This is a genomic window from Pandoraea sp. LA3, assembly GCF_022696215.1.
In the GTDB taxonomy this organism is placed as follows: Bacteria; Pseudomonadota; Gammaproteobacteria; order Burkholderiales; family Burkholderiaceae; genus Pandoraea; species Pandoraea capi.
Genome location: NZ_PTPY01000041.1, coordinates 115343 through 228387 on the forward strand (window position 1 = coordinate 115343; position 113045 = coordinate 228387).

A 113045-nucleotide genomic window follows, 5' to 3' on the forward strand; every position below is an offset into this window, starting at 1 on the left:
AGTCAGCCGTCGGGACAGCCACATGGAAAGCCCCATGATGATGCCGACGAGCGCGAAGGCCGTGACCAATCCGTTGTGCTGCAAGACTTTCTCGAACATGGATAGCATGGCGGTTGCCTCTCAGGCGTTGGTTGGTGCCGACTCGGACAGCGGCGGCAACGGTTGCGCGTTGCCCGTCCGGTTGATCAGGGCGATGGCGACACCGCAGACAAGCACCGCGCCGATCGCAGCAAGCAGCGCGACCGGACCGCCACGCAATGCCGTTACGACGTTCTGCTGGGCGGCCATCGCGACCACGACGGGGATGTACATTGCGCCCCAGAAGGACACGCCGGCTTCGGTCGCCGCCGGCATCAGGCCACGCCGGTGCAGATAAAGGCGGGCGCAAATCAACAGCAGCATGGCAATGCCGACGCCGCCAACGTTGGCCTTAACGCCAATGGCCTGACCAAGCAGATCGCCGAGGAAGATGCCCGCGAGATGGCAGATCGCGAGCAGGGTCGTACCGTAAATAATCACTTGCTGTCTCCTGGAGGATGTAACGCCAACCCGGCTTTTCTGGTGTTATGGCAAGTGCCGGGTTGTCGGGGGGCTGCTACCAAATCAACTTCATTCTTTCGCGCACGGCCGAGGAGGCTTGTCGCGATGGCGCGCCAAGCCGGCCGGCAAGACCGCGTGACGGATCCGCCTGAATATCCGCCAGCGTCTGTATCAGCACATCGCGGACTTCGCAGACATCGTGAGGGGTGGGGTGTTGTGCGGAGCTGACCTTCAGCAGACGCCACAAGAGGCCCAGCGACGCGAAGCTGGAGATGTCGTATGCCATCGGGGGAATCGTTTGCGCGAGCGCTTCAAGCTCACCCACCGAGCGCTGGGTAATGCGGGCGGCGGCGTGCTTTCCCATGGCGTGGATCATCACGCCCGGGTCATCGAGCGCTATCAGACGGTTGGCCTGATATCCGTGCGCGAGGAACGCGCCGGACATTGCCCGTCCGACGATGAGCGCGATCACCGGATGCCCGGCCAGACGCGCAGCGGCATAGGCATCGGCAGCAGCGGCCAACGCGAGGTGGATGCCGAAGGCTTCTTCGCGCCGCCCGTAAGCCTGACTGGCGACATCCACGACCGCGACGATGGCGCACTTGCGAGTGCTGTTCCGGTCGCGCGCCATGGCGTCGCGCACGGCGCGGGCCAGTTGCCAGCCCTCGATCAGACCGACTTCGCCATGCCGCACACGCGGGAACCGGTTGTTTGCGTCGGGTACCACGGCGATGAAGCGCGCCGGAGAATCGCCTAGCGACGCGTCCACCACCCGCAACGTGTTGCCGTAATCGCCGGTTTCGATGCAAGGTACCGCCTCGGATGTCAGTGCGCGCATCCAGACGGCGCCGCGTGGGGATCGTTCGGAATTGCTCATGAGAGGTCTCCTGCTCGTGCGCTGGCATAGAGCGCGCGCACGTCTTCCGGGGAAGGCTGATGGGTGACGTCCATCTGCATCAACCGGTCGAGGTAATACCCGATCCGTTCGCTGCGCGTGGACTTGGGGACACCATCGCGCAGCCATGTCAGCACCTGCGTGCGGATGATCGCGATATCGTCGTCGACGCAGGCATCGACCAGGCCCGTCGCCATGCGCTGTTCTCCACCAGTCAGACTCCAGATGAAGGGGCGGTCGCGCGAGTCGTACTCCTCGACACCCGCTTCCTGCTCGATCACGGACGGACCGTTGAGCCCGAGCCGTGCTTCACGTGTGACAAGGAGATAGCTGCACATGCCGGCGGCAATGCTCATGCCGCCGAAGCAGCCGACCACGCCCGCCGAGATGCCGATGACGGGGCCGAACGTTCTGAGCTCGTGGATCGCGGCGTGAATTTCTGCGATGGCGGCGAGCCCGAGATTGGCTTCCTGAAGCCGCACGCCACCCGTCTCGAAGACGATGACGGCGCGCGTCGGAATCCCGTTGCGGTTGTCCTCGATGGCGCACTCGAGCGCGCCTGCGATTTTCGCACCGGAGACTTCGCCCATGCTGCCGCCCTGAAAGGCGCCTTCGATAGCAAGGACCACGGCCGGTTGCGAGTCGAGCGTACCGCGCGCGACGACCACACCGTCGTCTGCCTGCGTGACGATGCCCTGACGCGGCAGCCATGGAGAGGACAAACGCTCGAACGGATCGAGCAGTTCGCGGAATGTGCCGGCATCGAGCAAGGCGATAGCGCGGCGGCGTGCGTCGCGCTCGATGAAGCTGTCTCGTTGTATCGGAGTTTTCGTCATCTCGTTGGCCTTTATTGCAGAGATTCGAGCGCTTCGCGCGCCTGTTCGAGGCGAAGGCGAACAACGGCCGGGGTCGCGCCGAAATCGTTGATTTCGATGTTGAGCGCCGGCCACGTGTGTGAGGCAAAGATGCGATCGAGCTGTGCCTGCCAGATGCCGGACATGCCATTGAGCGATGTGGTGAGTTCGACGTGGATGCTGCCCGACGTTCCCGGGGTCAGCAGAACTTCCAGGTCGCCCGAGCCGACGACCCCCACACACGTGCGGCCCGCGCTGGGTGCGCCGCCGGAGAAATGAAATTGAAGTCGTTCCATGGACGTCTTTCCGAAAGACTTAAGAGCGGTGATTGGGACGAAGGCGTGCGCTGCGCGACAACCGGTCGAGGAAAAGAGCCGCCGCGAGCATGTCGGCCGCACCACCGGGCGAGATATGGCGGGCGAGCATGTCGGACTCGAACTGTCGGAACCGGCGTCGACCTTGCGGCGTCGATAGCCCGCCGCTTGCGCGCACGGCGCTCGCGCCGCTTTGCACAGCATGCAGGCCGTCGGGGCCGCCTCGCGCGAGTACACAGGTGTCGTCAAGCGTCGCCATCACGGCGAGCAGGGCGTCGACACGGGCGTGGTCCTCGCGCACCCCTGCCGCACGAGCTCGCCTGAGTGCGGGGAGTGCGACTTTCGTGACGTGAGGAAAGCCGGCCCATGCTTGTCCCCGTGCCCCACCGACGCCATAGTCGAGACAGGCGCGTTCCCCTTTGTGGCCGGTGGCGCAGGGCGCGAAGCGATCGGGCAGGCGGGCAAGTGCTGAGGCGCGACGTGCGACGGCCGTCGCTCCCAGCGTGTTGGGCGCCTGTGCGGCAGCGGTGATCAGCAGACCCAGCGCCCAGATCGCACCGCGATGGGTGTTGACGCCGCCGCTCGCCGCGAGCATGGCCTTTTCTCCGAGGCGCCCGAGACGGCCGATTTGCTCGCGCAGGCGCATGGGGTCGCCGATCAGCACGCCTGCCCTGGCCATCGCCTCGAAGGTCGGGCGAAGCACGTTGGCGGAGCGCACCATCAACGCCCAGGTGAGATCGTGATGCGAACCGCTTCCCCGCACGTCGACCAGCCCCGGCTTGGGGGACAGGGTCACTTCGTCGATCAATGCGAATTCGACGAGCGTGGCGAGTCTCGTCGCGAGTTCGATGGGCTGCGACGGCGACTCGATCTGTCGAATCAGGGCCTTGTCCATTACCAGCTCCGGAAGCGCGCAGGCGGGTCGTAGAGGCCGCCCGACCATTCGACCAGTTCGCCGATGCTCTTGGCCGCCAGCAACTCGCGACTGGCGTCCGTTGGGCGAATGCCGAGGTCTTCCGGCAGCGCAATGAGTCCGTCGCGACGCATCGCGGCGGTGTCGGCCGGATCGTGTTTCAGCCCGATGGCGGTGACACCGGCCACGGCCGAGATCATCGCGCGCCGCTCTTCCAGCGAGCGCGCCTTGTAGAGGTAGGCGATGCCGTCTTCGGTGAGCAGATGGGTGACGTCGTCGCCGTAGATCATGACCGGGGCGAGTGGCATGCCGCTTTGCTTCGCCACGGAAACGGCGTCCAGCGTCTCCACGAACGTCGGCTTTCCGCCCTCCTGGAACGTCTCGACCATCTGCACCACGAGCTTCCTGCCGCGTTCCAGCAGGGTGTCTGGCTGCGTCATGTCGAGCCAGGCAGGGGTGGGGTGACGCCGTCCACGCGGATCGTGTCCCATGTTCGGCGCACCGCCGAAGCCGGCGAGCCGCCCGCGCGTCACGGTGGACGAATGGCCGTCGCCGTCGATTTGCAGTGTGGCGCCGATGAAGAGATCGACCGCGTACTGACCGGCGAGTTGGCAGAGCATCCGGTTGGAGCGTAGCGAGCCGTCGTGGCCAGTGAAGAAAACGTCCGGACGTGCGGCGACATAGCGCTCCATGCCAAGCTCCGTGCCGAAGCAATGCACGCTTTCGACCCAGCCCGATTCGATCGCGGGGATCAGCGTCGGGTGCGGATTCAGCGTCCAGTTCCGGCAGATTTTGCCTTTCAGCCCGAGGCGCTCGCCGTACGTCGGCAGAATCAGTTCGATGGCGGCTGTATTGAAGCCGATGCCGTGGTTGAGGGACTGCACGTTGTGCCGCTCATAAATGCCGCGAATGGCCATCATCGCCATTAGCACATGCACGGATTTGATCAGCCGGGGATCGCGGGTGAACAGCGGCTCGATGAAAAACGGCTTGTCCGCTACGACAACGAAGTCCACCCACGAAGCGGGGATATCGACGCGCGGCAGTTCGGCAACGTCGTCGACGATTTCGTTGACCTGCACGATGACGATGCCATCCGAGAACGCCGCAGGTTCGACCAGCGCGGGCGTGTCTTCCGTGCTCGGGCCGGTGTAGATGTTTCCGTCGCGGTCGGCCTTGAACCCGGCGACCAGCGCAACGTTCGGGATCAGATCGACCACGAGTCGCGCGTACAGCTCGATGTAGGTGTGGATGGCGCCGACTTCCAGCTGACCGTCGGCAAGCAACTGACTGATGCGCAGGCTCTGCGGCCCCGCGAAGGAGAAGTCCAGCTTCCTGGCGATGCCGGCCTCAAAGAGGTCGAGGTGTTCGGCCCGGCCGACGCTGGGCATGATCATATGCAGATCGTGCACCGCGTCGGGATTGACCTGAGCCAACGAGCGCGAGAGGAAGTCCGCCTGCTTCTGGTTGTTGCCTTCGAGCACGACGCGATCGCCCGGGGTGATCAGCACCTCCAGCGCCGCAACGATGTCGCTCGTGTCAATGACCTTGCCGTTGGCGATCCTGCGGGCCGCAGCGAGGCGGCGCTCCTTCTCGTCGCGTCGGCGACGCCACTTGGCCGGGATTGCGGGGATCTCTTGCATGTCGTGGGTTCCAGCGGTTCGAGTCGTCAGTAACGTCAAACATATTCGGCAAAACCCTTCATTTCAATCAACCTAGGTGTCGGTTTATTAGCTTTAGGTTAATAATTGGCGTCAGCGGCCCCGGGATCGGAGGCTGCATCGAATCCGAGCGAGGTACCGGCATGGCAATCGACGACGGCATTACCCTGAAGAAGCTGGAAGTCTTTCAGGCGTTCATGGCCCTGGGCAACATGGCGCAGGTATCGGACGTGCTCGGGCAGAGTACGGTGAGCGTGCACCGGGCGCTCCATTCGCTCGAGACGGGGCTTCGCTGTCCGCTGTTCAAGAAGGATGGCCGGAAGTTGATCCCGCTCGCAACCGCGTACGTGTTCTCGGAGCACGCGGCGCGAATACTCAGCGAGTGCGAGACCGGGGTGCAGCGAACGCGGGAGGCGGCCGGATTCACGTCCACGCGACTCAAGATCGGGGGGCTCTACTCGATGACCGTGGGAACGATTCCGCGATTGCTGGTGGGACTGAAAACGCGCAGGCCTGCGCTGGATATCGACCTGACCCTCGGCTCGAACCGCGACCTGCTGTCCAAACTGGATGACGGCTTGCTGGACGCCATCGTGATTGCGCTTGGCGCACCGCCGAAAAACCCCGCGATGATGGTCGTGCCGATGTTCGAGGACGATATCCTGTTCGCCGCGCCGCTGGGTTCGCCCTATGCGAAAGAGGCGGCAATCGACCTCAAGGTCGTACGTCATGAAAAGTTCGTATCGCTGGGCGACGAATTCGCGACGTATCACGACTTCAAATCGGCCTTCGACCTCGCAGGATTCGATCCCGATATCGCGATGCAGGTGGGCGACATCTTTTCACTGATCAATCTCGTGAGCGGCGGCATCGGCTACGCGCTACTGCCCCGACGCGTCGCAGATTTCAGCCCGAAGGTGCAGTTAATTCCGCTCATCGGGCGATACGCGCGAAGCCAGAATATCGTGCTGGTGCTGCCTCGGAATCGCGAACGCGATCCCAACCTGCTCGCCCTGAGTGCGGAGTGCCGCATGCTCAGACGGTAGTCTGCCGACAAACGTTGCCCTCAGCAGGCCGGTGGACGTTTCTCGACCCATCCGGTGACGGCGTCATAGGCGTGGGCGATCTTGAGTACCTCGATGTCTGCGTGCGGCCGTCCGATGATTTGCATGCCCATCGGCAGGCCATGCGGGCCGAAGCCCACCGGCACATTGACGGCAGGCAAACCGGCCATCGTGGGACCAATCACGACTTCCATCCAGCGGTGATACGTGTCCATGGTCCGGTCGCCGATGACTCTCGGCCAATGCTGATCGGCATCGAAAGGAAAGACTTGCGCCGAAGGCAGCACCAGAAAGTCGTAGGTGTCGAACAGTGCCATCACCGCGCGATACCAACGGCTTCGTATGGCCGAGGCCTGATAGATGTCCAGCGCGGACAATTGCAATCCGCGCTTGATCTCCCAGATGATTTCCGGCTTCATCGTCGCCCGTCTTTCCGGCTCCTCATAGTCGGCATATCGCGCGCTGGCCACCGACCATTGACGAAGCGTCAGCCAGCCATGCCATAGCTCGGCCATGGAGAAGTCAGGGTGCGTGGCATCGACCCGGCACCCCAGCGCTTCGAGCTGTCTTAGCGCGGTCTCGCACAGACGGAGGATGTCGGGATCGATCGCCAGGTAGTCGCGGTAGTTGCCGAGCCATCCGATGCGAATGTCGCCGCCATTCAGGCTCAGATCGTCGCCAAAGGCAGGCAGATCGCGCGAGAGCGGCACGCTCGCGTGGTAGCCGGCCTGCGTGCGCAACAACGCCAGCATGTCGGGCACGTTGCGCCCCATCGGGCCGTCGGTTGCCAACTGCTGGAGATAGAGTTCGGGGGAGCCGATCGGCACCACGCCGAAGCTTGGCCGGAATCCGAAGACATTGTTGAATGCTGCCGGGTTGCGCAGCGATCCCATCATGTCGCTGCCGTCTGCGACCGCCTGCATCCGCGTGGCTAATGCGACGGCCGCGCCGCCACTACTGCCACCGGCTGTGCGTGTCTCGTCGTATGCGCACTTGGTCGAGCCGAACACCGGGTTGTAGGTCTGGGAGCCCGCGCCGAATTCCGGCACATTCGTCTTGCCGATGATGATGGCGCCGGCCTGCTTCATACGAGCGACGGCAATGCCGTCGCTGGTCGGGAGAAAGTCGCGAAACAATGGCGATCCCATGGTGCTGGGAATGCCGACTGTGGCCGAAAGATCTTTGATGGCCTGCGGAAAGCCGTGCATCCAGCCAACGGTTTCGCCGCTGGCGAGCTGTTCGTCGCAGCGCAACGCCTGTGCCATCAACTGCGCTTCCGGTTGCAGCGACACGATGGCATTGACCTTCGGATTGATGCGCCCGATCTGGTCGAGATAGGCCGTCATGACCTCACGGCACGACACGTCTCGTGCGTGAATGGCCGCCGACAGTTCGAGAGCACTGAACTGAACCAGATCCGATGAGCGATGTGAGGCTTTTTTCATTTCGATACGGCGTGACGATTGGTTTGCGACTCGGTGTGCTCATTGGCGGCGCTCAAGCGGTGTGCGTCGCGCTTGCGTCCCTTCATGAAGGCGCATCCCAGCAGCCCGATCGGTGCGCAGACCATCAGATAGAAGGCCGGGGCGAACGATGAGCCGGTGGCTTGCGTCAGCCAGACCAGCGTGAACGGTGCAAATCCGCCGAAGACCATGACCGCGAGGTTGTAGCCGATAGTCATGCCGGTAGATCGGACGCGAACGGGCAATTGCTCGGCCATGGCGGGCGCGAGTACGCCGCAGACGATTGCGTGGAACGTGCACAGAACGATCTGCATGACGAGCAGTCGTGCGGTACTGGGGCTTTCGCCGAGCCATTGCATCATGGGATAGATGCTCAGAAGCAGGCCGCCATAGGCAAAAGTCAGGAAGGCGCGCTTGCTGACCTTGTCGGAGAACCAGCCGATGGTCGGTGTCAGGATAACCAGCCAGAGCACCGCAATCATCTGAATGGTGAAGCTTTGATCCGCAGGAATGCCGAACTGTTTGCTCACGTAGCCCGGCATGTTGACCAACACGACGTAGAAGACGGCAGTGCCTGGCACGTTAAGCAGGAAGCTGACGAGGATGCCGCGATAGTTGCTTTTCAGCGACTCGGTGAATGCCTGCGTCGGGGCCTGCTGTTCAGCTTCGAGAAAGACGGGCGTTTCCTCAAGATGCCGTCGCATCCATATTGCGACGGGGGCAATGGCAAGGCCGGCAAGAAAGGCTACGCGCCAGCCCCAACTCTCCAGACTCTCGGGTGTGAGACTTCGATTCAGCAGCGCGGCCATCGAAGAGCCAACGAGGACTGCGAGAAACTGTCCGAAGAACTGCCACGATGCATAAAAACCCTTCTTGCCGGGCGGGGCCAGCTCAGTCAGAAACGACGTTGCACTTGCGAATTCCCCCCCCGTGGCGGCGCCTTGCAGCAGCCGCGCAATCAGGATGATGACCGGGGCGCCGATGCCGATCGCCGCATAGGGCGGCGCGAACGTGATCATGAGAATGGCCGCGCTCATCAGGTACATGATCATTTGCAGCGCGGGCTTACGGCCGCGCTTGTCGGCATAAATGCCCAGCAATATGCCGCCGACCGGTCGCATGACGAAACCTGCGCCGAATACGGCAGTGGTCAGCAACAACGACACATAGCGATTTCCGTCCGAAGGAAAAAAGACGGTCGCGATGACCTGCGCCATGAAGCCGTAGATGATGAAGTCGTACCATTCGAGGGCGTTGCCGATGAGCGCGGCAACGACGTTCCTTTGGATGGCAGGGGAGGGGGCGCTTGTCGCGCCGTGGATTTCAGGGGCGTTCAATGGAAGTCTCCGGTTGCCGTGCTCCGCACCTTTTCGTCGTGTCGGGCGCGTACGAGAAGCGGCGGGCGGCTTATTCATTTTTTGGGCATGCGTCGGCCCGGCCCTGCCGGGCCGGACCTGTGCGTTTCGGCGCGTCGGACTGTGTCAGACGGTGATGGGCTCAAGTCGGGCGAGCAGTTCGTCCTTGCGATTCACGAGCCAGGGCGGAAGCTGGAATTCTTCGCCGAGATGATCGGGCGCTTCGTCGATGGCGAAGCCGATGTCTGTCGTGGCGGCCTCGAACATCACCCCGCCAGGCATCTTGAAATACATTGAACGGAAGTAGTTTCGATTCACCGATTCCGATGTGTCGATGTAGCCGAGCGCCATGAGTTTCTCTTTCAGCGCCATCTGGTCGTCCATGTTGTCGACCGCGAAGGCGACATGGTGAACGGTGCCCTCACCGTAGACGGTCGAGCCTTGCAGGCGGTCGGGCTCGTGCAGGAATTCGACCACCGTGCCGGGACCGCCCGTGTGGGTCTCGAAGCGGAAGTACGGGCCGGACTGTGCCGCCAGACGGAAGCCGATGGCGTCGCTCATGAAACGCACCGACTCTTCCACCTCCCGCAACGACAGCGTGATGCTGTGTACGCCACGAATGGCATACCTCGTTGGAATGTCATTGGCGACGCAGGGCTGGCGCGTGTCGAGGTCCGTCTCGACCAGATCGAATTCGATGCCGCACGGGTGTTGGAAACGCTGTCGGCGCTCGCCAAAGCGCTCGGTCATCTCAGCGGCGAAGGCGATGCCTTTGGCCGTGAAGCGCTCACGCCAGAATTCGAGGGAATTCGACGGCACCGAGTAATTGATGAACCTGACCTGACCCGACCCAGGGCGTGCCATCACGCCGCGCTGGCGGAACGGAAACGACGTCACCAAAGTCCCCGGTTCTCCGTTCGCGTTGCCGTAGTAGAGGTGGTAAATGGGGTCTTCGCCGTCGAGCAACACCGTCTTTTTGACGAGGGTTTGCCCGAGCAACTTGACGTAAAAATCCACGTCTTCCTGCGCGTGCCGCACGCCGGCCGTCAGGTGGTGGAATCCCTTGATGATTGACATTGTCTGCTCCGATGTATCGATATGAAGAGGTGGCGCATGGCGTCCCTGCCGATAAGCTAAATCTCCGGAATTTGCTTGAGAAGGCGTCAAAACCTGCACGGAAGGTTCGCAAAATCCGAACGATTGAATGAGGCGTAGGCGAGCGTTGCTGCGATGACGTAAGATCGTGCTGCCGAGACGCCCCTGGTGTCGGCTCTGCCCGGACGACGAATTCTCAACATCTCTTTCCATGCTCGACCTGAAGGACGTTTATTACTTTGTGCAGGTAGTCGACCGGGGTGGATTCACTTCGGCTGGTGAGGTACTGCGTCTGCCGAAATCGACGCTCAGTCATCGACTCAAAGCGTTGGAGGCGTCGCTGGGCGTTCGTCTGATCAATCGCACATCCCGGCAATTCGCGATGACTGAGGTCGGGGCGGAGTTTTACCAGTACGCCACGGCACTGCTGCGCAGCGCCGAAGTGGCCGAGGAGGCGATGCGTGAGCGTCTGACGGAGCCGAGCGGTGTCGTTCGCATGACGACGGCGGCCGAGATTGCGCAGTTCCTGCTACGTGACGTGCTGCCGGATTTTCTGGCAAAGCATCCCAAGGTCAAGATCGTCGAGACGTCCACCGACAGGCTGGTCGATATCGTGGGTGAAGGTTTTGATCTTGCAATCCGGGGCCATAGCTCGCAGTTGCAGGATTCCAATCTCGTTCAACTCCCGCTTGCGCGTGCGCCCTGGTACTTGTTTGCGGGCGCCAGATATCTGACCGAGAATCCACCGCCAGAGGTGCCGCAGGATCTGTCCCGGCACGCGATCGTCGCGCTATCAGGCAAGGGCGTGGAGCAGTGGCAACTGGCGGGTCCCGACGACCTCGTTGCGGTCGTGCCGATCGAACCCAGATTTCAGAGCAACAACCTGATCTCGTTGAAAGAGGCCGCGTGTGCGAATCTGGGTATCGCGGCATTGCCCGGCTACATCTGCCAGTCGGAATTGACGGCGGGAACGTTGCGCAGAGTCCTTCCCGGCTGGATGGCGGCGGATGCCAGGATCACAGCGCTGGTCCCGTATCGAACGGGACTCATGCCGGCCGTGCGCGCGCTGCTCGACTATCTCGCGATTGCATTGCCTTCGCTGACGGCGTTCGAAAGCGGCGAGACCGATCAGGCGGAACGTTAACCACTCGTGCGCTATCTCGCGTTGTCGTTCCGATTGTTTGCCAAGGAGTCTGTATGAAAAGGCTGCCCGATCTGGAGGCCTGGGCGATTTTCGCCAAGGTAGCGGAATCCGGTTCCTTTGCGCGAGCTGCCAGCGATCTTTCGCTTTCCCAGGCCACGGTATCGAAGGCGATATCGCGTCTGGAGGCCCGCATGAAAACAGTGTTGTTCCATCGTACGTCGCGGCGTATCTCGCTGACCGAGAGCGGTGCGTCTGCGTTGGAAAGCGCGACACGAATTCTTGAGGAAGCCGAAGCGTTGGAAGCAGCCGTCGCGGAAAACTCGACCAGCTTGCAGGGGTTGATCCGCGTGGCCGCACCGATGTCATTTGGGATCTCTCGCCTGGCGCCGATGCTCCCCGAATTCCTGGAGATGCATCCCGACGTCACCCTCGATGTCCAGTTCAATGATGAAAAGGTCGATCTGATCGGGGGCCGTTTCGATCTGGCGCTTCGCATCTCGAGCATGGAGAACTCCAGCTTGCTGGCGAGGCGGATATGCCAGGTGCGCGTGCTCCTGGTGGGGGCGCCGAAGTATTTCGAACATCACGGCCGTCCCGAACATCCGCGCGATCTGGCCGATCACCGCGCATTGCAGTACAGCAACTCGCACAGCGGCGAAAGCTGGCGCTTTCACCATGCCGTGCACGGAGAGTACTCGCAGATCGTGCGAGCTCAACTGCACGCCAACAATGCCGACGCCTTGTCGCCAGCGCTACTGGCAGGGCAAGGACTTGCGTTGCAGGCGGAGTTCCTGGTGTGGCGGGAGTTGCAGACAGGCGAGCTCGAAGTGGCGATGGAAGACTGGCAGGTCGAGCCTATTGCGCTGCATATCGTGACGCCACCCGGGCGCAGGCGACCAGCTCGGGTTCAGGCGCTCATCAACTATCTGGTCGAGCGCATGACCGATGCGCCATGGGCACACGGTCAGTGACAGATATCACCGGGATGGCGAAAACCTCCCGGTGTCGTACGCCGGCATCCATGCCTTCCCTATCCGTCGGAAGCCACCGACGCGACCATGCTGCCAAAAGAGGGGCCTGGCTCTCCAGGCGAGTGTCGTGCGCCTAGCTCGAACCATCTCCCCTCGCACTATTTAAGATGCAAAAAAAGGAAACCATGAGTTTCCACAATTTCCATTTTAAACATATAGGACTCTCCCTAGAATGAGTCCTGTCAAAGTTCAGCGCTGTCTTTTCACGGATCCGGTGGACTTTCGATGGCCCATTTAGGCGGGGTCCGCACACACGTGTCACGTTGCCAATTTCATTTCCAAAGCAGAGATTAAGATGAAGAAATTAATGCAAGTGCTGGCCGCTCTCGCGGTTGGTATTTCCTCGGTGTCGGCATTTGCCGCCGGGGCTAGCCCCAAGCTGTTGACCCCGGAAAATTCGGCCATCATCCTGATTGATCATCAACCGCAGATGTATTTCGGCGTGGAAAGTCAGGACCGTCATATGTTGATGAATAGCGTGGCGGCGTTGGCTGAAACTGCCAAGGCGTTCAATGTCCCCACGGTGCTGACTTCCATCACCTCCGCGGGTTTTGCCGGCCCGCTCGATCCGAGCATTACCAAGACCTTCCCGAATACGCCGATCATCGATCGAACCATCATGAATGCGTGGGAGGATCCGAATCTGGTGAGCGCCGTCAAGAAGACCGGCCGCAAAAAGCTGGTGATGGCGGGTCTGTGGACGGAAGTCTGTCTGACACTCCCTGTGCTGAGCGCATTGGACGAAGGTTACGAGGTCTACATCGTTGTGGACGCGTCGGGCGGTTCGAGCAAGGAAGCGCATGACGCCGCCGTGCAACGCATGGTGCAAGCGGGTGCGCAGCCGGTCTCCTGGATGCAGGTTCTGTACGAATACCAGCGCGACTGGGCACGCAAGGATACCTACAAGGCCGTGACCGAAATCGCCCAGAAGTACGGTGGCGCTCACGGGTTGGGCATCTTCTACGCCAAGTCCATGTTCGGTGCGCAAGAAGGCAAGAAGTAATCAGATAGCTCGGCTCGTCATTCGCGAGCTGTTGCCATCGAGAATCGGGAGCAAGTCATCTTGCTCCCGATTGGCTTGAAATACCCGGGGCAGTCAAAACTTGAAGGTCAAGCTTGAGGCGTGATCCCCTTCAAAAATATCGAGACGGCGGTATCCGCCCGTTCTGGCAGCTCGATGAACCCAAGCGCATCGCTGACATGCAAATTGCCCTGGAGCACGTGGCCGTTGCAGTCGGGCTACTGATTGCGCTATCGCAAATGTCCGTTGACTGGCCTTCCCTGTCCTCCCGGGCAGGGAAATTAGTCTGTCATGCCTGGTGTATTGCCTTTAGCAGTTTCTTCCAGAGGGATTCGGCCGCAGGTGAGAAGCGTCTTCCGACACGCCGGATCACCTGACTGGAGAATTGGCGCGCAATCGGATGGTCGACCTCCAGGGCGACCAATCTACCGGCTTCAATATTGCGCCTTGCCGTTTGAGGAGACATGAACGCCACGCCCAACCCGGCAGCCGCTAACGCCTGCGCCGACGAAAACAAATCACAGTAGTAGGCCGGCGTCACGCTAATCCGTTCGGTTTGAATAATCGCATCAATATGCTGCTGAATGCCGAACTGCGCTGGCATGAAAATCAGGCGTTCATCGAGTAGTTGCCGGAATCGAATGCTCTTGTGTCTGGCCAATGTGTGATCGGGACTCACCATCGCACAAAATTTAGCGGTTCGAAATGATTTTGCGCGAATAAATGCATCATTTCCCACCCCCCCACACAATCCAATTTCAACCTCGTCATTGCGAACCATCGCGACAATCTGGTCCTTCGCTCCGCTGCGTAAATCGACCACGATATTCGGAAACTCAAGGCTGAAACTCTTCAGGACGTCGGCCAGTATCGTCTCGATCCATCCTTCCCCAATGGCGATGCCCACTCGTCCACGTCTCAGGCCACGATAGTCGTCCAGCTGCGCGAACATTTCCGCATCGCGTCGGGAGCCGTCGACATAGTGCTGCGCCAGATTGGCGCCAATGGTAGAAAGCACGACTTTTCTGCCGACATGTTCCAGCAGCACAACACCTAGCTGCCGTTCCAATGCAGCCACCTGCCGGCTAATGACGGATGCGTTAATTGACAGCGCATCGGCGGCTGCCCGGACCCCGCCGTGCACCTCGATTTCTCGAAGATAGCGAAGGCTTCGATAGTTGAAAGTCCCTTCACCCTGAGTTCGGTTTTCGAGCTTCATATCGTTTGATTTGTTGACATTGACGTCAACATGATGGCCCGTGAATGGTCATTGATCAATTTTTTTTGCATCTCAATACTGCACTCTCATCAATTCAATCAGCCCGGACGAATCCCGGACGATCTCGACGTATAAAAAAACGATGAGCAGTCGCGATTCATCAATGCTCGCCGGCTCAGAGCGCTGATGGCGTGCCCTGATCGATAGCGACGAGGTCCCCGCGCGTTACCCGTGCCAAGGAAACCACAATGAGACCCAGAAATCGGGATCGCCGCCCCAGTCGAGGCACCGTAATCGCGGCCACAACCATTGGCAATGCGTTGGAGTTTTTTGACTTCACTGTATTCGGCTTTCTCACGCTGACAATCGGCCGACTCTTTTTTCCCACGTTAACGCCCTATGGACAGGTTCTGTCGACGGTAGCGACGTTTGGTGTCGGTTTCATCATGCGTCCGTTAGGCGGCATTGCCATTGGCGCCTACGCCGATCGCTTCGGGAGAAAGAAGGCGATGACGCTCACCATTTTTCTGATGGCGTTGGGTTGTGGCGTTATCGCCTTTACACCGACCTATGCACAAATCGGTGTCGCCGCCTCGGTGACGATCGTGTTGGCACGCCTCATTCAGGGGTTCTCGGCGGGCGGGGAGGTTGGCGCTGCGACAACCTTGCTGGTGGAGTACGCAACCCCCACAACACGCAGTTTCATGGCGAGCTGGCAATTCGCGAGCCAGGGGTTGGGGATTCTGCTGGCTGCGGCATGTGTTGGCGGACTCTCGTACCTGAGCTCGCCGCAATGGATGGCGCATTGGGGTTGGCGAGTGCCGTTCTTGCTAGGCATGCTGATCGCACCTGTCGGCATGTACCTGCGCAGTCACCTGGATGAGTCGCTTGAGCATCCCAGAAGGGATGCTCGCAGCAGCCTGACCATTCTCTGCACCGAGCATGGCAAGACCATACTGTGCGCCATCCTCTGTGGGATGGGACGTACCACGGCAGCTTACGTGGTGACGTTTTACCTACCCACCTATGCCATCAACGAGCTGGGATTTTCTCCCACGACAGCGCTGTTCTCTGCCGCCTTCGCCGGGCTAGTCACCTTCGCATCCGCCGCGCCGATAGGAATCTGGTCCGATCGGGTAGGGCGTAAGCCATTGATCGTTGGCGGCGGCATCACGCTCGCACTCTTGATTTATCCGGCATTTTTCTGGCTCAACGCCAGACCCGACTGGATCGTGCTTTTCGTTGTTGTTGGCGCGTTGATATTGGCGCTCGGCTTACAGAGCGTGCCCGGAACAACGATGCTGCCGGAAATGTTTCCGAAGTCGGTGCGCGTCAGCGGAATGTCGCTTGTGTACAGCATCAGTGTTGCCGTCTTCGGCGGATTCTCTCCGCTCGTCAGCAATTGGATCACCCATGCGACCGGAAGCAAGCTCGCGCCGGCCTGGTACATGCTGGTGATGGTTCTGCTCTCGTTGCTCGGGCTGTTTGGCCTGAAAGACCATAACGGCAAGGAGATCGACAGCACGAACGACACAGGGGCGACGACCCCGGACGCCATGCCGCCTGCGCCCCAAAAGACGGACCCAATCTCGCACCTACACGTGCCTGCTCACGACGGGAAATCGCGCATCGCCGACGGGTTCGACGAGACATCTATTCGCGTGTCGGACCCGTTCTGACCGCATTTCGCAAAATCCCGAACCATCTCAAATTCAAAACTCACAGGGGGAGAGTTGTATGTTCCGATCAATGTTCTTGGCGGCACTGCTCATCGGATTTTCAGCGACGGCATATGCCCAGTTTCAAGGAACGATGTACGGTGTACTGGACGATGGCCTGACTTATGTCAACAACAAAGGCGGGAAGTCCTCGGTATCGATCGCGGACGGCATCGCTCGTTCCAATCGATTGGGGTTTATAGGTCGGGAGGACCTGGGCGGCGGACTACATACGCTCTTCAAACTGGAAGGCTCTTTCTCGCTGAACAACGGCACGCTTGGCAGTGGTCTGATGTTCTCTCACGAGGCCTATGTGGGACTCGACAGGAATAGCTGGGGCCAGGTGACGTTGGGCCGCCAATACGATTTTACGGACTTCATGCAGCGGTACACGCCCTGCCTGTATTGCGGCGTATATCTCGTGGAAAATGCCGACCTGGATCGCATCGCAGGCGAGGCGCTGAACAATTCAGTGCGCTTCATCAGCAGAGATATCAACGGCTTCAAGGTGGGGGCAATGTATTCTTTCGCGTCAAATGCCAATGGGTCCACTAACTTCGGCCGAGCCTATAGTCTGAATGTCGAATATAACCAGGGACCATTCAGCGCGATGGCGGTCACGACAAACATCAATGGCGCGATTACTCACGCAGGCGCAACCGGTACGGCAACACTCCTGGGTATTCGGAATACGTCTGCCAACCTGACGGTGGACAATCAACGCATCATCGACCTCGCCGCTTCCTGGGCGTTCGGCGCATTCAAGGCAGATGCGATGTATACCAACACCCGACTGACGCTCGGAGCGGAGGCCGCCACCGACCAGACGCTGCGTCTTGGTGGTGACTACACCGTGCGTCCCAACCTGATCTGTGGCGGCGCCGCAGTGGTCGAACGCCTCGCCAATTCCCGCTGGTACGATTTCGAAGCCGGGATCAAGTACCTCTTGTCGAAACGCACCAGCGTCTATGTCGCCGGGCTGTTTCAAACGGCAAGCGGATCGGATACCGTGGCCTCAATCGCCACGATCGGGGCATCATCGACGTCCCACCAGGTCGTAACTCGCGTCGGCATGACGCACACTTTCTGATCCACCAGGAACGAAGCAATGCATCTTGACGTCTCACAACCCGATCTCTCCTCTTATCGGAAAGGCAATACTGGTATCGACTACGTCCACCGATTCGAATCGGGTCGGCCCGGGCCGCATGTGTTGGTCAATGCGCTGACACACGGCAACGAAATTTGCGGAATGGTCGCCGTCAAACATTTGCTCGACAGCGAAGTGAGGCCAGCCATCGGCACGCTGACATTAAGCTTCGCAAATGTCGAGGCTTACAACGCGTTCGATCCAGCGCGTCCGTATGACAACCGTCAACTGGTGCATAACCTGAATCGGATCTGGACGCCGGAGATTCTGGACGGTCAGGAGAATAGTCCGGAGATATGTCGTGCCAGGGAGTTGCGTCCGGCACTTGATGCAGCAGACCATCTGTTGGATATCCACTCGACGAGGGCGGATGTCGCGCCGTTCTGGGTGTATCCCCCCTTCGCACGAAATACCGAACTGGCGTCCGCCATCCAGCGCGTGCCGCTGCATCTGGAAATGTCGCCTGCGCTAAGCCCGGCGGGTGCAACAGGACTGACGCAATATGGCCATTATGGTAATTCCTTCACTCGCAACACGGGTGTCGTCATCGAGTGCGGGCAGCATTTCAAGCCTGAATCTTCGAGGCTGGCAACAGAAGTCGTGAAGGACTACCTTGCCTATTTCGGCCTGATAACGACGCCTCGCGATGAGATCGAACCGCATGCCCCTCCCAGGCGCTTCGAACTGCTAACGGTTTGCATGGTCAGGACGACCGAGTTCTCGTTTGTACGGCCGCTAACAGGCTTCGAAGTTTTCTCACGCGGCGAGCTGATTGCGACTGATGGCGATGACGAGATTCGCTCGCCTTGCGACCATTGCACCATCTTCATGCCCACTCAGGAAGCGATCGTAGGGCGCGAAGCCGTCTATCTGACTCGACCATTGTGAATCGGTCGGTGAACCTGTACCAGAAGGAGCGCCGGCAGGAAGTGAAAACTTCCGTGTACCGGCCCACTCATGCAGACCTCCTCGGTTGCCATTAATCATGGCGCGAGGATGTCTACGATAGGCGGGCTGGTCCAATGCAAAGTTTGGGAAGGCGCTTGATCGATGCCAACCCTTGCTCATCAATATTTTCACTTGGGGGGCGGGACGTGGACCGGGAATGACGTCAGAGTCTGGCGCCGCCCGTTGCATCGATCACCTGCCCCGTTGTCCAGCGTGCCTCGTGCGAGGCGAGGAAGGCAATGACGTCGGCCACGTCAGATGGTTGACCTACCCGCGAGAAAACCGACATTGCCTCGGCGTTGGCTCGCGCCTCCGGAATGGTGATCCATGCAGCATTCATGTCTGTTTCCGTGACACCCGGCATGACGGCATTCACCGTAATACGTCGGGAGCCAAATTCGGGAGCCAACGCGAGCGTCAGTGTCTCGAGCGCGCCTTTCGATGCGGCGTATGCCGGATGCATCGGCGCGGCAACACGAGTGAAGCCGGTGGAAATATTGATAATGCGTCCGTCCTCCCGGATGTGATTGGCAATCGCCTTGATCAGGAAGAACGGCGCTTTGAAATTGACAGTCATCACCTCGTCGAATAGGGATTCGTCGGTGTCGGACAGCGACGTTGCTGACGCTACGCCGGCGTTGTTGACGAGAATGTCGATATAAGGCTCGCCGGTCGTTGTCATCGCTGCATTCCTGAACTGCTCCCAAATGCTGTCTGCGGCTGCTTTGCCCTCATTCAAATCGGCTTGTATGGCAACGGCTTTCGAGCCGATAGCTTCGATTTCCCGCACTGTGGCCTGCGCAGCTTCCGCATGGTTTGCGTAATGCACACCGATGAGTGCCGCCCCCTCCTTCGCGAAGGCCAAAGCGACCGCGCGACCAATACCGCGTGAGCCACCCGTTATGAGGGCCACTTTGTCTGTAAGCTTGCCGGGCATCAAGAACTCCTTCGAGGTCAAATTAAATAGCGTTCGCTATAATAATGATGCGAAGAAAAAGTTGTCAATTATTTTTATAGGGATCGATATAAAAATGAGTGTGCCAGGCCGGAAGCGAGGTAGACCCAGGTTGTTGGATCGAGATGCGGGGCTCGAGATCGCTGCGAGACTGTTTTGGGAGCACGGATATGAGGGAACCTCGGTTGCCGATCTGACGTCGGCCATGGGGATTCCGCCGCCCTCCCTGTATGCGATGTACGGATCTAAAGACGAGCTGTTTAGTCAGGCGCTCGACTTTGCCAGCGTTCGTGAGACCAAGGTCGGTCTTGAGGCGCTACAAGGAAAGATGGCAGCTCGCGAGGCCGTAACGTTATATCTGCTTGATGCGGCGTACCGCTTCGCGGACCCCGGACGGCCACGCGGTTGCATGGTATCGACCGCATTTCTTCAATACTCGGAGAAGAGCGAGGACGTTGCGAGAGCGGTGGCGTCGCGTCGTGAACTCGGGCTGCAAACGCTCAAGGCTCGACTGGATCGCGCGATTGCGGAAGGTGAGCTCGATCGCAAGACCGATACCGACTCGCTCGCACGCTTTTATGGCGCAGTCGTCCAGGGGATGTCCGCACAGGCGTGCGATGGCGCTTCTGAGGAAACGTTAAAGCGATTGGTGGAAATTGCAATGAGAGCATGGCCTGCGCCTTTGTAGCGGTCCGATCGCACCAGAAGGCATGCTTCGGCACTCAGGCCGGGGCGCTCGCGACATAAGTCCGACGATACTGTTGCGGCGTAACGCCCAGCGACATGCGGAACATGCGTCCCATGTGCGACTGATGCGAGAAGCCGCATTCGACCGCGACGATCGATAGCGGGGCGTCGGTCCTGGCAATCATCTGCCTGGCTGCCTGGAGGCGGGTTTCCATGATGTAGGCATGCGGTGTCATACCGAGTGCCCGGCTGAATTCGCGCAGAAATTGCAGCTCGGATTGCCCCGCGTCTGCCGACAGTTCGGACAGCGTGAGCGGCCGCCAGAATTCCTCTTGAATCTTGTCGAGAATGGCTTCCGGAATGCCGCGAAGCACGACGCTACGGCTAGGGATATGCCAGGGACGCAATGCGTTGAAGGCGACCAGCAACTCGTCCAGACGTAACGCATCTCTGTCTTCAGCCAGCAATTCACGGCGTATGGTGAATCCCAGATCGAGCGCCGCATTGTGTCCCGAAACTTCAACGCGCCGGCCGCATGCCGAGCCCGTATCTTCATTCGGATGCTCACGCCATCGCATGACAAGGTATTCGCCGCCCGAACCGGATTCGGAGAACACACGCACACCGGCCGGTGTATAGGCCAATACGCCGGGGAGAATGGAGAAATCCGTCCTTCGATCAGAGTCGATGGCGTGCACGCCCCGCTGACGACCCAGCGAAATACCAAGCGTTTGCGATTCGACGGGATCGTCAGCACTATAGGGCGCGGCTGGGAGAAGCTCGACATTGACGCGTCCTGCCAGTGCGTCGAGCGTGACATGGGCTGTCATCGGCGTTACCCCCACATTAACGGTGCCGCAGTCATACGTGCCAGAAATTTCGTGATAGATCTCGATTCCCTCAACGCGCAAATTGCGAGTGCGTAAACCCTGATAGGAAGGATCTTTTCAGCGCGCAATTGGCCCGACCGGCGCAATGCGATTGGCAATCGAGTGCGAAGCACTATCGCATAATCATTAATGCCGTTCAAGGCTCGGCGACCCTCGCTTTACCTCTGAGTATCGCTTGCAATGGAGGTAAGGCGGCGCACGTTCCTTGCGCTGACAAGCGCACGTTGCTGAAATTTCTTGATAGACCTCCCGCGAGCCAAAAATGACATTTCGATCATGGCGCGCCGATCATCTTCGTGGCATCCCCGATCGCACCGCTAACGCAAGTCATGCACGCATGACTGACGACGCGATTGCCGCGAGAAATTGACGGCGTCATCGAATGACAGGATCAGTGAGAGGAGCAGGGCGATGGAAGACAGGTTGGACAATACGGTCGGGCAAAGTACCCGGCTGAGGAATAGCTACGATCACCATGCGTCGCATGCGCAGCCAGGCACGCCGGTGAGCCCCCCCGTCTACCGGCAATCGACGCTGACGTTCGGGACCGTAGCCGAACTCGATGCGGTCAAGGGCTCCGTGTTCACTTACGGTCGGCATGGCAATCCGACGACCCGCCAGATCGAGCGCATCCTGTGCGAGCTGGAAGGCGCGGCGGGCGCGATGCTCACACCGAGCGGTCTGAGTGCCATTACCACGGCCATTTCAGCGGTTCTGCGTCCGGGCGATCACATTCTGGTGGCCGACTCGGTGTACAGCTCCACGCGCGAATTTTGCGATCGGACTCTCGGTCGTTGGGGCGTGGAAGTGACGTATTACGCGCCGACGATCGGCGCTCAGATCGGTGCGCTCATGCGTCCGAATACGCGTCTGGTGGTCGCAGAGTCGCCTGGCTCGATCACTTTCGAGATGCAGGATATCCCCGCGCTCGCGCAGATCGCCCATTCGCATGGCGCGTTGCTGATGATCGACAACACCTGGGGAACGCCGCTTCATTTTGCGTCGTTCGCGCATGGCGTCGATATTTCGGTGCACTCCGCGTCGAAGTACATCGGCGGGCATGCCGACCTTTGCATGGGGGTGATCCTGGCGTCGGAGCCGGTCTACGGAAAAATTCGCGCGTGTTATCGCGAGCTGGGGCTGGCGGTGGGGGCTGACGATGCCGCGTTGGCGCTGCGCGGACTTCGCACGCTGGCGGCCCGTCTTGCATGCCATCAGAAAGGGGCGATCAACGTCGCGTCATGGCTGTACGGCCGTCCCGAAGTGGCCGATGTCCTGCATCCCGCCCTACCGACGTTTGCCGGTCATGAGATCTGGCGGCGTGATTTCACTGGCGCATGCGGTCTTTTCGGCGTGTTGCTTCGCGACACCTATGACGCCGCCGCCGTCGTGTCGATGGTGAACCGGCTGTCGCTGTTCGGCCTGGGCTACAGCTGGGGCGGCTTCGAAAGCCTTGTGCTGCCGTGCGATCCCCGTGAGACACGCACCGCAACGACATGGACACACGAGGGAATGCTCGTGCGTCTTCACATCGGACTCGAGAACGTCGACGACCTCATGGACGATCTCGATCGGGCGCTCCGTACCCTGACCCACAAAACAACTGCTTGATACTCCGGGAGAAATGAGATGAATCAAAACCGCGCGAAGTACCTGTCGTGGCTCGCCATCGTTTTGTCGGCGACCACGCTGACGGCAAAGGCCGATCAGCTTGACGACATCATGCGACGAGGGGAATTGGTGTGCGGCGTGCTCGGTACCGACGAGCCGTTCAGTTACATGAAAGATCCGAGTACGCGTGAGATCGTCGGCTACGACGTGGATCTCTGCAACACCGTTGCCAGAGGTCTGGGCGTGAAGGCAACGCTCAAGCAGATCTCGGCCGCAGCGCGCATCCCCGAGTTGCAGCAGGGACGGGTGGACTTGATCGCCGCTTCCCTGACGCATAACAAAGAGCGCGAATCGCAGATCGACTTCTCCGTTTCCACGTTCATCTCCGGCCAGAAAGCGATGGTGCGTCGTGACAGCGGTATCCGCAAGCTCGCAGATATCGATGGAAAGCGCGTACTGACCATCAAGGGCTCGACGATGGAAGCCAACATCGCAGCGAAGCTCAAGGGTGCCCAGACGATTTCGTTCGATACGAATCCACAGGCGCTGCTTGCCCTCCAGCAGGGCAGGGGCGTGGCTTATGTCAACGACGAGACCAGCCTTGTCGGCAATCTCGCCAAGATCGGCAGCGATGCGAAGGACTACGTTCTGCTACCGGAGTATTTCTCCAAAGAGCACATCGCGCTTGGCATTCGCAAGAACGAGCCGCGTCTGAAAGCGAAGGTGGACAAGATCCTCATTGGCATGGAGGCGAGCGGGGAAGCACAGAAGGCGTATGAAAAGTGGTTCGGCACCGGCACGAAAATCAATCTGCCGGTACGTAGCTTCAAGATCGAGACGGACAAGATCGACGACTGAGCGTCGATCCAATTCTCCTAACCACTTCGACGCTCAATGGACTCGACTTTCAACATCTCAACCGTGTTGCACGGGCAATACATTGAGTGGCTCATCAGCGGATTCAGGCTGTCGTTACTGCTTTCGCTGATGGCTTTTTGTCTGGCGTTGCCACTCGCCGTCGGTATTGCCCTATTGCGCCTGTCACCGGTTCGCGGCTTACGGGCCGTGGGCCAGTGCTATGTGGAAACAGTGCGCAACATCCCGCTGCTGGCGCACATGTTGTTCTGGTATTTCGGGGCGCCGCAGATTCTTCCGCACGTGATCAAGGTTTGGCTTTACAGCATGAATGTCGAGGTCGTCAGTGCGTTGATCGCGCTGGTGATGTACACGGCAGCTTACATGGCGGAGGACATCCGAAGCGGGATTCGTTCCATCCCGAAGGAGCAACTGGAAGCGAGCCGCGCGCTGGGCTTCGGGTTTCTTCATTCGATGCGGCTGATCGTGCTGCCTCAATCGCTTCGGGTGATTGTGCCGCCGTTGGCCAACCAGACGCTGAATCTTTGGAAAAACTCGAGCATTGCGACCGTGATCGGCGTTGCGGAGTTGATGTATCAGTCGCAGCAGGTCGAGAGCGCAACGTTCCGGGGATTCGAATCGTTCGCGTTTGCGACGTTCGCCTACCTCGGCGTATCGATTCTGATATGTGCGTTCTCGGTCTGGTATCAGCGGAAGTTTCCGGTTAGGAGCGTTTGAGCATGGTCGACGTTTTGCGCAATTACGGCCTGTACTACCTCATTGGTCAGTACCCCAACGGCCCACTCGGCGGGCTGGCGCTCACGCTGCTACTGGCCGCTGCCGGTCTGGTGCTGGCGGTGCCGGTCGGTGTGATTTTCGGGCTATGTCGCACGAGCCCATTCGCAGTGCTGCGGGTGCCTGTCACCGCCCTGGTCTTTGCCGTGAGGGGAACGCCATTGCTGATGGTGATCTTCTGGGCATATTTTCTGCTGCCGTCGGTGACGGGCCATCGTACGGACCAATTCAGCACGATGCTTGTCTCGCTTGTCATCTTCGACGGCGCATATCTCGCAGAAATCGTACGGGCGGGGATTCAGGGCTTGCCGCGCGGGCAAATGGAAAGCGCCAGATCGCTGGGATTCAGCTACATGGACGCGATGCTCAAAATCATCCTTCCACAGGCGCTGCGCAACATGCTTCCGTCACTGCTGAATCAGTTGGTGTCGACGATAAAGGAAACTTCCCTCGGCTACATCATCAGCCTGCCGGAGCTGTCATTCATCGCAAGTCAGATATCTGCGCAGATCGTATCGAAATCTGTCGAGGTCTATCTGATTCTGGGAATCAGCTACTTCCTCATGTGCTTCGCGTTGACCCGCTCGGCATTCACACTGGAAAAGCGGCTCGCGATTCGCACCGCTTCGTCAAAGGTCTAAAGATGATCAAGATTGAGAATGTCAACAAGTGGTATGGCGATTATCACGCCCTTGTCGACGTGAGCGAAGTGATTTCCAAAGGCGAGGTTGTGGTGATCTGCGGCCCGTCGGGCTCTGGAAAATCGACACTGATCCGGACGTTGAACCGTCTCGAGATGATCCAGTCCGGCTCGATTCACGTCGATGGAAAAAACATCTATGAGCGTGGCATCGACGTGAATGCATTGCGTAGCAACATCGGCTTCGTGTTTCAGCAGTTCAATCTTTTTCCGCACCTGAGTGTGCTGGAAAACTGCATCATGGCCCCGATGCGTCTGCGTCGGCAGAGCAGGAAAGACGCCGTTGCGTTCGCCATGAGTCTGCTCGAACGAGTCGGCTTGCCAAGCAAAGCGGCGTCTTATCCCTCGCAACTCTCGGGCGGGCAGCAGCAGCGCGTGGCGATTGCACGGGCGCTGGCGATGCGTCCTCCCGTCATGTTGTTTGATGAGCCGACGTCCGCGCTTGATCCCGAGATGGTCAACGAAGTGCTCCAGGTCATGAAGGGGTTGGCCAAAGATGGAATGACGATGGTTTGCGTGACGCACGAGATGTCTTTCGCACGAGAGGTTTCCGATCGCATCCTGTTCATGGATCAGGGCTGCATCGTGGAGCGCGCAGAGCCAAGTCGCTTCTTCCGATCTCCGGAAAGCCCACGTGCCCGGAAATTCCTGGCGGACATCCGGTTGCCGATGAACGACACCTGCCTGTCATCATGAAGACCGAAGTCGTGAAATCAGCGTGCGCGGCGGGTGCGTGTGAACAGCCTCGCCTTACCAGGATAAGCGGTGCGAGGATGGTGCTCGAAGCGCTGGCGAGGGAAGACGTCGATACGATCTGGGGCTATCCCGGCGGCGCAGTCCTGCCGTTCTACGACGCGCTGGGGCAGCAAGAAAAGATCGAGCATATTCTCGTGCGTCACGAGCAGGCAGCCGTTCACGCTGCGGATGGATACGCCCGGGCGACTGGCAAGGTCGGCGTAGCGCTCGTGACGTCGGGCCCTGGGGTCACGAACGCCGTGACAGGAATTGCGACGGCCTATTTCGATTCCATTGCGCTCATTGTCATCTCGGGTAATGTGCCGCTCTCGGTGATTGGGCAAGATGCCTTTCAGGAGTGCGACGCCGTCGGCATTACGAGATCTGTCGTCAAACACAGTTTTCTCGTTCGTCGAGTCGAGGATATCCCGGCAACGATGAAGAAGGCATTTCATATCGCCAGGACGGGACGCCCAGGCCCGGTGCATGTGGACGTACCGAAGGACGTCGCAGCGGCCATCGGTGAGTTTCACTATCCCGACAGGTTGGCGTTGCGCTCCTATCGGCCCGCTTCGGATGGCCATTCCGGGCATATTCGTCAGGCGGCGAGGCTGTTGCGCGAGGCAAAAGCGCCGTTGATCTACACAGGGGGCGGAGTCATCGCGTCCGAGTCGGCAAGTGAGGTCATCGAACTCGCCTCCCTGCTCGATGCTCCCGTGACCAGCACGCTGATGGGACTCGGTGCTTTTCCTGCATCGGATTCCCGTTTCATCGGCATGCCCGGAATGCACGGCACCTATGAGGCGAATCAGGCGATGCAGGCCTGCGACGTGGTGATCGCCATCGGTGCACGTTTCGACGATCGGGTCATCGGCAACGTAGACGACTTCTGCTCACGCTCACGCGAGATCATTCACATCGATATCGATCCCGCGTCGATCGCGAAACGGGTGCGTCCTACGGTGCCAATTGTGGGAGATGCGCGGTGTGTCGTTGCCGAGCTGAACCGGGTGCTGCGGCATGACGGCGCTGCCAATGCATCGCGCGACACCTGGTGGACACAAATCGCCACGTGGCGTGCTCGACAGTGTCTCGCTTACGCCGACACCGGCGACATCATCAAGCCACAGTTCGTCATCGAGACGATTTTTGCACTCACCGGAGGCAATGCATTCGTCTGCGCCGACGTCGGGCAACACCAGATGTGGACGGCACAGTACTTCGGCTTCGATCGACCGCGGCGATGGGTGAATTCCGGTGGATTGGGGACCATGGGCGTCGGTCTTCCGTTCGCGATGGGGGTGAAACGCGCATTTCCCGATGAGGACGTGTTCACGGTGACAGGGGACGGGTCCATACAGATGTGCATTCAGGAGCTTTCTACCTGTCGTCAATACGATCTTCCTATCAAGATTGCCTCGCTGAATAACGGTCATCTTGGCATGGTCAAGCAGCTTCAGGATGTGGAGTACGGGAAACGCCGCTCACACTCTTACATGGAAGCGCTTCCCGATTTTTCCGCGTTGGCGCGTGCTTACGGGCACGTCGGGTTCAGGATTGACCGGCGCGCCGACGTGGAGGGCGCGATTCGCGAGGCGATCGCGATGAAGGATCGCACCGTCTTCATGGATTTTCATGTCGATCCGGCGGCGGATGTCTGGCCGATGGTGCGTAGCGGTCATGGCCTGCAAGACATGCTGCTTCCGTCGACTTGAGTTCCTTCGGCTTGATTTCCTTCGACTTGATTTCCATCCAGCCGGTCAACGCGGGATTGCCCGATGCGATCGGGCGACAACACGCCGGCATCCTTCAATATTGAGAGAGACAAATGAGTTATCAGGCGGCTGAAGCACGACAACCACACGACGAAGACGAACAGGAGACCCGCGAGTGGTTGGACTCACTCGATTCCGTGCTGAAGTACGGCGGTCCGGAGCGTGCCAGATTCTTGCTGGATAAACTTGAAGCTCATGCAAGAAACCTCAAGATCCAGCGGGGTAGCGCACCGTACTCGGCCTATCAAAATACGATTTCTGCCGACGAGCAGCCGCGCTATCCCGGTGACCTGGCGCTGGAGCAACGGCTCACGTCCATCATGCGATGGAATGCGCTGGCAATGGTGGTGCGTGCGAACAAGTCGTACGGCGAACTGGGCGGGCACATTGCAAGCTACGCGTCGGCGGCAGAGTTGTTCGAGGTCGGGTTCAATCACTTTTTCCGTGCCGACGGGCCGCAGGGCAAGGGGGATCTCGTGTACTTCCAGCCGCACTCCGCGCCGGGCGTCTATGCGCGCGCCTATCTGGAGGGGCGGTTGAGCGAGACCGCGTTGGCGAACTATCGCCAGGAAGTCGGCAAGGAGGGGCTTTGCTCGTACCCGCATCCCTGGTTGATGCCTGATTTCTGGCAATTCCCCACGGGGTCGATGGGCATTGGTCCCATCAGCGCTATTTATCAGGCGCGCTTCTTGCGCTACCTCGAAAACCGCAAGCTTTCCGATACCGGCAGCCGAAGAGTGTGGGGTGTTTTCGGTGATGGCGAAATGGACGAGCCGGAATCCATTGCGGCACTCTCGCTCGCGGCGCGCGAAAAGCTCGACAATCTGACCTTCGTCATCAACTGCAACCTGCAACGGCTCGATGGCCCCGTTCGCGGCAATGGCCAGGTCATCAACGAACTGGAGGCACTGTTCTCGGGCGCCGGGTGGAACGTCATCAAGGTGATCTGGGGATCGGAGTGGGATGCGCTGTTTGCGCGCGACACGAACTATGCGCTGTTGCGCCGCTTCTCGACGATGGTGGATGGGGAGTATCAGACGCTCGGCGCGAAGGACGGCGAGTATAACTTGTCGCACTTCTTCGACACGGATCCCGAACTCAAGGCACTGGTGAGTGAGTTGACGACCGCGGAAATCGACGGATTGCGCCGTGGCGGCCACGATTTCAAGAAGCTTTACGCCGCATACAAAGCCGCGACTGAGCATAAAGGCCGGCCAACCGTTGTTCTCGCAAAGACGAAGAAGGGCTTCGGGATGGGGGATGCCGGCGAGTCCCGGATGACCGCACACCAACAGAAGAAGCTGGACGTCGACGCGCTGTACGCCTTTCGCAATCGCTTTTCCATTCCGCTGGACGATCAGGCCGTCGGAGAAATGCGCTTCTATTGCCCCGCCGAATCGACGCCGGAATTTGCATACCTGCATGCGCGTCGAGCGTCGCTGGGGGGCTATCTGCCGCAACGCGTCCGCCAGGCCGAGCCTGTTGCGGTGCCGTCACTGGATGCATTCGGGAAGTTTGCGTTGACGGGGGACGAGCGTGAGACATCCACCACGACTTGCCTCGTGCGGTTGTTCACGAATCTGATCAAAGACAAGACGATCGGACCCCGGGTTGTCCCGATTGTTGCTGACGAGGCGCGCACTTTCGGCATGGCGAGTCTGTTTCGTCAGATCGGGATCTACTCGCCTGTCGGTCAGATGTACGAGCCGGAAGACGCCGGCTCCATGCTGTTCTACAAGGAAGCTGTCGACGGGCAGTTGCTGGAGGAGGGGATTACCGAGGCCGGCGCCATTGCGTCATGGACGGCTGCTGCGACTTCTTACAGCGTCAACGGTGTGCCCATGCTGCCGTTTTACATCTACTACTCGATGTTTGGTTTCCAGCGTGTGGGTGATCTGATCTGGGCGGCAGCCGATCAACGTGCGAGAGGCTTTCTCATTGGCGCAACGTCAGGCAAAACGACGCTTGCCGGTGAAGGGTTGCAGCACCAGGACGGCACAAGCCATGTCGTAGCGGCGACGGTGCCTAACTGCCGCGCCTATGATCCAGCGTTCGCTGGCGAGGCTGCGGTGATCGTCCATTACGGCGCCAGGCGCATGATGGAAGATCAGGCAGACGAGTTCTACTACATCACCGTCGGCAACGAGAATTACCCCCAGGCACCCCTGGCGGACGATCAGCACGAGGCGGTTATCAAGGGCATGTATCGCTTCCGGGAACTGTCTCCGAAAAATGACGTTGCAGGCAAGCGCGTGAGATTGCTGGGGTCGGGCGCGATCTTACGTGAAGTCATTGCCGCGGGTGAAGTGCTGGCCGAGCAATGGGGGATCGGCGTGGAAATCTGGAGTGTGACCAGTTTCTCCGAGCTGGCTCGCGACGCGCGTGAGTGCGAACGGTTGGGCTTGTTCAGCGGTGAGTCGAAGCCGCCGTCGTATGTCGAGACGTGCCTGGCCGGCGATGTGCCGATCGTTGCGGCGACGGACTACGTTCGGGCCTACCCGCAGCTCATCGCGTCCTATATCCGTGCGCCATATACGGTGCTTGGGACCGATGGTTTTGGGCGAAGCGACACTCGCGCACGGCTGCGAGGATACTTTGAGGTGGATCGAGATCATATCGTCGCGGCCGCAATCAAGGCGGTGAAGCCTGAATGTCATCAAGAGGTGCTCGAGCGCTACGGAATCAAGGCGGGCAAGGCGGGGCCGTGGGAAATGTAGGGATGGCTGATCCGGCTTAGGGCTTCGGACGCCCCCACAGGCGTGGGGGCGTCCTGCCTCACATTTACCTTAATGCGTTGAACTCACCATGCCGTCAAGTGCTGCGATGGCGTCATCGGGCAATGCGAGTTCTGCGGCTGCCATGTTTTCCCGCAGGTGCGTTACCGAAGACGTGCCCGGAATCAGCAGAATGTTGGGGGATCGGCGCAGCAGCCACGCCAACGCGACCTGCATCGGTGTGGCTTGCAATCGTGCCGCTACCTCGGACAGCGTGGTCGACTGCAATGGCGAGAAGCCACCCAGTGGAAAGAACGGTACATAGGCGATTTTTTCGTGCGCCAGCAAATCGATCAATGCGTCGTCATTCCGATGAGCAAGGTTGTATTGATTCTGCACACAAACGATCGGGCAGATACGTTGTCCCTCCTTTATCTGCGCGCTGGTGACGCTGCTCAGGCCGATATGACGAATCAAGCCGCGTTGCTGTAGTTCGGCCAGCACCGTCAGTTGCGCTTCGATCGAGCCTTCCGCCGGGCCATGCACGCTGAACATGCAGCGCAGGTTGACGACATCCAGAACATCTACGCCAAGATTGCGCAGGTTGTCATGCACGGCCTGCCTCAGCTCGTCCCTCGACATTGCCGGCAGCCAGGCGCCATCAGAACCACGCTTCGCGCCAATCTTGGTCACGATCGTCAGATCGTCGCGATAGGGATGCAGTGCTTGATGGATGATCTGGTTGGTGATGTGCGGCCCATAGAAGTCGCTGGTGTCGATATGGTTGACCCCGAGTTCGACAGCTTCCCGCAACACGGACACGGCCGCGTGAAGATCCTTCGGCGGGCCAAAGACACCGGCGCCGGCCAATTGCATGGCGCCATAACCAAGGCGATGGACGTGGCGACTACCGAGTGGGTAAGCACCGGATTTTTCGATATTGGGCATGTGTGTTCTCCAAAGGCGTGCAGGTAATGTAGGGCCGAATCCCTTGTGCGACAATTCCGTATAACCTGGACGGGTTGTGCGGAATTTCGAACAATGAAAATTGACCTGAACGACTTGAATGCCTTCGCGGCTGTTGCGCGGGCGAAAGGATTCAGAGATGGCGCGCGTCTTAGCGGGAGCAGTGCTTCGAGCTTGAGTGAGGCCGTGCGCCGCCTCGAATCGCAACTTGGCGTGCGTTTGCTCAATCGCACCACGCGTAGCGTGATGCCCACCGAAGCGGGCCAACGTTTGCTGGAAAGATTGACGCCGGCGTTGGAGGAGGTAGAGGCGGCCATCGATGTGGTCAACCAGTTCCGTAGCCGACCGATGGGCACGCTGCGACTGAATGTGCCGGTCAGTGCCGCGAAACTGGTCTTGCCCTCACTGCTTCCCGCCTTTCTTGCCGCCTACCCGGATGTTCGCGTTGAAGTGATAACCGACGAGAGTTTCGTCGACGTGATTGCCGCCGGTTGCGATGCCGGCATCCGTTATGAGGAACGGTTGGAGCAGGACATGATCGCCGTTCCGATAGGCCCGCGCGTACAGCGTCTGGCCGCCGCCGCGGCTCCTGCCTATCTGGATCGACGCGGTCGCCCCAAACATCCGAAAGAACTCCTGGATCACGCCTGCATTCGTGGCCGTTTCAGCAGCGGGACCATCTACCCATGGGAATTTGAGCGCAATGGCAAGGTGATTGTGGTCGATCCCGAGGGTCCGCTCATCGTCCATGTGGGCGGTGCCGTGGATCTGGCTGTCGATGCGGCAGTCGCCGGAACTGGCGTTATCTATCTGTTTGAGGATTGGCTCCGCCCTCATTTCACGACCGGTGCGCTTGAACCGATTCTGGAATCGTGGTGGCAATCCTTCTCCGGGCCATTTCTCTATTACTCGGGGCGGCAACTGGTGCCGGCGCCACTCAAGGCGTTTATCGACTTCGTCCGGACTGTGCCGTTCCAGTGAGTTCGCCGCAAATCGTGCCGCCGCCGGCTTTGGGGCGGGCAACCTACTGCCCGGTGTTGCCGCTCGCCACGAGGCTACGTGCCGCGGCAATGATGGCTTCGCGAGGTTCGCGTGGCGTCCATCCCAGCATTCGCCGCGCTTTTTCGTTTGAGGTCTGCTTCGCGTATCCAAGGTCGTGCACAAAGGCCTGGAATCGATTCGAGAAGCGTGCGCCGATCCGGATGATGAAGCTCGGGAGGGTGCGGGTCGGAACGCGGCCGGCAGCGCTGCCGAGCGAGGCCTTGATGGTCGCGGCGATATCCTTCAACGCGAGCGCCGGACCGTTGGAGAGAAGAAAGCGTTCGCCTGCCGCGTTAGGGGACACCGCGGCCAACAGGTGGGCACGGGCGACATCACGCACATCCACGATCGGGATGTAGATGTCGGGCAGCGCCGGCATCGCGCGTTCAAGCATCATCTGAATGATGTGATTGGCGCCGGAGATGTCTTTGCCCACCATCGGCCCCATCACGGCGACCGGGAGCATGGTGACTAGCTGTAGCGTCCCGCCCTCCTTCTCGATGAAGTCCCATGCGGCGCGCTCGGCAAGCGTCTTGCTCTTGCCGTAGGCGTCAACGCCCGGGCCGTTCAGGACGGTCCAGTTCGGTGAAGGCGCGGCTTGTGTGCGGGTGTCCCCAACTGACGGCGTGAAATGCCGACGTCAGCACAACGCGTCTGACGCCCGCATCGCGGGCGGCTTTCAATACGCGTAAGGTGCCCTCGCGCGCCGGGACGATCACGTCGTCCTCATTCTCGACGTGCCCTGGTTGGACGGGCGAGGCGATATGCAACACGAAATCAACATCGGTGGCGGCGCTCGCCCATCCCTCGTCGCGAAGCAGATCGGCAGCCACGAATTGCAGATTGTCTTCGTGGACTATTCCCCGGGCGCGCAGCGAAGCGCGCACCGCCGCTTCCTTTTCCAGCGACCGAAGGGTGGCGCGAACCCGATAGCCCTGCGCCAGAAGTTGGAGAATGCAGTGTCCGGCAATGAAGCCTGAACCACCGGTGACGAGTACGCGCTGCTGGGACATCAGAGGGATCCTTGTGAACGGGTATGACGATCGCGCCAGCGTAGTGGCGTGGTTTGCTCCCACACCCGGAAGGCACGCAGGAACGAATTAGGCTCCACGAAGCCGAGCAGCATGGCGATCGCCACCGGGTCGAGTTCGGTGTTGAGCAGCAGGCGGCGGGCGGTCGTTCGCCTGACGTCACCCAATTGCGCCTGGAAACTGGTATTCGATTCGTCGAGACGGCGTTGCATCGTGCGACTGCTGAGCGCCAAGCGGCTGGCTAGCGCAGCGAGGCTTGGGGCGCGCCCCTCACTGAGTTGTCGCGCGATGGCGACGCGCACGTCGGCCACTAATGACGAATCTTGCCCACCGATCCGCAACTGCGTTTCCAGATCGTCGATCAAACGATGAAATGCACCGTCGTGCGCAGTGACGAATGGCATGTCGAGCGCGGACCGTTCGAACACCATGAAATCGTGCGTCGCCCGAAAGTCGATGGGGCAGCCAAAGTGGCGCGCTAGCAGACGTTGGTCCGAGTGCGCACGGGCCAGCGCCAGGCGAATGGGCGCGATGCCGCCCGCCGTGCCCCGTCGGGCAAGTTCGCGAAGGGCCGCCATCGTCGTATCCACCAACAATCGCGGTACCGAGCGAGTGGCTTGCAGCCAGTGATAGTGCACTCGCACTTCGTTTCCCGAAACTTCCACCTCGACACGTTCAGGGCAGGTCAGGCGCTTGTATCGGGCGAGGTTGGCGAGTGCACTTCGAAAGCACGGTGCGTGCAGCGCCACCATGGAGCCCGTGGCATAGCCGCCCTCGATACTCTTTACGCCGAAATGCAGACCCGCGGCACGATCTTCCAGCACCTCATCGGCGGCTTCCCAGAGGCGGAAAAAGTCGCTCGTATCGAACGTCGTCGCCACCGCGATGCCCGCGTAGGTACACAGGTCCTCGATGCTCGGCAATCCGAGTTTCGTCAGCAGGTTGGGAGAGAATGAAAACGTATCGGCGCTGTACATGTTCAAAGTCTAGGTGCGATGGATCGGGCGCACAAATCCGATCGCGCCAAATTGAGCGCGCTTAAGCGTCGTCCTGCTGACGTCCGAAATGGCTGCGAAATGCCTTGGGGGGTAGGCCGAACTTGCGCTGGAACAGGCGACGCATCTGTTCCTCCGACGTGAAGCCACAGCGATCGGCGATCAGCATGAGGCCGCTGGTCGTCGTCTCCAGCATCAGGCGGGCTCGGGATATCCGGACTTCCTGCACGGCGGCATAGGGCGAGCAGCCCATCGCGAGACGGAAACGTCGTTGAAAGGTTTGCGGCGTCTGGCCCATTTCGGCGGCAAGCTCCTCCACGCCCCAGCGCTTGTGCAGGCTGGCCGCTACCTTTGTCATCAGCGACGAGAATGCCGTGTCCCCCGCGCTTTCCTGCATCAACAACGTTTCGCTGAATTGCGCCTGACCGCCGGGCCGCCGCAGGTACACCACCAACTTCCTGGCGATGGCTGCGGCGACAGGGTAGTCGACGTCGCTCTCCACCAATGCCAGCGCCAGGTCGATGCCCGCGGTCACACCGGCAGACGTCCACACGTTGCCGTCGTTCACGAAAATCGGTGTCGTCTCGACGGTGATGTTCGGATAGGCGGCCTGCAAGGCGTCGCATCGTCCCCAATGCGTGGTGGCGCGACGCCCGTCGAGAACCCCAGCCGCGGCGAGCAGAAACGCGCCCGTGCAAACCGAGCAAATTCTTCGCACCTTATTGCGCGCGTTGGCGATCGCGTTGGTGAGTGCGGGATCGCCACATGCTGCATCGACGCCGGGACCGCCCGGGATCAGGATCGTATCCGCCGCCGAGATGGCTTCCAGACCTTCCTCCACAAAGATATCCGGGCCGGCGCTGGCCCGGACACGCCCGGGCCGGGCCGCCACCGTTGTCAGCACATAAGGCGGGGCGGGCGAGTCCCGGTTTGCAAGCGCAAAAACCTGCATGGGCCCAGTCAGGTCGAGCGGCTGATATCCGTCATACACGACGAAAACGATGCGACGTGGAAGGGGTGACGGGAAAGGTGGGGTGTTTGTGTTTTTTTCCATTTCTCGCCTCCTAGAATCAGGGCACCCATTTCCGATGTGAGGCTTGATGTTATGACGGATGCACCGTTCTGTGTCGGCGTAGTGATGTTCCCTGGCATGACCCAACTGGATATGACCGGCCCGCTTGAAGTGCTGAGTGCCGTGCCCGGCTGGACGGTCGATCTGGTCGGCGAAGACTTGTCGCCGGTGACGTGCGGGCGCGGGTTTCAGTTCGTGCCGACGACGGATTTTTCTCACGCGCCTCAGTACAACCTGCTCGTCGTGCCGGGCGGCCCGGGCGTAGATCACGCGATGCTGAATCCGAAGATCGTGACGTTCATTCGCGAGCAGGCGGCGCATAGCGACTATGTGTTCGGCATCTGCACCGGCTCGCTTCTGCTGGGTGCCGCGGGATGCCTGAAGGGCGTTCATGCCAGTTGCCATTGGCAGGCGGTGGAGTTCCTGACGCACTTCGGCGCGATTCCCAGTCGCCAGCGAATGACGATCGACGGTCGTTTCTTTACGTCCGGCGGCGTGACCGCAGGGATCGACATGGCCTTGAAGGTAGTTGGCGAGTTGGTCGGCGAGACGGTCGCGCAAGGCATCCAGTTGCTTCTGGAGTACGACCCTGAACCGCCGTTTAACGCCGGCACGCCGGAAGTCGCGCCGCTGGCCGTCGTGGAGCGGCTGAAAGATGCCAGCGCCCAGCGCCGTGAGAATCGGTTGAAGGCGGTGCTGAAGGCGTCGCAATCGATGTGATGCGACCCGGCCCGGACAAGAGACTGACAAGCGCTTCCGAGCGCGCACGAAGACACGGACAGGAGGCGCCCGATGAGCGCAAATCACTGGGTAGCGGATGCATCGCAGGAAAGCGAAAAAAGCAACGCGGGGGAGACCGGAAAGCAGGTCGACTGGCGCACGATCTTTCTCGCCAGCGTAGGGGGCGGGCTGGAGTTCTACGACTTCATCGTCTACGGCATTTTCGCGCCCTATGTCGCGAAGGCGTTCTTCCCGACAGGAAACGGCGCCACGTCGATGATGGCGACGTTCGCTGCCTTTGCGGTGGGATACCTCGCCAGACCGCTTGGCGGGCTGGTCCTCAGTCACATCGGCGACAGGTTCGGTCGCCGGGCGGCATTCCAGATATCGCTCGTCCTGATGACGCTGACCACCGCCGGTATGGCGCTCATGCCCAGTTATCAATCGATCGGTTTGACGGCGAGCATTGCGTTCGTCGCATTGCGATTTCTCCAGGGGGCCTGTATCGGTGGCGAGCTGCCCGGCGCGATCGCCTATGTCGTCGAGTCAGCGCCCTCGCGCAGCGGGCTGGCGTGCGGGGTGATGTTCTCGTGCGTGAACTCGGGGAGCCTGCTCGCGACGCTGGTGAGCATCGGATTGCATGCGACGTTAGCCGAGGCGGATATGTCGACGTACGGATGGCGCATCGCGTTTCTCATCGGCGGCGGACTTGGGGCGCTCGGGGCGTTGATGCGTCGTGATCTGCGGGAGACGGCGCTGTTCATGGCCATCAAGCATCAGAAGCGCACGAAGCTCCCTGCGATTGAAGTCCTGCAACGTCATTGGCCGCAAGTCGTCGCGGCGATCGGCATCGTCGGCCTCAATCAGGCGCTCATTGCGCTGCTGACGGTGGCGATGGTTCCTTATCTCACGCAGGTGGCAGCGTTCACGCCCGACGCGGCGAGCAAACTTGTGATGCTGGCCATCGCCACGATGTCGGTCTTTATCGTGGTCTTCGGCTGGCTGAGTGATGCCGTCGGGAAGTCGAGGATTTATATGGCGGGAGCGCTGCTGATCGCTGTCGGCGGGTATCCGTTCTACGTCGTGCTGGTGAGCGGAGCGATCAACCCGTATGCGGTGTTCGGTCTGGCGGCGGTGATTGCCTCGCTCGTCGCCGGAACGTTCGGCGCGCTCGCTTCGGATCTGTTCCCGACGAACCTTCGGTTCAGTGGGTTGGCGATGTCTTACAACATCGCGGCCGCGCTGCTCGGGGGATTCACGCCGCTTGCGACATCGCTGCTCACCAGTACGACAAAAGACCGCGCCGCACCCGGGTTGTTCATCGCGGCGGTATCGGTGATCGGTTTGCTCTGCGTCGCTGCGGTAGTGCGACGTAAGGCGAAATTGTCGGATCGGCGGTCGTGCTCGATCATCTGATGTCGCCGATGGCGTCACGTTGCAAGGCATCGTGACGTTGCCCGGCGGGCCAGGTCCCGCGGCGCGCGTCAAGCGTGTCGGCACTCGCTCGCCGCGCCGCCGAGCGAGTGCCCGGCGCCACGCCGCTCAGCGCAACACGCTCCCCAGGAACTGCTGCGTTCGCGCTTGCCTCGGCGCGCCGAAGATATCGGCGGGGGAACCGCTTTCCACGATGCGTCCGTGATCGAAGAACACCACGCGATCTGCTACCTCTCGCGCGAAGCCCATTTCGTGCGTTACGACAATCATCGTCATGCCGTCGCGTGCCAGATCCCTCATGACGCCGAGCACTTCACCGACCGTTTCCGGATCGAGCGCAGACGTCGGTTCGTCGAACAGCATGAGCTTCGGCTTCATCGCCAGCGCGCGCACAATCGCCACGCGCTGCTGTTGACCGCCTGACAGGGACACCGGAAACGCGTTCGCCTTGTGCGCCAGGCCCACACGCTCCAGCAGGGCATGTGCGGTACGTTCAGCTTCGGCCTGCGTCATGCGGCCCAACTTTACCGGGGCGAGCGTGATGTTGCGCAGGATGCTCAGGTGGGGAAACAACGTGTAGTCCTGAAACACCATCCCCACGTCTTCCCGTAGTTTGGCCATCGCCCGATGATCCTTGACGTCGGTCGCGTCGTCGCCCAGCGTGACGGTGCCGTCGGTCGGCGTCTCGAGACTGTTCAGGCAGCGGATCAGCGTCGATTTGCCTGACCCGCTCGGCCCGATAACCACCACGACCTCGCCCGGAAAGACATCCAGATCCACACCATTGACGACCTGATGCTCACCAAAATGCTTTCGCAATCCGCGAATCGAAAGCAGCGCGTTCATTGCAGCCCCGCCAGTGCCCGCGTAGCGCTTTGCAACGACTCGCGTGCGTTCGCCAGACGGGTATGCCAGTCGGCAAGGCTCGTGCGCGTGTTGCCCAGCCTCACGTTCGCTTCCTGCAAGTGCGCGCGCAGCGTGCCGGGGTTCGGGCTACCGGCCGACGCGCGTCCCGCAACGTTGCTCGCAGGGTCCAGACACGCCCGTACGGCTTCGGCGTCGATGCCGAGCGGCGCGCCAAGCTGCTCGCTCGCGGCGGCCTCGACCATCGCGACGTCGATCCTGTCGGCACTCACGCCGAGATCCATCGCGCTGCGTACGACCGACCCCACGACGTGATGCGCGGCCCGGAACGAGAGGTCATGCTCGCGCACCATGTGGTCCGCCAGTGCAGTCGCCGTCGAGAAGTCCTCGGCGGCCAGACGTTCGGCGCGGGCGGCCGCCGGACGCGCCGTACGCAGCACGAGTTCCAGCAGATTCAGGCAGCGGATCGCCTCGCGCGCCGTCTCCCAGAAGCCTTGCGTGCCCTCGCGGTTGGCGTCGCCGGAGTGGGTGAAGTTAGTGCCTTTGATCGCCATGGCGCTCGCCATCAGGGCGGCGACGATCTGTCCCGTGCGTCCCTTCAGGTACTCCAGCACGACCGGGTTCTTCTTCTGCGGCATGATGCTTGAGGTCGTGGCCACGCTGTCCGGGAACTCGATCAGTCCGAACTCGTGCGTGGTCCACACGAAGTAATCCTGCGCCACGCGGCTCCAGAGCACGGCCAGCAGACTCAGATCGGCAATGCTCTCGAGCACGAAGTCGCGCGAACCCACGGCATCGAGCGCGTTGTCGACGAACGTGTCGAAGCCCAGCAGATCGGCCGTCCGCTGACGATCGATCGCAAACGGGGTGCCGGCGAACGCCGCAGCGCCGAGCGGCGAGACGTTCATGTTCGTGAGCGTGTCCATCAGGCGACGCGTGTCACGTTCGAGCGCCTGCGCGACGCCCGCCAGATAGAACCCATACGTCATCGGCTGCGCCGGCTGCAAATGCGTGTAGCCGGGCATGACGACATCGGCGTGGTTGGCGGCTTGCGTCAAGGCGGTCTCGCGCACACGCAGCAAGGCCTCGATCAGATCGAGCAGCACGGCGCGTGAGCGCAGACGGTCGAGCGTGGCGAGAATGTCGTTGCGGCTGCGCCCGGTATGCATGCGTCCGCCAATGTCTGCGCCGACCTGATGCATCAGATGCGCTTCATAGTTGAAGTAGCCATCTTCCCGGCTCGGATCGAGCGGCACGGCGTCGGGGCCGGCATCTTCCATCGCCAGAATGCCGCGCGCGAGCGCTGCCGCATGTTCGCGGCGCATGAGTCCGCGCTCGGCCAGCATCACCACGTGCGCCTTGTTGATGTCGCCGAGCGGCAGGAAGGTCTCGTCGAAACCGTCGAGGCGCGGTTTGAAGATGATGTCGTTGACTTCCGGCGCGGCGGCTTCGGTGAGCCGGCGACTGACTTTCGATGTGGACATGTTCAACCTTGTTGGGGAAGAGACCGAACGGGCTCGCGTTGCAGGCGGCGTTCGAGGTGACGGGACAGCGCACTGAGCGCCGAGCAGACGATGAAATAAACGATGAGCACGAGGCCGTAGATCTCGAAGGCGGGATTGCGGCCCTGCATGACGGTGACGCGCTCGATGATGTTCTGATTGACCTTGAGGAACTCGCTCACGCCGATGAGTGCGCCAAGCGACGTGGACTGGACCAGCAGTGTCAGCAAGCCCGTATAGGCGGGCAGGATCGCGCCGACCGACTGCGGCCCGATGACATAGCGATAGATCTGCCAGCGACGCAGGCCGAGCGCGGCGGCGCTCTTCCATTGATGCGGCGGCACGGACAGAATGCCGCCCGACACGACCACGGTGCCGTTGGCGCCGCCCCACAGCGACAAACCGACCGTGGCGGCGACGAACGGGCTCAGATCGAGGCCGAACATCGGCGCGACGAAGAACACACAGAACACGTTGACGATCAGCGGAATCGAGCGGAACAGTTCGACGTAGCCGTGAATGGCCGCCCCGACCCATCGGTTGGGGAGGGTGGCGAATACCCCCAGCACCAACGAGATCACGGTCGTGCACAGCAGCACGGCGCCCGCCAGGGCCAGCGTCATGCTCAGCCCTTGGGCGATGAGCCGCCAGTTTTCGAGAATGATGTGCATGGTGAGCGATGGCCTCAATGCGTTCGGAACGGACGTTGCATCCAGGCCGAGAGCCGATGCGCGAGTAAGGAGAGGACCGCCACCATGCCCAGGTAGAGCACGAGGATCGCGCCGAACATCTCCAGCGGACGGAAGTCCGTTGCAATGCGGTCGACCGCGACGAACGTCAACTCCATCAACCCGATGGCCTGCAAGTACGACGAGTTCTTGAGTAGTGAAATCGCGGTATTGAGCATGCCGGGCAGCGCATGACGCAATGCAATGGGCAGGGCGATGAGCGTGAAGTAATGCCACGGGCGCAACGACAACGCGTGACACGATTCGTACATGCGGCGTCCCACGCTCGCCATGCCGCCTCGCAGGTTCTCGATCTGGTACGCGCCGGCCCACAGCGACAGACACAGTACGCCAGAGGTGAACAGCGACAGACTGAGTCCGACCGCCGGCAATCCGTAGAAGATGAAGAACAACTGCACGAGAATCGGCGTGTTGCGCATGAGCTCCACATAGCCGGTGACGAGTGGTGAGAGCACGGGCACGCGGAAGAGGCGAATGGCACAACCGGCAATGCCGATCAGCGCCGAGCAGACGATGGCGATGACCGACACTTCCAGCGTCATCAGCGCGCCGCGCCAGAGTGCCGGCCATTGCGCGAGAAGGTAAGCGACGTCGAAATCCATAGCCGCCGCCGTTTACAGCGTTTCCTTCGGACGTCCCTGCTGGAACACCGACAGGTAATAGCTGCGAATCGACTCGGGAACGTTGAGTTTGACCCACTGCACGAAGCGGCCTTCGTAGCGCATGCGGGCAATCGTGGCGGACAGGTAATCGCGCCATGCCGCTTCGTTCTTGCGCACGCCGATGGCCGCGTCCGAGATCTGGAAGTACTGCCCCAGCAGTTTCGCCGACGGGTCTTGTGCTGCGGCGACTACAAGCGTGGCGGCGTCGTGCGTGTAAGCGTCCGCGCGGCCTTGGCGGAAGGTTTGCATGGCGTCGGCGGCGGTGTTCAGTCGGAGCATTTTCACGTCCGGCATGTGGTCTTCGAACCACTTGGCCTGCACGGAGCCCTTCAACGCGACGAGTGTCTTGCCCTTGAGGTCGGCGATTGAGTTGATGCCGCTATCGCGACGGACCACCACGTCGCTCGCCCCCCAACGATACGGTTGCGTGAAGTCGATGACGCGAGCGCGCTCGGGCGATACCCCCAGGGTCGCGATGAGCAGATCGACTTTGCGGCCGAGCAATTGCGGCACACGGTTCTCTGCGGTCACGCAGGTGAAGACGGCCTTGTCCTTGCTGCCCAACGCCCATTCGGCGATCTGGCGTCCCATCTCGACTTCCACCCCGGCGAATGCGCCGCTGCTGTCCTGATAGCCATAAGGCGGCTGGTCGCAGCGCACACCCACACGCAACTGGCTTTGCGCCTTGATTTCAGCAGGCACCGGCGGCAAGTCGCCCGGCGCGGCGAGGGCCGGGCGGGCCGTCAGGGTGGCCAGCGCAATGACGGTGGCGGCGGTGGAGGCAGTCGCCAGAACGGCGACGAACGAACGGGACGGGCGTGACATCGAAGGCTCCTGAAGCGAAAAACGGCACATGGAGGACTCGGGCGGCCACGCGTAGGGAGGCGGCGAGTGCCTTGCCTCATGGCGCGCAGACGGGATACGAACGACTGTAGCCGGGCAGGGGCATTCTTAAAAATCACAATACAATACGGGTCCATACATTTTTGATATGCCCCCTCCCGCCCGACGATATGGCTTGGCGAGGCGCAACGGGGGCCACCCGCCCAGAGGAGACCGCGTCGATGAAATTCAAGCAGGTGGAGGCATTCCGGGCGGTGATCCAGACGGGATCGATGACGGCGGCGGCGGAAGCGCTGCACACGTCGCAGCCCAACATCAGCCGATTGATCGGCCAGTTGGAAGACAGCGCCGGTTTCCGGCTGTTCGAGCGCATCAACGGACGGCTGCAACTGACCGACGAAGGCGCGGAACTGTTTCGCGATGTCGAGCGCGCGTTCGTCAGTCTGAAAAGTCTGGAGGATTCGGCGCAGCAGATTCGCCGCTCAGGCACCGGGCGCCTGCGTGTGGGCGCCGTGCCGTCGATGGCGCTGACCCAGATGCCCGAAGCGATCCGGCGGTTTCGGCAAACGCACCCGGGGGTTGCGGTCTCACTGCTGACGAACGATTCGCCGCGCGTGGCCTACTGGGTCGCGTCGCAGTTTTGCGATCTGGGGGTGGCGTCCTACGTCAGTCGGGACGTATCGGGTATCGAGGCGACAAAGATCTGCGAGATCGCGGGCGTGTGCGCGTTTCCCACGGGGCATCGGCTGGGGATGCTCGATGTCGTGACGCCGGCCGACCTGGAATACGAGCCCTTCATCGCGTTATCGCTGGTCGACGGCACGCGCATGAAGATCGATCAGCGCTTTCGCGAGGCGGGCATCGAGCTGCGTCACAAGGAACTGGAAACGCCTTACGAAGCGACGGTGTGTGCGATGGTCGCCAGCGGGCTCGGCGTGAGCATCGTGAGCCGCGCGGTGGCGCAGGCATATGTCGGGAGAGGGCTAGACTATCGGCCGTTTGCGCCGGACGTGCTGTTCGCCACCCATCTGCTGCGACCGCAACATGTGCCGCAAAGTCTGCTGGCGCAGCGCTTTGCGGCCACGTTGCTCGAAGTCGTCGGGGGCGTGACGTCCGCCCCCTGACGTTCGACGCTCAGGGCTGAAGGGTTTACTGATCGACCACGAAGCCGTCGTAGTGCGGGCGCATCGAAATCGGCTTCACCAGCGGCGGGCGAATCTTCTGCGCATCGGGCAGCAATGCCATGCCGAGGCCCGGGCCGTCGGGAATGTCGACGAAGCCCTGATCCGGCAGCGGGACCTTGTCGACGATATCGCTGCCCAGATGGGTGCCCGTCGATTCGAACACGCCGGCTTCGAACCCCGTCGCATATTCCTGCACAGCGAAGTTCGGAATCGCTGCGGCCACTTGCAGGCACGCGGCCAGCCCGATCGGGGACAGCGGGTTGTGCGGCACGACCTGAACGTGATGCGCCTCGGCCATTGCCGCGACTTTCTTCGCGCCGGTGATCCCGCCGCAGACAGCCACGTCGATACGCGCGTACTCCACGGCGTTACGTGCGAGCAGCGCCTGGAATTCGTAGATGGTGCAGAAGCGCTCGCCCGTGGCGATCGGCACGCGGATGCGGTCGGCGACGCGCGCCATGGCGTCGGCATTCTCCGGGCGGATCGGATCTTCGACGAACATCGGCGTGTCCTGCTCGATGCCGTTCGTAAATGTCACGGCTTCCGCCGGCGTCAGTCGGCGGTGCAGTTCGATGAGCAGATCGACGCGGTCGCCCACGACTTCGCGCATCCGGTGAACGTTGTCGATCGCATCGTGCATCTTGCGAATGTGGGTCTTGAAGTAGACCTTGTCGTTGCCCTCGTCGAGGAACGGATTGATGTGCCCGAAAGCATTGAAACCCGCTTCCATCTTGCGCTGGCATTCCTCCAGCACCTTTTCGATGTTGCTCTCGTAGATATGGCCATAGATACGCGCCTTCTTGCGCGCCGGCCCGCCGAGCAGCTCATAGATCGGCACGTTCAGTGCGCGGCCCTTGATGTCCCACAGCGCGATGTCGATGGCGGAAATCGCCGCGTTGATGGCCAGCCCCTGAAAGTAGCTGAAGCGATGCATCACGTTCCAGTGGTGCTCGATATCGAACGCGCGCTTGCCCACCAGATATTCGGCAAAGCGCTTGATGGCCGTTCCTGCGGCTTCGATATGGCCCCAGATGCCGGCTTCGCCATAGCCGGTGATGCCTTCGTCCGTGTCAATGCGAACGAACATGAACTGGCCGACGTGAAGCGGCTCGACCTTCGTGATTTTCATCGTGACTCCTTCGTGGAAAGACTGTGTAAATGTCGGGAATGCGTTCAATGCATTCCCGGGATTAATGGGATTAACGGGACTGATGAGCGATGGGACGTGCCGGGGCGGTGTGCGCGTCATCGTGAATGCCGTCGTGCATGTCGTCATTGAGCGAGCGGCCGCGCGTTTCCGGGCCGAGCGCCACCGAGATCGCGGTGATGACACCGAGCGCGACCACGTACCACGCCACGAGGTGTGGCGAGCCCTCATCGGCCGAGAGCAGGGCCACGGCGATCATCGGCGCAATCCCGCCCGAGATCGGCGACGTGACCTCCCGTGCGAGCGAGAAGCCGGTGTAGCGCACGCGTGACGGGAACATCTCGGCAAGCCACGGGCTTTGTGCCGACGTCATCATGGTCTTCGCGATCGACGACACCAGGAACAGGCCGACGTAAATCCATACGACCTCGCCCGTCTGCAACATCCGGAAGAACGGGAATACGGCAATGCCGGAGAGCAGGGCGCCGCCCATGTACACCGGCTTGCGTCCGACCTTGTCCGAGACCCAGCCGAACAGCGGCACGGTAATGAACTGAAGCGCGGTGCTCCACATCAGCGCCGTGACGATGACGTCGCGCGACATGTGCAGTTGCTGCGTCACATAGACGATGACGAACGATTCGTAGATGTACGCGAGCGAGTTGTCGCCCAGGCGGGCGCCCCAGGCGCAAAGCATCGGACGCAGCGAGTGGCGGAAGACCTCGGTGAGCGGGGCGCGCACCACGGCGTTCTTGCGGCGCAACGCTTCGAAGACCGGCGTCTCCTTGAGTTGGCTGCGTAACAGCACGCCGAGCGCAACGACCACGGCGCTCAGCAGAAACGGAATGCGCCAGCCCCACGCTTCGAAGCCCTCTTTGGACATCGATGACGACAGATGGAAGGTGGCCAGCGACATCAACAGCCCGAGCGCCACCCCGATGTACGGCAGGGAACCGTAGAGCCCACGGCGCTTCGCCGGGGCGTATTCGATCACCATGAGCACGGCGCCGGCGTATTCGGCGCCCGACCCGAGTCCCTGCGCCGCGCGCAGGACGCACAGCAGAATCGGCGCCCAGACACCGATGGACGCATACGTCGGGAGCAGGCCCATCAACGTCGTCGACCCTCCCATGAGCAGCAAGGTGATGATGAGCACCGACTTGCGGCCGATCCGGTCACCGAGTCGTCCAAAGATCACACTCCCGGCCGGACGCACGAAAAAGCCGATTGCGAAGCTCGCATAGGCGAGCAACGTGCCGGTCAGATGGTCGTAGGACGGGAAAAACAGATGGTTGAAGAGCGTGGCGGCGGCTGTGGCGTAGAGGTAGTAGTCGTACCACTCCATCGCCGTGCCCACAATCGCGCTCAGGATCGCATTACGTATTGCTTGCCGAACTTCCGGCGTCATTTGTCCTTCGGTATTCACGTATGACCCCTTCATGTGCGCCGCTCGCTCGCGAGCCGGCGCACTTGTCTCTCTCCATGACGGTCGCCGCGACGCATTAGCTGTCGTCGCGGTCCTCCTGTGATTCCGTTTGCCGGCATTTCACTTTTGGAAACGTTTCCGGAAACGTTTCCAAAAGATAATCGTTGTAAACTGGCGCGTCAAGAGGAGATGAGATCGATGAGTGACAACTTGCCGGGCGATCCCAAGGGACGGCCGGGAATCAAGGCGGTGGCCGCCTTGGCTGGCGTGGGAATCGCATCCGTGTCGCGCGTGCTGTCCGGGCAACCCGGATCGAGCCCGCAACTCACGCAACGGGTGCTGGAAGCTGCGCGCACGCTCGGTTACGCGCCGAACGCGCTCGCGCAGGGGCTGCGCCGGCGCGCGACGCGCTCCATTGGTTTCGTGGGATCGGACATCACCAACCCGCTGATCGCGTCCATTGTGCGCGGCGCGGAAAGCGTGCTCACGGTCGCCGGGTTTTCCGTGCTGCTGACGAATTCGGGCGGCGTGCCGAGCGTAGACGCCGAGCGCATCGAGGTGCTGATGCACCGGCAAGTCGACGGTCTCATCGTGTTGCCCACGCTCGAAGACGACCCGGCCACGCTGCTCGCGCTGCGCAATACCAAGTGCCCTGTCGTTCTGATCGACCGCGCCTTTCCCGCCGATATTCCCGCGCACTATGTCCTGTCGGATCACTATCAGGGCATGGGCGATGCCGCGCGTGCCTTGCTCGACAAAGGACATCGCCGCATCGGCCTGGTCGTGGGGCGTGATGTGCGCCCGACGCGCGAGCGTGTCCGGGCAATGGAAGACGCCTACGACCGGCTCGGTTTGCCGCGCAATCTCATCGTGCATCGCGGCACGTTGTCGTCGGATCACGGCGAGGTGGCCATCGAGGAAATGCTCGCCGACGACGATCCCCCGACCGCGATCGTGCTGGGCGGCAATCAGTTGCTTGAAGGCGCATTGCAGGCCATCCACCGCCGGGGGCTTCAGCTCGGCCGGGACCTGTCGCTCGTGAGTTGCGACGACGTGCCCCTGTGCCGTTTTCATCAACCGCCGATTGCCACGGTCATGCGTGACGCCGAGCAACTTGGCGCGCGCGCGGCGCAACTGGTGCTCACGCACATCGAAACGCCGGGCACGCCCGAATCGGTGAGTCTGCCGACGTGGTTCGAGTCTCGTGCGAGTTGCGGCGCGCCGTCGGGCACGTCGGTGCAGCGCCGTGCCGACAAGGTTCGTTAAGAGGTTCGTTGAGAGGTTCGTTAAAAGGTTCGCTAAAAGATTCGTCAAGCGACGCATTCCCGGACAAACATGCAGAATTTCCCCGATCTTCGCGATTTGCAGATATTCAGCGTGGTCTGTCGGCTGCGCAGTTTCGCCAAGACGGCGACCGAGCTTGGCGCGTCGACGTCGTATATCAGCAAGCGCATTCACATGCTGGAGCGCGAGATGGGGGCGACGCTGTTGCATCGCACGTCGCGACGGGTGACGCCGACCGAGGACGGCGAGGCGATTCTGAAGTGGTCCGTCTACATGCTCGACGCGGCGACGGAAATGCATGACGCGGTGTCGGACATCAAAACCGAGCCACGCGGCGATCTGCGCATCAGTTCAAGCTTCCGGTTGGGGCGTAATCTGCTGGCGCCCGCGCTCTCGCAGCTATCGAGCCGATACCCGCGTCTGGACATCTCGCTGATCGTGATGGACCGGCCGGTGGATCTCATCGCGGAGTCGATCGACCTGGATATCCGCATCGGCAAGGTGTCGGAGCCCCATCTGATTGCGCACAAACTGGCGGCCAGCACGCGCGTGCTGTGCGCGTCGGCTGACTATCTGGCGCGCCGTGGCATGCCGCAGACGCCCGACGACCTGCTGACGCATTCGTGCCTCGTGTTCCGCGAGCGAGATCAGCCGTTCGGCACGTGGCGGCTGCGAAACAGAACCGCAGGGAAAGAGGCGGAGGCGGACGTCGCAACGATCAAGGTCGGCGGCTCGCTGTCGTCCAACAACAACGACATCATCTGGACGTGGGCGTTGGGCGGGCACGGCATCATGCGCGCGTCGGCGTGGGATTGTGCGCAGAGCCTCCAGCAGGGGCAGTTGATTCGTGTGCTGCCGGAATATGACTGGCCTGCCGATATCTATGCGGTGACGACGGCGCGTCTTTCCGCATCGGCCAAGGTGCGCGTGTGCGTGGAGTTTCTGCAAAACTGGTTTGCGAGCGAATTCGGGACGACGGCGCCGCTGTCGCCCTGAATGCCTGAATGTGGCAAGGGCCAACGTCACCGTTGGCCCTCTGTTGATGCCCTTGTCGATCGCCCGGTCGATATCTCGATCAAGCAGGGCTGTGTCGCTTAAGCCGTAACGACGGCGGGTTCTCGCGGCGCCTTGCGTCCCGACATGGCGATGGCGACGCCGCCGAGAATGGCGCACGCGGCCAATACCAGCAGCGACGGCACGAAGCTGTTCGACACCGACTTCACGTAGCCCACCAGCAGCGGTCCGGCGGACTGCCCGATGAGGTTGCCCACCCCGCTGACGATGGCGACTGCCGGAATCGCCTTGCGCGTCGGCAGAATTTCCGTGAGCCAGGCGAACACGAGCGGGTTCAGCATCTTCAGCGTGAAGCCCAGCACCACGAACAGGATGATTTGCAGGTAGTAGAGATTGGCGGGGACCAGCGCCGCGCCGATCATCACGAAACCGGTGAACGCGGTCGGCAGCGCGGCATGCCAGCGACGTTCCTGCCCGTGTTTGTCCGAGCGTCGGCTGATGTAGAAAATCCCGAACATCGAGGCAATGAACGGCAGGCCCGAAAACACGCCGATGTAGAAGTCGCCAAGCGTGCCGTAAGTGCGCATGATCGTGGGCAGCCAGAGCGTCGCGCCGTACATCAGAATGCCGTTCAGTGCGAAGCCGGCCGTCAGCAACCAGACCGTCGGTTCCGTCAGCACGCTCCACCACGGATCGACTTCGGGCTTTTTGTGCGACGCCTGTTCGGCGTTCAGCTCACGTTGCAGCCATTGACGATCGGTTGGCGACAGCCAGCGCGCGCTTTCGAGGCTACGCGGGATCGCAAGGAACCAGATCGCGCAGAAGATCCAGGCGGGCAGGCCCTCGGCGATCATCATGACGCGCCAGTCGTAATGGGCGAGAATCGCGCCGGAAATCGGGCCAGCGAGAAAGCCCCCGGCAGGAATGGCGAGATTCCAGATGCCGAACGCCCGGCCTCGCTCGGCCTTCACGAACCATTGCGCGAGGAACAGCGAAACGGCCGCGTAGATGGGCCCCTCGGCCAGCCCGAGCAGCACGCGCAAGGCGACCAGCTCATGGTAGGTCCGCGCAAACCCGGTGGCGACGGCCGCCAGCCCGAACAGCAGCAGCGCAACGCCGATCAGTCGCCGGGGATTGAACAGCAGCGCGATGATGCCGCCGCCAAGTTGGGTGACCGCGTAGCCCCACGCGAACGCTGCACCGATCCAGCCCGCCTGAATCGGCGAGAGGCCAAGCTCCTGCGTGATGTGGGGCAGCGCCATGCCCATGTTGGCACGATCGAAGAACGAGATCGTGTACATGATGAAGGTCGCCGGAAGGATGATGAACCAGCGCTCCCGCGCGATTCCCTCCCCATTGGGAACTGACGAATTCATACTGCTTGTCTCCTGCTGACGAGGCGCACCTGAACCGCGCGCGCCCCTGTTGTTTTGTTCGTATTGTCGAGGGGGGCCGTCGATCTGTCGCGCAGATCAGCGATCGATTCGGTATTGCTCGATCACCTCCGGCTTGAGACGGATACCGAAGCCCGGACCTTGCGGTACCGTCATGTAGCCGTCGCGAATTTCCGGGAAACCGTCGGGCAACTGCCACAGCAGCGGGTCGCGCACCTTGTTGGCGAAGATCTCGACGAACAGCGCGTGCGGATTGGCCGCGATCAGGTGAACGGCGACCTGGGGCTCTTCGTGGTGCGCCATCTCTACGTTCATCAGCTTGGCCATGTCGGCAACGCGCTGCCATTCGGTCACACCGCCGCACAGCGTGCAGTCGAGGTTCAGGATGGAGACGTGGCCTTTGGTGATGAGGTCGCGGCATGCGCGGCCGGTGATCTCGCCTTGACCGACGTTGACCGGAATCGACGTCTTCATGGCGAGAAGCGCCAGGCCGTCGGTCTGGTCATACCACTTCACGGGTTCTTCCATCCAGCGCACGTCGAGGTCTGCCTTCTCCATGGCGACGCAGAATTTGACGGCGTCGAGCGGGTCCCAGCCCTGATTGGCATCGACCGTCACCACGAAGTCCTTGCCGCCGGCGCGGCGAGCTGCGCGCACGCGCTCCAGATCCTCTTCCAGCGACGCGCGGCCGACTTTCATCTTGATGCCGATGCAACCGGTCTCGCGCACCATCGCCACTTCCTCGGCGATGGCAACGCATGAATCCTTGCCATCCTTCGGATAGTACCCACCGATGGAGATGACCGGCACGCGGTCCCGCACGCCGCCGAGCAGCTTGTAGACCGGCGTGTTGTAAAGCTTGCCGCGGGCGTCCCACATGGCGTTGTCGAGACAGCTCACGGCCTGCAGCAGGATGCCGCGCGGATGCATGTCCAACTGGTGCAGCCCGCGATTGCCCAGATCCACGTTCACATGGAACATCGCCTCCCAGAGTCGCTGGAAGTCGCGAACGTCCTGCCCGATGAGCAGGGGCGACAGATGTTCGCGTACGACGTTGACGATCTCGGTCTGCGTGTGGAACTCGTCGCCACCGTAGCTTTCCCCGACGATGCCGTTTTCCAGATGGACGCGTGTGACGATCGTCGGGCGCGATGCCACCTGATACGTGCCGCCCTTGAACACTTCCTCCAGTGCCATGTCGAGCGGGATGATCTCAACCGATTCAATTTTCATGCTCAATCCTCGTGTCTTCCGAATCCTTGTCAATCCAAAGCGCCGTTGCGCGCCGTGTGCCTGCCGGGCAGACGACGGGGCAACACCGTGGATGGACGATACGGCGCAGCGAGGGGAGGAACAACGGCCGGGGTGTACACCGATCGTCCACGATCTGTGGATCATCGGCAGGCAACGGCGCGATGGCAGGAAACGTTTGGGGACGAAGCGATCCGGATGGGACGGCGCGCTCAGGACGGTCGATCGTCGGTCAATATTGACCTGTATGCGGTATTGACTAGAATCCGGAGTAATCGAAGGTCGTCAAGGGACTGATGGGCGGGGCGCCGCTCGGACGGATGTCAGCGTCAAGCTGGCAACGCAGTAGGGGGAAGTCGTTCTTAGATGCGATGTTCGAGGGGGAAAACGTATGCCAGAGCATGAGTATGTGACGGGCGATTTCCACGTGACTGTCTTTTCGATCCCGCTTCGAGACGGGCGTTATCGTGCCGACGTGGTGGTGCGGCGCATTGGATCCCGAGAGTCGTGCCATCGCCAGGAGCTCTACGGCCAGGTGTTTGCGACGCGCAGCGATGCCCGCGCCCACGGGCAAAGCTACGCGGAAAAATGGTTGCTGGAGTTCGGCCAGAAGGCCGCCCTGGGCAGCCCCGGCAAGGATCGCGCCTGAACGGAGCGTCGGCACGGGACGAGAGCGACGCGGGACGTTCAACCGCGTTCACCCGTTCGAGACCGAACGCGAATGCACCGAATGCACCGAGTGCGCTGGCAGCCGCAAATCCGGAACCTCAATCCCGGTGGTCCTGTGCGCCCGGTTTCCAGTAGCCTTTACAGGCGACGCGTTGCGGGTCGACGTGCTCGCGCTCCAGCCAGTAGCTGCGCCATTGCTTGACCCAGACCGCTTCGCCAGCCATCCACACTTGTCCGGGGCCATCGGCCACACGGGGGTGTTCCGTGAGAACGGGGTCGTCCGCCGCCATGGCAAGGGGTGGCGTTCGCCGGTAGCGCCACTGCACGTGCATTCTCGCGGGTGATCTGATCAATTGCCGCTCCTGCTCGTCGTCCACCACCAGCAGCGCTGTGACCGGCAGGCCGTGCGGTAGCCGTTCGAGTATCGATTGCGCCGCAGGCAATGCGCTCGCATCGGCCGCCAGCCAGACCCATTTCGTGTCGCGCTGCAACGTAAATCCACCGTCGCGTGGGCCGGCGATATCAACCTGATCGCCGCACTGCACTGTGCGTGCCCACGCGGAAACCGAACCGTCGTCACGATCGTCGCCATGCAGGACGAAGTCGATATCGAGCGTTCGCGCCTGTTCGTCGACACGCCGGATGGTGTAAGCCCGGCCACTCCTGCCGGGCGGGAAGACCTTGATCCACGCTGCGGCCGAGTGTGCGTCGACGGATTCGAGCCATGCGGCGAGTTCGGGGCCACCGAGGACCAACCGGCGCATTTTCGGGGTGAGCAGCGTGGCGCGAAGCACAATGGCGTTCACGCGTGTGCGCGACGCGCTGCGAAGAAAATCGAGATTCATGAGGGATGCCCTGCAAATGCGTTAGTGAGCCCGCTTGGGCGACCGCGCCATCAGCACGATGCCGATCGACAAGGTGAACCCCAGACTGGACATGAGGAAGAAGTCATTGAGCGACAGCATGTCTGCCTGAACGACGGTCTGACGCCAGATCACCGCCCAGGCTTGCGTGTCGGTCAGACCGGCGGCGCGAAGCGTATCGACGTGATGCGTCACCACGTCGCGAAACGGCGACAGGTGATCGACCAGACGATTCTGGTAGACCCGCGAACGGTGATCCCAGAACGTTTGCGCGAGCGACGCCACCAGACTCCCGGACATCATGCGGATCGCGGTTTGAAGGCCCGACGCCGCCGCGAGCCGCTCCGGTGCCAGTCCGGCCAGCGACAGCGCCACGAGCGGCGTCAGGAACAGGCCGATGCCCACGCCTTGCGCCAGACACGCCAGCGCAATCGTCATGGCGTCGACGTCGGTCGTCATCGTTGCGCGCCAACCGGCCACCAGCGCCCACGCAACGAACGCGAGGCTGGCGAAGATGCGGGCGTCGTGCTTCTGCACCCAGCGGCCCAGCAACGGCGCGAGCAGAATGCCGAACACCCCCATTGGCGCCGTGACGAAGCCGGCCCATGTCGCCGTGTAGCCCATGTCCGTCTGCAACCACAGGGGGATGAGCACCAGCGCGGCAAAGTACAGGCCGAAGCCAACGGCAACCGCGATCGTGCCCATGGTGAAGTTGCGATGCCGGAACAAGGTGAGGTCCAGGATCGGATGCTTCTCGCCAAGCTCCCACACGATGAGGACGATGAAACCCAGCAGCGAGCAGATGGCCGTGGCGCAAATGACCGGCGACGAGAACCAGTCGAGAATGCGTCCGCGATCGAGCGTGATTTGCAGGCAGCCGATCGCCACGGCGAGCAGCAGCAGCCCCACGATGTCGACGGGCAGCTTTGTCGACGGCGTGTCCTTGCCCTTGAACATCGCCATCGTGAACACCACGACGAAGATGCCGACCGGTGCATTGACGAGGAAGATCCAGGGCCAGCTGAAGTCGTCGGTGATCCATCCGCCGAGCACCGGCCCGGCCACGGGCCCGGCCATGTTGGTCATGGCCCACATGGCCACGGCGAACGTGCGTTTGTGCGGCGGGAAAATCGCGACGAGCAGGGCCTGACTGAGCGGGACGATCGGCCCCGACACCATGCCTTGCAACACGCGCGCGACGAGCAGGGATTCGAACGTCGGCGCCAGTCCGCACATCACCGATGCCACGGTGAAGAGGGCGACGGCGGCGACGAACAGGCGCACTTGCCCGAAGCGTCGCGATAGCCAGCCGGTCAGCGGAATGCAGATCGAGTTCGCGATGGCGAAGAACGTAATGGCCCACTCCCCGATCTCGGAACTCACGCCGAGGTTGCCGGAGATGGTGGGGATCGAGACGTTGGCGATCGTAATGTCCACGACCGCCATGAACGACGCGAGGCTCACCGCGATGGCCGCGAGCACGAGCGCCGGCCCCGACATCGGTGTAATGGGACCCAGGGCGGCGCGTGTCATTGCGAGGTCCCGAGGCTGTGTTGGGTGGCAGTGGCGGCGGCAGTGGCGGCAGCCGTGGCCGAGCGATCCGCAGCGACCTTTTGCGCGGCATAGACGTCAGTCTTCTCGGTCGCACGGGCGCGCAATGCCCCCTTGCCGGTGGCGCACTGACGCGTGTCGATCTCGACCTCCGTCGACATGCCGATGCGTAGCGGATGTCGCGCAACGTCTTCGGGATTGAGGCGGATACGGACCGGCACGCGTTGCACGACCTTGATCCAGTTGCCCGTCGCGTTCTGTGCGGGCAACAGCGAGAATGCGGCGCCGCTGCCGGCTTCGATGTCGTCCACGGTGCCGCGATACGTGACGCGGCTGCCGTACAGGTCGGCCTTGACCTGCGCCGGCTGACCTGAACATACGCCGTCGAGCTGGACCTCCTTGAAGTTCGCGTCGACCCAGACCTGATCGAGCGGCACGACGGCCATGAGCCGGTCGCCGACACCGACACGCTTGCCGAGCTGCACCGTGCGTTGCGCGATCATGCCCGCGACCGGCGAGCGGATCGTGGTGCGCTCCAGCGCCAGGGCGGCGGCACGAACGCGTTCGGTTGCGGCGAGCACGTCGGGGTGCGTGTCGACCGTGGTTCCTTGCGTGTGCGCCTGCGCTTCCGCGCGCGCCTGCACCGCCGCTTGCAAGGCGGCCTCCGCCATGCGCACGGCATCGCCCGCGTGGCGCGCTTCTTCCTGCGTGACAGCGCCTTGCGCCACGATCTGCTGGCGGGCCGACAGATCCGATCTGGCGCGATCGAGTTCCACCTGCCTGAGTGCGACCGTGGCTGCCGCCCGTGCATCGGCGGCGAACAAGGCGCGCACACGTCGCACCGTTTGGCCCAGCTCTGCCTGTGCGGCATCGAGCGCAATGTGCGCGTCGCTCGCGTCGATCTCGGCAAGCGTCTGACCGGCGAGCACCCGATCGGCATTGTCGACGAAGACTTGCGAGATGGCGCCGGCCACTTGCGGCGTGATGGCGACGACGTGTCCGTTGACGTAGGCGTCGTCGGTCGTGCGGGCATCGTCGCCTTGCACGACATGCCACACGCCCCAGGCGATGCCGGTAAGAACGATTACGCCACCGACGATGCCGAGCCGCTTGCGGCGAGTGGAGGATGTGTCGGCCGCGAGATCGGTCGAGGTGGGGGCATTGGTTTTGCTTTCGGTCATGATTGTCGTTGTGAAATCGTAAATGTCTGGGAGGCGGCGCTGGGCGACCACGCACCGCCGAGTGCACGAATGAGGGCGATCTGCGCTTCGGCAACGTCGGCATCGGCCTCGGCTTCGCGGCGTTGACTGAGCAGCAGCGCGGTTTGCGCGTTCAGCAGGTCGCGAGTGTCGGACAAGCCGCTTTGCTGACGGAGCCGATGCAGCGCGACGACGCGCATCCAATGGCCGTTCGACCCGCGTGCGGTGTCCTGTCGGGTGCGTGCCGCTTTGAGCGTGGCGACGGCGTCGGCGACTTGCTGAAGCGCGTTCACTACGGTCGCGTTGTAGGCGCTGACGGCCGCGTCGTATTCGGCGACACGGCCACGCAGGTTGGCGCGCAGGCGACCGCCTTCGAAGATCGGCAGCGTGATGGCGGGGCCGATTTGCGCAGAAGTACTGCCCGCGCGCAGCAGGTAGCCGAGGCCCAGACTCTGGAGTCCGGCGAACGCACTCAGGTCGACGTCGGGATAGAAGGCGGCACGCGCCACGCCGATGTCTTTGGCCGCCGCTTCTGCGGCGCTGCGCCGGGCCGCCACATCCGGGCGATAGCCCAGCAACACCGCAGGCAGGTTCGAGACCGGCGCGGGGTCGGCCGAGGGCCGGACATGCGGGCGCGCCAGCGTGTCGGCGAACGCCGGCGACTGGCCGAGCAGAGCGGCGATCATGTGACGATGACCGGCAATCTGTGCGTCGTATCGGGCGACCTCGGCACGCGTGAGCGAAACGGCATCTTCCGACGCTACGAGACCGATGTCCGTCTCCAGTCCGGCGCGCCGACGCTCGCTCAGCACGGCGATCAGGCCGTTGCGCCGCGCGAGTCCCTGCTCGGCGACGTCGCGCAGGCGATAGGTGGCGTCGAGCCGGAGATACGCGGCGGCGAGTGAGGTCTGAAGCACCAGGCGTGCGTCTGCCGCTTCGAACTCGGCTGCGCGCGCTCGCCACTCGGCGGCATGCGCCGCGTCGCGCCACTTTCCCCAGAAATCCAGGTGGTATTGCAGGCTGACGCCGAGCGATCCCTGACTGCCGTAATTGCCCGCGTACGGCGACGGGAACGTGTAGTGATTGGGAAATCGATCGACCGTCGCAGACGCTGCGCCATCGACACGCGGATAACGATCGGCCGCGGCCGCCGCACCGGCCGCTTCGGCCTGCCGCAATCGCGCCTGTGCGGCGTGTATCGACGGCGCGCTCTGCGCGGCGAGCGCCATGAGCGACGTCAACTGGTCATCGCCGAACGCGCGCCACCACGCGGACGTATCGCGTGCGGCCGTGGGCGCATCGACAGCGTCGGCGTTGCGATGCGCTTCGGAGATATCGTCTCCGGCGTGCAGCGTTTGCAGGTCGAGCGGCTGTCTCGACGCCGAATCGTCATTGCCGCTCGCACATCCGGCGAGCAGGGCGACGATGATGCTGCCGCTCACCAGGGCGCGCAGCGCGCACGGTATGCGGGTGTGATGAGAACTGCCGGGGGTGCGGGCGACGGCAATGGCAGCCCGCCGGCGCGCGCGCGAACGCGCGCACCCTGTAGGGTGACGAAAAGAAATTTTGATTCTCCGGTGAAGTTGGCGACGCGAGGGCAGGGGCCCTGCGGCGTAAAAAGCAGACGGGGAGGCCTGTCAGGTCATTGCGGGTTCCCGGACGCAAGCCAGCGGGCGCTCCGACGCCCGGATGGCGTCTTCGAGCACCACGCGAAGCCAGTCGATGAACGTTCGCAACTTCCCGGACATATGCCGGTTGGGGTAATAGACGACGCGAACGGGATCCGACGGTTCGCGATGTCCGGACACGACTTGCTGCAACGCGCCCGACTCCAGATACGGGCGCAGCATGAAGCCGTACCCCGACGTCATCCCGAGGCCGGACAGCGCGCACGCCACGTGTGCCTCGTCATCGTCGACCTGCACGCGGCTCGACATCGTCTGTGTGGTCGATGCCATGCCCGAACGCCCCACACGGCTCAGATATCGCGGCGACGCGCACAGAATCCGTGTCACCCGTCCCACATCGCGGGCGACGACACAGGTCTGCGCGATGTCGCCGATGCGCACGGCACAGTCGACGGCGTTCTGCGCGAGCAGGGCCGGATTGGTCGACACGACGATATCCACATCGAGCTTGGGATACTTGTCGAGCAGCGACGGCAATGCCGGAATCAGCACGTGCTTCGCGAGCGCGGCCGGCAGTGCGACCTTGACGCGCCCTTCGGGGGCCTGACCGGCGCTCGCCGCCTGCTGATCCATCGTGTCGATCTGTTGCAGCACGCGTACACAGGCGTCGTAGTAGGCGCGGCCTTCGTCGGTGGGACTGACGTTTCGCGTCGTCCGGTTCAGCAGGCGCACGCGCGTTTGCGTTTCCAGACATCTCACCAGCCGCGACACCGTCGGTATGGCCATATCGAGGCTATCGGCGGCACGCGTAAAGCTGGAGACATCGACAACGCGGACAAAGACTCTCATCGCATCGAAGCGGTCCATGATCGTTCCTTCACTGGTTCGTAGCCGACATGACGGGGCATGTCCGATCACAAGTCATGCGCCATACCGGCGGTGACGTGCGATCTTGCTTTCGGTGGAGGAATCGTCGATGATTTTCAGACTTGCGAAAATAGACTGAAAGCCAACTTATAGTTGCAAAATATGCAATCCATCGACCTCAACTTGCTGATTGCGCTCGATGCGCTGCTGTCGGAAGGGAGCGTGACGGGCGCTGCCGAACGTCTCGGGTTGAGCGTGCCGGCGATGAGCCGCACGCTCAACCGGGCACGGGAAATGGTGGGCGATCCGCTGTTCGTGCGTGCCGGGCGGGGGCTGGTGCCGACCCCGCGCGCCGAGGCGTTGCGCGATGGCGTACACGATGTGGTCCAGCAGGCGGGCGCCTTGCTGCGTCACACGGAATCGTTCGATTTCAAGGAGTTGCGCCGTACGTTCACGATCCGTGCCGATGACGGGGCAATCTCGACCATCGGGTCGGATCTGCTGCGCGCGCTTCAGGACGAAGCGCCCCTCGTGACGATTCGTTTCATGGCGCAGGGCAAGCAGGACATCGTGGCCTTGCGCGAAGGGCTGATCGATCTGGACATTGGCGTCATCGACGATCTGGGACCGGAGATTGTCCGGCAAACGCTGCTCAACGATCGGTTCGTGGCCGTCTTCCGTGAAGGCCATCCGCTGGCGCGCCGCAAGGCGTTGACGCCGGACGATTTCGTCAAGTTCGGCCACGTGACGGTTTCGCGCCGCGGCCTGCTGAACGGTCCCGTCGATATCGAACTCGGCAAGCATGGCTTGTCCCGACGCGTGCAGGCCGTCGCCCCGACCTTCATGGAGGCGCTGGCGATTGCTCGCGAGACGGATCTCGTCGCCACCGTGGCCGATCGCCTGACGCAGCATTCCCGGCAGGGCATGGCCTCGAGAAGCCTGCCGGTGACGACACCGCAAGTGACCATCTCGCAAGCGTGGCATCCGCGATTCAACGCCGATTCGGGGCATCAGGCCTTGCGCCGCTTGATCCATCGCCTCTGCCAGCACGGGAACGAAGTCCGCCAGCGTTCCCGATGAGGTTCGTCTCGCCCGCAGACTACGCCGCCATCGCGGCCCCGTCGCTGCGCGGGTCGTGAGCGCCGGTGGCGAGGCCGTCGTCGGCGATGGCAATGACACCGGCCTGACCGGCAAGCGGGCTGTGACGGGGCAACGGCGCCAGAAGGTGCCCGAGGTCAGTCAGCGCCTTGAAGACGGACTCCCCAGCGTCGCTCTCCAGCTTGAGGTTGTCCCGGCTGTCGGAGAACGTCCTGCCCAGCAGGAAGCGGGGATGCGATAGCGCCTCGTGCGGCGTCATCCCGTAGTCGATCAGTCGTGTGAGCAAGGCGCTCAGCGTCTGCGGCTGACCGTCTGCGCCCTGCGTCCCGTAGAGCAACCGTGCCCGGCCGTGCTTGAGGTACATGCCGGGATTGAGCGTGTGGAACGGACGCTTGCCGGGTATCAGGGCATTGGGGTGAGTGCTGCCGGAGGGACGGAACGCGGCTCCTCGGTTATGCCACAGCACACCGGTATCCCCGGCCATTACGCCGCTGCCCCAGTCGAAATAGATCGTCTGCAACACGCTGACGGCGCGACCGGCCGCATCCGTTGCGGCGAAGTACACCGTATCGCCTTCGCGAAACCGATGGGGCCATTCGAGTGCCTTGTGATCATCGATGCGCGAGGCCGCTGCACGAAGATGTTCGTCCGACAACATCGTCGTGAGTGGCACGTCCACGAATGCCGGATCGGCGACATATCGATCGCGATCGAGGAACGCCTGTTTCACCGCCTCGACCAGACGGTGGTAGTACGTCGCGCTGCCATGCGGGCAGTCTTTCAGGCCAAGACGCGCGACGATCCCCATGATCTGGAGTGTCGTCACGCCTTGTGTGGGCGGGGGCAGTGTCGCCAGCACACCGTCGCCGTAGGGCATCGTGAGTGCGGGCGAGACGTGCACGCGTGTGGCGGCAAGGTCTTCCCGCGTGAGGGGTGAGCCTGCCGACTGCAAGCCTTCCGCCAGACGCGCGGCCAACTTACCTTCGTAGAATTCTCGCGGCCCGCCGTCGGCGAGTCGTCGTAATGTCGACGCCAACGCGGGTTGCCGAAACCGTTCTCCGACGGCCGGTGCGCGACCGTCTGGCAGGAACGTCGGCGAGAAGCCATGCCATGTCGATGCGTCGCGCATCTCGTCGGCACGGTACGTGTACCAGAAGTCCTGCGAGCGACTGGTAGGGAAGCCGTCTTCGGCCGCCGCAATGGCCGGTGCAAGCAGGGCGGCCCACGTCAACGTGCCGCCCCATTGTTCGCGGCTCACCCGGTACGCGGCCTCCCATGCGGCGACCGTGGCTGCCGTCGTCAACGTGGAAGCCGGCCCGCGCACGGGGATTGCATCGCCCCGACACAAGGCCGGTGGCAGATGTCGTGCCGCTTGCCCGATACCGGAGATGGCGAGCGGTGCTGCGGCGTTCGACGTGCCGTCGGCGACCAGCCAGAAGCCGTCGCCACCCAGCCCGGTGAAATGCGGCATCGTCACGCACAGCATCGCCGCAATGGCGATCGCGGCTTCGATGGCGTTGCCGCCTTGTTGCAGCACGTCGCGACCGGCGGCGCTGGCGAGCGTGTGCGGACTCGTCACCAGTCCGGCGCGCCCGCTCGCCGATGCCGTCGATGCCGTCGACCCGGTGGGGACTTCGTCGCGCGCTGTCATGCCGCCGCTCCTGCCATGCCCGAGAAGTCTGCTTCGTGCCCGCCGCCAAGATACGCCGCAGCGAGACGCGCATCGCCCGCCAGCTGGCTCGCCGGGCCGCTCACCGTCACATGCCCCTCTTCGAGCACGTATCCCCGGTCGGCAATCGACAGGGCCATGGCAGCCATCTGATCGACGAGCAGCATCGACAGCGATTCACGTCGTAATGCATCGAGCGACGCGAACAACTCGGCGATGACCTTCGGGGCGAGGCCGAGCGAGGGTTCGTCGAGCAGCAGCACGCGAGGCGACGACATCAACGCCCGCGCAATCGCCAGCATTTGTTGCTCGCCGCCGGAGAGTAGCCCTGCCCGCTGGTGCTGACGTTCACGAAGACGCGGATAGCGTGTGAACATCTGTTCGATACGGTCGTCGAGCGCCTCGCGTGGCAGACGCCCGCACGGAAACGCGCCGAGCCGCAGGTTGTCGAGCACGGAAAGCTCCGGGAAGACCTGACGCCCCTCGGGCACGAGCACGACCCCCAATGCGGCGATCTTCGCGGCGTCCAGACGCGACAGGTCGCGCCCGTTGAACGTGATGCCGCCGCTCACCGGTCGATGCAGACCCGCCAGCGCCCGCATGAGGGTCGACTTGCCCGCGCCGTTGGCGCCGAGCAGGGCGACGAGTTCACCGTCACGCACCTGAATCGAGACGTCGTGCAGTACCGGCGCTGCGCCATAGCCCGCCGTCAGTTTGCCAACGCCGAGGACTTCGGGCGAGGCCGATGCACTTCGTTCGATCGGCTCGTCCGGTGTGTCGGTCTGCGCTGCGTTCGCCACCGGTGTCGCGGCGGCACCGAGATACGCCTGTCGCACGCGCTCGTCGTGACGAATCGCCGTCGGCGTGCCTTGCGCGAGGAAGCGCCCCGCGTCGATCACGACGATCCCGTCCGACACACCCATCACCAGCGACATATCGTGTTCGACGAGACCGACGGCCACGCCGCTCTCCGCGATCTGCCGCAGCAATCTGCCCAGTTGCGCCTTGTCCTGCGTCGACAGCCCGGCGGCGGGTTCATCGAGCAGCAATACACTCGGGCGCGTTGCCAGCGCCCGTGCGATCTCCACGAGACGACGGTCGACGTGCGCGAGATCGGCGGCCATCAGATCGACGTCGCCGTGATAGCCGCACGCCCGCAGCAGCGCTCGTGCCTCGTCGCGGTGCGCCTTGCCCTGCATGCGCGCGACGCCGAGTAACCCGCCAAGCCGCCCTGCGCTCAACGCCAGCGTCACGTTATCGAGCACGCTCATGCCGCCGAACAGTTGCGACGTCTGATACGTGCGCGCTACGCCGTGCCGTGCGCTGTCGCAGGCGCCCTTGGCCGGGAGATCGTCTGTGCCCAGCGCGCGGGTACCCGACAGCGGCCGATAGAAGCCCGAGAGCATATTGAGGACGGTCGACTTGCCGGCCCCGTTCGGGCCGATCAGGCTTGTCACCCGTGCGGGCGGCAGTTCGAAGGAGAGATCGGCAACGGCTTTCACGCCACCGAACGTCATCGCCAGTCCATGCGCGGCGAGGCCTTTGCGTTGTGACGTCGCGAGCACAGGCAAGGTCAATGCCGACGTCACGCCGACATCCCTGTCGTCCGACGGGCCACCGCGCCGCGACGTCCACCATTTCCCGAGCACACCGATCACGCCATTGGGCGCCCCCCACAACACGACCAGCAGCAATACGCCGAAACACAGCAGACGCAGGTTCTCCAGGCTCGCGAGAAATTCGGGCAGCAGTCCGACGATCACCGCGCCGACGACCGGCCCGGCAATCGTGCCCGCGCCACCGATCATCACGACGAGGACGAACAGGATCGATTGCAGGAAGGAGAACATGCCCGGCGTGACCATGCCCTGCAACGGCGCGAAGAGACCGCCTGCGAGGCCCGCCAGTGCGGCGGAGAACGCGAACGCTACCGCCTTCACGACCAGGGGATTGACCCCGATCGACGCCGCTGCCGTTTCGCTGTCGCGCACGGCGCGCATGGCGGCCCCCCAGGCACCGCGAGACACGCGTGCGTAGACCAGCAACGCCACCGCAAGCACCGCCAGCGCTGCGACGGCGACGACACGTTCGCTGCCTGCGATACCGAAGATGCCCGGCGGCATCACGCCCATCAACCCGTTCTGACCGCCCGTCAGACCGCGCCACTCGACCGCGCCGTGCTCCACGATGAACCCGAAGGCGATCGTCACCATGGCCAGTCCCGGCCCGCGCACACGCAGCGCGGGGAGCGCCAGCAGACCGCCGGTGAGTGCCGCGATCACACCCCCCGCGAGCCATGCCGGCCAGAACGGCCAGCCCGCCTGCGTGGTCAGAATCGCCACCGCGTAGGCGCCGATGGCGTAGAAGCCGACGTGTCCGAACGACACCTGCCCCGTCAGGCCCAGCAACAGATTCAGACCCACGCCGCAGATGGCGAGCAGCGCGACGCCGGCGATCACCACGACGAAGTACCCGTTCACCACGCAAGCGGCACCGGCCATCGCCAGGAGCGCGACAGCGAGTGACGCGGTGAGCGCCAGACCGTCGCGAGCGTCGCGCGACGACCGGCGTCCTGTCGTTGCCGGCACCGGGGACGATTGCGACGCAAGCCGCAAAGAAGAATCGCTCATACCTTACGCACCTCCGCGCGACCGAACATGCCGTCGGGGCGCATCGCCAGCAACACGATGACCAGACCGAACGTGATGATTTGCGTGTAGCTCGACCCGAGCGTTGCCGTGATCATCGCTTCTGTCACGCCGAACAGCAGACCGGCGATCATCACTCCCCAGGCGCTCGACAATCCGCCGAGAATCGCCACTGCAAATGCCTTGAGACCGAAGACCGTGCCCATATCCGCCTGCACGTTGAAGAGCGGCGCGATCAGCACACCGGCGATACCGGCGAGCAACGTCGAGACGGCGAACGCGCCCGCGATCGTGCGCTGGATGGGAATGCCCATGAGCCGAGCGGCGTCGCGGTTCTGCACCACGGCGAGCATGGCGACACCCCAGCGCGAGCGGCGCAACACGTAATGCAGCGATGCCGCGAGCGCCAGACCGACCACCGGGATCAGTAATTGCAGCGGATAGACGCCGAGACCGGCATCGCCGATGTGCAGCGAGCTTTGCGCGAGCGGCGAGGGCAGGCTGCGCGGTTCCGTCCCGAACGTCAGCATGACGACGTTATCGAGCACGATGCCCAGCGCCACCGTCGCCATGAGCCACGCGCTCGATCCGCGCCGCACGAACGGCTGAACGGCAAGCCGTTCGACCACCAGCCCGTAGACGGCGCAAAGCGCCAGCGCCGCGACGATGGCCAGCGGCATCGGCCACCCGAGCGTCTGCGCGAACGTGTAGGCGAGCACGGCGCCCAGCATCATCGAGCTGCCTTGCGCGAAATTGACCGTTGCGCTCACCGCGAACGTCAGATGAAAGCCGAGCGCCATGAGGCCGTACATACTGCCGAGCCCAAGGCCGGCGACGAGCGCCGAGATCCATTGCATGAGATGTCCTCCGGGACGCCACGCCGTGGCGCCCGTTCATTGCCGGTGTGGTGTGACGAATTCGTCCGGTCGATGTGTCTTGCTGATGGCTTGCTTACTTCGCGGCGACCTTCGCGCCCGTCGGTGCCACCGGCACGATACGGTTGTCGATGAACTGCGCCCACACGTAGTCTTGCGCGGACAGGGCGTCGTGCTGCTGCTCGCTGAAGGGCTTCACGTACGTCTTGATGAGGCCTTCGTAGCGGTCGATCTTGTAGAAGCCGGTGCGAATGGCGTCGCCATTGGTCGAGCCAGCGCGGTCGATGGCCAGCGCCGTGAGGCGCATGGCGTCATACGCGTTGGCGACACCGACGGCCGGCGTGATGTCGTCCGGCCCCTTGATGTCCGGATACTTGGCCTTGAGCGCGGCGACGACACGCGTGCTGACTGGCGACGTTGCGCCGAAGAAGCTGTACGTCTGCACGAAATGCACGGTCTTCGCGTTCGGGCCGGCCAGTTCGGTGAAGCGTCCGCCCGCCGGACCCCAGTGCGAGACGATGGGCACCTTCCAGCCCATGCGGTCGAGCGACTTCACGACCTGTGCCGACGGCCCGACGTTGCCAACCATCAACAGCGTGTCGGCCCCGGCGGCCTTCAGGCGTCCGAGTTGCGGCGTGACGTCCACGTCGGTCGCTTCGAACTTCTCGACGGCCGACGGTTTCAGGCCCTTGGCCGCCAGTGCCGCGACGATGCCTTTCTCGTTCGACTCGCCCCACGGGTTATTCACGAGAATCAGGCCGAGCTTTTTCGCGCCGAAGTTCTGCTGCGCGTAGTTCACCATGGCGCCGTCGACGATTTCATCGACAGCCGACACGCGAAACACATAGTTCGGATTGGCGCCGTTGTGGGTGATCGGCGTGCCGGCGGCCCACGGCCCCATGAACGGGACTTTCTCCTGATTGGCGATAGGCACGATGGCCATGGAGACCGGCGTATCCAGACCGCCGAAAAGCACGGCCACCTTGTCCTTGTAGATGAGTTCGCGCGCGGCGAGCACGCCCTTGGCGGGGTTGCCTTCGTCGTCGCGACGCACCAGTTCGAGCTTGCGACCGCCGAGCACGCCGCCGCTCGCATTGATTTCGTCGATGGCGATGGTCATGCCGCGCGTCAGGGCTTCACCGGCGCGTGCCGATTGCCCGGAGAGCGCCGTGACGAGACCGATCTTGATGGTGTCTGCGGCGTAGCTCGCTGCGCTCACGAACATGCCCGCAGCCGCCAGCGCGACGGCGCCGACACGAAGCCAGCGACGGCGGGAGGGGGTGGAGGGGATGGATGAGGTGGTGGCGCAGACGGCGTTGTGACGGGCAGAGGCAGGCATGAGCAATCTCCGTGATGACATGTGACATGTCGAAGCGACACGTCGGATGCGAAGGGATGGGATGGTCGGGCATCCCGGCAACGGGCACGACCCGCTATGTCCCCGCCGTACGCAAGAGGCATGCCACCTCGTCGACATTTCGAATGAATGGCGTCACACGATATGCATGCCAAGGTGTTGACGATCTGGCATCGAAATTGCGAACGATTCGGTATGACGTTCGTTGACGATGCGTTTTGCGCCAACTCGGAACGCGCCCGCACTGTGGCGGTGCGCGAATGTTTCAAGACGACACACGATGACTCTGACCTTGCCGCTTTCATCACCCGACGATTTCGCGACCGCCGACGTGCGTGATGTGCCCGACGTTCGCGAGGTGCGCTTCGGCGCACTGCGTTCGCACGATCGCTTCGACTATCTGCCGATCACGGCGCGCGATACGTATCGCTGGCCCAACGGCGCGCGACTCGCCGTCTATCTCGGCTTCAATCTGGAGCACTTCGCGTTCGGGGAAGGGCTGGGCGCGAATCTCGGCCCGGTCTCGCCGCAGCCCGACGTGCTCAACTACAGCTGGCGCGAGTACGGCAACCGGGTCGGCGCATGGCGATGCCTCGATCTGTTCGGCGATCTCGCGATGCGCGCGGGTGTCGTGCTCAACACGTCGCTGCTCGATCACTGTCCCGAACTCGTGCACGCCTGCGTGGCGCGCGGCGATGAGCTGATTGGCCACGGTCACACCAATGCGCATCGGCAAAGCGATTTCGAGTACGCGCACGAGCGAGAGCTGCTGGCACACTGCCGATCGCGATTGACGGAAGCGACGGGCTACACGCCGTCGGGGTGGCTTTCGCCGTGGATATCGGAGACGCATCACACGCCGGATCTGCTGGTGCGCACCGGCTATGGCTATACGCTCAACTGGTGTCACGACGACCGTCCGGTGCGCATGCGAACGGCGCACGGGACCCTGTGGTCGGTGCCTTATCCGCAGGAGGTGAACGATATTCCGATGATCATCGGCCGTCAGATGGACGGCGCAGCGTTTGCCGACATGATCGCGGACAATTTCGACGAGATGTACGCTCAGGCGGAGCATCCGACGCGAGGCCAGCCGCTGGTCATGGGCATTGCGCTGCACCCGTATCTGGTCGGGCAGCCTTACCGCCTGCGGCATCTGCGACGCGTGCTCACGCCCATCGCGCAGGCTGCGCAGCGCGGCGAGATCTGGGTGGCGACGCCGGGCGACATCGCCGCGCACGTGGCGTCCGTCAGTGTCGCCGAGCCAGATGCCGTCATGGGGTGAGCCAGCGTGACACTCAAATCCTATTGCCCGGCGTGTCCCGACTGTGGAAAGTTGTCTCTACTTCCTTTAGTGCCCTCAGTGCCCTCAGTGCCTTCATCGTCCTTGCCCACTACGCCCGTCATGCCAGCAGACAAGCCTGTTTCCCGTGCGCGCCGCCCAGCGGCCCCCACTGCCCCTACTGCCACCACTGCCACTACGGTCCACGACGGTGACACCGAAACCCGTCTTCTCTCGTTGCACCTGCCGGTCGCGAACGATGAGGCGATGAGCGCCGAGACGCGCATCGAGACGCACATCTACCGCACCATCGTCGACGGCGTGCTCGCGCATCGCCTCACGCCCGGCACGAAGCTGCCCGAGCCGGAGCTTTGCCAGCTGTTCGACGTCGGACGCGCGGTGGTGCGGCGGGTGCTGGAGCGTCTGGCGCACGACGGCATTGTCACGCTCAGACCGAACAAGGGCGCTGTGATCGCCGAGCCGACGCCCGAGGAAACGCGGGAGATTTTCGAAGCGCGGCGCGCGCTGGAACGTTCGCTGGTCGAACTGGCGGTGTCGCGGGTGACCGACGACGATCTGGCCATGCTGCGCCGTCAGCTCGACGCCGAACACGAAGCCATGCACCGTTTCGATCAGCCGTCGTGGGCGCGTCTGGCGAGCGATTTTCACCTGCGTGTGGCGGCGCTTGCGGGCAATGCCGTGTTGCTGCGCTATCTCACCGAGCTGATCTCGCGATGCTCGCTGATCGTGGGGCTGTACGAGCCGCCCGGTTACGCGCCGTGCGAGCACGACGAACACACCGCCATCGTGGCGTGCATCGAGCAGCGCGACGCCCCCGGTGCCATTGCCCGGATGCAGTCGCACCTCGAAGAACTTGAGCGTCGTATCGAGACGACCCGGATGCGCGGGCAGAAGAGTCTGGCGTCGTTGCTCGGCTTGCCGGAGGTTGCGGCGACGCCGAACACGATGCCGCTTTCGTCCCCTTCATCGTCCCCGTCCACGCCCGCGGTCAAACGCGCTGGCCGCAAGCGCGGCTGAGGAGATCGCATGGAAGTCGACTTTCGTGAAATCACGGCGTATCAGCGTTACAAGCTGATGGCGAGCCTGATCGTGCCGCGCCCGATCGCCCTCGTCACCACGATCAACGACGGAGGCACCGTCAACGCCGCGCCGTTTTCGATGTTCAACATGCTCGGCGAAGAACCACCGATCGTGATGCTCTCGATCAACCGGCTCGACGACGACACGCTCAAGGACACGGCGACAAACATCCTGCGCGACCGGGAGTATGTCGTGCACCTGACGGACGAGGCGATGACCGCCCGCATGCACGCGTGCGGGGAGCGTCTGCCGCCGAGCGAGAGTGAACTGGCGCACGCGGGGCTCACGCCTGTACCGAGCAGTCTCGTCGCGCCGCCCCGCATCGCCGAGGCGCCGGTGGCGTTCGAATGCACGTTGTGGGAGACGCTGGAGACACCGAGCCGCCATATCTTCATTGGACGCGTCGAGCGTATGCACGCACGCGAAGAGCTGATCGACACGCAGACCTGGCGAGTGCGTTTGCAGAACTATTTCCCCGTGGGCCGCTTTGGCGCGAGCTTCTACGTCGATACCCGCAATCGCTTCTCGCTGGAACAGCAAGACGGTCAGCCCACGGCCACGACGGCGGTCGATGAGATGTAAGTGCCCCCAATGGTAATCACGCGGTAGGGGGCGCGGAGATCTCACGAAGACCGGCGCCCTCGTCATATAGACGCCATCTATCCGGCCATCGCGAATCTGTCGATTTGCCTCTCGCCGCGCAGGCTCATAGGATGAAGCCCACTTTCACAGTCGGGACGACATCGATGGAATCGGATATCCGGATGACCGGTCTTCGGACGCGCGCGGTCAATGTACCCCTGCAATACCCGGTGATTACGGCGGTCGGTGTGGTGGCGACGGCGCCATTGGTGCTGATCGATCTGGAGACGGACAGCGGTGTCGTCGGTCACGCCTATGTGTTCACCTACACGCCGTTGGCGCTCAAGGCGACGCAGGCCATGATCGATGCGCTGGCTCCGCTCGTGGCCGGGCAGCCGCTGTCGCCCCACACCATCGAACAACTGCTGCAAGCGCGTTTCCGGCTGGTCGGCAACACGGGCCTGATCCGGATGGCCAGCGCGGGACTCGACATGGCGATCTGGGACGCCTACGCAAAGACACTGAACGCCCCGCTGGTCGAAGTGCTCGGCGGCCGCGCGCGCCCGATTCCGGCGTACGACAGTCACAGCATGGACGGCGTGGACCTCGCGGTGCGTCGCGCGCACGACGCGAGCGACGCCGGCTATCGCGCGATCAAGACCAAAATCGGATACGCCAGTCTGGCGCAGGATCTGGACGTCATCCGCGCCATTCGTCACGCGGTCGGCGACCACGTGGAGATTCTGGTCGACTACAACCAGGGACTGAGCGTGCCCGAAGCGATACAGCGTTCCCGGGCGCTCGCGTTCGAAGGGCTCGGCTGGATCGAGGAGCCGACGCTACAGCACGACTACGACGGTCATCGCAAGATTCGCGAAGCGATTGCCACGCCGGTGCAGATGGGCGAGAACTGGTTCGGTGTCGAGGAGATGTCGCTCGCACTCAAGGCGCAGGCGTGCGATCTGTGCATGCCGGATTTAATGAAGATCGGCGGGGTAAGCGGCTGGCTGCGTGCACGCACGCTGGCCGAGTGTCACGGTCTGCCGATGTCGAGCCATATCTTCCAGGAGTTCAGCGCGCATCTGCTGGCGGTTACGCCAACGTGTCACTGGCTCGAACGCATGGATCTGGCGGGGCCGGTCGTGGACTCGTCGCTGACGTTCCGCGACGGTCATGCTCACATCGGCGACAGGCCCGGCGCGGGCTTCGTCTGGAAGGAAGACGCGGTCGAGAGGTACAGCGTCTGACGCTCAGGTGATGGGCCTCAGCGGGGCCGCCGACCGTCGCGGACGGCCGTCGTGACGGGGCGTCATGACTGGATGTTGCGACCATCCCGCGAAGGCCGTCGAGGTCAGATGCGCGAGAGGGCGTCGTCGACGAGATCGCGCATCCAGGCATGCGCCGGGTTGTCATCCTGAAATTCGTGCCAGTACATGCCGACTTCGAACGGTTCGATCTCGATGGGTAGCGGCACGGAGCGCAGCGGTGCGAGCTGTTCGAAATACTGTCCCACGCGCGACGGCACCGTCGCCATCAGATCGCTCGACGCGAGCAACTGCGGCAGGATCGTGAAATGCAGGATCTGCATGACGATACGGCGGCTCACGCTGTGCTGGCGAAGCGCATGCTCGACCAGCGAATGCCCCGAGAACGGTGAGGTCACCATGACGTGGCGCGCTTCGACGAAGCGCGTGAGACTGAGCTTCGGCCGCGCCGCCGGATGTCCCTTGCGCAGCAGGCATTCGTAATGCTCGCGAAACAGCCCCTTGCGCCGGATGCCCTCGCCGGCGAGCTGCATGTTGCCGATCACCAGATCCACCTTGCCGGCCGCGAGCCATTTGGCCGCCTCGTCGATCGTCGCCTGCACGATCTCGATTTCAACCTGCGGCGCTGCCGACGCGACGCGCGCATAAATCGGCGGCAGAAAAATCAATTCGCCGATGTCGCTCATCGCCAGCCGAAAGCGTCGGGTGGAGGTCTGCGCGTCGAACTGTTGCGGTGCTTCGATCGCACTGGCGATGGTGACCAGCGCACTCGAGAATTTTCGATACGTGGCTTCGCCGACCGCTGTGGGCACCATCTTGTCGGCCGTACGAATGAACAGCGGATCGTGCAGGGCTTCGCGTAACTTCGCCAGTCCGTAACTGACCGTCGGCTGCGTCACGAACATTCGGGAGGCGGCTGCCGTCACGCTTCCCGTCTCGTAAATACTAACGAAAACCCTAATCAAATTCAGATCCAGCCGGGTCGTTCCTGTCGAAGCGCGCGTCATTTGGTCGTATAGATGGCATCGATTTTTGCAAATCATATTATCGATTTGATTTGTGCGTCGAGCGATTTCTATACTCGCCTCACAAAACAGAACAACCTGGAGACAACATGCCCCGCTTGACGACTTTCACGTCGCGCGTTGCTGCGACCGTGGTTCCCTTTCTCGCCTTTTCCCTGGCACCCCCCAGCCACGCTGCCGATCCGATTCGCATCGGTGCTGTGGTCTCGGCAACCGGCGCCGCGTCGTTTCTCGGCGATCCCGAGCAGAAGACGCTGAATCAGTACGTGGAGAAGATCAATGCCGCGGGTGGCATTCTCGGTCGTCAAGTTGTCCTAACGGTTTATGACGATGGCAGCGACGCCAACACGGCGAATGCCATGGCGAAGCGACTGATCCTGCAGGACAAGGTCGATCTGATTCTCGGTGCGTCCACCACGGGCTCGACGATGGCGATGGCGCCGCTTTCGAGCGCCAACAAGGTGCCGACGGTCTCGCTGGCGGCCGCGACGGTCATCGTCGATCCGGTCAAGCCTTACGTCTTCAAAGTCCCGCACTCGGACACGATGGCGGCAGAGAAAGTGCTCGAAGACATGAAGCAGCACGGCATCACGCGCGTCGCACTGCTCTCCGACACGGGCGGCTTCGGGAAGTCGGGTCGCAACGAAACCATCAAGGCGGCCAAGCGGCTCGGACTGACCATCGTCGAAGACCAGAGCTACGGGGAGCGCGATGCGGACATGACGCCGCAACTCACCAAGGCGCGCGCCGCCAATCCGCAAGCGGTGTTTGTCTTCGGGACCGGTCAGGCTCCGGCGATCATTGCCAAGAACTTCCATCAGCTCGGTCTGAGCGTGCCGCTTTACATGTCGCACGGGCAGGCATCGGCGGAGTTCATCCGTATTGCCGGCGCAGCCGCCGAAGGGGTGCGCATGCCGTCGCCCGCACTGCTGATCGCCGAGCAACTCTCGACGAACGATCCGCAACGGCAGGTCAGCCTCGAATACAAGCTCGCCTACGAGACGAAGTACAAGCAGGACGTCTCCACGTTCGGCGGCTACGCCTATGACGGATTGATGATGGCGGCCGATGCGATCAAGCGTGCCGGCTCGACCGACAAGGCGAAGGTACGCGACGCCCTTGAGCAGACGAAAAACTTCGTCGGCGTGAGCGGCGTGTACACCATGTCGCCGACGGACCATATGGGCCTGAACAGCAGCGCGTTCCGGATGGTCGAGATTCGCGGCGGCCGCTTCGTCGCGGCCAGGTAAGCCGTCTCCAATCTCGCGCGAGGCGCTGCCCGGTGGCGCTGCGCTTCGCGTTCGTCGTGAGGAATGCGTCATGCACGACTTTCTGCAATTCGTGATGGCCGGTGTGACCGTGGGCGCGATCTATGCGCTCGTGGCCCTCGGCTTCACGATCGTCTACAACGCCAGTGGCGTCATCAACTTCGCACAGGGCGATTTCGTCATGCTCGGCGGCATGGTGACGGTGGCGTTGATCCAGCTTCAGGTACATCCGCTGCTCGCTGCGGGCATTGCCATCGTCGCCACGACCTGTGTCGCCGGTGCGCTCGAACGTTTCGGCATTGCGCCGGCGGGCCGCGCCGATCCGCTCACGCTGATCATCATCACCATCGGGGCGTCGCTCTTCATTCAAGGCGGCACGCAACTGTTGCTCGGCAAGAACCAGCACACGTTGCCGTCGTTCTCCGGCGACACGCCGCTGGAGTTCGCCGGGGCGAGACTGCTGCCGCAGAGCCTGTGGATCATCGGTGTCGCGGCCGTGCTGATGGTGCTCGTCGCGCTGTTCTTCAAAAAGACGCTGATCGGTCGTGCGATCCGGGCCGTGGCGATGAACCGCTCTGCCGCGCAACTCGTGGGCATTCCGGCGCATGTGGTGACGCTGCTGTCGTTCGGGCTGGCGGGACTGCTCGGCGCGATCGCCGGCATCACCGCCGCACCGATCACGACGACCGTGTACGACCTCGGCCTGATGCTCGGGATGAAGGGGTTCGTTGCGGCATCGCTCGGCGGACTGGGCAGCGGCGCGGGCGCTGTCGTCGGCGGCCTGCTGGTGGGGCTGCTCGAAGCGCTGATCGCGGGCTATGTGTCGTCTGCCTACAAGGATGCCGTGCCTTTCATCATGATCATCGGTGTCCTGCTGCTGATGCCGCGCGGCATCTTCGGCGGCCGACTGACGGAGCGCGTATGAAAAACCATCTGTTTGCCCGCTCCGTCTGGTTGGGCATCGTCGTACTCGCCGTATTGCCGTGGCTGTTGCCGAACGCGTTCATGCTGGACGTGGCGATTCGCATTCTGTTCGCGGGCATGATCGCCGTGGGACTGAATCTGCTCATGGGCTTCGCCGGTCAGATCAGCATCGGCCACGCAGCGTTTGTGGCGATGGGCGGCTACGCGAGCGGCATTCTCACCACCACCTACAACCTGCCGCCGTCAGCCGCGCTGGTGTGCGGTGCGGTGGGGACCGGCATCGTCGCGTGGATCATTGCGCGCCCGATGCTGCGACTGCGCGGCCATTCGCTCACCATGGCCACGCTCGGTCTGGGCATCATCGTCAATCTGGTGCTCATCAACGAGGGGGCGCTGACGGGCGGCCCGGACGGCATGGCGGTCGGGCCGTTCGGCATCGGTTCGCTGACGCTGGAAACGCCGATGGCGTGGTATGTCGCGGCGGCCGTGCTGCTCGTGATCGTCGTGGTGCTGTCGCTCAATCTGTACATCTCCCCGGCGGGCAGGGCCTTGCGGGCGCTGCACGGCACGGAGGTGGCGGCTCGGGTGATGGGCGTCGACGCCACGGCATTCAAGGCGCGGGTATTCGTCCTCTCGGCGGTGATCGCCAGTCTCGCAGGGGGATTGCTCGCGCATTACACCGGCTTCATTACGCCGCAACTCGCGAGCTTCATGTCGTCCGTGCAACTGGCCACGATCGTGGTGGTGGGCGGTATGGCGTCGACGTTCGGTGTCGTGCTCGGCGCAGCACTCATCGTGTTGCTGCCTCAACTCTTCGGCGGGCTTCAGGAGTATGAGCTGATCCTCTTCGGTCTGGTGCTGATGGTCACGATGATCTTCCTGCCGCGCGGCATCGTCCCGACGCTGGCCAATCGCTTCATGCGCGGGAGGTCGTGATGCTACAGGTCGACCATCTGAGCATGCGTTTCGGCGGCGTGACTGCCATCGACGATCTGAGCTTCTCGGTGCAGGCCGGAGACATTCATGCCGTCATCGGGCCGAACGGCGCCGGCAAGACCACACTGTTCAACGTCATTACCGGTGTCTACACCCCGTCGAGCGGCCATGTGCGCATGGACGGCGGTGAGATCGGCGGCAAGGCACCCGAACAACTGGCCAGGCTCGGCATGAGCCGCACGTTCCAGAACCTTCAGGTCGCAATGAATCTGAGCGTGCTGGAGAACGTGATGCTGGGCGCGCATCTGCGCCTGAACCACGGCGTGCTGGCCGGCATGTTCTACGGACGGAAGCTCGCGCGTGCTGAAGCCGAAGCCCGCGATCATGCGCGCGAATGCCTGAAGTTCGCCGGAGTGAGCCAGTACGCCGATTCGCCCGCACAGGGCTTGCCGTTCGGTGCGCTCAAGCGTCTTGAAATCGCCCGGGCGCTCGCGGCCCGCCCGCGCCTGTTGCTGCTCGACGAGCCGGCTGCCGGGCTGAACCATACCGACACCGCACAGATCAGCGAGCTGATCCGGCGCGTTGCCGACGAAGGGGTGACGGTCATGCTCGTGGAGCACGACATGAACATGGTCATGGCGATTGCCGACCGGATTCTCGTGCTCGATTTCGGCAAGGTGCTCGCGCAAGGCAATGCACAGGAGATCCGCAGCAATCCGGCGGTCGTCGCGGCGTATCTGGGAGCCATGGCATGAACGTATCGAGAGTGGATACCCCAATGCAAGGCGTGGCGCGCACGGCCGAGCCGATGCACGTCGCGCTGCACACGCGCCCGACGAAGCCAGGCTCGCCCGACGGCGCAGCGGGCAGTCAGCCTCGTCCGGTGCTGGAGGTGAGCGGTCTGACGGCAGGATACGGACGCATTCAGGCGCTCTTCGGCGTGGACTTTTCCGTGACGTCGGGACAACTGGTCACGCTGGTCGGTGCCAACGGCGCGGGCAAGACGACGCTGCTTCGCACGTTGTCCGGCGTGGTGTCGGCGTCCGGGGGAGGCGTGCGTCTGTACGGCGAAGACATCTCGCGTCTGCGTGCCGACAAACGCGTCGCCCGGGGCATGGCGCACGTGCCGGAGGGACGACAGGTCTTCGCCGGTCTCACCGTCGAGGAGAACCTGATTCTGGGCGGCTACACCCTGGGTAGCGCCGACCGGGACGTGGAAATGGCGCGCGTGTACGACATCTTTCCGGCGCTGGTCGAAAAGCGTCAGGCACTGGCCGGCACGTTGTCCGGCGGGCAGCAGCAGATGCTGGCGATCGGGCGGGGGCTGATGTGCCGTCCCCGGCTGATGTTGCTCGACGAGCCGTCGATGGGGCTTTCACCCAAGCTCGTGCAGGAAGTGTTCGACGTCATCAAACGGTTGCGCGCGTCCGGCATCCCGATCCTCCTTGTCGAGCAGAACGCCCACGCGGCGCTCTCCATTGCCGACTACGGATACGTGATGGAACTGGGCCGGATCGTGGTGTCGGGCACCGGTAGCGAGTTGCTGGGCGACGAACGCGTCAAACAGGCTTATCTGGGGATGTAAACAAACGTTCCGCCGCACGCTCGCCCGATGGGGCAGTGATGCGGCGGGTTCAGAGGTTCGTGGGAGAGAGTATGGAACGGTCTTTCAAGCGAGAGGTGGAGAGTCTCTCGATGGGGGCGGGAGAAGTCTTTCACGGCGAAGGCATCCTCGCCGTCACCAAGGCGCTGCTGCAATCGGGCGTGAGCTATATCGGCGGCTATCAGGGCGCGCCCGTCTCGCATCTGATCGATGTGCTGGGCGACGCGCGTGAACTGCTCGATTCGCTAGGCATTCATTTCGAGAACAATGCGTCCGAAGCGGGGGCGGCGGCGATGCTCGGCGCCTCGATCCACTATCCCGTGCGCGGCGCCGTCACGTGGAAGTCGACGGTCGGGACCAACGTGGCGTCCGACGCGCTGTCCAATCTGGCGTCGGCCGGTGTCAAGGGCGGCGCGGTCGTCATCCTTGGCGAAGATTACGGCGAAGGGTCGAGCATCATTCAGGAACGCACGCATGCGTTCGCGATGAAGTCGCAATTGTGGCTGCTCGATCCGAGACCGAACCTGACGTCCATCGTCGACATGGTGGAGCAGGGCTTCGAGCTGTCGGAGGCGAGCAGCACGCCGGTGATGCTGCAACTGCGCATTCGCGCTTGCCATGTGCATGGCGCGTTCGTGAGCAAGGACAACCGCGCACCCGCGATCTCGCGCGATCATCTGATCGACGATGCGCAGTTCAGCTACGACAAGATCTGTCTGCCGCCGTCGACCTACGTCCACGAGAAGCAGAAGATCGAAGACCGCTGGCCCGCAGCCGTCGATTACATTCGTCGCGCAAAGCTCAACGAGACGTTTGCCGGTGCGCGGTGTCAGGACGTCGGCATCATCGTGCAGGGCGGCCTTTACAACGGCCTGATCCGCGCGATGCAACAGCTCGGACTCGCAGATGCCTTCGGCGAGCCGCACATTCCGATTCACGTGCTCAACGTGGTGTATCCGCTGGTTGCCGACGAAATCGAACAATTCTGCGAAGGCAAACAGTCGGTGCTGCTGGTCGAGGAAGGGCAACCGGCCTACATCGAAGACGCGATTCAGGCGATTCTGCGGCGCTCGGGCGCGATGACTGCCGTTCACGGCAAGGACATGCTGCCGGCCTATGGCGAATACACGGGCGAGGTACTGGTCGATGGCGTTGCCCGGTTCATCGACGCGACGCGTCCGGCCGGCCTCGATGTCGCGGGCGTTGGCGACCTCGGCGCAGCGCTGGTGGCGCAGCGCACGCAAGGGGCGCAGGCGCTGGGCGCGGCGCCGGTGCCGAGCCGTCCGCCGGGCTTTTGCGTCGGTTGTCCGGAGCGGCCGGTATTCGCGGCGATGAAGCTGATGCAGGAGAAGGTCGGCGCGGTGCATGTGAGTGCGGACATCGGCTGTCACACGTTTGGCACGCTGCCGCCGTTCAACGTCGGCAGTACGGTGCTCGGCTATGGCCTTGGGCTGGCGAGTTCGTCCGGGGTCGCGCCCCTCATGCGCAACCGCGTGGTGAGCATCATGGGCGACGGCGGTTTCTGGCACAACGGGTTCACCTCGGGTGTCGTCAACGCGGTCCACAACGAGCAGGATTCGGTGCTCGTCATCATGAAGAACGGCTATACGTCGGCCACAGGTACGCAGGAGATTCCGTCCACCGTATCGAGCCAGGCAATTCCGAAGTCGCTGGACATCGAGAAGGCGCTGCGCGGTGTGGGCGTGGACTGGATCCGTACGGTGCCGAGCTATCAGGTCGGCGACATGGTGAAGACGCTGACGGACGCGGTGACGACGCAGGCCCCCGGTTTGAAGGTCGTGATTGCGGATGGCGAATGCCAGTTGGAGCGTCAGCGTCGCATCAAGCCGCAACAGGCCGCGCGGCTCAAGGGCGGAAAGCGCGTGGTGCGCACCCGCTTCGGCATCGACGACGACGTGTGCACGGGCGATCACTCGTGCATACGGTTGTCCGGCTGCCCGTCGCTGACGATCAAGGACAACCCGAGCGCCTTGCGGACCGATCCCGTCGCGACCGTCAATCAGGGATGCGTGGGCTGCGGTCTTTGCGGTGAAGTCTCGCACGCGGCGATTCTTTGCCCGTCTTTCTACAAGGCCGAAGTGATTCAGAACCCGACGCGATGGGATCGTATTTCGGCCGGTTTCCGTAATTTCGTGATCGATCGCATGGCGGGCAGCGCCCGGAGGCAGGCATGGCAGTGAGCAAAACGCGTAGCGTCACCGTGCTGATCGCCGCACTGGGCGGTGAGGGCGGCGGCGTGTTGACCGACTGGCTGATCGAAGCGGCGAATCAGCACGACTTTCCGGTGCAGAGCACATCGATCCCCGGGGTCGCGCAACGCACGGGGGCCACGACCTACTACGTCGAAATTTTCCCGCAGCCTCGCAGCGAACTCGGCGGCAAGGAACCGATTCTGTCGCTCACGCCCAGCCCGGGCAGTGTGGACGCCGTGGTGGCGTCGGAGATCGTCGAAGCCGGGCGTGCGATCCAGCGCGGCTGGGTCACGCCGGGGCGCACCACGCTGGTCGCGTCGACCCATCGCGAGTATGCGGTGGTCGAAAAGACCGCCATGGGCGACGGTCGTTACGACACGCAACCGATCGTCGATGCCGCCACACAACTCGCGCGTACGGCGGTGTTCGGCGACTTGCGCGCCCTCGCGCTCGCCAACGGTACGGTCATCAATACGGTGATGTTCGGGGCGCTGGTCGGTGCGGGTGCGCTGCCGCTGTCGCGCGCCGCGTGCGAGGAAGCCATTCGTCGCACCGGCAAGGCCGTGCAGGCCAGTCTGGCCGGCTTCGCCGCCGGTTACGCCCTCGCGGTATCGGGCGGGCAACCAACGCTGAGCGCGAAGCCGGCGCAGCAGGGGGCCGCACCGGCGCGCGAGGGCAAGCTGTCCGCGCGGTTGGCTGCCTATCCCCAGGCGTTGCGCACCATTCTCTCGGCGGGCATCGATCAGGTCGGGGACTATCAGGACGCGCGTTACGTCGAGACCTATCTCGGCCGGGTCGACGAGATCGTCGCCCTTGAGCGCGATGCTGGCGGTGGTGCGGTGGGGTATCCCGTGTCGCTGGAGGCGGCGCGCTATCTCGCCTTGTGGATGAGCTACGAAGACGTGATCCGGGTGGCCGATCTGAAGACGCGGCGCGAACGCCTTCAGCGCGTGCGGGCGGAGGTCGGTGCAAAGCCGGACGAACCGGTGATGCTGGTCGAGTATCTCAAGCCCGGCATCGAGGAGCTGTGTTCGGTCCTGCCGAAGGGCATGGCGAGTCTCGTGCGCCGCTGGGGACAGCGTCGGGGCGCAGACGTCCACGTGGGCCTTCACGTGAAGACGACGAGCATTTCGGGGTTCGCGATGCTGGTTGCGTTGCGCAGCCTGCGACGCTGGCGACGGCATTCGGCACGTTTTCATGAAGAGCAGGCACTGATCGGCGAATGGCTGGCGGCGATTCGCGCAGCACTGCCGCGCTCGGCGGCGCTCGCGTACGAGCTGGCGCTGTGCGGCAATCTCGTCAAGGGCTACGGGCAGACGCATCTTCGCGGGCGAGCCAACTTGCGCAGCATTCTCGATGATGTGACGAAGCCCGGTACACGCACGAATGCCGAGCAGGTAACGCGGCTGCAGGCCGCACGGCGTGCCGCGCTGGCCGACCCCGAGAGCCGTACGCTGGCGAAGACGCTTGGGCTTCCCGCGCCCGAGATTCAGGCCCGGCCGATTCGCTTCTCGCCCAATCCCAAGCGGGCCTGATGCTGTTGCGCCACGGAGTCTGAGGCCGGTGCTACGGCGTCGCCGTCCGGCAGAAGGTACTGCCGGGTAGCGACGCCGCCATCAAGGGGAGTTGTGGGGCGTCGTGGGTTACGACGCCCACAGATAGCTCGCATCCAGCTCGGCCACGCTGGCACAGCCGATCTGCGCCAGCGTGCGGTCGATCTCGTCCCGGAAGAGTTCCAGCACGGCATCCACGCCTTGCCCGCCCAGCGCTGCGAGGCCGTACAGCGTCGCCCGTCCGATCAGCACGGCCGAGGCGCCCGACGCCACCGCCTTGACCACGTCCGCACCGCGCCGGATACCGCTGTCGATGAGCACGGGCATCTTCACGGCCCGGCGCGTTGACGGTAACACCTCGAACGGTGCGATGGCACCGTCCAGTTGACGTCCGCCGTGATTGGACAGAATGACGCCGTCGATGCCCATCGCTTCACACCGCTGCGCATCATCTACCCGACTCAGCCCTTTGACGAGCAATCGATGCGGCCAGAGATCGCGCAGTCTTGCCAGATCGTCCCACGAGAAGCTGGCATCCATCTGCCGGCTCATGAGCGCGGCCTGCAATTCGGGATCGTTCGCGTCGGATGACACGAAGTTCGCCAGTTGCGGAACACCATGTCGCAATAGATCGACGGACCAGCGCGGGTGTCGCACCCCGTCGAGCAGCGTGCGCGGTGTGTAACGGACCGGCACGCCGAAGCCGTTACGAAGATCGCGCTCGCGTTTGCCGTTCACGCCAACGTCGGTCGTGAGCACCAGCGTGCTGTAGCCTGCATCCAGCGCACGCTTGACCATGCGCTCGGCCAATCGCCGATGCACGACGTAGAGCTGGAACCAGAGGTCGCCACCGGCGGCGCGCGCCACATCTTCTATCGACGCATTGGACGCCGTCGACAGGATGAAGGGGATGCCGAATCGCTCGGCAGCCCTGGCGAGCACGATGTCGCCGTGGGGCCAGAGGATGCCGTTCAAACCCGTGGGCGCGATCAGCAGCGGGGCGCGCAGCGGCTTGCCGAAGAGCGTGGTGTCGATCGCGCGGCGGCTGATGTCCACCAGACGCCGGGGCGCAAAGCGAACGCCTTCGAAGACGTCGCGATTGTGTCGCAGCCCGCTTTCGCTTTCCGCCCCGCCTTCCATGTAATCGAACACCATGCGGGGAAGCCGCTGTCTCGCCAGTTCGCGAAAATCGTCGACGTTGACCGGACTGGCCATCGTTGTCTCCTGTTCTTATGAGTGCCGGGGCTGCGGCATGCACGAAGGCACGAATGCGCGATGCAACACCCCTCGCCGTGTCGTCGCGCCCCGGATGCGACCCATGCTAAGGACGGCGTCCGGATAAGGCAAATCATCTGTTTTTCTGCGCCGGATAGATGCCATCTATATGACGCATCGTGCCGTTTTCGGTGCGTCGTGCACGCGTGAGGTGCATGTCCGCACCCGGTCGACACGCGCCTGCGTGCCGGCCCATCTCCCAATGCCCGTCGCTTTTGTCTGCCTCAGCCAATACCGGCGGGGCTTTCGGTGCGTCATCCGTCACGTTGGCACGGTTCATGCTCATAGATCTTTATTCAAGTGACTTGAATGGGTTTCATGTTTATTTCCTAAAGCCGACCTTCGGCAGTACTGGCCTGACAAGGAGCATCATGCAAAAGTCGTTCTCTCTCATTCGCACTCTGGTGGCCACGCTGACCGGCTCGGTCGCGCTATTGACGGCCACGTCGGGGTGGGCGCAAACCGCCGACTTGCTCGCCCGGGTCAAGTCAAACAAGGAAATCACGATCGCTACCGAGGCGCGTTATGCGCCGTTCGAGTCGGTGGAGAACGGCAAGATCGTCGGGTACGACGCCGATCTCATGCAGTACGTGCTCAAGGCGCTCCCCGACGTCAAGGTCAAGCAACTCGACCTGCCGTTCCAGGGGCTGCTGCCCGGTCTTGATGCGAAGCGCTTCGACATCGTGGTCACGGCGGTCACGATCAACAAAGACCGTGCGAGCCACTTCGCGTTCACCGTGCCGGTCGCCGATGCCACGACCGGCGTGCTCGTGCGCGCGGGGGGCAAGGGCATTGCGACGCCCACCGATCTGAACGGCAAGACCGTCGGCTCGCAAACCGGTTCGGCGCAACTTCAGGCGCTCATCGCCCTGGACAAGAAGCTCAAGGCAGATGGCGGTGCAGGCATCAAGCAGATCAAGCAATACGTGGCGTTCGACGAAGCCTACGCCGATCTCGCGGTCGGTCGCATCGATGCCGTTGCGCAATCGGTCGCCAATCTCGGACCGCTGATGAAGGCGCGCCCCGGGGTGTTCACGATCTTGTCGCAGACGATCGGCCCGAAGACCTACTTCGCGTGGGTCGGACGCAAGGACGCCGACAGCGCCGCGCTCGTCAAACTCTTTAGCGACGGCATCGCCCGTGCCAACCGTGACGGCACCATGAAGCAACTCCAGCAGAAGTGGTTCGGCCAGGCGATGGACGTGCCGGCCGACGCCGTTCCCGAACCCACGATGTAACGCAGGCAGACACGTCCGCCCCTCGCCAGCCCCGACACCATGAACGCTGCCGCTCTCGCTCCCACGATCGTTCCCGATCTCCTTGCCCGATGTCTCGGCTACTTGCCGCAGATGCTCGACGGCGCGGTCACGACCTTGTGGATCTCGGCGGTGGCCGTGGTGTTCGGTTTCTTCGGCGGGGTGTTTCTGTATCTCGTCGAGACGAGCGGCGGCCGTGTCGTCTCGCGGGTCGCACGTATCTACATCAGCATCGTGCGCGGCACCCCGGTGCTCGCGCAGTTGCTGGTGTGCTACTTCATTCCGTCGGCGCTGGGGCTGACCTGGCCCGGCAGCATCGCCGCCGTGATCGGCCTTGCGTTGAACACGGCGGCCTATCAGTCGCAGATTCTCGGCGCGGGCTTTCGCGCCATTCCTGCCGGTCAGATCGAAGCGGCACGCACCTTCAACCTGACGCGCTCGCAGACGCTCTGGCGCATCGAAGTGCCGCAGGTGGCGGCGCTGACGTCGCCCGCGCTCGTGTCCGAAGTGATCGACGTCGTGAAGGCATCGGCCGTGGTGTCGGTCATTACGGTGACGGATCTCACGCGCGTGGGGCAGCAACTGGCGTCTGCGACGTATCGCCCCCTGGAGGTGTATTCCATGGCCGCACTCGGCTATCTGGTCATCACGTCGCTGGTGTCGGTGGCCGGCGCCGTCTGGGCACGCCGCATGGCGCGCCGTACCTGAGCCTGGAGCCTCGACTCGTGAACGATCTCATTTCGGCGATGCTGCCCCTCATTCCACGCTATCTCGCGGCGATGCTCGTCACGCTGGAGGTCAGCGTGATTGCCGCAATGCTCGGCATGGCGGGTGGCTTCGTACTGAACGCGTTACGTCTGCGCTTCCCGCGTGCGCTGGGCCTGCCGTACCGTCTGTACGTGTGGCTCATTCGCGGCACGCCGTATCTCTCACAACTGATGATCGTGTACTTCGGTCTGCCGGCGCTGGGCATCACGCTCGACGCCGTCGACGCCACGGTGGTGTCGTTGGCCGTCTACGCCGCCGCTTACTTCGCGGAGATCTTCCGCGCGGGCTGGAACAGCGTCGCGCGCGGACAGCGGGAGGCGGCGCAAGCCTTCGGCATTGGCCGCTGGGCCGTGTTTCGTGCGATCGAATGCCCGCAGGCGCTCGCCTTCGCGCTGCCGTTGCTGGCCAATCAGGTCATTCTCGTCATCAAGGAAAGCGCGGTCGCGTCGATCATCACGGTGCCCGAGCTGACCATGACCGCCAGTGACATCGTGTCCTCCACGTACACCTATGTGATGCCGTATGCGCTGCTCATCGCCGGTTACTGGCTGCTCACGCAGTCGGTCGCGATGATGGCGCGCCGTGCCCTGCGTTTCATCCCTTTTCTTCGGTAGACGTCCATGAGCCAACTCCCGATTCTCTCGCTACGTGGCGTCGGCAAGTCCTATGGCGACGTGCGCGTGCTGCAAGGTATCGATCTCGATATCGCACGCGGTGAGATCGTCACCCTGATCGGCCCGTCCGGGTCCGGCAAGACGACGTTGCTGCGTTGCATGAACTTCCTCGAAGCCTATGACGAAGGCGAAGTGTGGATCAAAGGCCAGTTGCTGGGCTATCACTCGTCGGGACGCAGCGAGCGCGATCGCGACAGCGATGCGGCCATCGCGGAAGTCCGGCGGCCGGTCGCCATGGTGTTTCAGCAGTTCAACCTCTGGCCGCACATGACGGTCGTCGAAAACGTTGCCGCACCGCTCGTGCTCTCGAAAAAGATCGGCAAGCGCGAGGCGCATGCCAAGGCGATGAGCGCGCTGCGCCGTGTGGGCATGGATCACAAGGCGGACGTCTATCCGTCGAGGCTGAGCGGCGGTCAGCAGCAACGTGTCGGTATTGCGCGGGCGCTGGCGATCGAGCCGGAAGTCATGCTGCTCGACGAGCCGACGTCCGCACTTGATCCGGAACTGGTCGAAGAGGTGCTTACCGTGATTCGCAGCCTCGGTCAGGACGGCATGACCATGGTGATGGTCACGCACGAGATGAGCTTCGCCGCGAAGATCTCCGACCGGATCGTGTTCATGGAAGCCGGACGTGTCGTGGAAATCGGCGCGCCCGCGCAATTGTTCGGTCAGTCGCGCTCGCCACGTCTGCAGCAGTTTCTCAAGCCGTGGTTCGAGCGCAGTTTGCCGGGGAGCGAGGCCGCCTCAATCGCGCCGGTCGCGCCTGTGTCGCCCGCCATGCGTCTCGTGGAGGGGCAATCATGAGCGCCTCACCGAGGTCGTCTCATCAGGCCGGTGACCACGGCGTCGATAGTGGCGACGCTGATCGTCATGTCCGGCATCTCGCGGACGGCGTTACCCGCGACATCGCGGACCGGGTCGCCGCCCATGTCGATCCGGCGCGTCTGCTCGACAGCATCCAGACACTGGCGTCGTTCGGTGCGCGCGCCGACGGTGGCGTCGATCGCCCGGCGCTGAGTTCCGTCGATCTCGACGCGCGCGCCTGGCTGGTCGAGCGCGCCAGCGCGTTGGGATGCGAGGTGCATGTCGACGCGTGCGCCAATCTGTTCTTTCGTCGCCCCGGCGCCCACGACGTGCCGCCGGTCGTGACCGGTAGTCACGCCGACACCCAGCCGACCGGCGGCAAGCTCGACGGGTGTTATGGCGTGCTGGCGGGCATGGAGGTGCTGGCCACGCTCGCTGCACTCGATATCCGCACGTATTATCCGGTGGACGTGGTGGTCTGGACCAACGAGGAGGGCACCCGGTTTCAGCCCGGCGCGATGGGGTCCAGCGCGTACGTCGAGCCCTCTCGTCTGGCGCAGTATCTGCCGGTGACCGACGCAGACTGTGTGCCGCTGGCCGACGCGATCGATGCGCATACACGCGCCTTGCCGGGGCTGACGGCGCGCTCGCTGGCAGCGCCGATGCGCGCCTTCGTCGAGTTGCATATCGAGCAGGGCCCCTTGCTGGAAATGGCGGGCGCACCGCTCGGCATCGTCGACGGCATTCAGGGCGTGCGCTGGTACGACATCCGTTGCGAAGGCATGGCCGCGCACGCGGGCACGACACCGATGGCCGCGAGGCGCGACGCCATGACGCTGGCCTGTGCCGTGCGCGCCGAACTCGAAGCGATCGCGTTGTCGCTAGGTGGTGAACACACGCGGGTGACGTTCGGTCGCTGGTCGGTCACGCCGAACGCGATCAATACGATTGCTTCGCAAGTCACGTTCTCCGTCGACTTTCGTCATCCCGACCCGACGGTACTCGCGCGTTTCGACGACGCACTCACGCAGTGCGTCGTACGGCACGGCGTGTCGGCACGCGCATTGTTCCGGCACGCGCCGGTCGCGTTTCATCCCGATGTCCTCGGGCACGTCGAGCAGGCCTGCACATCGGTCTATGGCACCGTGCCCCGCCTGACCTCGGGCGCATTCCACGACGCCATGTATCTCGCACAGCATTGCCCCACGGCCATGCTGTTCGTCCCCAGTCGGGGCGGCATCAGCCACAACCCGGCCGAAGCTACCGACGACGCTCATCTCGTGCTGGGTGCCCGGGCACTCGCACACTGCATCACGACACTCAGTCATCCCTTCTGAACAGGAGTTTGCCAACCATGTCGCACAGCCACACCCACGACCAGACGCACGATCACACGCACTCGCCCGACAACGGCAACGCCCTGGGCGAGAACGCCACGCTGGCCGAACCGATCTCCGCCGACGGCACCCCCGAACCGGGCAAGACCTACACCGTGCCCGCCCGCAGCGGCCGTGCGGTTCGCGTGAAGGCGGGCCAGACGATCCGCATTGCGAATCCTCACGGCACGCAGGTCTGCGATACGTGGATCTTCAACGCCGAGCACCTCAACGAGTTCCTGTCGTTCGAGCACACGCGGGCCTATCTGGACAAGGTGATTCCGCATCCCGGCGATCCGCTCGTGACGAACCATCGCCGACCGATTGCGGAGCTGGTGACCGACACGTCGCCGGGTGTGCACGACACGCTCATCGCCGCGTGTGATCTATATCGATATCGCAATCTGGGCGTCGAGGGCTATCACGACAACTGCGCCGACAACATGCGGCTCGCGCTCAAGGCCATTGGCCTGCGCGCACGCGAAGTGCCGCAGCCGTTCAATCTGTGGATGAATATCCCGATCAAGTCCGATTACTCGATCGACTGGCTGCCGCCGGTCTCGAAGGCGGGCGACTATGTCGACATTCGTGCGGTGATGGATTGTGTGGTCGTGATGTCGGCGTGCCCGCAAGATATCATTCCGATCAACGCCCTGAACCCGGTGGAAGTCGAGTTCACGGTGCTGGCCTGATTTTCCTGCGCGGATTTTTCCTGCGCGGATTTTCCTGCGGTTTCCCGCTGAGTTTGCTGCATTCATCCCTATTCGATAAATCACGGTGGCTAAACGTCAATCCGCCTCATCCTCTGCCGCGCCGGGCCACGCCAGTGGTTCCGGTAGCGCGGGCCGCAAGGCGGCCGGCGCCCCGGGGGCCAACGACTCGCTCGGCCTGCGGCTCAAGCACGCGCGACTCGTGCGGCAACTCACGCTCAAGGCGCTGGCCGAACTCGCCGGATGCTCCGAGAGCCTGCTCTCGAAGGTCGAGCGCGCCAATGCCACGCCGTCGCTGGCCACGCTGCATCGTATCGCCCACGCGCTCGACACGAATATCGGTGAGCTGGTCTCCGGTCCCGATCTCACGTCGTCACCGGTGCATCGCAGCGATCAGCGGCCGGTGGTGCGCTTTCCGACCAAGCGCAATCGCGGCTCCATCATGCTCGAGCGCGTGGTCGTGCCGGGGCAGGGGCAACTGCTGCAAGGGGATATCCACGTCATCGAGCCCAACACGAGCAGCGATGAGCAGATATCGCACATCGGCGAGGAGCTGGGCTACGTGATCGAGGGCACGCTGGAACTGATGCTCGGCGAGGAACGTCATGTGCTGAGTGCCGGGGATTCGTTTCACTTCCCGAGCACGTTGCCGCACAGCTATCGCAATCCCGGCGAGACGGTGACCCGCGTGCTCTGGATCAATACGCCACCGACCTTCTAGGAGCGCATTCATCGTGTCAGGCACCGATGTATCGCAAATGCAATTGCCGCGCTTTGCCGGCATTCCCACGTTCATGCGCGTGCCGTTCGTCCAGGCGTGGCAGTCGCTCGACATCGCCCTGGCGGGCGTGCCCTACGACGGCGGTGTGACGGCACGTCCGGGCGCACGCTTCGGGCCGCGCGAGATTCGTAACATGTCGACCATGATGCGACCGATCCATCACGTGACGCGGTTCAATCCGTTCGACGTGTGCCGGATCGGTGACGTGGGCGACGTGCCGTTCTCGAATCTCTACGACGTCGAGCTGGCCCATGCCGATATCCGGGAGTTCTTCGCACCGCTGTTCGCGGCAGGCAAGTTGCCGCTGATTGCCGGTGGCGACCATTCCATCACTTACCCGGTGTTGCAGGCGATGCAGCCGGCGAAGCCCGTCGGACTCGTGCACATCGATGCACACACCGATACGTGGGATACCTTCAAGGGCTCGAAATTCACGCACGGCGCGCCGTTCCGACGGGCCATCGAGGCGGGGCTGATCGATCCGCATCGCTCGATCCAGATCGGGATTCGCGGCGCGCAGGGTTCCGACGAAGGCTGGCGCTATTCGCAGGCGCAGGGCATGCGGGTGGTGTTCATCGAGGAATTCGAGACGATGGGGGCCGCCGCGGTGGCGGCGCTCGCCCGGCAGGTCGTGGGCGACGGACCGGTCTACCTCTCGCTCGATGTCGACGCGCTCGATCCCGTCTATGCGCCCGGCACCGGTACGCCGGAGGTGGGCGGTCTGAGCACGCGCGAAATGCTCGCGCTGTTGCGTGCGCTCGACGGTGTCGCGTGGGCAGGTGGCGATGTCGTCGAAGTGTCGCCGCCCTACGACGTCGGCGGCAACACGGCGCTGGTCGGCGCGACGCTGATGTACGAAATGCTCTGTCTGTTTGCGAGCCATCTCGCCCGCGCACGCGCCGATTAGCCGTTCAATCCTCGGCCATCGCTACATTGACATATCGGAAAATCCCGATATCATGGCGCGATGGAATTGCTCGACATCTTCAAAGCCCTCTCGAACCGGACGCGCCTTGAGATCCTGAAAGGTCTCAAGGATCCGGCAAAGCACTTTCCGCCTCAGGACGAGGGGGATGTGAACACGGTCGGCGTTTGCGTGAGCAGCATTCAGGAAGGCGTTGGACTGTCGCAGTCGACGGTGTCCGACTATCTCGCGACGTTGCAACGCGCAGGGCTGGTCGAAGTCCGGCGCATCGGTCAGTGGACTTACTACAAGCGCAATGAAGCCACCATCGCAGCGCTTGCCGACATCATCGGCAAGGATCTGTGAATTTTTTTGTCGCGATATATCGATAAATCCCGATATCCCTTTTTCTAGAATTGAGAGGTTGTCATGAAAGCGATCGTATTGAAGTCATTCGGCGGCCCGGCAGCGTTCGAGCTGTGGGAGGTGCCCAAACCCATACCGCATGCGGGGCAGGTACTCGTGCGCGTGCATGCCACGTCCATCAATCCGCTCGATTATCAGGTCCGTCGCGGCGACTATCCGGACCTGGTGCCGCTGCCGTCGATCACCGGTCACGACGTGTCGGGGGTTATCGAAGCCGTCGGTCCGGGCGTGACGGCATTCGCGCCGGGCGACGAGGTCTGGTACACCCCGCAGATATTCGACGGCCCGGGAAGTTATGCCGAGTACCACGTCGCGGCCGAGGCGATCGTCGGCAGGAAGCCTCCCTCGCTGAGCCATCTTGAAGCCGCGAGTCTGACGCTCGTCGGCGGAACCGCGTGGGAGGCGCTGGTGGTGCGCGCGGCACTTCGGGTGGGGGAGCGTGTGCTTGTGCACGGTGGCGCGGGCGGCGTGGGTCATGTGGCGATTCAGCTTGCCAAAGCGATGGGGGCACGCGTGTTCACGACGGTGCGCGGAGCCAACGCCGACTTCGTTAAACGTCTCGGGGCCGACGTGGTCATCGATTACACGCAGGAGGATTACGTCGACGCGGTTCTGCGCGAAACGCAGGGGCAGGGCGTCGACGTCATATTCGACACGATTGGTGGCGACACCTTGTCGCGCAGCCCGGACGCGCTCGCGCAACTCGGCCGTGTCGTGTCGATCGTGGACATTGCGAAGCCGCAAAACCTGATTCAGGCGTGGGGGAAGAACGCGAGCTATCACTTCGTCTTCACGCGCCAGAACCGGGGCAAGCTCGACGAATTGCACACGCTGGTCGAGCGCGGACAGTTGCGCCCCCATGTGGGCGCGGTGTATTCGCTTGCCGATATTCCGCTGGCGCATGCGCGGCTCGAAGGCGCCAACCATGGCGTCAGAGGAAAAGTCGCGATTGCGGTCGTGCCGTCGGAGGCGGATGCCTGACGTCGGGATGACGTTCGTATCACGCTTGCCACGGACGGCGCGTGACGCCTCAGACCGATCCCAGAACGACCTTTCCGCTCAAGGCCTGTGCTTTTCGTGCCGTGTCGACGAGACGTGGACCGATGTCTTCGAGCAAGGTCTCGGGCGAGCATAGGAAGGCGGGACCGCCGCAGTTGATGGCGAAGCGCTCGCCGGAGGGCGATTGCAGCGGCACCGCGACGGCGTTGATGTCGCTGTGCCAGTCGCCGAATGCGCTCACGAAGCCTTTCTCGCTGAGTTCGTTCACGGCCTTCTTCATCATGGCTCGCAGGTCGATGCCTTCATTCGCGCCGGAGATGCGAAGCGATTCGAGCAGCATGTCGCGCTCTTCCGGCGGCAGGCTGGCGAGATGGGCACGGCCAATCGCCGAGCGCGCGAGTTGCAGCCGATCGCCCAGTCCGAGCCGCACGGTGATCGGGCCGACCGATGGCCGGACCGATTCGATCACGACCATGTCGAGCCGGTTGCGCAGGCATAGGTGAACCGCTGTGCCGCACTCTTCCGCAAGCTCCCGCAGCAGTGGCCGCACCGCCTTGCGCATGTCGAAGTGCGAGAGGAAGGTGTTGGCGAGTTCGAGCGAGCGGGTGGTCGGAAAGTAGCGATCCTTGCCTTCGAGCTGGCGGACATACCCCGCATTCACGAGGGTCGAAGCGATACGCGCGACGGTCGGGCGCGGCAGACCTGTCTGTTCGGCAAGTTCCTTGACCGTCAGCGGGGTGACCGATGCCGTGATGGTCTCCAGCAGCGCGAGACCGCGCGACAGGGCGGAGACATCGTCATCGGAGACTTTCGGGCGGATTTCCTTGGGCGTGGTGGCTGTCATGGGCGTGGGAAGTCGTCGTTTCCGGCGGTGTCCCTTTGGAGAAGGGGTGCCGCCGGAGGTTCGTGTGCGAGCTTACCTCAATGGCGCCGCCGGTAGGCGCGCCGGGCGAGTCTATCGTTGCGAAGTCATCATCGAACGCAGCACACCGATGAGTGCGCTGCCCACGAGGCAAACGATGGCGACGACGGTGAAGCCCGCGGTGAACGAATGCGTTTGCGCACGCAACTCGCCCACGATCATCGGCATGACCGTGCCGCCGATACTGCCCATCATGCCGATCGCACCGATAGCGCCGGCCGACGTCGAGCGATGCAGGAACGATTGCGGAATCGTCCAGAAAATCGCCTGCGTTGCCAGCACACCCACGCTCGCTAGCGTGAAGCCGGTCAGCATCGTCGCCAGCGAGTTCGACATCGCGACCAGCGCAAAACCGCATGCCGACAACACGAACGCGAGCGACGCGTGCAGGAAGCGATGCTGAGAGCGATCCGACAGGCGGCCGAGCGCGAGCATGCCGAGCAAGCCTGCGAGCGGCGGAATCGCGGCGAGCAGCCCAATCGTCATGTACGACGCATGATAGGTCTTCAACATCTGCGGCAGCCAGATTTGCGCCGACGTCAGACCGCAGAACAGCAGCGTATTGCACAGGCCCATCGTCAGCACGACGGGGTTGACGAGTGCGCGGAGCATCGACGTGGGCGCGACGACCTTCGCCGAGGGCGGGTTCGCGTCGAGCGCTGCCTGGAGCGTCTGGCGTTCGACGGGCGTGAGCCATTGAGCTTCGGATGGTCGGTTGGTCAGATAGAACGCGCCGATCACGCCGAGCGCCACGGCAGGAAGCCCTTCGAGAATGAACAGCCATTGCCAGCCCGCCAGTCCCCAGGCGCCGTTCAGCGTGAGCAAGGCGCCGGAGACGACACCCGACACGATGTAGGCGATCGGCACCGCGAGGTTGAACACCGCGTTATATCGTGCGCGCCAGGCGTAAGGAAACCAGAAGCTCAGAAACAGCATCACACCGGGGAAAAGCCCCGATTCGGCGGCGCCGAGCAATGCGCGAAGGCCCCAGAAACTGAGCGGTCCGACGGCGCAAGCCATCAGCATCGTGACAATGCCCCAGAGGATGGCGATGCGGGTCAGCGTCGCCCGCGCACCGATGCGCGCGAGCAGCAGATTGCTCGGCACCTCGAACAGCGCGTAGGTAAAGAACATCGCACCCACACCGATGCCATACGCCTTTGGCGACAGGCCCAGATCGCTGTTCATGGTGAGCGCGGCGAACGAGATGTTGCTGCGGTCGAGGATCGCGACGAGATAGAGCGCGACCAGAAACCACATCAGGCGTCTGCCGGCCTTACCGACGATGCGATCGAGATCGGCCGCCTCTACGGCCGGTGGTGCGCCCGTCGTCGACATGCGTAATACCTCCGCCTGCCCGGTACGTGTGTTCATCGTTGTCTCCTGTCGTCTTGACGGGATGCGTGGTGCGCGCCTGCGCGAGCGTCGGTCGGCGGCGGCACTCATCGTTGTTGTGGAAGCTCAGGCCAGTTGCGGCGAGCGTGTGGCGGGGGTGGCGCCGACGGCGTTGGTGACATCGTCTGCGTCGTCATGACTGCCGTCGACGTCGAGCGTTGTCGTGCGACGCATCTCGCGCCGCACGGACAAGTCGTAGCGGCGCCCGCGATGCAGCGTGCTGCGGTTGTCCCACATCACCAGATCGCCGGGTTGCCACTTGTGCACATAGACGAACTCGCGTTGCGTTGCATGTTCCAGCAGATCCATCAACAGCATGCGGCCTTCGGCGAGCGTCATGCCGGAAACCTCGCACGCATGGGCGCCGACGAACAGCAGCTTGCGTCCGGAATCCGGATGCGTTCGTACCAGCGGCCATGTGACGGGCGGCAATTCCGCGCGTTGCGCTTCGTTGTAATCGGTGTCCCCGAGCATGAAGCGCGAGTGCAGCGCATAGTGCACCGCATCGCGGCCTTCGACGTCGCGCTTCCAGTCTTCGGGCAAGGCGTCCCAGGCGGCGCGCAGATCGCAGAACTCGGTGTCGCCGCCGCTCGGCGCGACCGTGATGGCCGAGAGCAGCGAGTAGCGGGCAGCGGGATTCTGGAACGAACTGTCGCTGTGCCACAACTGATTGGCGAGATTGCCGACAATCCGTCGTGTATCGCGTGCCGCGATTTCGCCGTCGACACCGACGTTCGAGATGTCGAGCAATTCGTCGTAGCGGAACCGGCTGGCGGTTTTCTTCACGCGTTTCAGTCCGAGATCCAGCGGGCCGAAGCTGCGCGCGAGCGCCACTTGCGAGTCTTGCGATAGCGGTTGGTTGCGAAACACCAGCACCGCATGCTCCGCAATGGCGGTTTCGATCGCGGTGCGCGCGTCGGTGGTCAGGGGTTGAGACAGATCGATGCCGCGAACCTCGGCGCCCAATCGTGCCTTACAGGGGGTGATTTCCAGCTTCATTGAATCTCCATAATTGGACGTTATGTCCATTAATGAAGATTACGCTCCGAATATTTTGTGTAAAATTCGGGTTTACGCCGTTATTTCGGATTTTTGTTGAGTTTGTTTTTGTAATTTTGGTCTATTGGTCCGAAATTCAATGCGTGATTCGACGTAAGGGAATTCGGCGCAGGACGGCCGCATATCGCTCGTGGAAGCGGAAATCCGGCGCAGCAGAGGGGCGTGAAGTGTCGGCTAGTTGCCGACGACGTTTCGGGTCAGGTCGGCGTCCTGTTGTGGCGGCAACCCGAACATCCGCTTGTACTCCCGGGTGAACTGCTGAACGCTTTCGTAGCCGACGGCAAACGCGGCGCTGCTTGCCGACATCGCTTCCGAGATCATCAGGCGCCGCGCTTCTATCAGGCGTAGCTGCTTCTGAAATTGCAGGGGTGAGAGCGAAGTCGCCAGACGAAAGCGCTTGTAAAACGACGAGAGGCTCATGCCGGCGATATCGGCCAGACGCTCCATCGGAATGGGGCGGGTGAACTCGGCGCGAAGCGTCGCAACGGCACGGGCAATGCGTTGTGCGTGACCCTCCGGCCATCCGAGCTGACGAATGATCGGGCCATGCTTGCCGACCAGCAGCCAATAGTGAATCTCACGCCACGCCTGGGGCTGCAACACGGGCAAGGCCGCCGGACGTTCGACGAGGCGCAGCAGACGCAGCGCCGCATCGGCGACCTCTTCATCGGACGGCTCGACCTGTACGTGAGCGTTCTGAGGCGTCGGGGTCAGCTTCATTTCCATCGCAAGTTCTGCGATGGCGCTCAGATCAAGATCCAGAATCAGCGAGAGGTACGGTTCGCTCGCGCTGGCGTGTGTGATCTGACTGACGGTGGGGACGTCGGACGTAATCAGCAGCGAGTCGCCGGCGGAGAACGACAACATCTGCGTGCCCATGGCGACGCGCTTGCTGCCTTGCAGGACGAGGCAGACCACAGGCCGGGAAATCGCGTAGTCGATACCGCTCGGCCGGGCGGCCCGGATGAGACTCATCCCCCGCACGGGCGGCCGGGCGACGCCGGTCGGGTCGGCATACGTCTCGGTGTATCTGCGCACCGCCGCAAGCAAGGTGTCGTTCATGTCGTCATGCTGCCGTTCAGCCGAGGTTCCTCTGTGTTTCGGTCGTCGTTGTTGCACCGGAGCATCGTAACGACATTCGGCAAGTCGTGGCATCGCCCCGCAAGGATCTTTGGAGAAACAGGCCAACGACGAAGCGAATCGGGCAAAGGGTATCGTCGCGTTGCGCCGCAGAATCGATCGCTCCCTCTCAGTCATCAAGGAGTGCGCGATGCGCAAAATTTCTCTCGTTACCGGCGCCAGTCGTGGTCTGGGTCGCAATGCCGCTTTGTCGATCGCGCGTCATGGCTGCGATGTTGTTCTCACGTATCAGTCGCGCGAAGCCGACGCGCTCGCCGTCGTCTCCGAAATCGAAGCGTTGGGCGGCAAGGCGATTGCCCTGCAACTGGACGTTGGCGATGTCTCCACGTTCGCGTCATTTGCCGAACGCCTGAAGATCGCGCTGCAATGCACCTGGGGGTGCGATACGTTCGACCATCTCGTCAACAATGCGGGGCACGGCGACGTCGCGCCACTAGCCGAGATGCGCGAGTCTGCATTCGACAAACTGGTCGACGTCCACTTCAAAGGCGTGTTTTTCCTGACGCAGACGCTGTTGCCGGTGCTCGCCGACGGCGGGCGCATCGTCAATCTCTCCACGGGTTTGACGCGCGTTTGCGCCGAGGGCTGGTCGGCTTACGCGGCGGTGAAGGGCGCGGTCGAGGTGCTGACCGTGTACATGGCCAAGGAGTTGGGTCACCGCAAGATTGCGGTCAATGTCGTCGCGCCCGGCGCTATCGAGACGGACTTCTTCGGCGGCGCCGTGCGCGATACGCCGGAGTTCAACCGCTTCTTCGCCGGCATGACGGCGTTGGGCCGTGTGGGCGTCGCCGACGACATCGGTCCCATGATCGCCAGTCTGCTGACCGACGATAACCGCTGGGTGAATGCGCAACGTATCGAAGTGTCCGGCGGGCAGGGCATCTGAGCCTGAGCCGGGGTGAGCGGGCAGGGAATGCCCGCTTGCCGTCGATGGCGAGGCGTCTCCCGTCTAGCGACGCTTATGCCTGCTGGCGTGTTGCTGCCAGCACGATCTCGCGGATGCACACGCCGGCGGGCTGAGCGTAGGCGTAATAGATGGCGTTCGCCACATCGTCCGCCGACAGCACCTTGCCGCCCATCTCGGTTTTCCACGCTTCGTAGCCGGTCTTGATGGCCTCGTCGGTGGTGTGGCTGAGCAGGTCGGTGTCGACCGCACCCGGTGCAATCGTCACCACGCGCACGTTGTGCGGCGAGAGTTCTTCGCGCAGGTTTTCCGACAACCCGTGCACGGCAAATTTGGTGCCGACATAGGCGACATGGTTCGGGAACGTCTTGCGTCCGGCCACCGAGCTGATGTTCACGATCGTGCCGCGCTTGCGCTCGACCATGCCGTTGACGACAGCATGCACGCCGTTCAGCACGCCCTTGATGTTGACGTCGATCATGCGATCCCATTCGCTGGGGTCTTGTCGCGTGATATCGCCGAGCAGCATGACCCCGGCGTTGTTGATGAGGGCGTCTGCTGGTCCGAATTGCTTTTCTGCCTCGCGCACGGCGGCCGCCAGTGCCTCGCGTTCGGTGACGTCCACCGAACGCGTCATCATGTTCGGCAATTCCAGCGACTGCATCTTCTCCAGCCGGCGCGCCAAGAGCAATAGCGGGTGCCCGTGGGACGAAAACAGGCGTGCCGTCGTCATGCCAATGCCCGAGCTGGCGCCGGTAATGATTACGAGGGGTTTTTGCGTTGCGGTCATCAGGTACCTCCAGATATTGGTGCTGCTTATCAATAAGCGTTGAATAAAATTCTAGGCACAAATGTCAGCCGCGAAAAATGGTTTATTCTTTTCGCAGGCATCGGGGAAATTTATGGATGGTCGTCAACTCAAGGCATTCATCGCTGTGTTCGAAGAGCGCAACATCACGGGCGCGGCGCGTCGGCTTCATTTGAGTCAGCCAGCGCTGTCCGGAACGATCAAGAGCCTCGAAGACTTGCTCGGGACACAGCTTTTCACGCGTGAGGCGCGCGGCGTGGCGGTCACCGAAGCCGCACGCATTCTCTATCCGCAGGCTCGCCGGATTCTGTTTCAGACCGACTCCATGACGCGACAATTCCGTCATGGAGGAAATGTTTCGGCGATTGATATCGGCGTGGAGGCGGATATCGCCGGGCGCGATGTCGCGGCATTTGTCAGTCGGGCGCGGCAGGCGGCGCCTGCTTTGTTCGTCAATCTGCTCGATGGGTGCCAGGGCGATGCCCGCCTGTCCACCGAAGACGGACGTTGCGAGGACGAGTTGTTCCTGCCGATGTTCGTCGAGCCCTATGTACTGGCGACGCCGGCGGGCGGAGATGCCGACGGGTTGCCATGGATCGTCTGCCCGGAACATCCAACGCATCAACGCTTGCTGCCGTACTACGGCACGGCCGCCGGTACGCCCGTCGCCACGGCGCAGACACTGGCGCTGGCGCTGGATCTCGTGTCTGCGGGGCTGGGGGCGTGCGTCGCGCCAGAATCACTGGCGCGCGCATACGCGAACGTGACCGTCTCACCCATCGACGGCTTCGAAATGTCGCGTCGCATCGGTCTTTGCTACGCCGTTCAGGCGCTGGATAAGCCTGTGCTGGCTTCGCTGGTCGAGCAATTGCGTGCCGATTCGGCGGTATTCCCGTCCGCCGCTTGATAGTGCGAAGGCGTGACGGCGGATCGATGAGGCCGCACTTCCCGGTCCGAATCTCAACATCGGTCTTGACACAAAACCAACCAACTAGTAGATTGGTCGCCATTGTACCCATGCATTAGCGTCGGCGGTGTGCCCGGAAGTCTCGTTCCGGGTAGTCGCCGGCCACATTGAGCCAAAGGATCATGACCATCGAGCTGTCTCCCCGAGCGACCGAAATTGCCGACCACGCAAAGCAATTGCTAGCGGTGGGGGGGTATCACGGGTTCAGCTACGCAGACTTGTCCGAGCGCGTGAACATCGGCAAGGCCAGCATTCACCACCATTTCCCAAGCAAGGCGGAACTGGTGCTGACAGTCGTCAAGCGTCACCGGGAGCAAGCCCGGGACGGGTTGGCGGCGCTGGATCTGCACGTTGAAGATCCGAAGGCGAGACTGGGCGCATACACGAACTACTGGGCCGAATGCATTCGCGACGGTTCGATGCCCATGTGCATCTGCGCCATGCTCGCTGCCGAACTGCCGATGATCCCGAAGGACATTGCCGACGAGGTTCGGGGCTATTTCGACGGCCTGACGGCGTGGATCGCCTCGGTGCTTGAGGCGGGCGTGGCCAAAGGGCAGTTCACCCTTTGCGGTACTGCGCTGGTAGAGGCGCAAGCGTTCATGTCGACGGTGCACGGCGCCATGTTGACGGCCCGCGCGCTGGGCGATGCAGAGTCGTTCCGGTCGATATCGCAAGTGGCGATCAGTCGGCTGAGTGTGTCGAACTGATTACGGCAGGTCATGCATCCAGTAAGGGCAGCAATCTCAACGTGGGCGTCCAGGCGCCCAATTTTTTAACGCTTGTAACCGACCAACTAGTTGGTTGTTTTTTGACGGTAGTTCTCGCCTCGTGTTCACCCAGCCATTACGTATGGCGATGACGTAACGGGGCCATTTCAAACGGAGTCTCCACCATGCCTCATCCCATTTCCACGTTGGGCGCGGCGCACACCGCGATCAGTCTCGTCACGTTTGCCGCCGGGTTCGTCAGCTTCGCCCGGTATCGCACCATTGAAAGTGCCAGTCGGTCTGGCCGGGTTTATCTGGTCGGCATGCTGATTTCGGTGCTGACGTCGTTTGGCCTGTCGAGTACCGGCGGCTTCAACGTTGGCCATGCATTGGGCATTCTGGCATTGCTCGCGACGCTGGCCGGACTTGTGATCCCGAGTCTCAATTTCCTGGGACGTGTGCGTCCGTACCTGTCGCAGTTCGCCTTCGGATTCAGCTTCTTCCTGCTGCTGGTGCCGGGCATCAACGAGACGCTCACCCGCCTGCCCGCGAGTCATCCGCTCGCCAGCGGCCCCGAATCACCGCTCGTGCGCGGGGCGCTGGCGACGTGGCTGGGCATTTTCGTCGTCGGGTCTATCGTGCAGTTCTTGTGGTTGCGTTCGCGGCGCAGCCGCGCGTAAGGGGGGGCTGGCGGGGACGGTCGCGCCGCGTGATGGCGCGACCTCGTCGATGCCGGGCCGATCAGTGTGACCCCAGCGCAAACGCCACTGCCGCCTGCGCATGCAGGGCGGTGGTGTCGAGCAGAACCAATGCATTGTCCTCCGGCTTCACCAGCAACGAGATTTCCGTGCAGCCGAGGATGATGGCCTGCGCACCGCGCGAGGCCAGTCGCGCCATGATGTCCTGATACGCCGCAAGCGAAGTGTCTTTGACGATGCCCACGCAAAGCTCGTCGTAGATGATGCGATGGACGATCTCGCGATCCGAAGCTTCGGGGGTCAGCACGTCGAGACCGAATTTCTGCGTCAACCGCGACTTGATGAAGTCCTGCTCCATCGTGAATGCGGTCCCGAGCAGGCCCACGCATGTTATGCCGCGCTCCTGTGCGGCCTCGCCCGCCGGATCGGCAACGTGCAGCAAAGGGATGGAAACTGCGTCTTCGATCATGTCGGCGAGCTTGTGCATCGTGTTCGTGCAAAGCACGATACATTCCGCGCCACCTGCTTCAAGGCGCTTTGCCGCCTGTTGCAACAGCACCCCTGCATCGTCCCAGCGCCCCTCGTGCTGCGCGCGCTCGATGGGACCGAAATCGACGCTGAACATCAGCATTTCCGCAGAGCGCAAGGGCCCGAGCCGGGCCTGGACCGTTTCGTTGATGATGCGGTAGTACTCGGCGCTGGACTGCCAGCTCATGCCGCCGATAAGGCCGATGGTGCGCATGGAAACTCCTTGTGCGAAGTGTTTGGGCGAGAGAGGACCGGACACACAATGTGCCTCTGCACGTGAGCAACGTCTATCACGAAATTTCCGCCGGTGATCGTTACGGACAAGGCTGACGCCAGTCGTCACTTGCTGCCGGGTTATCGACGCACCAGCGCCACGACATAGACGCAAGGCTGCTTGCCCGGATTGCGGAACGTGCAGGGCGCGGGCGGCCCGAGTTGCAGGCAGTCGCCTTCCTTGAGTTCATACGTCAACTCACCTTCTTCGAAGGTCAGCGTGCCTTGGCGCACCCAGATCTGCTGATGCTGGAACGTGAATGCCGACGACGGATACGACACGTTGACGCCCGGCGGCAGCGTGACCTCCAGCAGTTCCAGCATGCCGCCATTGCGCGGCGATACCGCACGGCGCAGATAACCGGTCTCCGGGTCCTGCCAGACGAGTTGCTCGTCGGCACGGCTCAGCCGCTCTCCCGACTGCTCGGCAAGCGAGAGCAGCATCGACAGTTGCAGGCCGAACGCGCCGGATAAACGTCCCAGCAACGCGGCGGTCGGCGACGCGGCACCGCGCTCGATCTTGCTGATCATCGCCTTCGACACGCCGGAGCGCTCGGCGAGATCGCCCAGCGACCAGCCGCGAGACTCGCGTTCGATGCGGATGCGATGCGAAATCGCCGGCGTCGGATCGACCATCGGGGGCGTCATGCTGTATTTCCAAGGGTTTCGGGTTGCGAAATTATACAAGCCACGCGTGCGCCTACCGGCGTCTCCCCGCGCGATCCTGCCTCACTCCCGCCCGGCCTCCGTCTCACATCTCCCTGCGAATTACGCGTTAACCCCCATCTGAAACATTTTTGATCGTAGTCAAACGTCTACTATAGTAAACGGCAACGACGATTCGACAGCAGTCGATTCCGCCTTCAAATCTGTGCAGACAAGGAGTCAACATGCCCCGTGAAATTCGACTGAACGCTTTCGAGATGAACTGCGTGGGTCATATTCAGCAAGGTCTCTGGACGCATCCCCGCGATCAATCCACGCGCTACGGTGAGCTTCGCTACTGGGTCGACTACGCGAAGAAGCTGGAGAAGGGGCTTTTCGACGGGATGTTCTTCGCGGACGTGGTCGGTGTGTACGACGTCTATGGCGGCAATGCCGACGCCGCGCTGCGCAACGCCGTGCAGGTGCCCGTCAACGACCCGCTGATGCTCATCCCGGCGATGGCCGCCGCCACGGAGCATCTCGGCTTCGGCGTCACGGCGAACCTCACGTACGAGCAACCGTTCCTGTTCGCGCGTCGCATGTCCACGCTCGATCACCTCACCGGCGGGCGCATCGGCTGGAACATCGTCACCGGTTATCTCGACAGCGCCGCGCGTGCCATCGGCATCGACGGCCAGATCGCGCACGACGATCGCTACGACCTTGCCGACGAATACATGTCGCTCGTCTACAAGCTGTGGGAAGGCAGTTGGGACGACGACGCCGTGGTCGCCGACCGTGCGGGCGGCGTGTACGCCGATCCGTCGAAGGTGCGCGTGATTCATCACCATGGCAAGCAATACAAGGTCGACGCCATGCATCTGAGCGCGCCGTCGCCGCAACGCACGCCGGTGCTCTACCAGGCAGGTTCGTCGCCGCGCGGTTGCCAGTTCGCCGCCACGCATGCCGAGTGTGTTTTCGTGAACGGCCAGAAGATGGACGGCGTGAAGGAGATCGTCGACGCCATCCGTGCGCAGGCCGTCGAGCATGGGCGCAGCGGCAACGACGTCAAGGTCTTCATGGGCGCCACGCCCATCGTGGGGCGTACCGATGCCGAGGCGAAGGAGAAGTTCGAAGAGTACCGTCGTTATGTCAGCTCCGAAGGCGCGCTGGCTCACGCCGCCGCGTCGCTTGGCATCGACTTCGCGAAGTACGACATCGACGAGCCGATCGACACGGGCAAGAGCCAGGCCATCGTGTCGAACGTGACGGCCATGACCCGCGCCGCCGGTCCGCAGTGGACGCGTCGCAAACTGCTGGAACAGATGGTGCTGGGCAGCCGCCAGACGCCGTGGGTCGGCTCTGCCCAGGCTATCGCCGATCAGATGATGACGTGGAGCGAAGCCACGGGCATAGACGGCTTCAACCTGTCGCGCACGGTGGTGCCGGAATGCTTCGAAGACGTGATCGACCACGTGGTGCCGCTGTTGCAGGAGCGCGGCGCGTACAAGACGTCTTACGGTGAGGGCACGTACCGCAAGAAGCTCTTCGGCCACGACCGTCTGCCGCACACGCACAACGCTGCGCAATACCGTTCGGGCGCGAAGTGAGCCTGACGTGAATCTCAGCAATCGCAACCGTCACGTATCGAACGAGGTGAAGGACATGGACAAGAGCACGGTGGACAAATCGATCTTTCGTGAAGCGATGGCGGGTCTCGGCGCTGCCGTCAACGTCATCACTACCGATGGCCCCGGCGGTCTTGCGGGATGCACGGCGTCTGCCGTGTGTGCCGTGACCGACGATCCGCCCACGTTGCTCGTTTGCATCAACCGGGCGAGCCGCAACAACGCCGTGATGCGCGAGAACGCCCGCCTGTGCGTGAACGTGCTCAGCGCCGATCAACGCGACATCGCCATGCAGTTCGCGACGAAGGATCTCTCCATCGAGACGCGCTTTGCCAGCGGCGATTGGGACACGATGCATACCGGTGCGCCGGCGTTGCGCGGTGCGGTCAGCGTGCTCGATTGCGAGGTGTCGTCGATCACGGAAGTCGGCACGCACACGGTCTTCTTCTGCGAAGTGAAGGCGGCTCGCTCGGCGGGTGCGCTCGATGGCCTGATTTACTTCGCCCGCGGGTTTCACCGCGTGGGCATGGCCGCACAGCCGGCAACGGCCTGAGGACGGACGCTTCATGGAATCTCTGAGCACCGTTCGCCACCCTCGCGCGCCACGCGGTAAGGGCGCATCGCTGGCGATCGTTCTGCTGGCGCAGGTGGCGGCGATGGGCGTCTGGTTTTCGTCGACGGCGGCCGTCGCCCTCATCAAGCGCACGCAGGCGATTGCGTCGGGCGATGAGGCGATGCTCACCGGCGCCGTACAGCTCGGGTTCGTGATCGGCACTGTGGTGTCGGCCACGCTCGCGCTGCCGGATCGCTACGACCTGCGCAGAATCTTCGCGGCGTCGGCGCTGATGGCGGCGCTCACGACGGGCGCGCTGGCCGTGCTGCCGCCGACCGGCCCGCTGGCGATCGCTCTGCGCCTGCTCACTGGCGTGTGCATGGCGGGCGTCTATCCGGTCGGCATCCGGCTCGTGACGACCTGGGCGAAAGCAGACCTCGGGCTGCTGATCGGCTTGCTCGTGGCGGCGCTCACGCTCGGTTCCGCAAGCCCGCATCTGATTAGCGGATGGCAGAGCCTCGACTGGCGCTGGGTGTATCTCGTTGCGGCAATGCTGGCGCTGGCCGCCGGTGTGGCGATCGGTTTCGCGGGCATCGGCCCGAACATCAAGCGAGCGGCACGTGTCGACTTCGCCAAAGTCACGCAAGCGTGGCGCGACCCGGCCGTGCGCCTCGCGAATCTCGGCTATCTCGGCCACATGTGGGAGCTGTATGCCATGTGGGCGTGGCTCGGCCTGTTCCTGCAATACACGCTGAGCTTGCATGGCGTGGCGGATTTTCACGAGAAGGCCGAAGTGCTGACCTTCGCGGTGATCGCGTTCGGCGCCCTCGGCGCGTGGACCGGGGGACTGCTCGCCGACCGTGCCGGCAGAACGCTCGTCACCATCGGCGCGATGGCCACGAGCGCGACATGCGCCGCCGTCATCGGCTGGTTGCCTGGTGCCCCGATCGCGGTGGTCATGGCCGTGGCGTTCGTGTGGGGGTTCTCGGTGATCGCCGATTCGGCGCAGTTCTCGGCCGCTGTCGCGGAGTTGGCGGACCCGACGTCGGTCGGCACGTTGCTCACCGCGCAGACCTGCGCCGGGTTCCTGCTCACGCTGGCGAGCATCCGGCTGGTACCGGTCGTGGTTGCGCATCTCGGTTGGGCAGGTGGCATGGGCATGCTGGCCATTGGTCCTGCGCTCGGTTGCGTTGCCATGTGGCGGTTGCGTCAGCACCCGGCATCGCGCCGGATGGCCGGCGGCAAGCGCTAGCGCATGGCTGCGCGCTGGATCGCGTTCGTTCTCTACTTCCCGTTTATTTGAGACGTTGACATGTATTCCTATCCTGACATCAAGATGCTGATCGGCGGTCAGTGGCGCAGTGCGCCGGGCCAGCCGGTAACGAACCCCTCGGAGGGCACGACGATCGGCATGGTGCCCACGGCAACGCTGACCGATCTCGACGCCGCACTGTCGGCCGCCGAGCAAGGGTTTCGTGTGTGGCGGCGCACGTCGCCCGCGCAGCGAACCGAGATCATGCTGGGCGCCATCGCCTTGCTCAGGGAGCGGGTGGAGAGCATCGCCTTCGCGATCTCGCTGGAGCAGGGCAAGACGCTGGCGCAGGCCCGAGCCGAAGTGCTGCGCGGCTGCGACCTGATGACATGGGATGCCAACGAAGGCAAGCGCCTTTACGGACGTGTGATTCCCGCCGAGCCGCGCATGCGTCATACGGTCGTGCGTGAGCCCGTGGGCGTGATCGCCGCCTTCACGCCGTGGAACTTCCCGATGAGCTCGCCCGCCCGCAAGGTCGGCGGGGCGCTCGCGGCCGGCTGCTCGATCATTCTCAAGGCTGCGGAGGAGACGCCTGCCGGCGCGGTGCTCATGGCGCAGGCGTTTCAGGATGCCGGTCTGCCGGACGGGGTGTTCAACCTCGTGTTCGGCGACCCGGCGACGATCTCGTCGCATCTGATCGCCAGCCCGGTCGTGCGCGGCATCACGTTCACCGGCTCGACACCCGTCGGCAAGCATCTCGCGGGGCTGGCCGCCAAACACATGAAGCCGGCCATTCTGGAGTTGGGCGGACACGCGCCGGTCATCGTGTGCGACGACGCCGACCCTGAGACGGCCGCGCTCGCCTGCGTCAAAGGCAAGCTCAACAACGCGGGGCAGGTCTGCGTCGCGCCCACGCGCTTCTTCGTGCACGACAAGGTCTACGACGCCTTCGTGGAGGCCTTCGCCCGCCACGGCGGTGCGATTCGCGCGGGGCATGCGCTCGAGTCGTCGAGCGATATCGGACCGGTCGTGAACCCGCGTCGTCTGGCGGCGCTGCATTCGCTGGTCGACGACGCGCTCGCCCGTGGCGCGCGCACGATCTGCGGCGGTGAACGCACCGACGGACCGGGATACGTCTTCCCGTTCACCGCACTGGCGGACGTGCCGATGGACGCCCGCGCCATGCTCGAAGAGCCGTTCGGGCCGCTCTCGCTCATCGTGCAGGTCGACAGTCTGGACGACGCCATCGCACGCGCCAACAGCGTGCCGTACGGTCTTGCGGGCTATGCCTTCACGCGCTCGGCGGCCAATGCGTACCGGTTGGGCGACGAACTCGAAGTCGGCAACCTCGCCATCAATCATCTGGTCTCGGCAGTTTCAGAAACGCCGTTCGGCGGCGTGAAAGACAGCGGCTACGGCCGGGAGGGTGGCACCGAGGGACTTGAGTGCTACACGCACGTCAAGAGCATCTCTCACCTGATGGATCCGGCGTAACCCGACGACGGATCCGGCGCGGGGAATCGTACGGGACACGCTTCACCGCATTCGTGACGGGCCGAACGGCGATCGCCCTGCGCGATCCGCCGCTCGGCCCGACAAGCAAACGGGAACAACCTGGAGATGTTCATGCGGTCCATATATCTTTTAGCACTCCTACCTGTATTGGCGGTTCTGGTAGGTCCGTTCTTTGTCAATCGCGTCACGCCGTACGTGCTCGGCATGCCCTTTCTGCTGGCATGGCTGGCCGGGGCGCTGGTGCTCACGTCCATCGTGATGGCCATCATTTTCTATGCCGATCAGGCGCGGCTCGCATCGGCCGATCACGGTGGCGAAGGAGCCTGAGCATGAATAGCGCATTGATCTTCATCTTTCTGGCCGTAGCGCTGGCGCTGTTCCTCGGCATTCGCGCGCGTCGTGGCAAGGACATGAGTCTGGAGCAGTGGGCGGTTGGCGGGCGCGGCTTCGGTGCGGCCATCGTCTTTCTGCTCATGGCGGGCGAAATCTATACGACGTTCGTGTTTCTCGGCGGCAGCGGTTACGCGTATGGACACGGGGCGGGCGCGTACTACCTGCTCGGCTATGGCAGCCTGCCGTTCATCCTGTCGTACTTCCTTCTGCCGCCGATCTGGCGCTACGCCAAGGAGCGCGGTCTGATCTCACAGCCGGACTTCTTCGCCGCGAAGTACAACAGCCCGGTGCTGGGCGTGCTCGTCGCCATCGTCGGGTTTGCCGCGCTCGTGCCGTACCTCGTGCTGCAACTCAAGGGGCTGGGCATCATCGTCAGCGTGTCGTCCTACTCGGCGATTTCGTCGAACCAGGGCGTGCTGATCGGGGCCATCGTGGTGGCGGTGTATGTGGCGTTGTCCGGCGTGCACGGCTCGGCCTGGACGTCTGTCGTGAAGGATGCCCTGGTCATGTTCGTCGCCGTCTTCCTCGGTCTCTATCTGCCGTATCACTACTACGGTGGCGTGGGCGAGATGTTCGCGGCGATCGAGAAGGCCAAGCCGGGTTTCCTGGCGCTGCGCGACGTGGGGGAAAGCCCGGTCTGGATGGTCTCCACGGTGATTCTGTCGACGCTGGGCTTCTATATGTGGCCGCACATGTTCATGGCCACGTACACGGCCAAGCGCGAAGAGGTGCTGCGTCGTAATGCCTTCGTGCTGCCGATCTACCAGTTGATGCTGCTGTTCATTCTGTTCGTGGGCTTCTCGGCAGTGCTGGCCGTGCCGGGGCTCACGGGCGGCGACATCGATCTGGCGCTGTTCAAGGTGTCGCTCAAGACGTTCGATCCGTGGTTCGTCGGCGTGATCGGCGCGGCCGGGATTCTCACGGCGCTGGTGCCCGGTTCGATGATTCTGATGACGTCGGCCACGCTGCTGGCGAACAACGTGTACCGCCCGATGCGTCCGCAATCGAGCGATGCTCACGTGGCCCGTGTGGCGAAGTGGCTCGCCCCGGCGATCATGGCGCTCGCGGTGCTGTTCACGCTGGGCGGCGGGCAGACCATCGTCGCGCTGCTGCTCATGGCGTATGCCCTCGTCACACAGTTGTTCCCGGTGCTGCTGGCCAGCCTGATCGGCAAGAACCTCGTGACGCGCCCGGCGGCGTTCGCCAGCATCATCGTCGGCGAAGCGACGGTGGCGTGGGTATCGCTCACGAAGAAGTCGGTGGCCGCGCTGTTCCCGTTCCTGCCCGATGCGCTCAAGGATCTCAACGTGGGCATCGTCGCACTGGCATTCAACGTGGTGACGCTGGTGGTCGTAACGCTGCTCACGCGCCGCACGGCGGGGGCGGCACAGTTGTCGGCCGACGCTTCGTGATCTGTCGCCAATGAAATGAGGAAGTGAGCGAGCCGCCTGCGCCAGTGGCGCATGACGGACAGGCGTGGGCGGCTCGCGAAAGACTAGTTATGACGAATTCTCTCGATATTCACCGCATTGCCTTTGTGCAGGCAGGCTGGCACGCCGATCTGCTGGACGGCGCCCGCGACGCGTTCCAGTCACGCATGGCCGAACTGGGCGTGCCCGCCGAATGCATCCGCCATTTCGATGTGCCGGGTGCGTTCGAAATTCCGCTGTTCGCCCGACGTCTCGCGCAAAGCGGACAGTACGACGCGATCGTCGGCGCCGCGCTGGTCGTCAATGGCGGCATCTATCGTCACGAGTTCGTGGCGCAAGCCGTAGTCGACGGACTGATGCGCGTGCAACTCGACACCGATGTGCCCGTCTTCTCGATGTCGCTCACGCCGCATCACTTTCACTCGCACGACGAGCATTACGCATTCTTCGACGAGCATCTGCGACACAAGGGCCGCGAAGTCGCCGACGCCTGCGTCGGCATGCTGCTTGCGCTCGCAAACCTTGCGACCGGGCCGACTGAGCCGACCTCAGCGACGTGTCTCGCATGACCCGGTGTTGCGACGGCGAAAGCTGCCGGGATGGAGACAGGCGGATGGGCGTTTTACCCGACTACGTATCACTACGTAGATAAGAATCAGAATAAGTCAATATTTTTCTTCGCAAAAAATTCAACGAGGCTGAATACGTATTTCAGTGATCTGTGTGCGTCACGCTTGTTTATGGTGCGTATTCAGTGCTTGATATTTCAAGGTAAGTCCCGATGAAATCGAAGAAAATCGTGGTCCATTTCAACCATTGAAACCGTCGTCGACAATGCGGCGCGGCGCATTGGTTTCGATACACGCAACATCGCTTCGCATTCGTGAAACCCCATGATTCATGGGGCTTTCCGGCGCACCGGCAAATCCACCATCGTTCGGCTAGAGTGTATTTAGGCGTCGCTAATGTGCGCCTTCGTCGAATTAAAACAAGAGGAGATCTGCTGAGATGCGGTTACTGTTATTGTTGCCGTTCATCGGTTTGTTGTGGGTGCCGTTCTACAACCGTGAATTGCCGTCCCTTTGGGGCTTTCCCTTCTTTTACTGGTACCAGTTCGCCTGGGTGCCGCTGACCTCGCTACTGATCTGGATCGTATTCCGCGATGGTCTGAAAAAAGGGGAAGAGTAAATGGACGCCGGTATCAACTGGACCGCGCTCGCGGTCTTTGTATTTTTCTTCATCCTCGTGACCGTCATGGGTTTCTGGGCGTCGCGCTGGATGGCCGGGCCGTCGAACAAAGGCGCCCATCTGGACGAATGGGGTCTGGGCGGACGTAACTTCGGTGCATGGATCACGTGGTTCCTGGTCGGCGGCGACTTCTACACCGCCTATACCGTGATCGCGGTGCCGGCACTGGTCTATGCGGTCGGCGCTTACGGCTTCTTCGCATTGCCGTACACGATTCTCGTCTATCCGATCGTCTTCCTGATCATGCCGAAGCTGTGGCATGCGGCGCACAAGGCCGGTCACGTGACGGCTGCCGACGTTGTCTTCGGCCGTTACCAGTCGCGTCCGCTGGAGTTCGCGATTGCGCTCACCGGTGTCGTCGCGACGATGCCCTACATCGCGCTGCAACTGATCGGGATGGAAGTCGTGATCAAGGCGCTGGGGCTGACGGGCGAATTGCCGCTGCTCGCTGCGTTCGTGATTCTCGCGCTGTACACGTACTCGGCAGGTCTGCGGGCACCGGCGCTGATCGCGTTCGTCAAGGATCTGATGATCTACATCGTGGTGCTTGTCGCCGTGGTCGTGGTGCCGGCAAAGCTGGGCGGCTACGGTGCGGTGTTCGACTCGGCGCGCGACGTCTTCGCGAACAAGGGCGGTGCAACGGGCCTGACGCTCAAGCCGACGCAGTTCCTGCCGTTCGCCACGCTGGCGCTCGGTTCGGCGCTCGCGGCGTTCATGTATCCGCATACGCTCACCGGCATCTTCGCCGCGAAGGACGCCAACACGATTCGCAAGAATGCCGTGTTCCTGCCGGCCTACACCGTGCTGCTCGGCCTGATCGCGCTGCTGGGCTTCATGGCCTACGCTGCCGGTGTGAAGGTGCCGACCAACAACGACGTCGTCCCGGCGCTGTTCAACGGTCTGTTCCCGAGCTGGTTCGCGGGCTTTGCGTTTGCCGCGATCGCCATCGGTGCGCTGGTGCCGGCGGCGGTGATGTCCATCGGTGCGTCGAACCTCTTCACGCGCAACTTCTGGAAGCCTTACGTCAACCCGAATATTTCGAACGAGGGTGAGGCGAAGGTGGCCAAGGTCGTGTCGCTGGTGGTGAAGCTGGGCGCGCTGGTGTTCATCCTGTTCCTGCCGACGCAGTTCGCGCTGGACCTGCAACTGCTCGGCGGCGTGTGGATTCTTCAGACGTTCCCGGCACTGGTGTTCGGTCTGTTCGTGGGCTGGTTCGGCGCACGCGCACTGCTCACGGGCTGGGCCTTCGGTATCGTGTGCGGCAGCTGGCTGGCGTTTGCGGACGGCATCAAGCCGGTGCATACGTTCACGCTCGGCGGTGACAAGTACTCGATGTACACGGGCCTGATCGCGCTGGCGGTGAACATCGTCGTCGCCGTGGTCGCCAACGTGGTGCTCGGCAAGGGCTCGCGTCCGGCGCTGCGCAATGCCTGAACGGCTTGAAATGTCCGAGACGCTGGTTGCCTGAGCGTCTCAAGGTCGCGTGAAGTGTCACGCGGCTTTCGGTGCCACACGCGGGTCATCTCCGCGTGTGGCATCCGCACCGGCCCTTGCGCCGATGCGTTGGTTGTCTCGCATCAACCGGTGCAATCGGTTCGATTGGCCTTCGTCGTTGTTCAGGCCTTCATCCCCGGCTTTCATCCTCATTACGCTTCCTGTCCCGTTCGCCACTCGCGCACCCATGCCGCGAGATCGGTGACCGCAATCCCTGCCTTCGCGTTGAACGTCTGCGCCACTGGCCATGCCACGCCATCCTTGCGTGCAAACGACAGCCGATACTTGCGCATCGTGTCGTCCGGATGCGCGGCCAGATCGGCCCTGAGTTGCGCAATATCGCAACATGACAGCGTGAACGGTCTGCCGAGTTCCTGCGTCAGCGTACTCGCCAGTTCGCGATACGTGAACGTGTCGCTGGCCACGTGCACGACCTGATTGTCGAAATCCGGCCGAGAGGTGGCGATGAGCGCGCTCAGGCGGCCGATGTCCTCCGGCGTCGTGACCGTCAGCGAGAAGTCGGGATCGCCCAGCGCATGCACCACCCCCGCATCGAGGTCGACGAGGCCGAACGCCGGTAACAATACGAAACTCGTGAACATGCCTGTCGACACGATGGTCCAGCGGACCTTGTCCTGAGCGCGCAACATGTCGCGCACGTCGAGCTGTTCGTCCCAGACGTCCTGACCGCTGCCCCGGCCAACGACGTCGTAATCCACGCCGAATTGCCAGGGAATGTAGTGCGCGACGCCGGCTTTGAGGACAGCGCCCGTGATCTTGCGCTGCGTGCCCGCGCCACCGACGAAGCCCGTGCAGCAGATGATCTGCGTGTAGCGGCGGAAGATGTCGGCGAGCGCCGTTTCGTCTGCCGTCACGAGATCGGCTTCGACGACATCGATTCGCCACGTGCGCAGCAGAGAATGGAGGCGCGTGCGACGATCCGACGACGTTTCCGCCTCGGGACGCAGTAAAACGGCAACGGATGCGACGCGTCCCGCATCGCGCTGCGCGGCCATTTCACGCAGCATGCTTTCGCCGAGTTCTCCGGCGCCGAGGACGAGGACGTGATTGTCGTGGGGGATTCGATAGGTCATTTGCAACTCCGGTCAAGTTGCGAATAATAGTGACGTTACGAACCCTTGGTAAGAAGGCACACGCGTGATACTGCCACCGGACACCCCCTCGCTCGACGCCCTCTTGCAGCAGTCGCAGGAAGCGTGCGATGCCCTCAGCGCCGACGACGACGGCCTCAAGCGCGAGATCCTGACCCACGCGGGCAACCGCTGGTCGCTCGGTGTCGTGCATGCGCTGGGCGTGGCTGGCACGCTGCGGCATGCGGAGATTGCGCGCCGGCTCGACGGCGTGACGCAGCGCATGCTCACACGCACGTTGCGCCAACTGGAACGAGATGGTTTGATTTCGCGACACGACTACCGCGAAGTGCCCCCGCGTGTGGAGTATCAGTTGACGCCGCTCGGACGCGGATTGCTCGCCGGCATGGTGCCGCTGTGGCGATGGGTGATCGACAACGCCCAAGGGTTTCGCGAGGCGAGACAACAGTACGACAAGCCGTAACTCTTCCGATTTCAAGGACTTTCGATGCGCAATCTCGACCAACATACGATCACACAGGAAGTGATCGCCCGACTCGCCGACACGCCGGACCCGCGGCTCAAGGAGGTCTTCGGCAGTCTCGTGCGCCATCTGCACGACTTCGCCCGTGAAGTGAGCCTGACGGAAGACGAATGGGCCAGGGGCATCGCTTTCCTGACCGCAACCGGTCAGAAGTGCGACGACAAGCGTCAGGAGTTCATCTTGTTGAGCGACGTGCTGGGACTATCGATGCTGACCGTTGCGATGAACAACGCCAAGCCGCCGCAATGCACGGAAGCGACGGTTTTCGGACCGTTCTTCGTCGACGACGCGCCGCACTACGACAACGGCGCAGACGTGGCGAATGGCGCTGCGGGCGAGCCTTGCGAGGTGAGCGGCACCGTGCTCGATCCGTCGGGACGCCCGATTGCAGGCGCGAAGATCGATGTCTGGCAGGCGGACGCGCAAGGGCTGTACGACGTGCAGCGCGACGAACTCGACGCCGCACAGGGACGCGGCGTGCTGCATGCCGACAGCGAGGGGCGTTACCACTTTCACAGCGTGCTGGCCGAGGCGTACCCGATCCCGACCGACGGCCCCGTCGGCGAGTTTCTGGCCGCGACGGCGCGGCATCCGTGGCGTCCTGCGCATCTTCACTTCCGCATCGAGGCGCCGGGCTATGAGACGCTCGTCACGCACGTGTTCCGTGAAGACGATCAATGGCTGGATTCGGATGCCGTCTTCGGCGTGCGGCAGTCGCTCATCGCGCCGTGGGTGCGGCGCGATGACGGCAGCTATTCGCTGCACTACGACTTCGTTCTGAATCCGGCGGCGGCCTCGAAAACCACGCCCAAGACTTCGGCGGAAACTACGCCGCGGCACTGAGCGATTCGGCAGACGTCTGAAAGCGTTCCAGCGTCTGCCACATCAGCACAGGATTCGAGTACATCGGGAAGTGACCGCAGTCGGGGATTTCCGCCAATGCGACGCCCTTGCGCTCGATGTAGGCGAGATAGGAGAGCGACGCGTTCTGACTGCCGTACATGAACATCGTCGGGCACGGCAGCGACAGGAACTTGTCCATCAGGTCGCCATGATCGGAGAGGTCGACCATCGAGCGGAAGATGCCGCCGACCGCTTCCGCCCGGACCTTGTGCCGCAAGCTCGCCGCATACAGCGCGCTGGCGTACGCCGGGGCACGGTGCGCGCGCTCGATGAACGCATCGAAAAAGCGCTCGGGCTCGTCGTCCGGATAGTCCACGATCTGTCGACTCAGAAAGCAGTCCTCCGGCGCGATGTTGCCTTCGATGTTCGCGAAGCTCAGCACCCGTTCCGGCATGGCGTGCGCGAGCATCAGCGACGTCAGTCCGCCCATCGAATGGCCGACCAGATGAAAGCGCTCGATGCGCATATGATCGAGCATCGCTAAAGCGGTCTCGACGAGAAACGGGATGGAGAGCCGCGAAAGGTCCGCGCAGTCGGTGCGCCCGCAACCGGGCGCGTCGTAAGCGAGGAACGGCCTTGCATCGAAACCGCGATGCAAGGCGATGTCCGCGTAATCCTCCTTCGTCGAGCCGAAGCCGTGCAGCATCACGACCGGCGGGCGTGTGCCTTGCCGGTGGATGGCTGACACGTTGACCGGCACGCCGTCGATGCGTAGCGAGACGGTGGACGTCTCGAAGGCGTTGGACGTCGCCACGTCATGCGTGTTCTGCGTCATGGCGGCTCCTATTTCGAGAGCGTCTGGCAAAAGTGCTGGATGGCGTTGCAGGCGCGGCCCAGCGAGGCGTCGTCCAGCGCGTAGGCGATGCGCAGGTACGGCCCGAGTCCGAAGGCGCTGCCGTGCACCGTGGCGACACCGGCTTCGTCGAGTAGCGCGCCCACGACGTCTTCGTCCGTGGCAAGCTCGGTGCCCGTCGGCGTGACGCAGCCGATCAGCGCTTCGCACGACGCGAACACATAGAACGCCCCTTGCGGCACTTCACAGTGCAGACCCCACGCGTTGTTAATCTCGCGCACGACATCGTCGCGTCGCCGCTGGAACACGCGACGTGACTGGCCGATGAAGTCCTGCGGTCCGGTGAGTGCGGCCAGCGCTGCGTATTGCGAAATCGTACTCGCGCCTGAGGTCTGTTGCCCCTGAAGCTTCTCCATCGCCTCGATCAGCCAGTCAGGGCCCGCACCGAAACCGATGCGCCATCCCGTCATCGCGTACGCCTTGGACACGCCGTTCATCGTCAGGGTGCGATCGCGCAGGCGCGGTTCGACCTGCGCCATCGTGCTGAACGCGATGCCGTCGAAGATCAGGTGCTCGTAGATATCGTCCGAGAGGATGAGGACCTGCGGATGCGCGAGTAACACTTCGGCGAGCGCCTGCAATTCGGCATGGCTGTACACCGCACCGGTCGGGTTCGACGGCGAATTCAGGATGAGCCAGCGGGTTCGGGGCGTGATGGCGGCTTGCAGCGCGTCCGGCGTCAGCTTGAAGCCTTTGTCCGCGCCGCAGGCCACGGTGACGGCCGTCGCACCGCACAGTTGCACGATCTCCGGGTAGCTGACCCAGTAGGGCGCCGGCACGATGACCTCGTCGCCTTCGTTGAGCGTGGCCGCGAGCGCATTGAAGATCACCTGCTTGCCGCCCGTGCCGACGATGGTGTGGCGCCAGTCGACATCCAGCCCGTTCTCGCGCTGGAACTTGGCAGCGATGGCCTCGCGCAACGCCCGCAGGCCGATGACCTGCGAATAGCGGGTCTGGCCGCCACGGATGGCGGCAATACCTGCCTCACGAACGTGCTCCGGGGTGTCGAAGTCCGGCTCCCCGGCGCTTAGCGAGATGATGCTGGCGCCCGCCGCCCGGGCGGCGGCGACGCGGTCCATGACCTTGTACGTCGCCGAAGGACGGGCGGCGGCCAGATGGCGATTGAGCGTGTGCGGTTGCTGGCTCACCCGGCAGTCCTCCATTGCGCCAGACCGAGCAGATCGACGGTCGTCTCGCCCTCACGCAGGCGGTCCATGACGCGCGCCTCCTTGTCGAAGCGGGCTTGCCCGCGTGCGAGCGTG

At 62.9% G+C, this 113045-nt stretch carries 108 protein-coding genes (2 of these 108 running past the window's edge); 59 read left to right on the forward strand and 49 right to left on the reverse strand.

Features of this window, described 5'->3' with window-relative positions:
• The 7 genes from madM to mdcA form a co-directional block, all read right to left on the reverse strand.
• Positions 1-108: the start of a malonate transporter subunit MadM gene (madM, locus tag C5N93_RS27030; RefSeq protein ID WP_069342569.1), read on the reverse strand. It extends 657 nt beyond the left edge of the window; only the first 108 of its 765 coding nucleotides appear in the window; it begins with the start codon at positions 106-108; the stop codon falls past the left edge of the window.
• A gap of 12 nt (positions 109-120) precedes the next feature.
• A complete protein-coding gene (gene madL, locus C5N93_RS27035; RefSeq protein WP_242561691.1) occupies positions 121-519 on the reverse strand; it encodes a malonate transporter subunit MadL in 399 nt (132 codons plus the stop codon).
• A gap of 76 nt (positions 520-595) precedes the next feature.
• Complete coding sequence (mdcE, locus tag C5N93_RS27040) at positions 596-1417, reverse strand: biotin-independent malonate decarboxylase subunit gamma (RefSeq protein ID WP_242561692.1); 822 nt, start codon at positions 1415-1417, stop codon at positions 596-598.
• Positions 1414-2271 (reverse strand): biotin-independent malonate decarboxylase subunit beta, encoded by an 858-nt coding sequence (locus C5N93_RS27045; protein ID WP_242561693.1) that lies wholly within the window; start codon positions 2269-2271, stop codon positions 1414-1416. Before C5N93_RS27045 ends, mdcE begins: the two co-directional genes overlap by 4 nt.
• Positions 2272-2282: 11 nt before the next feature.
• Entirely contained in the window at positions 2283-2585 is a 303-nt protein-coding gene (locus C5N93_RS27050; RefSeq protein ID WP_069342565.1) for a malonate decarboxylase subunit delta, read from the reverse strand.
• Between the two features lie 19 nt (positions 2586-2604).
• Complete coding sequence (locus tag C5N93_RS27055; protein WP_242561694.1) at positions 2605-3498, reverse strand: triphosphoribosyl-dephospho-CoA synthase; 894 nt, start codon at positions 3496-3498, stop codon at positions 2605-2607.
• Entirely contained in the window at positions 3498-5159 is a 1662-nt protein-coding gene (mdcA, locus tag C5N93_RS27060) for a malonate decarboxylase subunit alpha (RefSeq protein WP_242561695.1), read from the reverse strand. Before mdcA ends, C5N93_RS27055 begins: the two co-directional genes overlap by 1 nt.
• Before the next feature lie 161 nt (positions 5160-5320).
• Here mdcA and C5N93_RS27065 point away from each other — a divergent pair, with 161 nt between their 5' ends.
• Positions 5321-6223: a LysR family transcriptional regulator gene (locus C5N93_RS27065; protein WP_242561696.1), complete on the forward strand. Its 903-nt coding sequence runs from the start codon at positions 5321-5323 to the stop codon at positions 6221-6223.
• A gap of 20 nt (positions 6224-6243) precedes the next feature.
• Here C5N93_RS27065 and C5N93_RS27070 read toward each other — a convergent pair whose 3' ends face one another.
• From C5N93_RS27070 to C5N93_RS27080, 3 genes are all read right to left on the reverse strand, one after another.
• Complete coding sequence (locus C5N93_RS27070) at positions 6244-7686, reverse strand: amidase (RefSeq protein ID WP_242561697.1); 1443 nt, start codon at positions 7684-7686, stop codon at positions 6244-6246.
• Positions 7683-9041: an MFS transporter gene (locus C5N93_RS27075; RefSeq protein ID WP_242561698.1), complete on the reverse strand. Its 1359-nt coding sequence runs from the start codon at positions 9039-9041 to the stop codon at positions 7683-7685. Before C5N93_RS27075 ends, C5N93_RS27070 begins: the two co-directional genes overlap by 4 nt.
• 144 nt (positions 9042-9185) lie before the next feature.
• Positions 9186-10136 carry a ring-cleaving dioxygenase gene (locus C5N93_RS27080; RefSeq protein WP_242561699.1) on the reverse strand — a complete coding sequence of 317 codons (951 nt, stop codon included), beginning with the start codon at positions 10134-10136 and terminating at the stop codon, positions 9186-9188.
• Positions 10137-10365: 229 nt separating this feature from the next.
• Here C5N93_RS27080 and C5N93_RS27085 point away from each other — a divergent pair, with 229 nt between their 5' ends.
• From C5N93_RS27085 to C5N93_RS27095, 3 genes are all read left to right on the forward strand, one after another.
• Positions 10366-11298, forward strand: a complete 933-nt coding sequence (locus C5N93_RS27085) for a LysR substrate-binding domain-containing protein (RefSeq protein ID WP_242561700.1) — start codon at positions 10366-10368, stop codon at positions 11296-11298.
• A 53-nt stretch (positions 11299-11351) separates the two neighbouring features.
• Complete coding sequence (locus tag C5N93_RS27090) at positions 11352-12269, forward strand: LysR family transcriptional regulator (protein ID WP_069342558.1); 918 nt, start codon at positions 11352-11354, stop codon at positions 12267-12269.
• A 367-nt stretch (positions 12270-12636) separates the two neighbouring features.
• A complete protein-coding gene (locus C5N93_RS27095; protein ID WP_242561701.1) occupies positions 12637-13332 on the forward strand; it encodes a hydrolase in 696 nt (231 codons plus the stop codon).
• A gap of 307 nt (positions 13333-13639) precedes the next feature.
• Here the strand turns inward: C5N93_RS27095 and C5N93_RS27100 are convergent, their stop codons facing one another.
• On the reverse strand, positions 13640-14569 hold the full coding sequence (locus tag C5N93_RS27100) for a LysR family transcriptional regulator (RefSeq protein WP_242561702.1): 930 nt from the start codon (positions 14567-14569) through the stop codon (positions 13640-13642).
• Positions 14570-14817: 248 nt separating this feature from the next.
• Here C5N93_RS27100 and C5N93_RS27105 point away from each other — a divergent pair, with 248 nt between their 5' ends.
• From C5N93_RS27105 to C5N93_RS27115, 3 genes are read left to right on the forward strand one after another with little or no spacing between them, the layout of a single operon-like run.
• Positions 14818-16248: an MFS transporter gene (locus C5N93_RS27105; RefSeq protein ID WP_242561703.1), complete on the forward strand. Its 1431-nt coding sequence runs from the start codon at positions 14818-14820 to the stop codon at positions 16246-16248.
• A 58-nt stretch (positions 16249-16306) separates the two neighbouring features.
• A complete protein-coding gene (locus C5N93_RS27110) occupies positions 16307-17377 on the forward strand; it encodes a porin (RefSeq protein WP_242561704.1) in 1071 nt (356 codons plus the stop codon).
• A gap of 18 nt (positions 17378-17395) precedes the next feature.
• On the forward strand, positions 17396-18325 hold the full coding sequence (locus C5N93_RS27115; RefSeq protein WP_242561705.1) for a succinylglutamate desuccinylase/aspartoacylase family protein: 930 nt from the start codon (positions 17396-17398) through the stop codon (positions 18323-18325).
• A 223-nt stretch (positions 18326-18548) separates the two neighbouring features.
• On the opposite strand, the gene C5N93_RS27120 is transcribed toward C5N93_RS27115, so the two are convergent.
• Positions 18549-19322 (reverse strand): SDR family oxidoreductase, encoded by a 774-nt coding sequence (locus tag C5N93_RS27120; protein ID WP_242561706.1) that lies wholly within the window; start codon positions 19320-19322, stop codon positions 18549-18551.
• On the opposite strand from C5N93_RS27120, the gene C5N93_RS27125 reads away from it, so the two are divergent.
• Entirely contained in the window at positions 19312-20028 is a 717-nt protein-coding gene (locus C5N93_RS27125; protein WP_242561707.1) for a TetR/AcrR family transcriptional regulator, read from the forward strand. The two genes, C5N93_RS27120 and C5N93_RS27125, sit on opposite strands and share 11 nt — an antisense overlap.
• 34 nt (positions 20029-20062) lie before the next feature.
• On the opposite strand, the gene C5N93_RS27130 is transcribed toward C5N93_RS27125, so the two are convergent.
• A complete protein-coding gene (locus tag C5N93_RS27130) occupies positions 20063-20857 on the reverse strand; it encodes an AraC family transcriptional regulator (protein WP_242561708.1) in 795 nt (264 codons plus the stop codon).
• Between the two features lie 471 nt (positions 20858-21328).
• Between C5N93_RS27130 and metC the strand changes: the two genes are divergently transcribed.
• From metC to mdeB, 7 genes are all read left to right on the forward strand, one after another.
• Positions 21329-22528, forward strand: a complete 1200-nt coding sequence (gene metC / locus C5N93_RS27135) for a cystathionine beta-lyase (protein ID WP_242561709.1) — start codon at positions 21329-21331, stop codon at positions 22526-22528.
• 18 nt (positions 22529-22546) lie between these two features.
• Positions 22547-23386 (forward strand): ABC transporter substrate-binding protein, encoded by an 840-nt coding sequence (locus C5N93_RS27140; protein WP_242561710.1) that lies wholly within the window; start codon positions 22547-22549, stop codon positions 23384-23386.
• A 36-nt stretch (positions 23387-23422) separates the two neighbouring features.
• Positions 23423-24121 carry an amino acid ABC transporter permease gene (locus C5N93_RS27145; protein WP_242561711.1) on the forward strand — a complete coding sequence of 233 codons (699 nt, stop codon included), beginning with the start codon at positions 23423-23425 and terminating at the stop codon, positions 24119-24121.
• A gap of 2 nt (positions 24122-24123) precedes the next feature.
• Positions 24124-24819 (forward strand): amino acid ABC transporter permease, encoded by a 696-nt coding sequence (locus tag C5N93_RS27150; RefSeq protein WP_242561712.1) that lies wholly within the window; start codon positions 24124-24126, stop codon positions 24817-24819.
• A gap of 2 nt (positions 24820-24821) precedes the next feature.
• Entirely contained in the window at positions 24822-25574 is a 753-nt protein-coding gene (locus C5N93_RS27155; RefSeq protein WP_242561713.1) for an amino acid ABC transporter ATP-binding protein, read from the forward strand.
• Positions 25575-25651: 77 nt separating this feature from the next.
• Entirely contained in the window at positions 25652-27328 is a 1677-nt protein-coding gene (gene ilvB, locus C5N93_RS27160; protein ID WP_242561714.1) for a biosynthetic-type acetolactate synthase large subunit, read from the forward strand.
• A gap of 113 nt (positions 27329-27441) precedes the next feature.
• The gene (mdeB, locus tag C5N93_RS27165; RefSeq protein WP_242561715.1) at positions 27442-30105 is read left to right on the forward strand and encodes an alpha-ketoglutarate dehydrogenase; all 2664 of its coding nucleotides are present in this window, start codon (positions 27442-27444) and stop codon (positions 30103-30105) included.
• Positions 30106-30174: 69 nt separating this feature from the next.
• Here mdeB and C5N93_RS27170 read toward each other — a convergent pair whose 3' ends face one another.
• Positions 30175-31050, reverse strand: a complete 876-nt coding sequence (locus C5N93_RS27170; RefSeq protein ID WP_242561716.1) for an aldo/keto reductase family oxidoreductase — start codon at positions 31048-31050, stop codon at positions 30175-30177.
• Between the two features lie 93 nt (positions 31051-31143).
• Here C5N93_RS27170 and C5N93_RS27175 point away from each other — a divergent pair, with 93 nt between their 5' ends.
• On the forward strand, positions 31144-32049 hold the full coding sequence (locus tag C5N93_RS27175; protein WP_242561717.1) for a LysR family transcriptional regulator: 906 nt from the start codon (positions 31144-31146) through the stop codon (positions 32047-32049).
• Between the two features lie 43 nt (positions 32050-32092).
• Here C5N93_RS27175 and C5N93_RS27180 read toward each other — a convergent pair whose 3' ends face one another.
• From C5N93_RS27180 to C5N93_RS27195, 4 genes are all read right to left on the reverse strand, one after another.
• Positions 32093-32575 carry a hypothetical protein gene (locus C5N93_RS27180; protein WP_242561718.1) on the reverse strand — a complete coding sequence of 161 codons (483 nt, stop codon included), beginning with the start codon at positions 32573-32575 and terminating at the stop codon, positions 32093-32095.
• Positions 32576-32660: 85 nt separating this feature from the next.
• Entirely contained in the window at positions 32661-33122 is a 462-nt protein-coding gene (locus C5N93_RS27185; protein WP_242561719.1) for an NAD-dependent epimerase/dehydratase family protein, read from the reverse strand.
• Positions 33122-34117, reverse strand: coding sequence for an AraC family transcriptional regulator ligand-binding domain-containing protein (locus C5N93_RS27190; protein ID WP_242561720.1), 996 nt, complete (start codon positions 34115-34117; stop codon positions 33122-33124). Before C5N93_RS27190 ends, C5N93_RS27185 begins: the two co-directional genes overlap by 1 nt.
• 61 nt (positions 34118-34178) lie before the next feature.
• Entirely contained in the window at positions 34179-35189 is a 1011-nt protein-coding gene (locus C5N93_RS27195) for a GlxA family transcriptional regulator (RefSeq protein WP_277990491.1), read from the reverse strand.
• Between the two features lie 84 nt (positions 35190-35273).
• Here C5N93_RS27195 and C5N93_RS27200 point away from each other — a divergent pair, with 84 nt between their 5' ends.
• Both C5N93_RS27200 and C5N93_RS27205 read left to right on the forward strand, forming a co-directional pair.
• Positions 35274-35927, forward strand: coding sequence for a DJ-1/PfpI family protein (locus C5N93_RS27200; protein ID WP_277990501.1), 654 nt, complete (start codon positions 35274-35276; stop codon positions 35925-35927).
• Positions 35928-35999: 72 nt separating this feature from the next.
• A complete protein-coding gene (locus tag C5N93_RS27205) occupies positions 36000-37343 on the forward strand; it encodes an MFS transporter (protein ID WP_242561722.1) in 1344 nt (447 codons plus the stop codon).
• 126 nt (positions 37344-37469) lie between these two features.
• Here the strand turns inward: C5N93_RS27205 and C5N93_RS27210 are convergent, their stop codons facing one another.
• The 5 genes from C5N93_RS27210 to C5N93_RS27230 are packed head-to-tail and all read right to left on the reverse strand — an operon-like array spanning position 37470 to position 41963.
• On the reverse strand, positions 37470-38207 hold the full coding sequence (locus tag C5N93_RS27210) for an amino acid ABC transporter ATP-binding protein (protein WP_277990492.1): 738 nt from the start codon (positions 38205-38207) through the stop codon (positions 37470-37472).
• On the reverse strand, positions 38204-39709 hold the full coding sequence (argH, locus tag C5N93_RS27215; RefSeq protein ID WP_242561723.1) for an argininosuccinate lyase: 1506 nt from the start codon (positions 39707-39709) through the stop codon (positions 38204-38206). Before argH ends, C5N93_RS27210 begins: the two co-directional genes overlap by 4 nt.
• 2 nt (positions 39710-39711) lie before the next feature.
• Positions 39712-40398 (reverse strand): amino acid ABC transporter permease, encoded by a 687-nt coding sequence (locus C5N93_RS27220; RefSeq protein ID WP_242561724.1) that lies wholly within the window; start codon positions 40396-40398, stop codon positions 39712-39714.
• Positions 40399-40412: 14 nt separating this feature from the next.
• Positions 40413-41078: an amino acid ABC transporter permease gene (locus C5N93_RS27225; protein WP_069340585.1), complete on the reverse strand. Its 666-nt coding sequence runs from the start codon at positions 41076-41078 to the stop codon at positions 40413-40415.
• A gap of 12 nt (positions 41079-41090) precedes the next feature.
• Entirely contained in the window at positions 41091-41963 is an 873-nt protein-coding gene (locus C5N93_RS27230) for a transporter substrate-binding domain-containing protein (protein WP_242561725.1), read from the reverse strand.
• 239 nt (positions 41964-42202) lie between these two features.
• On the opposite strand from C5N93_RS27230, the gene C5N93_RS27235 reads away from it, so the two are divergent.
• Positions 42203-43105 (forward strand): LysR substrate-binding domain-containing protein, encoded by a 903-nt coding sequence (locus tag C5N93_RS27235; RefSeq protein ID WP_242561726.1) that lies wholly within the window; start codon positions 42203-42205, stop codon positions 43103-43105.
• Between the two features lie 25 nt (positions 43106-43130).
• Here C5N93_RS27235 and C5N93_RS27240 read toward each other — a convergent pair whose 3' ends face one another.
• Together C5N93_RS27240 and C5N93_RS27245 are read right to left on the reverse strand one after the other, a co-directional pair.
• Entirely contained in the window at positions 43131-44294 is a 1164-nt protein-coding gene (locus C5N93_RS27240) for a mandelate racemase/muconate lactonizing enzyme family protein (RefSeq protein ID WP_069340583.1), read from the reverse strand.
• A gap of 70 nt (positions 44295-44364) precedes the next feature.
• Positions 44365-45720 (reverse strand): MFS transporter, encoded by a 1356-nt coding sequence (locus C5N93_RS27245; protein WP_242561727.1) that lies wholly within the window; start codon positions 45718-45720, stop codon positions 44365-44367.
• A 216-nt stretch (positions 45721-45936) separates the two neighbouring features.
• Here C5N93_RS27245 and C5N93_RS27250 point away from each other — a divergent pair, with 216 nt between their 5' ends.
• Both C5N93_RS27250 and C5N93_RS27255 read left to right on the forward strand, forming a co-directional pair.
• Positions 45937-47004: a LacI family DNA-binding transcriptional regulator gene (locus C5N93_RS27250; protein WP_242561728.1), complete on the forward strand. Its 1068-nt coding sequence runs from the start codon at positions 45937-45939 to the stop codon at positions 47002-47004.
• A gap of 69 nt (positions 47005-47073) precedes the next feature.
• On the forward strand, positions 47074-48018 hold the full coding sequence (locus C5N93_RS27255) for a LysR family transcriptional regulator (RefSeq protein WP_242561729.1): 945 nt from the start codon (positions 47074-47076) through the stop codon (positions 48016-48018).
• 98 nt (positions 48019-48116) lie between these two features.
• On the opposite strand, the gene C5N93_RS27260 is transcribed toward C5N93_RS27255, so the two are convergent.
• Both C5N93_RS27260 and C5N93_RS27265 read right to left on the reverse strand, forming a co-directional pair.
• Positions 48117-49412, reverse strand: a complete 1296-nt coding sequence (locus C5N93_RS27260; protein WP_242561730.1) for an MFS transporter — start codon at positions 49410-49412, stop codon at positions 48117-48119.
• A gap of 96 nt (positions 49413-49508) precedes the next feature.
• Positions 49509-50663 (reverse strand): mandelate racemase/muconate lactonizing enzyme family protein, encoded by a 1155-nt coding sequence (locus C5N93_RS27265; RefSeq protein ID WP_069340578.1) that lies wholly within the window; start codon positions 50661-50663, stop codon positions 49509-49511.
• A 409-nt stretch (positions 50664-51072) separates the two neighbouring features.
• Here C5N93_RS27265 and C5N93_RS27270 point away from each other — a divergent pair, with 409 nt between their 5' ends.
• Entirely contained in the window at positions 51073-51330 is a 258-nt protein-coding gene (locus tag C5N93_RS27270) for a hypothetical protein (protein WP_242561731.1), read from the forward strand.
• A gap of 118 nt (positions 51331-51448) precedes the next feature.
• Here C5N93_RS27270 and C5N93_RS27275 read toward each other — a convergent pair whose 3' ends face one another.
• From C5N93_RS27275 to C5N93_RS27295, 5 genes are all read right to left on the reverse strand, one after another.
• On the reverse strand, positions 51449-52195 hold the full coding sequence (locus tag C5N93_RS27275; protein WP_242561732.1) for a siderophore-interacting protein: 747 nt from the start codon (positions 52193-52195) through the stop codon (positions 51449-51451).
• Positions 52196-52216: 21 nt separating this feature from the next.
• Complete coding sequence (locus tag C5N93_RS27280; RefSeq protein WP_242561733.1) at positions 52217-53746, reverse strand: DHA2 family efflux MFS transporter permease subunit; 1530 nt, start codon at positions 53744-53746, stop codon at positions 52217-52219.
• Positions 53743-54945 (reverse strand): efflux RND transporter periplasmic adaptor subunit, encoded by a 1203-nt coding sequence (locus C5N93_RS27285; RefSeq protein ID WP_242561734.1) that lies wholly within the window; start codon positions 54943-54945, stop codon positions 53743-53745. Before C5N93_RS27285 ends, C5N93_RS27280 begins: the two co-directional genes overlap by 4 nt.
• On the reverse strand, positions 54942-56405 hold the full coding sequence (locus tag C5N93_RS27290) for an efflux transporter outer membrane subunit (protein ID WP_242561735.1): 1464 nt from the start codon (positions 56403-56405) through the stop codon (positions 54942-54944). The genes C5N93_RS27285 and C5N93_RS27290 overlap by 4 nt, the downstream gene beginning before the upstream one ends.
• A 195-nt stretch (positions 56406-56600) precedes the next feature.
• Positions 56601-57458: a LysR substrate-binding domain-containing protein gene (locus C5N93_RS27295; protein ID WP_242561736.1), complete on the reverse strand. Its 858-nt coding sequence runs from the start codon at positions 57456-57458 to the stop codon at positions 56601-56603.
• 162 nt (positions 57459-57620) lie between these two features.
• On the opposite strand from C5N93_RS27295, the gene C5N93_RS27300 reads away from it, so the two are divergent.
• Complete coding sequence (locus C5N93_RS27300; RefSeq protein ID WP_242561737.1) at positions 57621-58538, forward strand: LysR family transcriptional regulator; 918 nt, start codon at positions 57621-57623, stop codon at positions 58536-58538.
• A gap of 19 nt (positions 58539-58557) precedes the next feature.
• On the opposite strand, the gene C5N93_RS27305 is transcribed toward C5N93_RS27300, so the two are convergent.
• The 4 genes from C5N93_RS27305 to C5N93_RS27320 all read right to left on the reverse strand — a co-directional run bounded on the left by C5N93_RS27305 (position 58558) and on the right by C5N93_RS27320 (position 64973).
• Positions 58558-60207: a gamma-glutamyltransferase gene (locus C5N93_RS27305; RefSeq protein ID WP_242561738.1), complete on the reverse strand. Its 1650-nt coding sequence runs from the start codon at positions 60205-60207 to the stop codon at positions 58558-58560.
• A complete protein-coding gene (locus C5N93_RS27310) occupies positions 60204-62726 on the reverse strand; it encodes an ATP-binding cassette domain-containing protein (protein ID WP_242561886.1) in 2523 nt (840 codons plus the stop codon). Before C5N93_RS27310 ends, C5N93_RS27305 begins: the two co-directional genes overlap by 4 nt.
• A gap of 125 nt (positions 62727-62851) precedes the next feature.
• The gene (locus C5N93_RS27315) at positions 62852-63730 is read right to left on the reverse strand and encodes a branched-chain amino acid ABC transporter permease (RefSeq protein ID WP_069343713.1); all 879 of its coding nucleotides are present in this window, start codon (positions 63728-63730) and stop codon (positions 62852-62854) included.
• Positions 63731-63824: 94 nt separating this feature from the next.
• On the reverse strand, positions 63825-64973 hold the full coding sequence (locus C5N93_RS27320) for an ABC transporter substrate-binding protein (RefSeq protein ID WP_242561887.1): 1149 nt from the start codon (positions 64971-64973) through the stop codon (positions 63825-63827).
• A gap of 412 nt (positions 64974-65385) precedes the next feature.
• Between C5N93_RS27320 and C5N93_RS27325 the strand changes: the two genes are divergently transcribed.
• From C5N93_RS27325 to C5N93_RS27340, 4 genes are all read left to right on the forward strand, one after another.
• A complete protein-coding gene (locus C5N93_RS27325) occupies positions 65386-66390 on the forward strand; it encodes a polysaccharide deacetylase family protein (protein WP_242561739.1) in 1005 nt (334 codons plus the stop codon).
• Between the two features lie 264 nt (positions 66391-66654).
• Positions 66655-67425, forward strand: a complete 771-nt coding sequence (locus C5N93_RS27330; RefSeq protein WP_242561740.1) for a GntR family transcriptional regulator — start codon at positions 66655-66657, stop codon at positions 67423-67425.
• Positions 67426-67434: 9 nt separating this feature from the next.
• A complete protein-coding gene (locus C5N93_RS27335) occupies positions 67435-68070 on the forward strand; it encodes a flavin reductase family protein (protein WP_242561741.1) in 636 nt (211 codons plus the stop codon).
• 182 nt (positions 68071-68252) lie between these two features.
• A complete protein-coding gene (locus C5N93_RS27340; RefSeq protein WP_242561742.1) occupies positions 68253-69317 on the forward strand; it encodes an enolase C-terminal domain-like protein in 1065 nt (354 codons plus the stop codon).
• Positions 69318-69421: 104 nt separating this feature from the next.
• Here C5N93_RS27340 and C5N93_RS27345 read toward each other — a convergent pair whose 3' ends face one another.
• The gene (locus tag C5N93_RS27345; protein ID WP_150722240.1) at positions 69422-70378 is read right to left on the reverse strand and encodes a LysR family transcriptional regulator; all 957 of its coding nucleotides are present in this window, start codon (positions 70376-70378) and stop codon (positions 69422-69424) included.
• Positions 70379-70449: 71 nt separating this feature from the next.
• Between C5N93_RS27345 and C5N93_RS27350 the strand changes: the two genes are divergently transcribed.
• From C5N93_RS27350 to C5N93_RS27380, 7 genes are all read left to right on the forward strand, one after another.
• Positions 70450-71610 (forward strand): ABC transporter substrate-binding protein, encoded by a 1161-nt coding sequence (locus C5N93_RS27350; RefSeq protein WP_242561744.1) that lies wholly within the window; start codon positions 70450-70452, stop codon positions 71608-71610.
• A 70-nt stretch (positions 71611-71680) separates the two neighbouring features.
• Positions 71681-72553 carry a branched-chain amino acid ABC transporter permease gene (locus C5N93_RS27355; protein ID WP_150722238.1) on the forward strand — a complete coding sequence of 291 codons (873 nt, stop codon included), beginning with the start codon at positions 71681-71683 and terminating at the stop codon, positions 72551-72553.
• Entirely contained in the window at positions 72550-73488 is a 939-nt protein-coding gene (locus C5N93_RS27360) for a branched-chain amino acid ABC transporter permease (protein ID WP_150722237.1), read from the forward strand. The genes C5N93_RS27355 and C5N93_RS27360 overlap by 4 nt, the downstream gene beginning before the upstream one ends.
• A complete protein-coding gene (locus C5N93_RS27365) occupies positions 73488-74243 on the forward strand; it encodes an ABC transporter ATP-binding protein (RefSeq protein WP_242561745.1) in 756 nt (251 codons plus the stop codon). The genes C5N93_RS27360 and C5N93_RS27365 overlap by 1 nt, the downstream gene beginning before the upstream one ends.
• 128 nt (positions 74244-74371) lie before the next feature.
• Positions 74372-75073 carry an ABC transporter ATP-binding protein gene (locus C5N93_RS27370; RefSeq protein ID WP_217432459.1) on the forward strand — a complete coding sequence of 234 codons (702 nt, stop codon included), beginning with the start codon at positions 74372-74374 and terminating at the stop codon, positions 75071-75073.
• Between the two features lie 71 nt (positions 75074-75144).
• Entirely contained in the window at positions 75145-77292 is a 2148-nt protein-coding gene (locus tag C5N93_RS27375; protein ID WP_242561746.1) for an indolepyruvate ferredoxin oxidoreductase subunit alpha, read from the forward strand.
• The gene (locus tag C5N93_RS27380) at positions 77283-78839 is read left to right on the forward strand and encodes an indolepyruvate oxidoreductase subunit beta family protein (RefSeq protein WP_242561747.1); all 1557 of its coding nucleotides are present in this window, start codon (positions 77283-77285) and stop codon (positions 78837-78839) included. Before C5N93_RS27375 ends, C5N93_RS27380 begins: the two co-directional genes overlap by 10 nt.
• Positions 78840-78947: 108 nt before the next feature.
• On the opposite strand, the gene C5N93_RS27385 is transcribed toward C5N93_RS27380, so the two are convergent.
• Positions 78948-80072: an alpha-hydroxy-acid oxidizing protein gene (locus C5N93_RS27385; protein ID WP_150722233.1), complete on the reverse strand. Its 1125-nt coding sequence runs from the start codon at positions 80070-80072 to the stop codon at positions 78948-78950.
• Between the two features lie 431 nt (positions 80073-80503).
• On the opposite strand from C5N93_RS27385, the gene C5N93_RS27390 reads away from it, so the two are divergent.
• The 10 genes from C5N93_RS27390 to C5N93_RS27435 all read left to right on the forward strand — a co-directional run bounded on the left by C5N93_RS27390 (position 80504) and on the right by C5N93_RS27435 (position 88812).
• Positions 80504-81370, forward strand: a complete 867-nt coding sequence (locus C5N93_RS27390; protein ID WP_242561748.1) for a transporter substrate-binding domain-containing protein — start codon at positions 80504-80506, stop codon at positions 81368-81370.
• Positions 81371-81409: 39 nt separating this feature from the next.
• Positions 81410-82096, forward strand: coding sequence for an amino acid ABC transporter permease (locus tag C5N93_RS27395; RefSeq protein ID WP_242561749.1), 687 nt, complete (start codon positions 81410-81412; stop codon positions 82094-82096).
• 17 nt (positions 82097-82113) lie between these two features.
• Entirely contained in the window at positions 82114-82770 is a 657-nt protein-coding gene (locus tag C5N93_RS27400) for an amino acid ABC transporter permease (protein ID WP_242561750.1), read from the forward strand.
• A gap of 6 nt (positions 82771-82776) precedes the next feature.
• Positions 82777-83634: an amino acid ABC transporter ATP-binding protein gene (locus C5N93_RS27405; protein ID WP_277990495.1), complete on the forward strand. Its 858-nt coding sequence runs from the start codon at positions 82777-82779 to the stop codon at positions 83632-83634.
• The gene (locus C5N93_RS27410; RefSeq protein ID WP_242561751.1) at positions 83631-84971 is read left to right on the forward strand and encodes a M20 family metallo-hydrolase; all 1341 of its coding nucleotides are present in this window, start codon (positions 83631-83633) and stop codon (positions 84969-84971) included. The genes C5N93_RS27405 and C5N93_RS27410 overlap by 4 nt, the downstream gene beginning before the upstream one ends.
• Positions 84972-84988: 17 nt before the next feature.
• Positions 84989-85702: an urea carboxylase-associated family protein gene (locus tag C5N93_RS27415; protein WP_150722228.1), complete on the forward strand. Its 714-nt coding sequence runs from the start codon at positions 84989-84991 to the stop codon at positions 85700-85702.
• Positions 85703-85787: 85 nt separating this feature from the next.
• Entirely contained in the window at positions 85788-86441 is a 654-nt protein-coding gene (locus C5N93_RS27420; RefSeq protein ID WP_242561752.1) for a cupin domain-containing protein, read from the forward strand.
• Between the two features lie 13 nt (positions 86442-86454).
• A complete protein-coding gene (gene speB, locus C5N93_RS27425; protein ID WP_242561753.1) occupies positions 86455-87408 on the forward strand; it encodes an agmatinase in 954 nt (317 codons plus the stop codon).
• Positions 87409-87468: 60 nt separating this feature from the next.
• Complete coding sequence (locus tag C5N93_RS27430) at positions 87469-87771, forward strand: metalloregulator ArsR/SmtB family transcription factor (protein WP_150722226.1); 303 nt, start codon at positions 87469-87471, stop codon at positions 87769-87771.
• A 63-nt stretch (positions 87772-87834) separates the two neighbouring features.
• Positions 87835-88812, forward strand: a complete 978-nt coding sequence (locus C5N93_RS27435; RefSeq protein WP_242561754.1) for a zinc-dependent alcohol dehydrogenase family protein — start codon at positions 87835-87837, stop codon at positions 88810-88812.
• A 49-nt stretch (positions 88813-88861) separates the two neighbouring features.
• Here the strand turns inward: C5N93_RS27435 and C5N93_RS27440 are convergent, their stop codons facing one another.
• From C5N93_RS27440 to C5N93_RS27455, 4 genes are all read right to left on the reverse strand, one after another.
• Entirely contained in the window at positions 88862-89674 is an 813-nt protein-coding gene (locus C5N93_RS27440) for an IclR family transcriptional regulator (RefSeq protein WP_069343703.1), read from the reverse strand.
• Positions 89675-89785: 111 nt separating this feature from the next.
• Positions 89786-91126: an MFS transporter gene (locus tag C5N93_RS27445; protein WP_242561755.1), complete on the reverse strand. Its 1341-nt coding sequence runs from the start codon at positions 91124-91126 to the stop codon at positions 89786-89788.
• Positions 91127-91213: 87 nt separating this feature from the next.
• Positions 91214-92146, reverse strand: a complete 933-nt coding sequence (locus tag C5N93_RS27450; protein WP_242561756.1) for a TauD/TfdA family dioxygenase — start codon at positions 92144-92146, stop codon at positions 91214-91216.
• 234 nt (positions 92147-92380) lie between these two features.
• Positions 92381-93268, reverse strand: a complete 888-nt coding sequence (locus C5N93_RS27455; protein WP_242561757.1) for an AraC family transcriptional regulator — start codon at positions 93266-93268, stop codon at positions 92381-92383.
• A 208-nt stretch (positions 93269-93476) separates the two neighbouring features.
• Here C5N93_RS27455 and C5N93_RS27460 point away from each other — a divergent pair, with 208 nt between their 5' ends.
• Positions 93477-94232 (forward strand): SDR family oxidoreductase, encoded by a 756-nt coding sequence (locus C5N93_RS27460; protein WP_242561758.1) that lies wholly within the window; start codon positions 93477-93479, stop codon positions 94230-94232.
• A gap of 73 nt (positions 94233-94305) precedes the next feature.
• Here C5N93_RS27460 and C5N93_RS27465 read toward each other — a convergent pair whose 3' ends face one another.
• Positions 94306-95040 (reverse strand): SDR family oxidoreductase, encoded by a 735-nt coding sequence (locus C5N93_RS27465; RefSeq protein WP_242561759.1) that lies wholly within the window; start codon positions 95038-95040, stop codon positions 94306-94308.
• Between the two features lie 112 nt (positions 95041-95152).
• Here C5N93_RS27465 and C5N93_RS27470 point away from each other — a divergent pair, with 112 nt between their 5' ends.
• The 3 genes from C5N93_RS27470 (at position 95153) to C5N93_RS27480 (ending at position 97415) form a co-directional block, all read left to right on the forward strand.
• Positions 95153-95965 carry a LysR family transcriptional regulator gene (locus tag C5N93_RS27470; RefSeq protein WP_242561760.1) on the forward strand — a complete coding sequence of 271 codons (813 nt, stop codon included), beginning with the start codon at positions 95153-95155 and terminating at the stop codon, positions 95963-95965.
• A gap of 182 nt (positions 95966-96147) precedes the next feature.
• Positions 96148-96735, forward strand: coding sequence for a TetR/AcrR family transcriptional regulator (locus C5N93_RS27475; RefSeq protein WP_242561761.1), 588 nt, complete (start codon positions 96148-96150; stop codon positions 96733-96735).
• Positions 96736-96920: 185 nt separating this feature from the next.
• On the forward strand, positions 96921-97415 hold the full coding sequence (locus C5N93_RS27480; RefSeq protein ID WP_242561762.1) for a hypothetical protein: 495 nt from the start codon (positions 96921-96923) through the stop codon (positions 97413-97415).
• Positions 97416-97476: 61 nt separating this feature from the next.
• Here the strand turns inward: C5N93_RS27480 and C5N93_RS27485 are convergent, their stop codons facing one another.
• Both C5N93_RS27485 and C5N93_RS27490 read right to left on the reverse strand, forming a co-directional pair.
• Positions 97477-98175, reverse strand: coding sequence for an aspartate/glutamate racemase family protein (locus tag C5N93_RS27485; protein ID WP_242561763.1), 699 nt, complete (start codon positions 98173-98175; stop codon positions 97477-97479).
• A 140-nt stretch (positions 98176-98315) separates the two neighbouring features.
• A complete protein-coding gene (locus C5N93_RS27490) occupies positions 98316-98882 on the reverse strand; it encodes an XRE family transcriptional regulator (protein WP_069343693.1) in 567 nt (188 codons plus the stop codon).
• Between the two features lie 242 nt (positions 98883-99124).
• On the opposite strand from C5N93_RS27490, the gene C5N93_RS27495 reads away from it, so the two are divergent.
• The 9 genes from C5N93_RS27495 to C5N93_RS27535 all read left to right on the forward strand — a co-directional run bounded on the left by C5N93_RS27495 (position 99125) and on the right by C5N93_RS27535 (position 108332).
• Positions 99125-100489, forward strand: coding sequence for an LLM class flavin-dependent oxidoreductase (locus tag C5N93_RS27495; RefSeq protein ID WP_242561764.1), 1365 nt, complete (start codon positions 99125-99127; stop codon positions 100487-100489).
• A 55-nt stretch (positions 100490-100544) separates the two neighbouring features.
• Positions 100545-101060, forward strand: coding sequence for a flavin reductase (locus C5N93_RS27500; RefSeq protein ID WP_242561889.1), 516 nt, complete (start codon positions 100545-100547; stop codon positions 101058-101060).
• A gap of 13 nt (positions 101061-101073) precedes the next feature.
• A complete protein-coding gene (locus C5N93_RS27505) occupies positions 101074-102312 on the forward strand; it encodes an MFS transporter (protein ID WP_242561765.1) in 1239 nt (412 codons plus the stop codon).
• Positions 102313-102372: 60 nt separating this feature from the next.
• Entirely contained in the window at positions 102373-103806 is a 1434-nt protein-coding gene (locus C5N93_RS27510; RefSeq protein WP_242561766.1) for an NAD-dependent succinate-semialdehyde dehydrogenase, read from the forward strand.
• Positions 103807-103938: 132 nt separating this feature from the next.
• Positions 103939-104154, forward strand: a complete 216-nt coding sequence (locus C5N93_RS27515) for a DUF3311 domain-containing protein (protein ID WP_069343738.1) — start codon at positions 103939-103941, stop codon at positions 104152-104154.
• Between the two features lie 2 nt (positions 104155-104156).
• On the forward strand, positions 104157-105632 hold the full coding sequence (locus C5N93_RS27520) for a sodium:solute symporter (RefSeq protein ID WP_150722212.1): 1476 nt from the start codon (positions 104157-104159) through the stop codon (positions 105630-105632).
• A gap of 89 nt (positions 105633-105721) precedes the next feature.
• Entirely contained in the window at positions 105722-106219 is a 498-nt protein-coding gene (locus C5N93_RS27525) for a 6,7-dimethyl-8-ribityllumazine synthase (RefSeq protein ID WP_242561767.1), read from the forward strand.
• 439 nt (positions 106220-106658) lie between these two features.
• Positions 106659-106838, forward strand: coding sequence for a DUF3311 domain-containing protein (locus C5N93_RS27530; RefSeq protein WP_069343687.1), 180 nt, complete (start codon positions 106659-106661; stop codon positions 106836-106838).
• Positions 106839-108332: a sodium:solute symporter family protein gene (locus C5N93_RS27535; protein ID WP_242561768.1), complete on the forward strand. Its 1494-nt coding sequence runs from the start codon at positions 106839-106841 to the stop codon at positions 108330-108332.
• A gap of 212 nt (positions 108333-108544) precedes the next feature.
• Here C5N93_RS27535 and C5N93_RS27540 read toward each other — a convergent pair whose 3' ends face one another.
• Positions 108545-109486 (reverse strand): aromatic alcohol reductase, encoded by a 942-nt coding sequence (locus C5N93_RS27540; RefSeq protein WP_242561769.1) that lies wholly within the window; start codon positions 109484-109486, stop codon positions 108545-108547.
• Between the two features lie 64 nt (positions 109487-109550).
• Between C5N93_RS27540 and C5N93_RS27545 the strand changes: the two genes are divergently transcribed.
• Together C5N93_RS27545 and C5N93_RS27550 are read left to right on the forward strand one after the other, a co-directional pair.
• Complete coding sequence (locus tag C5N93_RS27545; RefSeq protein ID WP_242561770.1) at positions 109551-109967, forward strand: helix-turn-helix domain-containing protein; 417 nt, start codon at positions 109551-109553, stop codon at positions 109965-109967.
• Positions 109968-109991: 24 nt separating this feature from the next.
• Complete coding sequence (locus tag C5N93_RS27550) at positions 109992-110870, forward strand: intradiol ring-cleavage dioxygenase (protein ID WP_242561771.1); 879 nt, start codon at positions 109992-109994, stop codon at positions 110868-110870.
• Here the strand turns inward: C5N93_RS27550 and C5N93_RS27555 are convergent.
• From C5N93_RS27555 to C5N93_RS27565, 3 genes are all read right to left on the reverse strand, one after another.
• Positions 110854-111705: an alpha/beta hydrolase gene (locus C5N93_RS27555; RefSeq protein WP_242561772.1), complete on the reverse strand. Its 852-nt coding sequence runs from the start codon at positions 111703-111705 to the stop codon at positions 110854-110856. The genes C5N93_RS27550 and C5N93_RS27555 overlap by 17 nt on opposite strands.
• A gap of 8 nt (positions 111706-111713) precedes the next feature.
• Complete coding sequence (locus C5N93_RS27560; RefSeq protein WP_242561890.1) at positions 111714-112862, reverse strand: pyridoxal phosphate-dependent aminotransferase; 1149 nt, start codon at positions 112860-112862, stop codon at positions 111714-111716.
• 65 nt (positions 112863-112927) lie between these two features.
• Positions 112928-113045: the end of a dimethylmenaquinone methyltransferase gene (locus tag C5N93_RS27565; RefSeq protein ID WP_242561773.1), read on the reverse strand. The gene runs 524 nt beyond the window's last position; only the last 118 of its 642 coding nucleotides appear in the window; its start codon lies beyond the right edge, outside the window; its stop codon occupies positions 112928-112930.

Excerpts from the sequence above, each read along its gene's own strand:
- mdcE (WP_242561692.1), bottom strand. The coding sequence starts at position 1,417 with ATGAGCAATTCCGAACGATCCCCACGCGGCGCCGTCTGGATGCGCGCA.
- C5N93_RS27045 (WP_242561693.1), bottom strand. The coding sequence starts at position 2,271 with ATGACGAAAACTCCGATACAACGAGACAGCTTCATCGAGCGCGACGCA.
- C5N93_RS27050 (WP_069342565.1), bottom strand. The coding sequence starts at position 2,585 with ATGGAACGACTTCAATTTCATTTCTCCGGCGGCGCACCCAGCGCGGGC.
- C5N93_RS27055 (WP_242561694.1), bottom strand. The coding sequence starts at position 3,498 with ATGGACAAGGCCCTGATTCGACAGATCGAGTCGCCGTCGCAGCCCATC.
- mdcA (WP_242561695.1), bottom strand. The coding sequence starts at position 5,159 with ATGCAAGAGATCCCCGCAATCCCGGCCAAGTGGCGTCGCCGACGCGAC.
- C5N93_RS27065 (WP_242561696.1), top strand. The coding sequence starts at position 5,321 with ATGGCAATCGACGACGGCATTACCCTGAAGAAGCTGGAAGTCTTTCAG.
- C5N93_RS27070 (WP_242561697.1), bottom strand. The coding sequence starts at position 7,686 with ATGAAAAAAGCCTCACATCGCTCATCGGATCTGGTTCAGTTCAGTGCT.
- C5N93_RS27080 (WP_242561699.1), bottom strand. The coding sequence starts at position 10,136 with ATGTCAATCATCAAGGGATTCCACCACCTGACGGCCGGCGTGCGGCAC.
- C5N93_RS27085 (WP_242561700.1), top strand. The coding sequence starts at position 10,366 with ATGCTCGACCTGAAGGACGTTTATTACTTTGTGCAGGTAGTCGACCGG.
- C5N93_RS27090 (WP_069342558.1), top strand. The coding sequence starts at position 11,352 with ATGAAAAGGCTGCCCGATCTGGAGGCCTGGGCGATTTTCGCCAAGGTA.
- C5N93_RS27095 (WP_242561701.1), top strand. The coding sequence starts at position 12,637 with ATGCAAGTGCTGGCCGCTCTCGCGGTTGGTATTTCCTCGGTGTCGGCA.
- C5N93_RS27100 (WP_242561702.1), bottom strand. The coding sequence starts at position 14,569 with ATGAAGCTCGAAAACCGAACTCAGGGTGAAGGGACTTTCAACTATCGA.
- C5N93_RS27105 (WP_242561703.1), top strand. The coding sequence starts at position 14,818 with ATGAGACCCAGAAATCGGGATCGCCGCCCCAGTCGAGGCACCGTAATC.
- C5N93_RS27110 (WP_242561704.1), top strand. The coding sequence starts at position 16,307 with ATGTTCCGATCAATGTTCTTGGCGGCACTGCTCATCGGATTTTCAGCG.
- C5N93_RS27115 (WP_242561705.1), top strand. The coding sequence starts at position 17,396 with ATGCATCTTGACGTCTCACAACCCGATCTCTCCTCTTATCGGAAAGGC.
- C5N93_RS27120 (WP_242561706.1), bottom strand. The coding sequence starts at position 19,322 with ATGCCCGGCAAGCTTACAGACAAAGTGGCCCTCATAACGGGTGGCTCA.
- C5N93_RS27130 (WP_242561708.1), bottom strand. The coding sequence starts at position 20,857 with ATGACAGCCCATGTCACGCTCGACGCACTGGCAGGACGCGTCAATGTC.
- metC (WP_242561709.1), top strand. The coding sequence starts at position 21,329 with ATGGAAGACAGGTTGGACAATACGGTCGGGCAAAGTACCCGGCTGAGG.
- C5N93_RS27140 (WP_242561710.1), top strand. The coding sequence starts at position 22,547 with ATGAATCAAAACCGCGCGAAGTACCTGTCGTGGCTCGCCATCGTTTTG.
- C5N93_RS27145 (WP_242561711.1), top strand. The coding sequence starts at position 23,423 with ATGGACTCGACTTTCAACATCTCAACCGTGTTGCACGGGCAATACATT.
- C5N93_RS27150 (WP_242561712.1), top strand. The coding sequence starts at position 24,124 with ATGGTCGACGTTTTGCGCAATTACGGCCTGTACTACCTCATTGGTCAG.
- C5N93_RS27155 (WP_242561713.1), top strand. The coding sequence starts at position 24,822 with ATGATCAAGATTGAGAATGTCAACAAGTGGTATGGCGATTATCACGCC.
- ilvB (WP_242561714.1), top strand. The coding sequence starts at position 25,652 with ATGGTGCTCGAAGCGCTGGCGAGGGAAGACGTCGATACGATCTGGGGC.
- mdeB (WP_242561715.1), top strand. The coding sequence starts at position 27,442 with ATGAGTTATCAGGCGGCTGAAGCACGACAACCACACGACGAAGACGAA.
- C5N93_RS27170 (WP_242561716.1), bottom strand. The coding sequence starts at position 31,050 with ATGCCCAATATCGAAAAATCCGGTGCTTACCCACTCGGTAGTCGCCAC.
- C5N93_RS27175 (WP_242561717.1), top strand. The coding sequence starts at position 31,144 with ATGAAAATTGACCTGAACGACTTGAATGCCTTCGCGGCTGTTGCGCGG.
- C5N93_RS27180 (WP_242561718.1), bottom strand. The coding sequence starts at position 32,575 with ATGCTCCCGGTCGCCGTGATGGGGCCGATGGTGGGCAAAGACATCTCC.
- C5N93_RS27185 (WP_242561719.1), bottom strand. The coding sequence starts at position 33,122 with ATGTCCCAGCAGCGCGTACTCGTCACCGGTGGTTCAGGCTTCATTGCC.
- C5N93_RS27190 (WP_242561720.1), bottom strand. The coding sequence starts at position 34,117 with ATGTACAGCGCCGATACGTTTTCATTCTCTCCCAACCTGCTGACGAAA.
- C5N93_RS27195 (WP_277990491.1), bottom strand. The coding sequence starts at position 35,189 with ATGGAAAAAAACACAAACACCCCACCTTTCCCGTCACCCCTTCCACGT.
- C5N93_RS27200 (WP_277990501.1), top strand. The coding sequence starts at position 35,274 with ATGTTCCCTGGCATGACCCAACTGGATATGACCGGCCCGCTTGAAGTG.
- C5N93_RS27205 (WP_242561722.1), top strand. The coding sequence starts at position 36,000 with ATGAGCGCAAATCACTGGGTAGCGGATGCATCGCAGGAAAGCGAAAAA.
- C5N93_RS27210 (WP_277990492.1), bottom strand. The coding sequence starts at position 38,207 with ATGAACGCGCTGCTTTCGATTCGCGGATTGCGAAAGCATTTTGGTGAG.
- argH (WP_242561723.1), bottom strand. The coding sequence starts at position 39,709 with ATGTCCACATCGAAAGTCAGTCGCCGGCTCACCGAAGCCGCCGCGCCG.
- C5N93_RS27220 (WP_242561724.1), bottom strand. The coding sequence starts at position 40,398 with ATGCACATCATTCTCGAAAACTGGCGGCTCATCGCCCAAGGGCTGAGC.
- C5N93_RS27225 (WP_069340585.1), bottom strand. The coding sequence starts at position 41,078 with ATGGATTTCGACGTCGCTTACCTTCTCGCGCAATGGCCGGCACTCTGG.
- C5N93_RS27230 (WP_242561725.1), bottom strand. The coding sequence starts at position 41,963 with ATGTCACGCCCGTCCCGTTCGTTCGTCGCCGTTCTGGCGACTGCCTCC.
- C5N93_RS27235 (WP_242561726.1), top strand. The coding sequence starts at position 42,203 with ATGAAATTCAAGCAGGTGGAGGCATTCCGGGCGGTGATCCAGACGGGA.
- C5N93_RS27240 (WP_069340583.1), bottom strand. The coding sequence starts at position 44,294 with ATGAAAATCACGAAGGTCGAGCCGCTTCACGTCGGCCAGTTCATGTTC.
- C5N93_RS27245 (WP_242561727.1), bottom strand. The coding sequence starts at position 45,720 with ATGACGCCGGAAGTTCGGCAAGCAATACGTAATGCGATCCTGAGCGCG.
- C5N93_RS27250 (WP_242561728.1), top strand. The coding sequence starts at position 45,937 with ATGAGTGACAACTTGCCGGGCGATCCCAAGGGACGGCCGGGAATCAAG.
- C5N93_RS27255 (WP_242561729.1), top strand. The coding sequence starts at position 47,074 with ATGCAGAATTTCCCCGATCTTCGCGATTTGCAGATATTCAGCGTGGTC.
- C5N93_RS27260 (WP_242561730.1), bottom strand. The coding sequence starts at position 49,412 with ATGAATTCGTCAGTTCCCAATGGGGAGGGAATCGCGCGGGAGCGCTGG.
- C5N93_RS27265 (WP_069340578.1), bottom strand. The coding sequence starts at position 50,663 with ATGAAAATTGAATCGGTTGAGATCATCCCGCTCGACATGGCACTGGAG.
- C5N93_RS27270 (WP_242561731.1), top strand. The coding sequence starts at position 51,073 with ATGCCAGAGCATGAGTATGTGACGGGCGATTTCCACGTGACTGTCTTT.
- C5N93_RS27275 (WP_242561732.1), bottom strand. The coding sequence starts at position 52,195 with ATGAATCTCGATTTTCTTCGCAGCGCGTCGCGCACACGCGTGAACGCC.
- C5N93_RS27280 (WP_242561733.1), bottom strand. The coding sequence starts at position 53,746 with ATGACACGCGCCGCCCTGGGTCCCATTACACCGATGTCGGGGCCGGCG.
- C5N93_RS27285 (WP_242561734.1), bottom strand. The coding sequence starts at position 54,945 with ATGACCGAAAGCAAAACCAATGCCCCCACCTCGACCGATCTCGCGGCC.
- C5N93_RS27295 (WP_242561736.1), bottom strand. The coding sequence starts at position 57,458 with ATGGACCGCTTCGATGCGATGAGAGTCTTTGTCCGCGTTGTCGATGTC.
- C5N93_RS27300 (WP_242561737.1), top strand. The coding sequence starts at position 57,621 with ATGCAATCCATCGACCTCAACTTGCTGATTGCGCTCGATGCGCTGCTG.
- C5N93_RS27305 (WP_242561738.1), bottom strand. The coding sequence starts at position 60,207 with ATGACAGCGCGCGACGAAGTCCCCACCGGGTCGACGGCATCGACGGCA.
- C5N93_RS27310 (WP_242561886.1), bottom strand. The coding sequence starts at position 62,726 with ATGGCCGGTGCCGCTTGCGTGGTGAACGGGTACTTCGTCGTGGTGATC.
- C5N93_RS27315 (WP_069343713.1), bottom strand. The coding sequence starts at position 63,730 with ATGCAATGGATCTCGGCGCTCGTCGCCGGCCTTGGGCTCGGCAGTATG.
- C5N93_RS27320 (WP_242561887.1), bottom strand. The coding sequence starts at position 64,973 with ATGTTCGTGAGCGCAGCGAGCTACGCCGCAGACACCATCAAGATCGGT.
- C5N93_RS27325 (WP_242561739.1), top strand. The coding sequence starts at position 65,386 with ATGACTCTGACCTTGCCGCTTTCATCACCCGACGATTTCGCGACCGCC.
- C5N93_RS27330 (WP_242561740.1), top strand. The coding sequence starts at position 66,655 with ATGAGCGCCGAGACGCGCATCGAGACGCACATCTACCGCACCATCGTC.
- C5N93_RS27335 (WP_242561741.1), top strand. The coding sequence starts at position 67,435 with ATGGAAGTCGACTTTCGTGAAATCACGGCGTATCAGCGTTACAAGCTG.
- C5N93_RS27340 (WP_242561742.1), top strand. The coding sequence starts at position 68,253 with ATGACCGGTCTTCGGACGCGCGCGGTCAATGTACCCCTGCAATACCCG.
- C5N93_RS27345 (WP_150722240.1), bottom strand. The coding sequence starts at position 70,378 with ATGATTTGCAAAAATCGATGCCATCTATACGACCAAATGACGCGCGCT.
- C5N93_RS27350 (WP_242561744.1), top strand. The coding sequence starts at position 70,450 with ATGCCCCGCTTGACGACTTTCACGTCGCGCGTTGCTGCGACCGTGGTT.
- C5N93_RS27355 (WP_150722238.1), top strand. The coding sequence starts at position 71,681 with ATGCACGACTTTCTGCAATTCGTGATGGCCGGTGTGACCGTGGGCGCG.
- C5N93_RS27360 (WP_150722237.1), top strand. The coding sequence starts at position 72,550 with ATGAAAAACCATCTGTTTGCCCGCTCCGTCTGGTTGGGCATCGTCGTA.
- C5N93_RS27365 (WP_242561745.1), top strand. The coding sequence starts at position 73,488 with ATGCTACAGGTCGACCATCTGAGCATGCGTTTCGGCGGCGTGACTGCC.
- C5N93_RS27375 (WP_242561746.1), top strand. The coding sequence starts at position 75,145 with ATGGAACGGTCTTTCAAGCGAGAGGTGGAGAGTCTCTCGATGGGGGCG.
- C5N93_RS27380 (WP_242561747.1), top strand. The coding sequence starts at position 77,283 with ATGGCAGTGAGCAAAACGCGTAGCGTCACCGTGCTGATCGCCGCACTG.
- C5N93_RS27385 (WP_150722233.1), bottom strand. The coding sequence starts at position 80,072 with ATGGCCAGTCCGGTCAACGTCGACGATTTTCGCGAACTGGCGAGACAG.
- C5N93_RS27390 (WP_242561748.1), top strand. The coding sequence starts at position 80,504 with ATGCAAAAGTCGTTCTCTCTCATTCGCACTCTGGTGGCCACGCTGACC.
- C5N93_RS27395 (WP_242561749.1), top strand. The coding sequence starts at position 81,410 with ATGAACGCTGCCGCTCTCGCTCCCACGATCGTTCCCGATCTCCTTGCC.
- C5N93_RS27405 (WP_277990495.1), top strand. The coding sequence starts at position 82,777 with ATGAGCCAACTCCCGATTCTCTCGCTACGTGGCGTCGGCAAGTCCTAT.
- C5N93_RS27410 (WP_242561751.1), top strand. The coding sequence starts at position 83,631 with ATGAGCGCCTCACCGAGGTCGTCTCATCAGGCCGGTGACCACGGCGTC.
- C5N93_RS27415 (WP_150722228.1), top strand. The coding sequence starts at position 84,989 with ATGTCGCACAGCCACACCCACGACCAGACGCACGATCACACGCACTCG.
- C5N93_RS27430 (WP_150722226.1), top strand. The coding sequence starts at position 87,469 with ATGGAATTGCTCGACATCTTCAAAGCCCTCTCGAACCGGACGCGCCTT.
- C5N93_RS27435 (WP_242561754.1), top strand. The coding sequence starts at position 87,835 with ATGAAAGCGATCGTATTGAAGTCATTCGGCGGCCCGGCAGCGTTCGAG.
- C5N93_RS27440 (WP_069343703.1), bottom strand. The coding sequence starts at position 89,674 with ATGACAGCCACCACGCCCAAGGAAATCCGCCCGAAAGTCTCCGATGAC.
- C5N93_RS27445 (WP_242561755.1), bottom strand. The coding sequence starts at position 91,126 with ATGAACACACGTACCGGGCAGGCGGAGGTATTACGCATGTCGACGACG.
- C5N93_RS27450 (WP_242561756.1), bottom strand. The coding sequence starts at position 92,146 with ATGAAGCTGGAAATCACCCCCTGTAAGGCACGATTGGGCGCCGAGGTT.
- C5N93_RS27455 (WP_242561757.1), bottom strand. The coding sequence starts at position 93,268 with ATGAACGACACCTTGCTTGCGGCGGTGCGCAGATACACCGAGACGTAT.
- C5N93_RS27460 (WP_242561758.1), top strand. The coding sequence starts at position 93,477 with ATGCGCAAAATTTCTCTCGTTACCGGCGCCAGTCGTGGTCTGGGTCGC.
- C5N93_RS27465 (WP_242561759.1), bottom strand. The coding sequence starts at position 95,040 with ATGACCGCAACGCAAAAACCCCTCGTAATCATTACCGGCGCCAGCTCG.
- C5N93_RS27470 (WP_242561760.1), top strand. The coding sequence starts at position 95,153 with ATGGATGGTCGTCAACTCAAGGCATTCATCGCTGTGTTCGAAGAGCGC.
- C5N93_RS27475 (WP_242561761.1), top strand. The coding sequence starts at position 96,148 with ATGACCATCGAGCTGTCTCCCCGAGCGACCGAAATTGCCGACCACGCA.
- C5N93_RS27480 (WP_242561762.1), top strand. The coding sequence starts at position 96,921 with ATGCCTCATCCCATTTCCACGTTGGGCGCGGCGCACACCGCGATCAGT.
- C5N93_RS27485 (WP_242561763.1), bottom strand. The coding sequence starts at position 98,175 with ATGCGCACCATCGGCCTTATCGGCGGCATGAGCTGGCAGTCCAGCGCC.
- C5N93_RS27490 (WP_069343693.1), bottom strand. The coding sequence starts at position 98,882 with ATGACGCCCCCGATGGTCGATCCGACGCCGGCGATTTCGCATCGCATC.
- C5N93_RS27495 (WP_242561764.1), top strand. The coding sequence starts at position 99,125 with ATGCCCCGTGAAATTCGACTGAACGCTTTCGAGATGAACTGCGTGGGT.
- C5N93_RS27500 (WP_242561889.1), top strand. The coding sequence starts at position 100,545 with ATGGACAAGAGCACGGTGGACAAATCGATCTTTCGTGAAGCGATGGCG.
- C5N93_RS27505 (WP_242561765.1), top strand. The coding sequence starts at position 101,074 with ATGGAATCTCTGAGCACCGTTCGCCACCCTCGCGCGCCACGCGGTAAG.
- C5N93_RS27510 (WP_242561766.1), top strand. The coding sequence starts at position 102,373 with ATGTATTCCTATCCTGACATCAAGATGCTGATCGGCGGTCAGTGGCGC.
- C5N93_RS27515 (WP_069343738.1), top strand. The coding sequence starts at position 103,939 with ATGCGGTCCATATATCTTTTAGCACTCCTACCTGTATTGGCGGTTCTG.
- C5N93_RS27520 (WP_150722212.1), top strand. The coding sequence starts at position 104,157 with ATGAATAGCGCATTGATCTTCATCTTTCTGGCCGTAGCGCTGGCGCTG.
- C5N93_RS27525 (WP_242561767.1), top strand. The coding sequence starts at position 105,722 with ATGACGAATTCTCTCGATATTCACCGCATTGCCTTTGTGCAGGCAGGC.
- C5N93_RS27530 (WP_069343687.1), top strand. The coding sequence starts at position 106,659 with ATGCGGTTACTGTTATTGTTGCCGTTCATCGGTTTGTTGTGGGTGCCG.
- C5N93_RS27535 (WP_242561768.1), top strand. The coding sequence starts at position 106,839 with ATGGACGCCGGTATCAACTGGACCGCGCTCGCGGTCTTTGTATTTTTC.
- C5N93_RS27540 (WP_242561769.1), bottom strand. The coding sequence starts at position 109,486 with ATGACCTATCGAATCCCCCACGACAATCACGTCCTCGTCCTCGGCGCC.
- C5N93_RS27550 (WP_242561771.1), top strand. The coding sequence starts at position 109,992 with ATGCGCAATCTCGACCAACATACGATCACACAGGAAGTGATCGCCCGA.
- C5N93_RS27555 (WP_242561772.1), bottom strand. The coding sequence starts at position 111,705 with ATGACGCAGAACACGCATGACGTGGCGACGTCCAACGCCTTCGAGACG.
- C5N93_RS27560 (WP_242561890.1), bottom strand. The coding sequence starts at position 112,862 with ATGGACCGCGTCGCCGCCGCCCGGGCGGCGGGCGCCAGCATCATCTCG.